We start from the raw sequence: 111,486 nt of genomic DNA, 5'->3' as shown, positions 1-111,486 counted from the left end.
GTCCGGCTTGCTGCGGCCCACGGTTTCGGCCGCGATGGTGCCCGAGGCGCCGGCGCGGTTCTCCACCACGATGGTGCGGCCCGTGGTGGCCGAGGCCTCGCGCGCCAGCATGCGCCCCAGCACGTCCAGCGGCCCGCCGGCCGCGGAACTGACGACCAGGGTGACGGTGTCCGACTGCTGGGCCGGTGCGGCCAGGGGCAACAGCAAGGCACAGGCGGCCAGGCTGCGAAAGAGGGGGGCGAATGTCATGTTTGTCTCCAGATGGATGTGGTTATTTATGGTTGTTGCAAGGACTCAGGCCAGTGCCAGGGGCAGAGGACTGGATTCGCTGTGGGCCATCAGTGTGTCCACCAGCTGGCACAACAGGCGGGTCTTCAAGTCGCGTGACGAGGGATCATCCCACAGGTTGTTCTGTTCCAGGGGGTCGGCCTGCAGGTCGTACAGCTCCCCCCATTCCGTCCCCTGATAGACGCTGATCCGGTGCGACCCGGTCAGCAGCGAGCGCAGCTTGCAGCGCTGGGGCATGTTGAAGAGCTGGCGCTGGTTTTCTTCTTCCACCAGCAAGGCCTGGCGCCATCGGGCCGGCTCGCGTCCCATCAACGGCAGCAGCGAACGGCCCTGGATGCCGTTGTAGGGCAGCAGGCCGGCGCGCTCCAGCACGGTGGGCGCGATGTCGATGGTCGAGCACAGGGCGCCGCTGCTCCCGCAGGCGGCCGGGGCGGCGGGGTCGAACCAGATGAACGGGGTGCGGATGATGCTTTGGTAGTGCACCGGGCCTTTGAGCAGCAGCTGGTGGTCGCCCATGAAATCGCCATGGTCGCTCATGAACATGACGATGGTGTTCTCGGCCAGTCCTGACTGCTGCAGATGGTCCAGCACGCGGCCGATCTCCGCATCGATGTGCGTGATGGAGCCGTAGTTCAGGGCGATGGCCTCGCGCGCCTCGCGTTCGCTGCAGGCGAACAGGGCAGGCGTGTGCTTGACGGCCTTGCCCTGGTCGCGCTGCTGGTGCAGCCACTGGATGTGCGGAGGCGGAGTGTGCGGGCCGGGCTGGAAGGAGGCCGGCAGCGTCACCTGTTCAGGGTCGTACATGTCCCAGTAGCGGCCGTGCGGCGTGAAGGGATGATGCGGATCGGGGAAGGAGCATTGGATGAAGAAGGGCTGCTGCGCCTGCGCATAATTGTCCAGCAAGGCGCGGGTGCGCGCGCCGATCCAGGCCGTGGTGCTGTATTCTTCGGGCACGCGCGTGCGCCAGGCCTGGCCGCAGCGGCTCAGTTCGAAGTCGGGGCTGGGCAGGGCCTGCTCGGGGCCGGACAGGGCGGCGATCTCGGGATGTTCGTTCTGGAGCCAGCGGCCGTAGTCGCCCCAGACCTGGTCGCCGTGGTCCACGGCCAGGTCCACATGCTCGAAGCCGTAGAAGGGCAGCGTCATGGCGTGGTCGGGCCGGTCGCGCCAGAGCGCGCCGCATTCCTGGTCGTAATCATTGGTGGCCGTCTGGCGACGGGCCTCGCCGCGCGTGGGAGGCGCATCGGGCCTCGGGTACAGCGCGGGATCGTCCGTGATGTTCTGCAGGTGCGCCTTGCCCACCAGCGCGGTGCGCCAGCCGGCCTGGCGCAGCACGTCCACGAAGGTGGTCGACTCCAGCGGCAGGGGCACGCCGTTGTGACGCGCGCCGTGCACGGAGGGCATGCGGCCGGTCATCAGCGAGGCGCGGTTGGGCATGCAGATGGGCGTGGCGACGTAGAAGCGCTCGGCGCGCCAGCCGCGGCTGGCCAGGGCATCCAGGCTGGGCGTGCGCACTTCGGGGTTGCCGTAGCAGCCCAGGTGGTCGGCGCGGTGCTGGTCGGTGATGAACAGGAGGAAATTGGGTGCAGCGGTGGACATGGCCTTCCTTTTTTTGCATGACAGGGTTTTTGTCCATTATGGAAGCCAGGGCCATAATGATAAATTGAATAATTGACAGCTATATATACAAATAATTCATGGGTGAGACATGGGTTGGAGCGATCGCATACGACTGAAGCACCTGCAGGTCCTGATTCGCTTGTGCGAGCTGAAAAGCATGAGCGACGTGGCCCGGCAGTCCAACATGACGCAGCCGGCCCTGTCCAAGTGGCTCAAGGAGCTGGAGGACAACGTGGGCATGCCGCTGTTCGAGCGCCATGCGCGCGGCATCGAGCCCTTGCCGCCGGCGCTGGAGCTGGCGCGCCAGGCGCAGGGCGTGCTCAGCCGCCTGGATCGCATGGGCGAGTCGCTGGATCAGTATCGTCAAGGCTTCCGGCAGCAGTTCGCGCTGGGGGTCTCGCCCATGGTGGCGGTGGTCTATCTGCCCGACCTGCTGCGCGACGTCTACCAGCGCCATCCGCACTGCCACGTCCGCATCCAGGAGGGCACGCTGGACATATTGGGCAAGAACCTGGAGCAGGGCGAACTGGACCTGGTCATCGGCCGCATCGACGAGACCGGCCGCAATCCGGACATGGCCTTCATGTCCCTGGGCATGGTGCCGCTGTGCGTGGCGGTGGGCCAGAGCCATCCGCTGGCCGGGCGCGCGGGCCTGGACTGGGAGGAGCTCCTGGACTACCCCTGGGTCTTGCCGCCCAAGAGCAGTCCGATGCGCCGGCGCTTCGAACTGGCGCTCGATGCACAGGGCCTGCAGCATCCGCACTGCGCCATCGAATCGTCCTACGCCCATACCAGCGCGCGGCTGGCAGTGGACAGCCCCTTTCTGGTGCCCATGGCGCGCAGCATAGCCCAGGTCTATCCTGACTTGCGCGTGCTGGCGCTGAACTGGAGCGACGCCAGCCTGCACGGCCAACTGGGCCTGTTATGGCGTCCGGAGGACACCGGCCAGCCCTTGCTGGAGGAAATCATAGGCTGGATGCGGAACCGTCACGCTTAAGCATCAAGTTTCGCGGCTTGGAATGTTGTTCCCTTGCGCGATCTCAAATACTGCGCATATGCTTTTGTAACCAGGTATGGCTGACGTGTTATTTTGTTTCGTCTGGGCGGATTATTTGTATGGGAACATTCCTGTCAGGTTGGAAGAATTTGCAAGCGATAAGCATCAGCTCCGTACGCGATACGCTGAGCGGAAAATACCATTCCCGTGATTTCATCCACGCCCGCATGGAGTACCTGCGCACCCGGGTCATGCTGGTGGGGCTGATCTTTGCCGTGCTCACCCCGCTCTGGACCATCATGGACTGGCTGGTGCTGCCCAGCTGGCCCGCCCATTTCCTGACCGCCCGGATCTTGAGCTTCGCAGGTCTGGCCGCCTGCGTGTGGCTGGCCCTGCGGGGACACCAGCGCATCCGTCTCATTTATGTGCTCAGCGGCCTGGTGTTCATCCTGCCGGCCTCTTTCTACGCCTACATGCTGCTGACCTCGGCCAGCGCCGGACGCTACGTGGTGCTGGGCTACGGGTTCATTCCCTTCCTGCTGGTGGCCACGCTCAGCATCTTTCCCTTCACCCTGCTGGAATCCGCGCTGGTGGGCAGCGCGCTGCTCGGCCTGCAGGTGCTGGCGTCCGTGCGTTCGGGCACCTGGATGACGGCGCAGGGCTTGCAGGACCTCTGGCTGCTGGCCGCCTTGCTGGTGGTGGCCCTGACCGCCAATTACTTTCACCTGGGCCTGCTGCTGCGGCTTTACCGGCAGGCCACCCACGACGCCCTGACGGGCCTGCTGAACCGGGGCGCGCTGAACCAGCAGCTCAAGCAGCGCGCCGATGCCGACAATCTGCATGTGCTGATGGTGGACCTGGATCACTTCAAGCAGATCAACGACACCCACGGCCATTCCGTGGGCGATGACGTGCTGATGCGCACCGCCGCCCTGCTCAAGACCCACCTGGGTCCGCAGGACCTGGCCGCCCGCTATGGCGGCGAGGAGTTCACGCTGATCCTGGCCGGCCGTACGGACGAGCAGGCGCTGGAAGTGGCCCGGCAATTGCTGCGCGAGGTGCAGGGGCAGGTCCTGTACAACCATGATCGCATGTCGTTTCGCGTCACCGCCAGCATGGGCCTGGCGGTCTGTCCGCCGGGCCTGGAAGTCGAGTCGGTCCTGCAGGTGGCGGACGAACGCCTGTACCTGGCCAAGCAGCGCGGCCGCAACCAGGTGGTGGCGGAAGACTGAGCGGCGCTTAACCGGCCTGGCCGGGCGCCGCCTGCAGCCAACGGGACGCCAGGGTATCGGCGGACCGGGCGCTGTCGGTCACGTGCAAGGGATAGCCCCAGACCTTCTGCGTCAGCGGCGCCATCGCCTCGAGGGCGGCGCGCTTGTCCGGATCGGCTTCGATCATGATGTGTCCGCGCACCAGCGCCTGCAGGCGCTCCTTGTGCTGCTTGATCCACAACACCAGCTGCTTGCGCAGAGCCTGGTCGGGGTCGGCGGACAATTCCGGGGCGTCGGGGCTTATTAATACGAAGGGGCGTTCCTGGTCCAGGGCCTGCTCGAATTGCGCCAGGAATGCGGCCGCATCGGGCGGCACGCCGGGTTCGTAGACAAGATCGACCAGGGGGAAGCGTTGCAGATCAATATACATGGGGCAGCCCGATACAGTAATGATAATAATTATCATTACTGTATCTAAAACTGCCTGGCTTGTCACTCAATAGCGCAGCGTCAGGGTGTCCACGGCGGCTTTTTCGACCGCCTGCCCGCCGACGGCGTCGGGCTTGCATCCGAAGCGGCTGAACAATTCAAGCTGGTCCGAGTGGTGCGGGTCCGCCTTGCCCTGGGGATCCACGAAGCCGCTCTGGCCGGGCGCGGCCACCGAGCACATGCGCACGCCTTGCGGGTCCAGCACGACCTGGAAGCTTTCGCTGCCGGTGTTCAGATAGGGCCAGACGCGGCGCTGGTGGGCCGGGTCGCCCCAGGGCACGCCGATGGCATTGCGGGCGGCGAACAGCATGGGCCCGGCCGGCGCGCGCCACTTGGCCGCCTGCGCTCCCTGTTCCCCCTGCAGGCTGCGCGCCGCCTGTTCCAGGGCATCCAGCACCCACTCCCGGGCGGGGCGGCCCTGCAGGAAGTCGATGGTCTGCGGCACGCCCGAGCGCGGTCCCTGGATGGCGTTCCAGATCAGCTTGGCGGCGGCTGCGGGCTGGGCGCTGCGTGGATCGTCCACGCCCGGATACAGGCCTTTCTCGTAGCTCGCATAGACGCTCTCAGGCAGCCGGCCCTTCAGGAACACCGGCACGGCGGCTTTCATCCAGGCCTGCATGACGGCCGGGGCGCTTCCACGGTAATGCCGTCCGTCCTCGTCCAGGTGCAGCTTGTAGTCCCAGCCGCGCAGCTGGGCTGCCGCTTCGCGCGCCAGGGCGCTGGCGCGCGGCAGGTCGGCGGCCTGCTGGATCAGCGGCGCGAAGTAGCGCGCGTTCAAGTCCGAGCGGGCGCCCAGCTGGTCCACCGCCCAGATTTCCTCGTCGCTCAGACGCTGCTTGGCCTGCAGCGGGGCCAGCAGCTCCTGCACGCGATCCACATAGGAAAAGTTGGAGCTGTCGGCCAGCAGGCCGGCAAAGGCCTTGTTGTTCCAGCTTGCCACATAGCCCTGTTCGGGATTCAGCACCTTGGGGTTGTGCTCGAAGGGCAGGAAGCCCTGCCATTCCATGCTGCCGTCGCCGACGGCCGGGAACTGCACCGGCTGGCCCGCCGGGCGCTGCGGCAGCCGGCCCAGCGCGGCGGCGCCGATGTTGCGCTCGGTGTCGGCATAGAACCAGGTGATGGAGGCGCTGACGCGGGCGGCCTGGGCCATGAATTCGTCCCAGTTGCGCGCCTTGGCCGCCTGCGCCCAGCCCAGCAGAGTCTCGATCTCGCGGCCTTCCCAACTGCGGCGATTGGCGTAGGCGGTGTTGTTCCTGGCGTCCCAGGTGCTGACGAAGCCCTGGACCGAGCGGTACACGTCCAGCAGCACGTCGTCCTGGCCGCGCACCTTGATGCGCACCTGCTTGTGCTCCATGGGGCGCCAGGCTCCCCGATACCAATAGCTGTGGGGATCGCCATCCTTCAGGCGCAATTGATAGACGTCGTTGGTGTCCAGGGAGCCCACGGTTGAGCCCCAGGCGATGCGCCCGTTGGTGCCGAAGAGGATGGCGGGCAGGGCCACGGCGGTACTGCCGGTCAGGTCGTAGCCTGCGCCGTGCAGGCCCACGCTGTAGGTGATGGAGGGGGCGTACCAGCCTTGCTGCGGGCCATTGTACAGCACGGCGTGGCCGTGCGTGGTCTTGGCCGGCCCCAGCACCCAGGCGTTGCTGGCGGTGGGCGTGCCGTTGGCTACGGCGGGCCCCAGGGCGACGGACTGGCGATGCAGATAGTCGCGCGCGGCCTGGGACGAGAGCGCCTGCAGGGCGGCAGGCATTTGCGCCTGCGCCTTGCTTGCGGACTGCTGCGGGATGATGGTCGGGGCGGTTGGATCGTTCAGCCAGCGCAGCTGCCGGTAAAGCTGTTCGCCGCGGACCGGCCCTTCGGCCGCGCGCAGCGTCTCCAGCAGGCTCAGATTGGCCATTTCCGCCGTTCCGGCGAAGAAGCGGTTCAGTATCAGGCCCACCCAGACCATGGCGATGTCCTCGGGCTGCCATTCCGAGGGCTCGAAACCGTTGGCGATGAACTCCCTGGGCATCAGCGTGGCGGCCTGCGCCTTCACGTCGCGCACGCGCTGGGTGAAGCCGGCGGCGTAACCTTCGAAGATGGCGCGGTCCTCGGCCGGCAGGGCGGCGAGCTGGCGGCGTATGGATTCGGGGTCGAAGCTGCCGTGGGTGACCTTGTCCAGTTCCAGGTAATCCGGCCCCAGCACTTCGGCCACCGTGCCCCAGCCGGAGCGTTTGGCGATCTCCATCTGGTACAGCCTGTCGGTGGCCACCGCGTAGCCATAACCGTAGAACAGCCCGTAGGTGTTCTGCGCATAGATGTGGGGCACGCCGAAACTGTCGCGCTTGATGGTCACGCTGCGTTCGGCGGGCGGGGTGGCGGCGCAGGCCGCCAGCAGCAGGCTGGCGCCCAGGACGCTCAAAGTCAGGCGGCGCGGGGAGCGGCGAGGGGAATCCATGTCTCTGTCTCCTTGAATGTGCTGCGCGCTGTGCCGCGGCACTGTCTCTTATGCCATGAATATACCGTCAATATTATTTATACATATATATATCCACGAGAATATTTATAGAGGATTTCCCGAATCGGGCTGCAGCAGGGAATGAAAATTGCTAGAGGCACACATGACCTCAGACATGGGAGTACGAACATGGAACGTATCATTGCAGCGGAATTCGATACTTTCGAGCAGGCCCAGAAGGCGTTCACGGCCCTGCAGGTGTACGGCCTGGCCATGCAGGACATGCAGATCTTCTACCTGAAGCCCGGCGGCCAGCATGGCCAATATCCCATAGGAGGAGACAGGGCGACGGACAAGGCCTCGCGCGGAGGCGGCCGGGGGGCATTGCTGGGCGTGGCGCTGGGCGTGATCTCGGGCGCCCTGGTGGGCTGGTGGCTGCTGAGCCTGACCCAGTGGCCGCCGCTGGTACTCATTGCTTTCATCGCCCTGGGGGCCTATGTGGGCGCCATCTCCGGCGGTATCACGCGGCTGGGCGGGCGCGGCCGCCGCCGCGATCCCTTGAACCGGGTCTCGGGCGTGATGCTGGCCGCCCGGCAGGGGCAGGCCGACGAGCGCGGCGTGGTGGAGGTGTTGCAGAGCAACGGGGGCTATGCCATCGAATGGGCCCAGGGCACCTGGGCCGACGGCCAGTGGAAGGACTTCAATCCCACCCGCACCCCCCATTTGTATGACCTGCCGGGCAAGGGCCAGCACATCCACGAAGTGCGCAGCGGCTGAATCCGGGATTCAGTCCAGGCGGGTCAGGGTCTCCATCCAGAACGAGCGGCGCAACGCCAGCGTGGAGACCAGGATGTGTTCGCGCAAGGTGTGGGCGCCGTCGCCGTCGGCCCCCAGGCCATCGAGCGTGGGCACGCCCAGCGCCGCGGTGAAGTTGGCGTCGCTGGCGCCCCCGGTCATGGGTGCCTCTTCCAGCGCAAGGCCCACTTGGCGGGCGAATTCCTGGCAGCGGGACAGCAGCCCGGCGGTGGCTTCGGTGCGGGACATCGCCGGCCGGTTCAGGGAAAAGGTCACCTCCAGCTTCACGTCCGGATTGACGGCGCGCAGGGCCTGGACCCGTTCGCGCAGCGCCTCGGCCGCCTGCGCATCCGGGACGCGGAAGTCCGCCCGTATGCTGCAATGCTCGGGCACGACGTTCGGGGTCGTGCCGCCCGAAATCGTCCCCACGCTGACCGTCACCCCGCGCTCATAGTCCGTCAGAGCCTGCAGCGCCAGAACCTGGTGGGCGACTTCCTCGATGGCATTGCGGCCTTTCTGGTGCTGGATGCCGGCGTGGGCCGGACGCCCGCGGGCGGCGAGCTGAATGAAGCCCGTGCCCTTGCGGGCGGTGACGCAGCGGCCTTCTTCGACGCGGGCGGGTTCGCAGACCAGCGCATAGCGCGAGCGGCGCGCAAACGCCTCGGTATGAGGGCGGGACAGATGGCTGCCGGTTTCTTCGTCGGGCAGCAGCACCATGTCCACGGGCAGACGGGTCTGCCCGGCGACCGCGCCCAGGGCGGACAGCGCCAGACATACGCCGGCCTTCATGTCGTAGATGCCGGGCCCGTAGAGCCGGTCGTGCTCGCGCCGCACGGGATTCTTCTCCAGCGTGCCCAGCGGGTGCACCGTGTCGTAGTGGCCCAGGACCAATATGCCTTCGCGCTCGTCGCCGTCGGAGCGGTTGTGTATATGCAGCAGGGGAGCGCCGGCATCGCCCATGTCCACGGCCTGCACGGCCAGGCCCAGCTCGCGGGCGTCCTGGCTGATCAAAGCGGCCATGGCCTGCAGCGCGGCCTGGTCGTGGGAAGGGGATTCCAGCCTCGTCCAGCGTTCTATCTGCTGCACGAGGGCGTCGGTGATGGTGTCGGTGGTCATGGCGTGGTGTCGAGTGGTCGGATATGGTGGCAGGCGGCCTGGTGGCCGGTGCCTATGGTTTGCAGGGCGGGCGCGGCCTGGCGGCAGATGTCCGTGGCCAGGGGGCAGCGCGGATGGAAGGTGCAGCCCGGCGGCGGCTTCAGGGGGGAGGGGATTTCGCCCTGGATGGGGGCGAACTCGCGCCGCCGGCGCTGCACGTCGGGCATCTCGGCCAGCAGGGCCTGGGTGTAGGGATGCGCGGCATGGCTGAAGATCTCGGCCGTGGGCGCCATCTCCACGATGCGGCCCAGGTACATGATGGCCACCCGGTCGGAGATGTGGCGCACCACGCCCAGGTCATGGCTGATGAACAGGTAGGTGAAGCCGTGGCGGCTGCGCAGGTCCATGAACAGGTTGATGACCTGCGCCTGGATGGATACGTCCAGGGCGGCCACGGGCTCGTCGCACACCAGGAAGTCGGGCTGCACCATCAGGGCGCGGGCGATGCCGATGCGCTGGCGCTGCCCGCCCGAGATCTGATGGGGCAGGCGGTCGCGGTATTCGGCGGCCAGGCCTACTTCGGCCAGGGCCTGGTCCACGCGCGCCGGTATGTCCTGACGGGGCGCCAGCTTGTGCACGTGCAGCGCCTCGCCCAGGATCTGGTGCAGTTTCTGTTTCGGGTTGAGCGAGGCCTGCGGATCCTGGAAGATCATCTGCACTCCCAGCGTGTAGTCCAGCCTGTCCTTGGGGCCCAGGCCGGCCACGTCGCGGCCTTTGTAAAGAACCTGTCCCGCCGAGGGCCGGATCAGGCCGGCCACCATGCGGCCCAGGGTGGACTTGCCGCAGCCCGATTCGCCCACCAGGCCGACCACCTCGCCGGCGGCGATGCTCAGGTCGACGGTGTTGACGGCATGGACCGTCGGCAGCTCGGGCGCCTGGCCGAGGGCCTTCATCAGTTTGTAGGCCAGGTCCGGCGAGCGGCTGAATTGTTTGCGCAGGCCGCGCAGTTCGATGACGGGCGTCGTGCTCATGATGCCTCGTTGATCAAGGGGTGGAAGCAGCGGTAGTCCTGCCGCCCGTGGCGGCGGATCTCGGGTGCGGACTGGCCGCAGCGCTCGCTGGCGCGGGGGCAGCGGGGGCGGAAAGTACAGCCCGCCTCCCGGCCGGTCAGGGTGGGGGCCATGCCGTCGATCTGCTGCAGGCGCTGTCCGGGAACGGTGGCTCCGGGCATGGAGTCCAGCAGGCCGCGCGTATAGGGATGGACCGGCCGGGCCAGCACCTCGGCGACCGGGCCGTGCTCGACGATGCGGCCGGCATACATCACGGCCACCTGGTCGGCCAGTTCGGCGATCACCCCCAGGTCGTGGGTGATCCAGATCATGGCCGTCTGGTGCTCGCGGCACAGGGTCTGCATCTGGTAGAGGATCTGGGCCTGGATGGTCACGTCCAGCGCGGTGGTCGGCTCGTCGGCAATGATCAGGTCGGGCTGGTTCAGCATGGCGATGGCGATGGCCACGCGCTGGCGCATGCCGCCGGAGAATTCGTGCGGATACTGGTCCAGGCGGCTTTCGGGCGCCGGGATGCCGACCTGGGCGAGCGCTTCCACGCAGCGCTGGCGGGCCTGGCGGCGCGGGGTGCGCGGATGATGGGTCAGGATGGCCTCCATCATCTGCTCGCCCACCTTCAGCACCGGGTTCAGCGTCATCAGCGGATCCTGGAAGATCATGGCGATGCGGTCGCCGCGCAGCGCGCGCATGCCTTCTTCGTCCAGGGCGCGCAGGTCGCGCCCCTGGAACAGGACGCGGCCGGCGATGACCTCGCCGGGCGGGTCGATCAGGCCCAGCAGGGAAAAGCCCGTCACGGACTTGCCCGAACCGGATTCGCCCACCAGGCCCAGGATTTCGCCGCGGCGCACGGTCAGCTCGACGCCGTCCACGGCCAGCCAGGCGCCGTCTTCGGTATGGAAGGCCGTTTGCAGGCCTTCGACATGGAGTAGGGGTGTGTCAGGAGTCATTTAGCGTCGCGGGTCCAGGCTCTCGCGCAGGCGATCGCCCACGATGTTGATGGACAGGATGAGCAGCAGCAGGGCCACGCCCGGGAAGATGCTGATCCAGTAGTCGCCCGAAAGCAGGTATTCGAAGCCGCTGGAGATCAGCAGGCCCAGGGAGGGTTCGGTCACGGGCACGCCCACGCCCAGGAAGGACAGCGTGGCCTCCAGCGTGATGGCCGTGGCGATCTGTATCGTGGCAAAGACCATGATGGGGCCCAGGCAGTTGGGCATCAGGTGGCGCAGCATGATGCGCCAGGCGGGAAAGCCCAGGTTCTGCGCCGCCTCGATGTATTCCTTGCGGCGCTCCTGCAGGGCGCGGCCGCGCATGATGCGGGCGTAGTGGGCCCATTGCACCACCACCAGGGCGATGATCACCTTGTCGATGCCCCGCCCCAGCATGGCCAGCAGCACCAGGGCCACCAGAATGGTCGGAAAGCCCAGGATGAAGTCCACGCAGCGCATGACCAGGGTGTCCACCCAGCCGCCGCGGAAGGCGGCCAGCAGGCCCAGCAGCGAGCCGATCAGCGTGGACAGGATCACGGCGCCCAGTCCGACCAGCAGGCTGATGCGCAGCCCGTAGAGGATGGCGCTGAGCATGTCGCGCCCTTGGGCGTCGGTGCCCAGCCAGTAGACCTGGCCGTCCATATTGGTCGAGCCCGGCGGCAGGCGGCCGTCCAGGATGTCCAGCGAGAGCAGGTCATAGGGATTCTGCGGGGCGAACAGCGGGGCGGCCAGCACGATGGCGATCAGGATGGCCAGGGTCCACAGGCAGCGGCGCGCGCTGGGACGGGCGTGCAGGCGCCGCAGGATGCGGCGGCGCTGGGGCGTCTGCTGCAGGGGGGCTACCCGGGCGGGCGGGGTCTGGATGTGATTGGGGGTTTTCATATCAGGCGCTGGGCTCCATCAGTTGGACGCGCGGGTCCAGCACGGCATACAGGATGTCCACGATCAGATTGATCAGCACGAACAGCAGCGTGACCAGCATCACATAGGCCACGATGACGGGGCGATCCAGCTGATAGACGCTGTCGATCAGCAGCTTGCCCATGCCGGGCCAGGAAAAGACGGTCTCGGTGATGGTCGAATAGGCGATCAGCGAGCCGAATTCCATGCCGATCACGGTGACCACCGGGATCAGGATGTTGCGCAGGATGTGGCGGCGCACGATGCGGCCCGGACGCAGGCCCTTGGCGCGCGCAAAGCGCACGTAGTCCTGGCTCTGGGCTTCCGATACGCCCGAGGCCGTCATGCGCAGGATCAGCGCGATATTGGCCACCGCCAGGTTCACGGCGGGCAGGGCCAGGTGGCGCCAGCCTTCGGCGCTGAACAGGCTGAAGGGCACGCCCAGCACGTCCACCGTGGGACCCCGGCCGGAGGCCGGCAGCCAGCCCAGCCACACGGCAAAGAGCAGGATGAACACCATGCCCTGCCAGAAGTTGGGCAGGGAAAAACCCAGCACGGAGCCGCCCATGATGCCCCGGCCCAGCCAGCGGTCGCGGTACAGGCCGGCGACCAGGCCCAGCGGGATGCCCAGCAGGCAGGTCAGGGCGATGGCCACGGTCACCAGCTCCAGCGTGGCCGGAAAGCGCTGCAGGATCAGCTCCACGGCGGACACCCCGTGCACGAAGGAGGTGCCCAGGTCGCCCTGCAGGGCCCGGGAGAGGAAATGGAAATACTGCTGCCACAGCGGCAGGTCCAGGCCGAGGCGGGCGATCAGCGCGTCGCGCTCGGCCTGTCCCACGTCAGGACTGACCAGCAATTCGATGGGGTCGCCCACCGCGTACACCGCGGCGAACACCACGACGGACACGGCCAGCAGCACCAGCACGCTTTGCAACAGGCGGCGGACAATGAAAATGGCCAATGCGTTACTCCTTACTCATCAGTCCCGCGAGGGCTTACCGGGCAGGGCGCGCGGCCGTGGCCATGGTGCGCTGGTCGGCGCGGCCTTCATACTGGATGTCGCCGCGGTAGGCCCATACGCCGCTCTCGAAGTGCAGCGGGATGCTGGGCATCTCGTCCAGGGCGATCTTGACGGCCTGCTGCAGCAGGGCGCTGCGCTTGTCGTCGTCCAGCGTGCGCACCGCCTCCAGGTAGACTTTGTCCAGCTCGGGATTGGAGTAGCGGCCGTAGTTGCTGCTGCCCACGCCCAGCTCGGGGTTGCGGGTGGTGATCCAGTACTGCAGGAAGTTGCTGGCCTCGCCCGTCTCCGAGCCCCAGCCGCCCAGGGACGCGCTCATCTCCAGCTTGGCGCGCTTGGGGAAATACACCGAGCGGGTCATGGTGTCGACCTGGGTCTTGATGCCCACGCGGCTCAGGTACTGGGCCACGGCCTGGGTCAGCTGGGCGTCGTTGATGTAGCGGTCGTTGGTGGCCGACAGCGTCAGCTCGAAGCCGTCCGGGTAGCCGGCCTCGGCCAGCAGCTCCTTGGCTTTCTTGGGGTTGTACTCCAGCGGGGGCGCGCCTTCGATGGAGCCGAACATGCCCGGCGGGATGAACTGGTTGGCCGGCTCGGCCACGCCGTCCATGATGCGCTCGACGATGGCCTTGCGGTCGATGGCCAGCGACATGGCCTGGCGCACCTTGGCGTTCTGCAGCGGATTGTCGCCCTTGGGGGACTTGACCAGCGGGCTTTGCTCGCGGCCGGCGTCCAGCTGGAAGAACATGACGCGCACGGAGGGCTTGACGGTGTAGGCGAAGCCGCTGTCCTTGATGCGCTTGAGATCGCGCGCGGCCGGGTTCTCGATCAGGTCGAAGTCGCCGGCCAGCAGGCCGGTCAGGCGCGGACCGGCGGCGGGCACGGCTGTCATGCGCACCTGCTCCCAGGCGGGCGCCTCGCCCCAGTACTGGGGATTGCGCTCCAGCACGATGCCCGAGCCCTTCACATAGGATTTGAGCAGGTAGGGGCCGGTTCCCACCACCAGGTCGCCTTTGTTGAAATCGGCGACGGTGGGCCAGGGGCTGGTGACGCCGCAGCCTTCCTTGGGCGCGTAGCGCAGCTGCTCGTGCTTGGCGATGCCGCTCCAGATCATGGGCGCGCGGGCCAGCTCGTTGGGCAGCACGGGATAGGGCGCGGCGGTCTTCAGGCGCACGGTGTGGGCGTCGGGCGTCTCGATGGCCACGATGCGGCGGGCCACATTGGTCAGGCCCCCGCCGATGGCGGTCTCGTTGTTCAGGATGCGGCAGAAGCTGAACACCACATCCTGGGCGGTGAAGGGTTCGCCATTGGAGAAGCGCGCGCGCTCGTCCAGCTTGAAGGTCCAGGTCGTGTCGTCCGTGGCTTCCCAGGACTTGGCCAGCGCGGGCGTGAGCTTCATGTCCGGGCTCATGGCCACCAGGGGCTGGAAGATGTGATAGATCAACGCCTCATTGGGCGTGGTCTGGTGGTAGTGCGGGTCCACGGCGGTGGGTTCGGAAGCCAGGCCGATCTTCAGGGTCTGGGCGGAAGCGGCGCCCGCGAACAGACAGGCCAGGCCGGCGGCCAGGGTGGTGAGCAATGGCTTTTTCATGGGCAGCGAGTCCCCTATGTAATAGGTGTTATCGAAAACGAGGGCTTATTCTAGGAGGCGTCATGTTTCTATACAATTAGAATATTTAGAGAATGATTTGCCTGAATTAGAAAGCTTTGTGCGGGAAAACCCTAGACTTCCCTAGGGAGCAGGCCCGGCGCGGAATCTGGTTTTTAGGGAGAATTGGCGTGCAAAGCCTGGCTTTTAAATACTTTTACGAAGTGGCCCAGACCGGCAGTCTGAGCGCGGCCTCCGAGTCCCTGCACGTGGCGATCTCGGCCATCAGCCGGCAGATCTCCACCCTGGAGCAGCGCCTGGGCACGCCGCTGTTCGAGCGCAGCGCGCGCGGCATGCGCCTGACCGAGGCCGGGCAGTTGCTGCTGCGCCATGTGCGCCGCTCCTTGCTGGAAACCGAAGCCGCCTTCGAGCAGATCGCCGCCTTGCGCGGCGCCGAGCGCAGCCCCATACGCATCGCTTGCACGCAGGGCCTGGCCAACGAGCTCGTGCCGGGCGCCATCGCCGCTTTCGGGCGCAAGCACCCTCGTTGCCGCTTCCGCATCTGGGTGGACAGCGCGCGCGGCGCCACCGAGCGCGTGGCGGCCGGCGAGGCCGACATGGCGGTCACGTTCAGCACCACGCCCGCCGACCACGTGCAGGTGCGCTATGCGCACAGCGCGGCCGCCCTGGCCGTCATGTCCCAGACTCATCCGCTGGCCGAGCGCCGACGCCTGTCGCTCAAGGATCTGGTTGACTATCCCCTGGCGCTGACCGACGAGAACACCTCCACCTATCGCCTGTTCCAGCTGGCGTCCAACATGGCGGGCCTGAACCTGCAGCCGCGGGTGTTCAGCAATTACGCCGAGGCCCTGCATGCCTATGTGCGCGACAGCCAGGCGGTGCTGTTCGCCAGCTATGTATCGATCTCCGAGCGCCTGCGGCCCAATCGCCTGGTGGCCATTCCGCTGCGCAATACGGAAATGCATGCGCGCACCATACAGGTTCAGGTGATGTCGGGGCGCATTTTGCCGGATATGATGGAGCAGTTTATTGAGTTCATGATTCGTCGCGTGCACGAAGTCAGCGAGGCGGCGCCACGGTAATAGTCTGGCTTATTAAGCGTAGGCGCTGAATATTTTTATTTGCTCCTCTTCGTCGGCCAAGGCCTTTTTCTGCTGGATCCGTTCTATGTTCCATGCAATTTCGACATTGTGCACGGCCTGGCATGTTTCAGGGTTGAAGTGTTCAAGGGTATATCCCTAGGCCATGGCCGATTTACTCGCAAAATCGCTATGTGTACACTTCAAATCACTAAAACAAGGCAGGTAGTCGAAACCTTTTTTCGCTTCACGAGCCCACGGAGAAGACAATGAAGAAGATGGTTGCAGGTGCACAACTGGCCGGCGTGCTGGTGTTCAACACCCTGGCCGGCGCCGCCGTCGCAGACGGCGTGATCAAGATCGGCGAACTCAACAGCTACAAGACGCAGCCCGCCTTCCTCGGGCCGTACAAGAACGGCATGGAACTGGCGGTCGAGCAGATCAACCAGGCCGGCGGCATCAACGGCAAGCAGCTGCAGCTGATCATCAAGGACGACAATTCCAACCCGGGCGACGCCGTGCGCGCGGCCGAAGAGCTGATCTCCCGCGACAAGGTGGACGTGCTGACCGGCACCTTCCTGTCCAACATCGGCCTGGCCATCACGGACTTTGCCAAGCACAAGAAAGTCTTCTTCCTGGCCAGCGAGCCGCTGACCGACAAGATCGTGTGGGCGGACGGCAACCGCTATACCTTCCGCCTGCGCAATTCCACCTATATGCAGGTGGCCATGCTGGTGCCCGAGGCCGTCAAGCTGAACAAGAAGCGCTGGGCCATCGTCTACCCCAACTACGAATACGGCCAGTCCGCCGTGGCCACTTTCAAGACGCTGATGAAGCAAGCCCAGCCGGACGTCGAGTTCGTGGCCGAGCAGGCCACGCCGCTGGGCAAGGTGGACGCCGGGGCGGTGGTGCAGGCGCTGTCCGAAGCCAAGCCCGATGCGATCTTCAACGTGCTGTTCGCCTCCGACCTGGCGCGCCTGGTGCGGGCCGGCAGCCAGCGCAACTTCTTCAACAAGGACATGCCCGTGGTCAGCATGCTGACCGGCGAACCCGAGTACCTGGATCCGCTGGGCGAAGAGACGCCCGAGGGCTGGATCGTGACCGGCTACCCCTGGTATGCCATCGATACGCCCGAGCACCAGAAGTTCCTGCAGGCCTATCAGGAAAAGTACAAGGACTATCCGCGCCTGGGTACCATCATCGGCTACAGCGCCATCCTGTCGCTGGCCGCCGGCATCGAGAAGGCCGGCTCCACGGACACGGAGGCCATGATCAAGGCCTTCCGCGGCCTGGAGCTGATGACGCCGTTCGGCCCCATCACCTACCGCACCCAGGACCAGCAATCGACGCAAGGCGCCTATGTGGGCGTGCTGGCCAAGAAGGACGGCAAGGGCATCATGACCAACATCCGCTACGCCGACGGCAAGGACGTGCAGCCCACGGATGAACAGGTGCGCCAATGGCGCCCCGAAGCCGCCAATCAATAATGCAAGGGGGCCTCTGAACCAGGCCCCGCGTCGCGCGCCTTTGCGGGTCCGGATGATCCGCGGCGTTGTGAATCCTCGCGATGCCAAAGGCTGTCGCGGCGGTTTGCGCCTTGCACCTCATTCCGAAGCGCAAGTGCCGCTTTCCGACCTGGTTCATAGGCTCCTGGCGGCTCAGGCTTTTCTGTAGACCGGCGCGCCGGGGGGTGCGCCACTTCTTCTCACGCGAGGCAATATGGCCTTATCGGCTCTGTGGGTGCAGTTCCTGAACGGACTGGCCGAGGCATCGTCATTGTTCCTGGTGGCGGCCGGCCTGTCCCTGATCTTCGGGGTGACGCGCATCGTCAATTTCGCGCATGGCTCCTTGTACATGCTGGGCATCTACATCGCCTACTCCGCCGTGCAGTTCCTGGGCGGATCGGCGCTGGGTTTCTGGGGCGGCCTGATCGCGGCGGCCCTGCTGGTGGGCGCGCTGGGCGCGCTGCTGGAGATCGTGCTGTTGCGGCGCATCTACAAGGCGCCCGAGCTGTTCCAGCTGCTGGCCACCTTTGCGCTGGTGCTGGTCATCAACGACGCCGCGCTGGCGATCTGGGGGCCGGAAGACCTGCTGGGCCCCCTGGCGCCCGGCCTGAACGGCTCGGTGTCCATCGCAGGACGCTTCTTTCCCGTATACGACCTGGCCCTGATCGTGATCGGGCCGGTGGTGCTGGGCTTGTTGTGGCTGCTGCTGACGCGCACCCGCTGGGGGGTGCTGGTGCGCGCCGCCACGCATGATCGCGAGATGCTGGGAGCGCTGGGCGTGAACCAGGCCTGGCTGTTCACCGGCGTGTTCGCGCTGGGCGCGTTTCTGGCGGGCCTGGGCGGGGCGGTGCAGCTGCCGCGCCAGCCGGCCAACCTGCTGCTGGACCTGAGCGTGATCGGCGACGCCTTCGTGATCGTGGTGGTCGGCGGCATGGGCTCGATTCCCGGCGCCTACGTGGCCGCGCTGATCGTGGCCGAGCTCAAGGCGCTGTGCATCGCCCTGGGCACCGTGACGCTGTTCGGCGTCGATTTCGCCTTCCCCAAGCTGACGCTGGTGGTGGAGTTCATCTTCATGGCCGTGGTGCTGGTGTTCCGGCCCTGGGGCCTGTTCGGGCGGCCCCAGGCGGTCAGCCGCAATTCCGCGCCCATCGAGGCTCCGCTGCGGCCCAGCGGCCTGGCGTTCCGGGTCCTGGTCGCGGCGGTGCTGGCCGTCATGGCCGCGCTGCCCATGCTGACGCAATGGTTCCCCTATGCGCCCGTGCTGGCCCTGGACATCCTGGTCGTGTCGCTGTTTGCCATCAGCCTGCATTTCATGATGGGGCCGGGCGGCATGAACTCCTTCGGCCACGCCGCCTATTTCGGCCTGGGCGCCTATGCGGCCGCCTTGCTGCTCAAGGCGGCCGCCCTGTCCATGGGCTGGTCCATCGCCCTGGCGCCTCTGGTGGCCGGCGTGGGCGCGCTGGTGTTCGGCTGGTTCTGCGTGCGCCTGTCGGGCGTCTACCTGGCCATGCTGACCCTGGCCTTCGCGCAGATCATCTGGTCCATCGTCTACCAGTGGGACAGCTTCACGGGCGGCTCCAACGGCGTGGTGGGCATCTGGCCTTCCGAATGGCTGTCGGGCGACCGCTACTATTACTTCGCCTTGGCGCTGGTGGCGCTGGCCGCGCTGTTTCTGCGCCGGGTGCTGTTCTCGCCCTTCGGCTACGCCATGCGCGCCAGCCGGGATTCGGCCTTGCGCGCCGAAGCCATCGGCATCCCCGTCAAGCGCGTGCAATGGCTGACCTTCATCCTGGCCGGCACTTTTGCGGGCCTGGCGGGCGCGCTGTTCGTCTTTTCCAAGGGCAGCGTCTCGCCCGAGGTCATTGCGGTGAACAAATCGGTGGACGGTCTGGTGATGGTGCTGCTGGGCGGCCTGCAGACCCTGGTCGGTCCGGTGGTGGGCGCGGTGGTGTTCACGCTGCTGCAGGATTTCTTCCTGGGCATCACCCAGTATTGGCGAGCCTTGTTCGGCGGAGTGATCCTGCTGCTGGTGCTGGCCTTCCCGCAAGGCATTGCCGGTTTCTTCAAGCAATTGGCGGACCGCCGCGCGCGGCCCGCCGCCCAGGAGGCGCAGCCATGAGCCTGTTGCAAGTACGTGATCTGAAAAAGGCCTTCGGCGGCAACGTGGCGGTGGACGGCATCCAGTTCGACCTGCATGCAGGCGAGTTCCTGGCGCTGATCGGGCCCAACGGGGCCGGCAAGACCACCACCTTCAATATGGTGGGCGGCCAGCTCGCGCCCACGGCCGGCTCGGTACGGCTGGAAGGCCAGGAACTGGTGGGTCTGGCGCCACGCCGCATCGCTGCGCTGGGCGTGGGGCGCACCTTCCAGATCGCCGCCACCTTCGCCTCCCTGACCGTGGTGGAGAATGTGCAGATGGCCTTGCTGGCGCACCAGAAGAAGGTGTTTTCCTTCTGGCGTCCGGCGGCCCGATTCCAGCGCGAGCGCGCGCTGGAGCTGCTGGCCCAGGTGGGCATGCAGGCCCAGGCCGACCGGCCCTGCAGCGAACTGGCCTACGGCGACGTCAAGCGGGTGGAGCTGGCCATTGCGCTGGCCAACGATCCGCGCCTGCTGCTGATGGACGAACCCACCGCCGGCATGGCTCCGCGCGAGCGCAACGAGCTGATGCGCCTGACCAAAAAGCTGGTGATCGAGCGCAATATGGGCGTGTTGTTCACCGAACACAGCATGGACGTGGTGTTCGAGCATTCCGACCGCATGATCGTGCTGGCGCGCGGCCGGCTGGTGGCCGAAGGCGATGCGGACCATATCCGCAACCATCCCAAGGTGCAGGAGGTCTACTTCGGCACCGGCAAGACCTTCGAGAAAAAGGAAACGGCATGAACACGAGCCAAAGCGCAAATCCCGCCTCGCTGCCGGCGCAGGCCGGCCGGAACGATGCGGCGCAGCCATTGCTGTCGGTCCAGGACCTCAATGCCTGGTACGGTGCGGCGCACATCCTGTTCGACCTGTCCCTGCAGGTGCGGCGCGGCGAGGTGGTCGCCCTCATGGGGCGCAACGGCGCCGGCAAGTCCACGACCCTCAAGTCCATCATGGGCCTGATGGCCCGCTGCACGGGCGACGTTCACTTCATGGGGCAGGCCATCCATGGACGCCAGCCCTTCGAGATCGCCAGGGCGGGGCTGGGCTTCGTGCCCGAAGACAGGCGGGTCTTCGCGGACCTGACCGTGACGGAGAATCTGGAAGTGGGGCGCCAGCCCGCGCGCCGCTGGCCCGACGGTTCGGCTGCGCCGCACTGGCGTCCCGAGCGCCTCTACGAACTGTTCCCCAACCTGGGACGCATGCAGGACAGGCCCGGCGGGCAGATGAGCGGGGGCGAGCAGCAGATGCTGACCGTGGCCCGCACCCTGATGGGCAATCCCTACCTGGTGTTGCTGGACGAGCCGTCCGAAGGCGTGGCGCCGGTGATCGTCGAACAGATGGCGCAGATGATCCTGGAGCTCAAGCAGCAGGGCGTCAGCATCCTGCTGTCCGAGCAGAACCTGCATTTCGCCGAACTGGTCTCGGACCGGGCCTATGTGCTGGAAAAGGGGCAGATAAGGTACAGTGGCGCCATGCAGGAACTGGCCGCCAATGATGAAATCCGGCGCACCTACCTGACCGTTTGATGCGGGCCGTCTCTTGACCGGCCTGCCTTGCCCCAGGAGAAACGCATGCAAGAGACGACCCCCAATCCCCAGGCCGTGATCGATTTCTGGGTCCAGGCCGGACCGCAGAGCTGGTTCCGGAAATCCGATCAGTTCGACCAGCAGTTCCGCGAGCGCTTCCTGGACTGGCGCGAACGCGCCGCCAGGGGCGAGTTCGACGATTGGGCCGCCAGCGCGTCGGGATCTTATGCCTTGCTGATCCTGCTGGACCAGTTTCCGCGCAACGCTTTTCGCAACACCCCGCGCATGTACGCCACGGACGCCAAGGCGCTGGACCTGGCCAAGGCCATGGTGGCCCAGGGGCTGGACAAGCAGATCCCCGTCGAGCGGCGCGTCTTCTGCTATCTGCCTTATTCACATTCGGAGAGCCTGGCCGACCAGCAGGAAGCCGTGCGCCTGAACCAGGAGATCGGCCGGCCCTGGCTGGACCATGCCGAGGAGCACCTGGACGTGGTCCAGCGTTTCGGCCGTTTTCCGCATCGCAACACCATCCTGGGCCGCCAGACCACGGAGCAGGAAATGCAGTTCCTGCAGACTGGGGGCTTTGCCGGCTGATCTCCTTTTCCGGGGTCCCTGCGTCAAAACGAAGTTCTTTTTTGGGAGAACCCAGATGGCGAGCAAGAACACGATATGCCTGTGGTACGACGGCGCCGCCCTGGAGGCCGCGACCTTCTACGCCCAGACCTTTCCGGACAGCTCGGTGGGAGCGGTGCACCGGGCGCCCGGCGACTACCCGGCCGGCAGGCAGGGCGATATCCTCACGGTGGAGTTCACCGTCATGGGCATTGCCTGCCTGGGCCTGAACGGCGGCCCGGCCTTCAAGCACAACGAGGCGTTTTCCTTCCAGGTATCGACCGAGGACCAGGCCGAGACCGACCGTCTGTGGAACGCCATCGTGGACAACGGCGGGCAGGAAAGCGCCTGCGGCTGGTGCAAGGATAAATGGGGCGTGTCATGGCAGATCACGCCGCGCATCCTGACCGAGGCCATCGCCGATCCGGATCCGGCAGCGGCCCGGCGCGCCTTCGAGGCCATGATGGACATGCGCAAGATCGATATTGCCGCCATCGAAGCAGCCCGGCGCGGCTGAGCCCGCGAATGCCGGCGTCTCCGCGGGGACGCCGGCATCCTGGCGGAAAGAACAGCCTGAACCGCCTCTGATCGAGCCGGCCAGGGCCGTCAGAGATGCCCTTTCTGTTCGCGTATCGCGGCGATCTTTTCCTTCAGGCCGCTCCAGGCCGGCTTGTCGGGCGCGAAGCGCGCCCGCATGTAGACCAGCAGCTCTTCCATCTGCTGGTCGTTCATGCTGTCCTTGAAGCCCGGCATGGATCCCAGCGAAGGCTGGGCGGGCCGCGTGATGCCGTGCATCAGCACCTGGATGGCGTTGTCGGGGTGGTCGCTGTGCAGATTGGTGTTCAGGGCGAGCGAAGGCCGCGCGCCGAACAGCACCGGGCCGCCGCGCGGATCGTGGCAGACGGCGCAGGCGCCGTTGAACAGCTTCTCGCCGGGCATCAGCATCACGGCCTGATTGGCGCGGCTGGCCTCTTCCAGGCGGGCGGCCTGGGCGGCATGCTCCCTTTCCTGCTGCGCGTCGACCGGATTCAGGCTGGCCAGATAGTGGGCCATGGCGCGCACGTCCGATTCGGGCAGTTGCGCCAGGCCGGCCACGACCGGGCCCATGGGTCCGGCGGCCACGCCGTGGCGCGGCGAATAGCCGGTGCGCAGGTATTGGAACAGTTCCTGTTCGGTCCATGGGATGGGAGACCGGGACAGGCCGTTCAGGGCGGGCGCTTCCCAGTTGTCGGCAAAGCCCCCCGCCAGGAAATTGGCCGCGCCGCCTTTCTCGGCGCCCAGAGCGTTGCGGGGCGTGTGACAGGCGGCGCAATGCCCGCTGCTGTTGACCAGGTAGGCGCCCCGGTTCCAAAGGGTGCTCTGGCTTTCGTCCGGCACATAGGCCTGCTTGTCGCGATGGAACAGCAGGTTCCAGCCGGCCACCAGCGGGCGCATGTTCATGGGGAAGGGCAGTTCGGTCTTCTTGTTCGGGGCGTGCACCGGTTCCTGCGTCATCAGATAGGCATAGAGGGACTGCAGGTCCTCGTCGCTGATCTTGGCAAACGCCGTGTAGGGAAAGGCGGGATACAGGTGGCGCCCGTCCTGGTGTATGCCTTCGCGCATGGCCCGCTCGAAGGCCTTGTAGCTCCAGGAGCCTATGCCTGTTTCCTTGTCCGGGGTGATGTTGGTGGTGTAGATGGTGCCGAATGGCGTCTCCAGGCCCAGGCCGCCGGCGTTGGGCTGGCCGCCTTCGGCGGTGTGGCAGACCATGCAGTCGCCGGCAATGGCGACCAGCCGGCCCCGCTCGATCGCCTGGTCGGAAAATATGGACGTGTCCACGTGCGCGACCGGAGCGATGGCGGGCCGCCAGGGCATGGCGCTGACCACCGCGCCGGCGGCCACGGCCAGCAGTCCGCTCAGCCATGGCTTGCGCCGCCGGGGCGCGCCCTGCGGGCCTTTGCAATCCAGGGCCAGGGCGTCCATGGCGAAGGGAGCGCTGTTCAGGCGCACGCCGGTGGCGTTGAATACGGCGTTGGCGATGGCGGCCGCGGCGGGCAGTTCCACCCCTTGGCTCCAGGCCATGGGCCGCTCCAGCGCCTGCTCGGGCTTGACCAGCTGCACGCTGGGCCGGGACGGCTCGGGCGCGCGCCGCCGCTCGCCGGTGTCCGTGCGGGCGGCGGGCGCCAGCAGTTGCTGGGCCCAGCGGCTCAGGCGGTCCGCCAGGGCGGGCGGCGCTTCGGCCTGCACGCCGGGCTCGGCCAGGGCGCTGCTGTCATGGCCTATGGTCAGCCTGTCGATGCTGAGCCGGCCGCTGTGGGTATCCACGCTCACGTCCACGGCCCAGGCCGACCATTGTTCGCGCGTCGTCTCGCCCGGCTGCCGTTCCACGACGTGGCTGTAGGCCAGGCCGCGGCCCTTGCGGATCACGCCGTCCTGTCGGGCCGGCGCGCGGGTCCAGTCGGACTGGCGGGCCACGCTTTCCAGCAGCTCCCGTCCCTGCCGGCTGGTGACGCGGTCCAGGCGCGCCTGCAGCGGATCCAGTCCGCGTTCGTGGCAATACTGGTCGAATTGCGATTCCTGGGCAAAGATGGTGGCGTGCGCCACGCTGTCCGGATCGCCGACGGCGGCTTGTCCGTCTTGCGCCGCCAGCGGTTGGGAAAAATAATCGCTGACGGCCTGGGGGCCGGCGGCGGGCAGCGAGTCCTGGCCGCACAGCACGGCGGCCAGCGACGGACGCGTGCTGTCCAGGGTGTTCAGGCGCCAGTGCGCGGCCTGCAGCTGTTCCGCCAGTTCCGCGTGGGGGCGCCCGTCGTCATGAACGGCCAGGCGTATGGCCGGCTCCACGCGGGCGGCGCGCACTTGCACCGCTTGCGCGCGGCCAAAGGCCATGACGGCCGCGTCCATGGCGCAGTCATAGGCCTCGGCCGCGTCATGGCCGGGATCGAGCACGATGACGCGTTCGGCCGGCAGGCCGCTCAGGGCTTGCAGCTCGGTCATCAAGGCGGCGGGGCGGCGGGTGCGGGCCCAGACGCGCAAGGTGTCGCCGTCGTGCCAGGCCACGGCCCAGGCTGGTTCCAGTCCAAGGTCGCTGCGCTGCCATTCATAGACTTGGGCCGGACCGTCCGCTTGGCCGGCGCCGGCATTCGCTTCCAGGCTTGGGCCGGCATGGCCGACGGGCGTGGCCCAGCGGGCGTCCAGCAGGGAGCAGGCCTGTTGCGCCTGTTCCTGCTGGACGGCCAGCACGCCGACGAAGTTGCCTTTGCGCACGCAGGCCACCACGCCGGGCACCTGCAGCGCGGCCTGCGCATCCAGCGTCTGCAGTTGCGCGCCTTGATAGGCGCCGTCCGCATAGTGCCAATAAGGAGGGCGCAGCACCACGCCGTGCAGACAGGGCGTGGAGGCGGGCAGGCCGGGCAGTTCCGGACGCGGTGCGGCTTGGGCGAGATGACTCATCGCATGGCCTTTGCCGCGCGCATGGCGGCCTGCATGATTTCCACGTGCGTGCCGCAGCGGCACAGGTTGTAGCGCAGCTCGTCGCGGATCTGTTCTTCGGTCGCCTGCGGATTGCGGTTCAGCAAGGCCTGTACGGTCATGATCATGCCATTGAGGCAATAGCCGCACTGGGCCGCCTGGCAGTCGATGAAGGCTTGCTGGACCGGATTGGGGCGGCCGTCCAGGGCCAGCCCTTCCAGCGTCGTGATCTGGCGGTGCTCCACGATGCTGACGGGCACGACGCAGGAGCGCGCCGCCACGCCGTCCACCAGCACCGTACAGGCGCCGCATTCGCCCAGGCCGCAGCCGAACTTGGGACCGTTCAGTTCCAGGTCGTTGCGCAGTACATAGAGCAGCGGGGTATCGGGTTCCACGTCAATGACGTGCGTCTGTTGATTGACCCGCAGCGAATGCGGGCGGGAGCGAGAGGCCATGGAAGCTTCACCTTTAATTCGTCGCTGGCGCCCGGGTTGCGTGAACCCTGGCCTGGAAACGGAGGTTCGGTTTTATTTGCAAGTTCAACTATAAGAGCTGGCCGGCCGCAGGGAAACGGCTTTGCGCCGGCGACAGCCCCCCGGCTGCCGGGTCCTGGCCATGCGCCGGATCCGAACCTGACGCAGCTCCTCCGTTGCATCGGAGTTGATACACTTAAATTAAGTGTATACACTTTAAATTATTGAGTAAATAGATCAGGTGCGACAATTTACCGCATTTGGCGATAGGCAGGCCGATAGACCCTTGAGTTCGCTGTATCTAGCAAAATTAATAGGGTTTACACTGATTATTGAGTGCTTGATTTTCTATTTATAGTGATGGTTGAAAATGGCGTGTTTGCCATGATTTCCATTTTTTATAGGGTGTGTACGCTGATGATCGGGGCTGTCGTGGAAGCGTGGGCGCGGATGGCGTCCGTTCATGCCGACCCCGTGCAGCGGCCGGCCATCGCCGGTCGTGCAGCGAACCAGGGAGAGTCCGATGTCCTATGACGCGCCGCGACGCCAGCAGCAAGAGCTTTTGCAGGCTGAAGGAACCTTGCTCATCCTTCGCGCGCCCGCGCGTCCGCCCCGCCCGTCGCCGGGCCAGCCCGGCGTGGTTTCCGACTATCTGCAGGCGCATGATGATGTGTTCGTCGCCGTTTCCGAGCAGGGCTGGGTGCGCGCCTTCAGCGGACATGTGGACCTGGGCACCGGCATCCAGACGGCCTTGAGCCAGATCGTGGCCGACGAGCTGGACGTGCCGATGGAGCGCGTGCAGATGGTGCTGGGCCATACGGACGCGGTTCCCAACCAGGGACCCACCATTGCCAGCGCCTCCATCCAGATCCACGCCGTGCCCTTGCGCAAGGCGGCGGCGCAGGCTCGCCGTCTGCTCGTGCAGGAGGCGGCCCGACAATGGGAGCTGGACGCCGCCGAGCTGCGCGTGCAGGGCGGCCTGATCACGGCGCCGGATGGCCGCAGCCTTTCCTATTGGGACGCGCTGCGGGGCCGCAAGCTGCATGCCCAGCTGGACAACGATACCGTCACCAAGCCGGTCGGCGAGCTGCGCATCGTCGGCACGCCCCAGCCCCGCGTGGACATTCCCGGCAAGGCGCTGGGGCAGTGGGTCTACGTGCACGACGTGCGCGTTCCGGGCATGTTGCACGGCCGCGTGGTGCGCCCGCCTTATGTGGGGCGGGACAGCGGCGACTTTGTCGGTTGCAGCCTGGAGTCCGTGGACGAGGAGTCCATTCGCCATATCGCGCCGGACTTGCGCGTTGTGGTGGAGGGCGATTTCATCGGCGTGGTCGCGCGCCGCGAAGAGCATGCCATGCGCGCCGCCAAGGAACTGAAGGTGCGCTGGAAGCCCATTCCCGCCCTGGCGGACATGAGCGATGTGGAACAGGCCATACGCCGCCAGCCCATGACCGAGCGTGTACTCTGCGACACGCGGGCGGACCATCCCGTCCTGCCGCCGGAGGGCAAGCGCTTGAAGCGCACCTATGTATGGCCTTATCAGCTGCACGCCTCCATAGGCCCGTCCTGCGCGGTGGCGCACTATCAGCCCGGCCATAGCCGGGTCTGGTCCGGCAGCCAGAATCCGCACATGCTGCGCGTGCACCTGAGCCAGTTGCTGGATGAGGACGAAGGCTGCATCGAGATCATTCGCCATGAGGCGGCGGGCTGCTACGGCCGCAATTGCGCCGATGATGTCTGCGCCGACGCCCTGCTCCTGTCTCGGGCGGTGGGCGCGCCGGTGCGCGTGCAGCTGAGCCGCGAGCAGGAGCATGGCTGGGAGCCCAAGGGCACGGCCCAGCTGATGGACGTGGAAGGCTCCATCGATACCGAGGGCCGACTGCGCCATTACGACTTCGCCACCCATTATCCGTCCAACGATGCGCCCAATCTGGCCCTGCTGCTGACGGGCCGGGAAAGCGCCGCGCCGCGCCAACTGGAGATGGGAGACCGCACGGCGGTGCCGCCTTACAGCTATCCCAGCATGCACGTGGTCTGCAACGACATGCCCGCCATCGTGCGCGCCTCCTGGCTGCGCGGGGTGTCGGCCATGCCCAATTCATTTGCGCACGATTGCTTCCTGGACGAGCTGGCCTTCGAGGCCAAGGCCGATCCGCTGGAGTATCGCCTGCGCTACCTGGACCGGGACCAGCGGGCGCGGGAGCTGCTGCAGGCCGTGGCGGATCACGGCCAGTGGCGGCCAGGCCGCACGGGTACGCGCGGCGTGCCGGATGAGCAGGGGTGGCTGCATGGCCGCGGCCTGTCCTATGCCCGCTACATTCATAGCAAGTTCCCCGGCTTCGGCGCCGCTTGGTCGGCATGGCTGGTGGATTTGAGCGTGCATGCGGACAGCGGCCTCATTCGCGTGGACCAGGTCTATGTCGGCCAGGATACCGGGCAGATGGTCAACCCGGCGGGGGTGCGCCATCAGATCCACGGCAATGTCATCCAGTCCCTGAGCCGTACTCTGTACGAACAGGTCTCTTTTGATGGCCGCGGCGTGGTCAGCGCCGAATGGGGGGCCTATCCCATCATCGGTTTTCCGCGCATCCCGCCCATCGAGGTCATCCTGATGGATCGGCAGTCAGAGGCGCCCATGGGCTCGGGGGAATCCGCCTCCGTGCCTTGCGCCTCCGCCATTGCCAATGCTCTTTTCGACGCCACCGGCCGGCGCTTCCGGCGGGTGCCTTTCACTCCGGACGTGGTCCGGGCCGCGCTGACCGCTGCGAACCAGGCAGCCACGGCGTGAGCGTGTTTCAACCCAAGGACAGTTTAATGAGTACATATCTTTATGGTGGCCATGTGCAGGCGAACGGCATACGCCAGCACTACCTGCGTTACGGCGGTTCGACCGGCGAGCGCGCCGGCCGCGATGCGGTCATCATCATCCCCGGCATCACCAGCCCGGCGGTCACCTGGGGTTTTGTCGGCGAGCAGTTCGGCCGGCATTTCGACACCTACGTGCTGGACGTGCGCGGCCGCGGCCTGAGTGAAGCCGCGGAAGGCATGGACTACAGCCTGGACGCCCAGGCGGCCGACGTCATTGAATTCGCCAAGGCCCTGGGCCTGAAGCGTTACGCCATCGTAGGCCACTCCATGGGCGGCCGTATCGGCGCCCGTGCCGCCCGCTCCCATCCTGAAGGCCTGACCCGCCTGGTCATGGTGGACCCGCCCGTGTCCGGTCCGGGACGCCGCGCCTATCCATCCAAGCTGCCCTGGTATGTGGATTCCATGGCCATGGCCCGCAAGGGCTGCACGGCCGAGGACATGCGCGCCTTCTGCCCGACCTGGACCGAGGAGCAGCTGCAGCTGCGCGCCCAGTGGCTGCACACCTGCCACGAGCCGGCCATCCTGGCCAGCTTCGAGGGCTTCCACACCGATGATGTGCACGCGGATTTCCCCCAGATCCAGGTGCCGGTGATGCTGATGGTGGCCGAACGCGGCGACGTGATCCGCGCCGAGGACATTGCGGAAATCCAGAGCCTGATCCCAGGCGTGACGGTAGCCCGCGTGGCCAATGCCGGCCACATGATCCCCTGGGACAACGAGGCGGGCTTCTACGCCGCCTTCGGCGATTTCCTGGGCGTGCGGATCGCCTGATCGAGATTTAAGAAACAGCCGTGCGCCGCACGGCCTGACGACGAGGAAAACTATGGCAGTCAGTGATTATCAACTTATCGAAGCCTGGCAGGAGGTGCTGCGCCTGTCCAAGCTGGAGCGCGGGCAGACGGTGACGCTGCTGACCAGCTCGAGCACGCACCCGCAGACGCTGCAGTGCGCCCAGATCGCGGCCCAGTCCATGGGCGCGGTGGTCAACCGGCTGGACCTGCTGCCGGTCAACGCCGACAAGGCGCTCAGCCGCGACTCGCTGGCCTACCTGGGCACCACGCCGCTGACCGGCAACGAGGCGGCCATTGCCGCGCTCAAGGCCAGCGACCTGGTGCTGGACCTGATGACGCTGCTGTTCTCGCCCGAGCAGATCGACATTCTGAAGTCGGGCACCAAGATCCTGCTGGCGGTCGAGCCGCCCGAGATCCTGGTGCGCACGGTGCCCACCGAAGCGGACCGGGCGCGGGTGACGGCGGCCGCGCAGCTGATCAAGGCGGCCAAGGAAATGAGCATCACCTCGCCGGCGGGCACGGACCTGCGCTGCGCGCTGGGCGAGTTCCCGGCGATTCGCGAGTACGGCTTCGTGGACGAGCCGGGTCGCTGGGACCACTGGCCCAGCGGCTTCGTGCTGACCTGGCCCAACGAGGGCGGCTCGAACGGCACGATCGTGATCGACAAGGGCGACATCCTGCTGCCGCAGAAGAAGTACTCGACCGAGCCGATCATCCTGACGGTGGAGAACGGCTACGCGACCCGGATCGAGGGCGGGGTGGAGGCCGAGCTGCTGGACGAGTACATGAAGTCCTTCAACGATCCGGAAGGCTACGCGATCTCGCACATCGGCTGGGGCTTGCAGCCGCGCTGCCACTGGTCCACGCTGGGGCTGTACTCGCGCGAGAACACGATCGGGATGGATGCGCGAGCCTTCGAGGGCAACTTCCTGTTCTCCCTGGGGCCGAACAACGAGGCCGGGGGCGCTCGCACCACGGCCTGCCACATTGATATTCCGCTGCGCCACTGCACGGTGAGCCTGGACGGGCGCGCCGTGGTGCGCGATGGCAAGGTACTGGACGGAGGCGTGGGTGAGTACGAATGAAGGGGCGGTGTACGCCCAGCAGGGTTTTGGGGCGCAGCTGGAGCCGCAGGCGCCGTACGGGCTGCTGATCATCGACCTGGTCAACGGCTTTGCGGATCCGGCGGTGTTCGGGGGCGGGAACATCCCGCAGGCGATCGAGAACACGCGGCATCTGCTGGCCACGGCGCGCGCGCAGGGCTGGCCGGTGGCGCACTCGCGCATCGTGTACGCGGACGACGGGGCGGATCACAACATCTTCAGCATCAAGGTGCCGGGGATGCTGGGGTTGCTGGAGAACGAGCCCAACAGCCAGATCGTGCCGGCGTTGACGCCGGCGCCGGGCGAGCTGGTGGTGCGCAAGAACGTGCCCTCGGCGTTCTTCGGCACCTCGCTGGCGGCGTGGCTGACCCAGCGCGGGGTCAAGACGCTGCTGGTGGCCGGGGCGGTGACCAGCGGCTGCGTGCGCGCCAGCGTGGTCGATGCGATGCAGCTGGGCTTTCGCCCGCTGGTGGTGTCGGACTGCGTGGGCGACCGGGCGCTGGGCCCGCACGAGGCGAACCTGTTCGACATGCGCCAGAAGTACGCGACGGTGGCCACGCGCCAGGAGGCGATGGCGCTGCTGGGCCTGTAAGGGCGGCGGCCGCGTGACGGTTTCGACGGCCTGCCGCTTGGGGGCGGGCCGTCGGACATGTACCCCCGGGGGCTGGACGGCTTCCGGGGGTTTTTTTTATCTGCCTGTTCCTTGAAATACCTGTTCCAGACTTTGGGCGTCGAGTAGGCAGCGATAGAAGGTGTCGTACCGGGTCATGGATGGGGTCCTGGAGGAGTGGAGTCCAGGAACCAGCATGACTGATTGCTTCCGTCAGAACAGCCGGTTGATCAAGTGTTTATCCAGCGTAGTATTGCGGCCGGCTCATACTGTCAACGGCAAGGGCTGTCGCGAACGAGGCTTTGCCGCTACCCTAGCGGCAGTGCCGGGCGCGGACCGGCGTGAACAGGGCCGGCGCGTCGAGGCGCGGGCAAGGAGCGGCAATGACAGGCGTTGAACGAGTTCAGGGGGTAACGGGGCTGGTGCTGGCGGCCGGGCTGGGCCGGCGGTTCGATCCGTCGGGACGTCAGCTCAAGCTGCTGGCGCCCATGGCGGACGGGGTGACGGTGCTGCGCAGGGTCTGCGAGACGGCGCTGGAGGTATTGGACGAGGTCGTGGTGGTCTGCGACGTACACGAGACCGAACTGCGCCAGGAGCTGGACGGGCTGGCGCTGCGCTTCGTGCGCGCCGAACAGGCTGCGCGCGGCATGGGAGTCACTGTGAAGGCGGGCGTGCAGGCCAGCTCGCCCGCCTGCGGGTGGCTGGTGCTGCTGGCCGACATGCCCTGGGTGCAGGCGCGGACCCTGGCGGCTCTGGCTGGCGCCTTGCGTCAGGGCGCCGGCCTGGTGCGGCCGACCGTGGACGGACAGCCCGGCAATCCGGTCGGGTTCGGGGTCGGGTGGCGCCGAGAATTGCTGGCGTTGCCCGATGCCGAGGGAGCTCGGGGCCTTTTGCAGGCGCACAGCCAGGACACGGCCTGGGTGGCCGTGACCGATGCGGGCGTGTTGCGGGATGTGGACGTGCCGGCCGACCTGGATCCGTCGCTGTCCTGACTGCTCAGGCGTGACCGCGCTGCTTGGCGATCTGCTGGCGCTCCAGGCGAGCAATGTAGTTCTGAATGGCGGTCTGGGTGGAGCCGGGCAGGTCGATGAAGGTGCAGCCCAGGCGCTGGATCTGCTTGCCGTTGGGAAGCTCCTGTTTTTCCGTGCGCGCGACCTCCAGGGCGACCAGGAAGGAGCCGGTATCCGGCAATTCCAGCAGGGATTGGGCGTAATGCGTACCGATCGGCTCGGGCATGTCCATGGATTCATCCACCAGGGACAGGCCGCCGCCGCTGATGTCGTGCAGGCGAAAGCTCTGGCTTTGATTGTTCAGTCGCAAGGTGACCATGGCCGGCTCGTTCAGCGGCACATTGACGCGGAAGTACTCGCGCCGCTGCAGGCGCCGTATGGATTCCGGGATGGGAATGGCCAGGGCGGGCTGGCCTTCGAAGGAGGTGCCTTCCGGAGTCGGGGCCTGGAAAGTGATCTTGACCTTGTCCACGGACGTCTCGAAGTTGACGTGTTCGGATTGCAGCAGACGGCGGGTCTGCTCTTGCTTGTTGGCCGTGTCGATGACGATGGTGTTGCTGTCCGGATCTATCTCCAGGATGGTCGTGACGATGCTGGTGTCTCCCTGGCCCGCTTCCATGTGCAGCAGCAAGCCGCTGCTCTCGATGGTCCGCAGGATGCGCAGGATCTCAAATCGGGACTGGACCTGGTAGGGATCGTCGTCGTGGGGATGGTGCGAGGAAGTCATTGCGCTGCGGACAAGAAAAGTCATCAGTGGTCGGGGACAGCCGCCAGATTAACATTCTTGCCCGCTTTAGGACATGTCTTAAAGAATTGATAAACAGCGAAAAATCAGTCTGATTCCGCTATTTGCAAGGCGCAGCGCGCCGCGGCCAGATCCCAGGCTGCGCAGCCTACCGACTTGAAGAAGAAGGGTTTGTCCCTGGGCGCCGGCGAGCGCAGCACCTGGTGGATGCCCTGGACCTGGTCCCAGTCCACCTGGGCCTGCAGCAGGTCGCCCGCTTCGTGGCGGGCGCCGTTAAGGTCATCGACGTACAGGCGGCTGGCATGCAGGGTATGCGGCTCGAACTCGGCCATATCGGCGCGGAACGCGCCCACTCCGATCAGCAGGCGTTCCAGCCGGGCTTCTTCGTGATAGACGGGCGTCAGGCTCCCGGTCAGGGCGATCACCACGTCCGCGTCGGCGGGCAGGTCCCTGGTCAGGCGGACCCGGCCGCCATGGCGCTCGCGCAGTCCGGCCACGGCCTGTTCCGCCCGGGGCGGATTGCGGCATGTCAGGGTGACGCGGGCGTTGGGATACAGCGTCAGGATGGCGTCGGCATGGCCCAGGGCCTGGCGGCCGCAGCCCAGGGTGGCCACGTGCGTCGGCCCTTGCGGCCAGAGCGCCTGTATGCCCAGCATGGATACGGCGGCGGTGCGTCGCACCGTGACGGTGGGGCCGTCCAGCAGCGCCAGCGTCTGACCGGTGCGCGCGTCGTAGACCGCGACCAGGGCCAGGATGGAGGGCAGGCCCAGGGCCGGATTGTCGGGCATGACGTTGGCGAGCTTGTGCACGCCCACATCGTGCGCCACGGCCGGCATGGAGAGCATCTGTCCGCCCTGCGGGTAGTTCAGCACCTGCCGCTCCGGAGCCAGGATCCTGCCGGCTGCATGTTCGGCCATCGCCTTGCCCAGGCAGGCGACCAGCTCGGGGTAGGGCAGGCAGCGGGCGGTGTCTTCCGCGGACAGGACTGAAGAAAGGGTCAGGTTCATTGCAGGTCTCCGTCAAGGTGGGCCGCCGGCGCGGCGGCGCCCGGGCGTCATGCCGACCAGTGTAGCCCAGCGCCTGCGCCGGGCAAGACCGGGCTCACCCGGATTCACCCTAGGTCTCTTCACCGGGCTTGACAGTTTTTCGCCCCAAGGGCGCGCCCGTCGCGGCATAATTGCGGTTCAAGCCTGCGCCTGTCCTGGCGGGCTGCTGTAATTGGGGAGAAAAGAAAAATGGGCTTGCTCAATTCCGTAGTGTCGGCCTTGTCGTCGGCGGACCCGCACTCCAAGGTGCAGGGAGAGCTGCTGCCGGCCTTGATCCAGGTGGTCAGCACCTATCCCGGCGGCCTGGCCGGTTTGATCGAGCGCTTTCGCGAAGGCGGTTTTGCCGACGTGGTGTCGTCCTGGCTGTCCCAAGGCGAGAACAAGGCCATCGGCGAGCAGGACCTGGCGAGCGTCATGGGCGCTCCCGCCATTGAAAAGCTGGTCAGCCTGTCGGGCCTGAACCAGCAGACCGTGCTGGAGAACCTCAAGGTCATGCTGCCGTCCCTGATCGACCAGGCCAGCCCGAACGGCCATTTCGATCCGTCTCACCTGACGGACGTCAACAGCCTGCTGGGCGGGCTGACGCAATTGTTCCGCAAGAGCTGATCTTTCACGTATCAAGAAAAAGGCGCCCCTCCAGACCGGAGGGGCGCCTTTTTGCTTCGGATCGCGCCAATCAGCCGCGCGAGGCCTCCAGGGCCTGTTCCAGATCGGCCAGGATGTCGTCGATGTGCTCGATGCCGATGGACAGGCGCACCATGTCTTCGCTGACGCCGGCCGCCGCCAGCTCTTCGCTGTTGAGCTGGCGGTGCGTGGTGCTGGCCGGATGGCAGGCCAGGGACTTGGCGTCGCCGATGTTGACCAGGCGCAGCACCAGCTTCAGGGCGTCGATGAAGCGCGTGCCGCCCTCGATGCCGCCCTTGATGCCGAAGGACAGGATGGATGCGGGCTTGCCGCCCAGGTAGCGCTGCGCCAGTTCGTGCTCGGGGTGGTCTTCCAGTCCGGCGTATTTCACCCAGGATACCTGCGGATGGGCCTTCAGATAGCGGGCCACCTTCAGGGCGTTCTCCGTGTGGCGCTCCATGCGCAGCGGCAGGGTCTCGATGCCTTGCAGGATCTGGAAGGCGCTCAAGGGGGACAGGGCGGCGCCGGTGTTGCGCAGCGGGGCCACGCGGCAGCGGCCGATGAAGGCGGCGGGACCGAAGGCTTCCGTGTAGACCACGCCGTGATAGGACGGGTCGGGCTGGTTCAGGATGGCGAAGCGCTCCTTGTGCTCGGCCCAGGGGAACTTGCCCGAATCGACCACGATGCCCGCGATGGTGGTGCCATGGCCGCCCATGTACTTGGTCAGGGCGTGCACCACGATGTCGGCGCCGTGCTCGAAGGGGCGGCACAGGGCGGGGGAGGCCACCGTGTTGTCCACGATCAGGGGCACGCCGTGACGGTGCGCGGCGTCGGCCAGGGCCTGCAAGTCCACGATGTTGCCGGCGGGGTTTCCAATCGTTTCACAGAATACGGCGCGCGTGCGCTCGTCGATCAGGGACTCGAGCGCGGCGATGTCGTCGTGCGGGGCGAACCTGACGGTGATGCCCTGGCGGGGAAAGGAATGAGCGAACAGATTGTAGGTGCCGCCGTACAGCTTACTGACGGAAACAATGTTGTCGCCAGCCTCGGCAATCGTTTGTATAGCATACGTGATGGCCGCCATGCCCGAGGCCACGGCCAGCGCGCCCACGCCGCCCTCCAGCGCGGCGACGCGCTCTTCCAGCACGGCGTTGGTGGGGTTCATGATGCGCGTGTAGATATTGCCCGGCACCTTCAGGTCGAACAGGTCAGCGCCATGCTGGGTGCTGTCGAAGGCGTAGGAGGTGGTCTGGTAGATCGGCACGGCCACGGCCTTGGTGGTCGGATCGGGCTGGTAGCCGGCATGAATGGCAAGAGTCTCTAATTTCATGATTCGTTATGGGCTTGATGATCAAGTGGCTGACTGTAATAGGCGAAGCATAACCCTTGTACGGCATGAAGTGGCTTTCAATTCGCAGACTTTTGCCCTATGTTCATATTTCTTGAGGTAATGATAAGCGTTTTTGTTATAGAGCCTTCCTTTTCAGCCTCCGCGCCGAATTTTCTTGGCTCCGGTACTTCGCGACGGCCCGACATGGGTTAGCATTTCGTATCCGGCTATATGGCTTATCGCGTCATGTCTCGAGGTACTAGAGGCTTAAATGAAAGTATGGTTTAAGCGGGGCTTGTTCAGCCTCGTCGTCTTGGCAATTGTCACGGTCGTGGGCGGGGCGATTTTCCTGCTGACATTCAATCCGAATTCGTACAAGCAGAAGCTGGCCGATGTGGTCCAGCAGAAGTACCAGCGTACGCTCAAGATCGACGGCGACATCGAGCTTTCCCTGTTCCCCCGCATCGGCCTGTCCGTGCAGGGGCTGTCTCTGTCCGACCGCAATTCCGACGATCCCTTCGCCTCGCTGGAGAGCGCCCGCTTCGCCGTCGCCCTCTGGCCTCTGATCAACAACCGCCTGGTGGTCGACCACGTCGCCGTGACCGGCTTCAAGGCCTGGATCGTGCGCGACGAGGAAGGGCATTTCAATTTCGACGATCTGCTGCAGGCCGCTCCGGCCGCCGCCGCCGCGCCGCAGGCCGCCCCGGCCGCGCTGGCCCTGCTGCCCGCCGCCCAGGCCGCCGAGCCAGCCGCCGCCGGACAGGACGCGTCCTCGCCCGTGCCCGAGCTGATCGCCAAGCGTTCGGGAAGCGACACGGATTTCCAGATCGATATCGCCGGCCTCAGCCTGAAGGGCGGCGAGATCCACTACTACAGCAAGCGCAGCAACGTCATCGGCCGGCTGGTGCAGCTGGAAGTCAACACCGGCCGGATGACTTTCGGCCAGCCTTTCGACGTGGCCCTGAAGGGACGCGTCTCGGGCGACTACCCGTCCGCCGACGGCATGCTGGAAGGCCAGGGCCAGTTCCGCATGGACCCGGCCGCCAAGTCGTATTCCGCCCAGAAGCTCAACCTGCTGTTCAACGGCGAACTGGACCAGATCAAGGCGCAGAGCCTGGCCCTCAAGGGCAATGTGGCCTATAACGCCTCGCAGCGCCAGTTCAACGCCACCAGCCTGGACGTCCAGCTGCAAGGCCAATGGCTGGGGCAATATCCCCTGAATGACCTGAGCGCTACGCTAGCCACGCCCAAGATGCAGATCGACAGCGCCGGCGACCTGGTCTCCTTCGAGAAGCTGGGTTTGCGCGTCAATGGCAAGAACGAGCAGCAGGCGCTGGAACTGGCTCTGGATGCGCCGCGCATCCAGGTCTCGCCCACCCAGGCCGAGGGTGATCCGATCGTGGCCACGATGAAGGTCAGCGGGCCGCGGGTTCTGGGCCTGGGCCTGACGCTCAAGGGAATCGCGGGGAACAGCGAGAAGCTGCTGTTCCAGGAGGCGCGTCTGGAAGGGGCCGTCAAGCAGGGCAATCGCGTGGCGCAGATCAAGGCGGTGTCGCCGGCGCAATGGCAGCCTGCGGGCCAATGGCTGCGCTTTCCCGCCATTGCGGCCAATCTGCGCGTCGAGGACGAGGCTGCGGCCGGCAGCCGTTTCGAAATTCCCCTGTCCGGCGATGCGGACCTGAACATGGGGCAGCGCAGCTACCAGGCGCAGTTGAGCAGCCAGACGGATCAGGCGCAAGGCACGCTGGACCTGAGCCTGCAGGGCCAGGACGAGGGCCGCCTGCTCAAGGCGGCGCTCAAGGCCGACAAACTGGACCTGGACGAATTGCGTTCCATCTTCTGGCTGGCTGCGCCCGGCCTGACTCAGGGCGTCGAGGCGCAGCCCGAGCCGGCCGCCAAGGCCCCGGCTGCCGAACAGGAAGAATCTCCCGAGCCCAAGCCGGCGCCTGCGCCGGCCGTGGAAGAGGCGCTGGTGGCCAACGCCGATCCGCTGGCATGGCTGAAAACCACCCGCCTGGACGTGAGCATGGAGGCCGCGCAGCTCAAGAGCCTGGGCCTGAAGCTGGAGCAGGTCAAGGGGCGGCTGCAGAACCAGGGCGAAAACCTGCAGCTCAAGCAACTGACGGGCAAAGGCTACGAGGGGCAGTTCCAGTTCCAGGGCAGCCTGGAGCCTGGCAAGCAGTTCGACCTGTCGCTGAAATTGCAGAAGATGCAGGTCGGGTCCTTGTTGCTGGACGCTTTTGGCGATGACCAGCTGTCGGGGCAGGGCGATGTGCAATTGAACCTGAAGGGCCAGGGCGCGACGGTGGCGGCCCGGCTGGCCTCGCTGGAAGGCGGCCTGCAGTTCGACCTGCAGGACGGCGGCTGGCGCGGCGTGGACCTGGACCAGAGCGTGCGCGACATCAACGAAGCCGTGCGCAATGCATTCAGCGGCCAGATTCCCCTGCTGCGCCCCGAGTCGGACCCGCAGCGCCGCACGGTATTCAGCCGTCTGCAGAGCTCGCTGGACATCAAGCAGGGCCAGGGCGTCTTTCGCAGCCTGAAGGCGTCCACCCCATTGCTGACGCTGTCCATGGGCAAGCCGGCGGGGCTGGACATGGTCAACCAGCAGGCGGACGTGCTGCTGCAGGCGCGCTTGAACGCACGCCTGGATCCGCAGGAGCGCAAATCCTTGCAGGATCTGCGCAATGTGGCCATCCCCTTGCGCGTATCCGGTCCCTGGCAGGCGCTGTCTTATCAAGTGCAATGGAAGGAAATCGCCAGCCCTTCCATCAAGAAGGCCTTGCAGGACGGATTGCTCGATCTGCTCAGCCAGCAGGAGGCGCCGGCCGAGGAGTCCGCGCAGGACGCGCCGGAGCCGCAGGCCGTGCAGACTTTGGGCGACGCCTTGAAAGGACTGATGCGGCCATGACTTCCTGTACGAGCGCGGAGCGCCGGACCGAATCCGGAGCGCTCTTTCATCCCTTGAAAGGCGGCCCCGGCCTGGCAAACGGCAAGGCGGCGGCTTGCCACGACCTGTGGGTCCTGGGCGACGCCTCGGGCCGCGTCCTGTCCGCGGACGAACTGCCCCGCCTGGCGGACCTGGAGATCGACCTGCGCTTTGGCGACCTGGTGCTGCGTGCGCCCGGCATGATGCGCCTGGACATTGCCGTGGACGTCATCGAGGACGACGAGGACCTCTGCGCCCTGTGGCAGGAGGAGGGCCGCAGCGTGCGGCTGGTGGATGAAGGGGAACTGGCGGCGGCCTGGTTCAGCCGCTGGCTGGGTCAGCCCCTGCGCCTGCTCAAGCGGCTGCCCGCCTGATCAGCGCTTCAGGGCTGCTGCTTGGACTGGAGCTGCTTGAAGCGGGCCATCAGGGTGGCCTGGTCTTCCTGATGCTGCGGATGGACCTCGATGCATTCCACCGGACAGACCACCACGCACTGGGGCTCGTCGAAGTGGCCCACGCATTCCGTGCACAGGTTGGGGTTGATCTCGTAGATCTCTTTGCCCATGTAGATGGCCATGTTCGGGCACTGCGGCTCGCAGACGTCGCAGTTGATGCATTCTTCGGTGATGTGCAGCGCCATGGCGTGATGTCCTGATTGCTTCCGTCTCCCCGGCGGTGCGGCCCGAGGATGACTATCGATTCACCCTACAGTGTAGTACGGACTGCTCCGCGGGGCGAGATCAGCGCGCCGAGCCCGATTGCTGCAGCAGCTGCTCGCGCCGCTCCTTGGCCTTGCTGTGCAGCCAGCGCTCCACCGAAGGGAACACGAACTTGCCCACGTCGCCGCCCAGCACGGCGATCTCGCGCACAATGGTGCCCGAGATGAACTGGTACTGGTCCGAAGGAGTCATGAACATGGTCTCCACTTCGGGCAGCAGGTGGCGGTTCATGCCGGCCATCTGGAATTCGTACTCGAAATCGGACACGGCGCGCAGGCCGCGCACGATCACGCGCGCGTTCTGCTCGCGCACGAAGTCCTTGAGCAGGCCCGAGAAGCTCTTCACTTCCACGTTGGGGTAGTGGCTGAGCACTTCCGAGGCGATCTCGACACGTTCTTCCACGGTGAAGAAAGGGCGCTTGTTCTGGCTGGAAGCCACTCCGACCACCACGTGGTCGAAAAGATTGGCGGCTCGTCTCACCAGGTCCTCATGGCCGCGCGTCAGGGGGTCGAAGGTTCCGGGATAAACAGCAGTAATCATGGTGCGTCCGCGTGATGGGTTCAGGTTGGCGGGTTGGAGTCCTGCGGACGCGTCGCTTGCGCCCCGGGAGGTTCGGCATTATTGACTGTTTTCTGCGTCGCAGCAAATCGAAACAGATGATAATGCACCTGTCCCGCCTTCTCCTGGCGTAGTATCTCGTATTGCTCCGGGGCCTGTACAGGGCTTTCCGATTCGACGTAGACCAGCGCCTCGGGCGCCAGCACATTGGGCAGCAGCGGCCATATCCTGTCCAGCCAGTCGCGGGCGAAGGGCGGATCCAGGAAGACCAGGTCGTAACGCATCTGGCTGCGTTCCAGGATATGCAGCGCATCGCCCGAATGGACGCGTACGTGCTCGGCGCGCAGCTTGGCGCGCAGGGCGCGCAGGTTCTCCACGGCCGGGCCGTGGCGCTCCACCATCTGCACGAAAGCCACGCCGCGCGAGGCGGCCTCGAAACCCAGCGCGCCGCTGCCGGCGAACAGGTCCAGCACGTTCTTGTCGGCGAATTCGCCGCCCCAGAAGTGGCGCAGCCAGTTGAACAGGGTCTCGCGGACGCGGTCGGGGGTGGGGCGCAGGCCGGGCGCATCGATCACGGGAATCGGCGTGCGGCGGTAATCACCGCCTACAATACGGACAGCGTGTTTTCTCATCAGCGCTTTGATCGGATAATGATGTGAAGGACGCCGGCCTTGCGGCCGGATTTCTTCGCCACGATGCAGGGGCACCTGCGCGCCGCATCGATACTGCCTTTGCGCAAGCCTCGTCGTGAACGGCGAAGCTTGCGCAAAGGCGCGTGGTCATTCAACAGAATCTTCTAGTGTAAAACGTATGTTCAGTTTTTTTAAAAGAAAGAAGGTAACGCCGGCTCCGGAAGCGCCTCGCACAGAGCCGACCGAACCGCTTTCTCCCCAGGATCCCGAGTCCGGCGCGGCGCTGCCGCCCGCGGCCCCCGCCCAGGCTCCGGAGCGCGGCGAGCCGGTGGCGCGGGAGCCGTCCGCTCCCTCTGCGCCAGCTGCTGAACCGGCGCCGCCGCCCGTTGCGGATGTGTTCCAGCCGCCTGTGCAGGAAGCGGCCTCCGCCTTCGAACATCCCGCGGAGCCCGCAAGCGCTCCAGCGCCCGCTCCCGAGCCCGCCTCCGTCATGGAGCCCGAGCCGGCGCCCAAGCCCGAACGGGAACCGGTTCCGCAGCCTGAGCCCCAGCCGGTTCCGGTCGCCGAAGCCGCTTCGGCCAAGTCCTCCTGGCTCTCGCGCCTGAAGCAGGGGCTGTCGCGGACCGGCCAGAGCATAGGCGGGCTGTTCGTGGGCGCCAAGGTGGACGAAAACCTTTTCGAGGAGCTCGAAGAGGCGCTGCTGCTGGCCGACGCCGGCGTGGACGCCACGGACAAGCTGCTGACGGCCCTGCGCGCGCGCATCCGCAAGGAGAAGATCACCGACGCCGCCCAGGTCAAGCAGGCGCTTTGCGATATCCTCGCCGATCACCTCAAGCCGCTGGAAAAGGCTTTTCCGTTGCAGGCGGCGCAGCCGCTGGTGGTCATGATCGCCGGTGTGAACGGCGCGGGCAAGACCACCTCCATCGGCAAGCTGGCCCACACTTTCCAGGCGCAGGGCGCCAAGGTATTGCTGGCCGCCGGCGATACGTTCCGGGCTGCGGCGCGTGAGCAGCTCATCGAATGGGGTTCGCGCAACAATGTCAGCGTCATCGCCCAGGACGGCGGCGACCCGGCCGCCGTGGCCTTCGACGCCGTGCACGCGGGCAAGGCCCGCGGCATGGGCGTGGTCATGGTGGACACGGCCGGCCGGCTGCCCACCCAGTTGCACCTGATGGAAGAACTCAAGAAGATCAAGCGCGTCATCGGCAAGGCTGACGGCCAGGCGCCGCACGAAGTCCTGCTGGTGGTGGACGGCAATACCGGCCAGAACGCCATCTCGCAGATCCGCGCCTTCGATGCGGCGCTGGGCCTGACGGGGCTGGTGGTCACCAAGCTGGACGGCACGGCCAAGGGCGGGACGCTGGCGGCCGTGGCGGCCGGCGCGCAGGGCGTGCGCCCCATCCCGGTCTACTGGATCGGGGTGGGCGAGGGCATGCAGGACTTGCAGCCCTTCGTGGCGCGCGAATTCGCCGCCGCCGTCATCGGCCTGAACTGATCGGGCCTGCGCCCGTCAGGGCGCCGGGCCTGGAACTGAAAACTCCGGCTCTGCGCCGGCGTTTTTCCATTGGCTAGTGCCGCGCCAGCCAGGGTTGCGGGCGATGCTGGCCCAGGGCGTTCAGGGCGCGCTGCGCCTGGGCGGCGCGCGTCTCGCGGGCCTGGGTGAGCCAGCGGCGGGCGAACTGCGCCTGCTCGGGCGAGACCGCGTGGCGGGCATACCAGTGCAGCGCCACGTCCACATCCGTCACCGCGCCGATCAGCGCCTGGCATTCGCGCAACACCTTGTGCAGGCCTTCGTCGTCGGCGCCCTGCAGGAATTCCAGGCAATAGCGCAGGCTCTTGATGCGATTGCGCAGGCGGTGCTGCTTTTCCTGGCTCAGCTGGGCGAAGCGCTGGCTGCGCAGCTGGATGTTGTTGAACCAGCGGGTGATCCGGGCCTCGATCAGATGGTCGGGGTCCTGCACGCCGTGAAGGTCCAGCGCCGGGCCGCAGACCAGGCTTTGCAGATTGCTCAGCAGCAGCGACTGGAATTCGACTGCGGCGGCCAGCTCGACCGGGTCGTGCTCCACGTGCGCCGGCTCGAGCTGGGGCGCGGGGCCCGGCATGCCGGCCTGCAGCAGCAGGGGCGTGATCTCCAACTGCACCAGATCCTGGTCGCGGGCCTTGCCGAACAGGCCGAAATAATGCGCCAGGCGGGTGTTGGCATAGCCTTCGCTGGCATTGAGCCAGGGGTTGAACAGTTTGCGGCAGGAGCGCAGGCGGCGCAGGCCCACGCGCATCATGGCCAGGTAGTCGGCCTGCAGGGGCGCCGCCGGCCGTATGCCATCCACCCCCGCCAGCAGGGCGGCGTTGCGTATGACCTGCTCCAGGCTCATGGAGGCGCTGCGGCGATAGAACTGCTCCAGATCGCGGGTGTCCACGAAATGGGGCTTGGGCAGCTGGTAGGCCTTGCGCGTCAGGGCGGCGGCCACCTGTTCGGGTTGCAGCGTGTCGGTCAGGGTGCGCGCCAGCCGGCGATCGGCCAGGCTGGCCAGGGCGTCGCCGCGCTCGGACTTGCTGCGCAGCTCCAGTATCAGGTTGTGCTTGTACAGCCAGCGCTGCCCTATTTCGAACATGGCCGCGCTGTCGCCGCGGATCAGCTCGACTTCCAGCTCGTTCACCGGCAGGCGCAGGCCCTGCGACTCGATGTGACCCACGTCATAGGCCAGCTCCAGTTCGGAGCCCGCATGCTGGAGCACGGCCAGCCCGCGCAGGATCTCGGTCTGGTAGCGCGCCTGTATGCGGCCGGCGTAGGGCAGCAGGGCGGCCTCGGCGGCGGTTCCCCGGTACAGTTCCAGGTCCAGCTCGGGGCCGGGGCGCGGATGGTTGATCTCGATGCGCGACAGCGTGTCGGGCCCGGGCAGCTTGACGGTCTGCATCCATTGCCCGCCTTCCTTGCGCAGGCGCAGCGCCACGTCGGTACGCGCCAGTTCGCGCTCGGGCGTGTCGAAATAAATGGCGTTCAGGGTGATGCTGCCGGTGCGCACGGCCTCAAAAGCGGTCAGCAGACCGGGGCGGGCGCTCTCGGGTACAAAAAATTTCAGTTCTTGTTCTAGCACAGCTCGGCACTCAAAGAATGACCCGGCCGGGCACTGGCAGTGCGGTGGCCGGCGCCCATGGGGGCGCTAAAGGGTCATTCTGCATCCAAACCCGCAAAACTTGAAGCCGCAATCAAGAATGAGGCGGCTCATTGTAGCGGCCGCCCCTCGAATCAGGGTTTGTCCCCGCTTGCCGCGCCCCTCCAGCCCAACTGGCGGGAGATAGTGGCCGCGCACTGGCGCAGTTGCGCCAGGATGGGACTGTCCAGTCCGGCGTCGAACAAGGTGCTGGGCCCCAGGCTGGTCAGGGCCAGCACGATCTGGCCGGAATGGTCGAATACGGGTACGGACAGGGCGTCTATGCCCGGCAGCGGATTGCCCAGCGCCTGGGCCGCCCCTTGGCGGCGTATGCGCTCCAGCAGTTCGGCCAGGGCCGAAGGCGAGGGACGCAGCGGGCTGATGCTGGTCACCACGGCGCTGTCGCCAGCCTCGCGCTCGATGTAGTGGCGCGCCACTTCCGCCGGCAGCCAGGCGGCAAAGACATGTCCGGTGGCCGTGTGCAGCATGGACATCACCGTGCCGCAGCGCATGTTCACGTGCACCGGGTAGCTGGCTTCGCTGATATGCACCATGGTGGGCCCGTGCGAACCGAGCACCGCCAGCCCCAGCGTGTGGCCGATGCGCGGCGCCAGCGCCTGCACCAGCGGCAGGGCGATCTTGACCGGGTTCTGGCTCTGCAGGCTGACCAGGCCCATCTGCAGGGCGAAGGGGCCCAGCTCGTACAGGCCCGTCACCGGATCCTGCTGCACCAGCCCTACATTGGTGAAACTGACCAGGTAGGGGTGGGCCTTGGCCGAGCTCATGCCCGCCTGGGCGGCCAGGTCGCGCAGCATCATGGGCTGGCCGCAGTCCACCAGCGCCTTGAGCAGCCCGAAGCCGGTCTCGATGGATTGGATGCGGCGGCGTTTTTCTTCCAGGGCAGGTTCGGTCATGGGCAATGTACGGCGGATCGGAACAGGTTCTCAGTGTACAGGCATAGTGCCTGCCCGCTGTCGCGCGGGTGTCGTAAAATGGCGGTAATTATTATCTGTCTGAGCAGAGAGCACGATGAATCAAGAATTTCAGCCCGAAGCCGTCCAGACCGGCGCCAGCTCGATCTCGCCCGTCCTGGAGATCGTCGAGGAACTGCGCGCCGGCCGCATGGTCATCCTGGTCGACGAAGAGGACCGCGAGAACGAAGGCGACCTGGTGATGGCCGCCGAGTTCGTCAATGCCGAGGCCATCAACTTCATGGTCACGCACGGCCGCGGGCTGGTCTGCCTGACCCTGACCGAGGAGCGCTGCCGCCAGCTGGACCTGCCGCTGATGGCCACGCGCAACGGCACGCGCTTCGGCACCAACTTCACCGTGTCCATCGAAGCGGCCGAAGGCGTGGAAACGGGCATCTCCGCCGCCGACCGCGCCCGCACCGTGCAGGCCGCCGTGGCGCGCGACGCGCGTCCCGCGGACCTGGTGCAGCCCGGCCACATCTTCCCGCTCAAGGCGGCCAAGGGCGGCGTGCTGGTGCGCGCCGGCCACACCGAGGCGGGCTGCGACCTGACCGCCATGGCCGGCCTGACCCCGGCCGCCGTCATCTGCGAGATCCTCAACCCGGACGGCACCATGGCGCGCCTGCCGGACCTGCTCACCTTCGCCGCGCAGCACGGCATCAAGATCGGCACCATCGCCGACCTGATCCAGTACCGCAGCGAGCACGAATCCATGATCGAGCACCTGCACAAGCGGCCGGTCAAGACCGCCTATGGCGAATTCGACTGCCACGCCTACCGGGACCTGTCCTCGGGCGGCCTGCACCTGGCCCTGGTGCACGGGAACATCACTCCGGACGTGGAAACGCTGGTGCGCGTGCACGAGCCCACCACGGTGCTGGACGTGCTGATCCAGGACGACGTGGGCCATAGCTGGACGCTGCCCAAGGCCCTGCGCACCGTCGCGGCCTCCGATTCCGGCGTGGTGCTGTTGATGAACTGCCAGAGCTCCGAGGAACAGTCATTCGAACAGGTCCAGGCCTGGGGCACGGAAAGCCCCGCCGAGGCGCCGCGCGGCCGCCCCAGCCGCTACGACCTGCGCACCTATGGCATAGGCGCGCAGATTTTGCGCGACCTCAATGTCGGCAAGGCCCGTTTGCTGTCGCGACCACGTAAAATGCCAAGCATGACCGGGTTCGCACTGACCATCACGGGTTACCATAGCGAACCCGATTCTCAATCCTAAGCGGAGCTTCCGACATGAATCCTTACATCGTCACCCCGGACCTGAATGGGGAAGGACTGCACATCGGCATCGTGCGCGCGCGTTTCAACGAGTCCATCGGTCTGACCGAACTGGAAGCCTGCCTGCAGGAACTTGAAGCCCTGGGCGTGGACGAGCGCGATGTGACCGTATTGTCCGTACCCGGAGCGCTGGAGCTGGGCATCACCCTGGCGCAGATGGCCGAGACCGGCGAGTTCGACGCCCTGATCGCCCTGGGCGCGGTCATCCGCGGAGAAACCTATCACTTTGAAGTGGTCAGCAACGAAAGCGCGGCCGCCATCACCCGCGTCTCGCTGGCGACCGGCATCCCGGTGGCCAACGGCGTGCTCACCACCAACACCGACGAAGAAGCCCAGGTCCGCGCTGCTGAAAAGGGCCGCGATTGCGCCCGCACGGCCGTGGAGCTGGGCAACCTCATCGCCGTGCTAGAGCCCGAGCTCGATGACGACGACGAGGACGAAGACTACGAGGACGAAGATCTTGACGACGACAAATAAAGTCCCGGCCGGCAAGGCCAATGGACGATCCGCGCGACGCCGTTCGCGTGAATTCGCCCTGCAGGGCGTCTACTCCTGGCTGCTGCGCGGGGCGGACGGCCTGCAGGAAGCGGTATCCATCGACGCCCATATCCGCGGCGACGAGGAATTCGGCGAGGCCGACGCCGCCTGGTTCAAGACGCTGCTGTTCGGCGTGATGCGCGAAGCGCCCACGCTGCGCGAGCGTTTCCTGCCCTATGTGGATCGCCCGCTGGAAGAGCTCTCGCCCATCGAGCACGGCATCTTGCTGATCGGCAGCTACGAACTCATCCATCACGTGGAAGTGCCGTACCGGGTGGCCATCAACGAAGCCGTGGAGCTGGCCAAGTCCTTCGGCGGCACCGACGGCTTCAAGTTCGTCAACGGCGTGCTGGACAAGCTGGCCGCCGACGTGCGCGCTCCCGAAGTGGCCAAGCAGGCCCGCCGCTGACGGCTGGGCGAGACGTGCTGAACGAGTTCGCTCTCATCAAGCATTATTTCAATCGTCCCGCTCCCGAAGGCTATCTGGGGGTGGGGGACGATTGCGCCCTGTTCGCTCCCACGCCGGGCTGGCAGCTGGCCAGCAGCGTGGACCTGCTGATCGAGGGGCAGCACTTCTTTCCCGACGTGTCCCCCTTCCTGCTGGGGCACAAGTCCCTGGCGGTGAACCTGTCCGACCTGGGCGCCATGGGCGCGCGGCCGCGCGCCTGCCTGCTGGCCCTGTCCCTGCCCAGCGTGCAGCCTGACTGGCTGGAAGCTTTTTCGCGGGGCATTTTCCAGTTGGCGGAGCAGGCGCAGTGTCCGCTCATCGGCGGCGACACCACGCGCAGCCCGCAAGGCGTGGTCATCAGCATCACGGTGCTGGGCGAAGTGCGGCCGGGCCAGGCCTTGCTGCGCAGCGCCGCCCGGCCGGGCGACGACATCTGGCTGACCGGCACGCTGGGCGCCGCCGATATCGCCTTGCGCCTGCTGCAGGGCCGCCTGCCCGCCGATCCCGATCGCCTGGCGCAATGCCGGCCCGCGCTGGAACAGCCCTGGCCGCCGTATCGCCTGGGTCATGCCTTGTGCGGCCTGGCGCATGCCGCCATCGATGTCTCGGACGGCCTGGTGCAGGATCTGGGGCACATCGCCTCGGCCAGCCGCTGCGCCGCCGTCCTGGAATGGGACGCCTTGCCCCTGGATCCCGGCCTGGACGGCCTGCCCCTGGCGCTGCGCCGGGAAGCGGCCCTGGTCGGCGGAGACGTGTTCCAGCTTTGTTTCACTTCGCCTGCCGAGCGGCGGGACGAGATCATGGCCCTGGCTCGGCGCGAGGGCGTGTCCGTGAACCGCATCGGCAGCATGCAGGCCGGCCATGGCGTGCACCTGCGCGACGCGCAGGGCCTGCGCCCGGCGCCCGCCCAGGGCGGTTTCGACCATTTCGGCGCCTGACATCATGGCCACTTTTCCCGATCCTTCCCTCAACCCCATCCGCCGGCCCAGCCTGGATTGGGTGTTCAAGAAGCCTTGGCGCATCCTGGCCTTCGGCTTCGGCACGGGCGTGCTGCGTCCCGGCCCCGGCACCTGGGGCGCGGTGCTGGCCTGGGTGCTGTGGGTGCTGGGGCTGCATGCCCTGACCGACGTCCAGATGGCCGTTTTCCTGCCCCTGGCTTTTCTGGTGGGCTGCTGGGCCTGCCACCGCACCGGCTATGACCTGGGCGTCTCCGATCACAGCGGCATGAACTGGGACGAAATAGTCGCGTTCTGGCTGGTGCTCTGGCTGCTGCCCCAGACCTGGCTGGCGCAGACGGCGGCATTCGCCTTGTTCCGTTTTTTTGATATTCTCAAGCCTCCACCTGTGCGCTACTTTGACCAGCGCTGGCACAATGGTTTCGGCGTCATGTGGGACGACATCCTGGCGGCAGCCTACACGCTGCTGTTCATGGCCATCCTGGTGCGTTTCGGAGTGCTTGCATGAATGACCTTACCCCTGTATCTCAAGCCCTGTCCCTGGGGCGCGCCCTGAAGGACAGGGGCTGGATGGTGGCCTGCGCCGAATCCTGCACCGGCGGCCTGCTGGCCGGCGCCCTGACCGACGAGCCAGGCTCCAGCGCCTGGTTCGAGCGCGGCTATGTCACCTACAGCAACCTGGCCAAGGTGGAGGAGCTGGGCGTCAACGTGGACACCTTGGAGCGTTTCGGCGCCGTCAGCGAGGAAACCGCCATGGAGATGGCCGCCGGCGTGCTGGAAGCCGCCACTCGCGTGGAGCTTGCCATCTCCACCACCGGCATCGCGGGGCCGGACGGCGCCACGGCCGGCAAGCCCGTCGGCCTGGTCTGCTTCGGCTTTGCACAGCGCACGGGCGACGGCATCGTCACCCGCGCCGCCACGCGCATCTTCAATGGCGATCGCGGCCAGATCCGCGACCAGGCGGTCGAGTTCGCCCTGACCACGGCCCTGGCCATCCTGAACCCGGCCTGAGGCCTTGCCCGCGGCATGACCTAAAAAAACCGGGCCTGGGCCCGGTCTTTCAGCGCCGCTGCATGGACAGCCGCCTTTGCAGCGGCTGTTGCAGCCGCTGTCATTCGCGCGCGTCGTTGATGGCGTTGCGTGTGGCGATCGCGGCGGCCTGCGCGGCGTCGCGCCAGTTGTCGTCGCGGCCGGCGTACAGGATGGCGCGCGAGGAATTGATCATCATGCCCGCTCCCCGGGAGTCCGCGCCCGCGGCCACGGTCGCCACGATATCGCCGCCTTGCGCGCCGATGCCCGGGATCAGCAGCGGCATGTCGCCCACGCGTTCGCGCACCTTGCGGATTTCCTCGGGGAAGGTGGCGCCCACCACCAGGGCGCACTGGCCGTTCTGGTTCCATTTGTCGGCCACCAGGCCGGCCACATGCAGGTACAGAGGCGTGCCGTCGGCCAGTTCCATGAACTGCAGGTCGGAGCCGCCCGGATTGGAAGTGCGGCACAGCACGATCACGCCTTTGTCCTGGTATTCCAGATAAGGCTCGACTGAATCGAAGCCCATGTAGGGATTGACGGTGACGGCATCGGCCCGGTAGCGCTCGAAGGCTTCGCGCGCGTACTGCTCCGCCGTGGAGCCGATGTCGCCCCGCTTGGCGTCCAGCACGATGGGCAGGTTGGGGTAGGTCCGGCGCACGTAGTCGCACAGGTTCTGGAGCTGGTCTTCGGCGGCCTGGGCGGCGAAGTAGGCGATCTGGGGCTTGATGCCGCAGGCGTAATCGGCCGTGGCGTCGACGATGGCCTTGCAGAATTCGAAGATGGCGTCCGGCTTGCCGGCCAGTTCGCGCGGCATGCGACGCGGGTCGGGATCCAGGCCGACCATCAGCAGGGAATGATTGTCGCTCCAGGCGCGGTTCAGTTTTTCTACGAATGTCATGGGGGTCAGGAAGATAAACGGCTGTACAGGAAGGTGAGCCAGACGGCGCCGGCGAATATCAGGGCCAGCAGCACGGCGGCGCTGCCCAGATCCTTGGCCCGGCCGATCAGGGGATGGCGCTCCAGCGTGACGGCATCGGCCACGGCTTCCAGCGCGGAGTTGATCAGCTCCAGGATCAGGACGAAGACCACCGTCGCCAGCAGGGCGGCGATCTCCAGCGGGCTGCGGCCCAGCCAGAAGGCTACGGGCGTCAACGCCACGGCCAGCAGCAGTTCCTGGCGGAAGGCGGCTTCGTGGCGCACGGCGGCCGCAAGGCCTTGCAAGGAGTAGCGCAGGGCGCCGGTCAGGCGGCCCAGGCCGCCTTTGCTTTTGAACGGGGAGTCCGACATGGAGAAAGAGCCAAGTTGGGAGACTGCCGTGATTATAGGCGTTTCGCCAGGGCAAAAAAAACCGGATGGAAAATTCCATCCGGTTTCATGACGTGCTGCGTGGCGGCTGGGGCGGGAGTGATCAATTCCCGCCGCGGCCGGGGCGTCGGCAGGGGCTTAGAAGCCGCCCATGCCACCCATGCCGCCCATGCCGCCCATGTCGGGCATGGCAGGAGCTGGCTTGTCTTCCACGATTTCGGTCACGGCCACTTCGGTCGTCAGCAGCAGGCTGGCGATGGAGGCGGCGTTCTGCAGGGCAGTGCGGGTCACCTTGGTGGGATCCAGGACGCCTTGCTCGACCAGGTCGCCGTACTCGCCGGTGGCGGCGTTGTAGCCGAACGTGCCGGAGCCGTTGGCCACTTCGTTCACGACCACGCTGGCTTCTTCGCCGGCGTTGGTGACGATGGTGCGCAGAGGAGCCTCGATGGCGCGCAGGACCAGCTTGATGCCGGCGTCCTGGTCGGTGTTGTCGCCCTTCAGGGCGGCAACAGCGGTGCGGGCGCGGATCAGGGCCACGCCGCCGCCGGGAACGATGCCTTCTTCAACGGCAGCGCGGGTGGCGTGCAGGGCGTCTTCGACGCGGGCCTTCTTTTCCTTCATTTCGACTTCGGTGGCAGCGCCCACGCGGATCACGGCAACACCGCCGGCCAGCTTGGCCACGCGCTCTTGCAGTTTTTCGCGGTCGTAGTCGGACGTGGACTCTTCGATCTGCACGCGGATCTGCTTGACGCGGGCTTCGATGCTGGCGCCGTCGCCTGCGCCGTCGATGATCGTGGTGTTTTCCTTGGCCACTTCAATGCGCTTGGCCTGGCCCAGGTCGTCCAGAGTGGCCTTTTCCAGGGACATGCCGGTCTCTTCGGAGATCACGGTGCCGCCGGTCAGGATGGCGATGTCTTCCAGCATGGCCTTGCGGCGGTCGCCGAAGCCAGGGGCCTTGACGGCGGTGGTCTTCAGGATGCCGCGGATGTTGTTCACGACCAGGGTGGCCAGGGCTTCGCCTTCCACGTCTTCAGCCACGATCAGCAGGGGGCGGCTGGTCTTGGCAACTTGCTCCAGCACGGGCAGCAGGTCGCGGATGTTGGAGATCTTCTTGTCGAAGATCAGGACGAACGGATCGTCCAGCACGGCCACTTGCTTGTCGGGGTTGTTGATGAAGTAGGGCGACAGGTAGCCGCGGTCGAACTGCATGCCTTCGACCACGTCCAGTTCGTTTTCCAAAGACTTGCCGTCTTCAACGGTGATGACGCCTTCCTTGCCCACTTTGTCCATGGCGTTGGCGATGATTTCACCGATGGAGTGATCGCTGTTGGCGGAGATGGAGCCGACCTGGGCGATTTCCTTGCTGGTGGTGCAAGGACGGGACAGCTTGCGCAGTTCGTCCACGGCCACGACCACGGCCTTGTCGATGCCGCGCTTCAGGTCCATGGGGTTGATGCCGGCGGCCACGAACTTCAGGCCTTCCTCGACGATGGCCTGGGCCAGCACGGTGGCGGTGGTGGTGCCGTCGCCGGCGTTGTCGGAGGTCTTGGAGGCGACTTCCTTGACGAGCTGGGCGCCGATGTTCTCAAACTTGTCTTTCAGTTCGATTTCCTTGGCCACGGACACGCCGTCCTTGGTCACGGTGGGGGCGCCGAAGGAGCGGTCCAGCACCACGTTGCGGCCTTTGGGGCCCATGGTGGTCTTGACGGCGTTAGCCAGGATGTTGACGCCGCGAACGATGCGGGTGCGTGCGTCGTCGCCGAAGTAAACTTGTTTAGCGGTCATGGTTTGAATCCTATTGAATGTTCGTGGGCGATACTTATTCGATCACGGCGAAGATTTCTTCTTCGCGGATCACCAGCAGTTCCTGGCCGTCGATCTTCACGGCTTGGCCGGAGTACTTGCCGAACAGAACTTTGTCGCCAACTTTCAGGTCCAGGGGCAGAACCTTGCCGTCCTCGGACTTCTTGCCGGGGCCGACGGCCAGGATTTCGCCTTGATCGGGTTTTTCGGTAGCGCTTTCAGGGATAACGATGCCGGAAGCGGTGGTGCGCTCGTTGTCCAGACGCTTGACGATCACGCGATCGTTCAAAGGACGCAGTGCCATGGAGAAACTCCTGTTAAAAATGACAGTTAGTTGTATCAGTCCAAGTGGGGGCGACGCGTTAGCACTCAACCCCTTCGAGTGCTAATTATAGGGATGACTTCTGTAATTTCAAGAGCAGGGGAAGGTGCCTGTTACATTTTAGTCCAGCCCGCGCCGAATCTGGGCTGCGCTTGCTGACGAGCGCCAGTGAGTTTTGGACTTTCATCACTGGGTTTTGAACTCTGAAGGGAGCGTACATTCAGTGCTGGTGCGAGCTCAGAGCCCAGCATAAGGTTGAGGCGGGCTTGGAAAATGCGGATTCTGCCGGTTTTTTTGTTCAGATGGGGCTGCTCGGATACAGGATGCCTTGCTGGCCGCTTTCGGCCAGAGGCAGCCCTTCAGTCCATTACATTTTTGCCAAAGTCCTGGCATGCATCTTGGCCCGTTCTTCCTTGCGCTCGCTGTAGCGGTCAACCAGATACGGAGCGATGTCGCGGGTCAGTAGTGTGAACTTCATCAGCTCTTCCATCACATCCACCACGCGGTCGTAGAAGGAGGACAGCTTCATGCGTCCGTCTTCCTCAAACTCTTGGTAAGCCTTAGCAACCGAGCTTTGATTGGGGATGGTAAGCAGGCGCATCCAGCGCCCCAGAATGCGCAGCTGGTTCACTGCATTGAAGGATTGTGAGCCTCCGCTGACCTGCATGACTGCCAGCGTCTTGCCCTGTGTAGGACGTACAGCCCCCTCGGACAGAGGTATCCAGTCAATCTGGGCCTTCATGATGCCGGTCATGGCCCCATGGCGTTCTGGCGACGTCCAGACCATGCCTTCACACCATCGCACTAATTCGCGCAACTCTTTCACCTTGGGGTGGTCGCTTGGCACTGTATCTGGCTGAGGCAAGCCTTTGGGATCATAGATGCGGACTTCAGCCCCCATGCCTTCCAGCAGCCTGGAAGCCTCTTGGGTCAGCAACTTGCTGTATGAGCGTTCACGCAGTGAGCCATACAGCATCAGGATGCGAGGTGCATGGCTGGAGGTAAGAGGAGCTTTCAGGGCCTGCTGAGTCGGAACGTGAAAGCTGGCTGGGTCGAGCTTGGAGGAAATGGATTCGGGATGCATCAGGATTCTTTATGTTGTGCTGCCGGCAATGAGCATTCATACCAGTGCTTGGTTTTGTTGACGACGGCGACCACGGCCAGCATGACGGGCACTTCAATCAGCACTCCGACGACGGTTGCCAGCGCTGCGCCGGAGTTCAGGCCAAACAGGCTGATGGCGGTTGCTACGGCCAGCTCGAAGAAGTTGCTGGCCCCAATCAGGGCAGAAGGCCCGGCAACGCAATGGGCCACGCCCAGCTTCTTGTTCAGCCAGTAGGCCAGCCCTGAATTGAGGACCACCTGAAGAAGGATGGGTACAGCCAATAAAGCAATCACCAAGGGCTGCTCCAGAATGGACTGGCCTTGGAAGGCAAACAGCAACACCAGTGTGACGAGCAGTGCCAGTATGGAAACAGGCCCCATGGAGGCTGTGATTCGATTGAACGTGTCCTCGCCTTTGCGCATCAGATACTTGCGCAGCATCTGGGCAATAGCCACTGGCACCAAGATATAAAGCACCACCGAAGTCAGCAACGTGTCCCATGGGACGGTGATGGAGGAAATACCCAGCAGCAAGGCTACGATGGGGGCAAAGGCCGCCAGCATGATGGCGTCATTCAAGGCTACTTGAGACAACGTGAAATACGGGTCGCCCTTGCAAAGCTGGCTCCAGACAAACACCATGGCCGTGCAAGGCGCAGCCGCCAGCAGAATCAGACCAGCCACATAGCTGTCCACCTGTCCGGGGTCGAGCCACTGCGCAAAGGCATGACGTAAAAACAGCCAAGCCAGCAACGCCATCGAAAACGGTTTGATAGCCCAGTTGATGAGCAAGGTCACTCCAATGCCTCGGGCGTGAGACTTGACCTGCGCTAAGGCAGAGAAGTCGATCTTGACCAGCATTGGAATGATCATCACCCAGATGAGCACGCCCACTGGAAGATTCACCTTTGCCATTTCCATAGAGGCCACGGCATGGGTCAATCCTGGCAACGCATACCCCAAGGCAATTCCTGCGCAGATGCACAGCAGCACCCAGAGTGTGAGATAACGCTCGAACAAGCCCATCACAGGTTTTGAAGCGGCAGCGATTTGCATCTTAGGATTCCCCGATGCGCTGCACCAGCGTCTGCAAGGTCTTGTTGTCCAGTTCGGCAAACGGCAGTTGCACCAGTTGCAGCATCCGGTAGGCGATAGCTTGACGCGTCAGCTCAAAGTGCTGGGACTGTTCCTGCTCGGGCGCTGCTGATGGGTCGGAGTAGCTCCAATGGACGCGCACGGGTGCGCCAGGCCACATGGGGCATGGTTGGGCCGCTGCACTGTCGCAAACGGTGATGACCACGCGCATTGCGGGGGCACCAGCCTCGGCAAACAAGTCCATGTTCTTGCTGGAGAGGCTGGAAGTGTCCACTCCGGCTGCTTTGAGCGCCGCAAGGGCTTGTGGGTGGACGCGGCCACTGGGGGCAGCTCCTGCGCTGAAGGCTTTGGCATCAATGCCCTGCTTCTTAGCCCAATGATTGAACATGGCTTCTGCAAGAACGCTACGGGCAGAGTTATGGGTGCAAAGCACCAGAACGTTGGCGGTCATGGTTAGCAGCCTTTGTGGCCCGTAGGGCAGCGGGTTGCTTCGCTTAGCTCACAGCCAGCACCTGCACAGCAGTTCTCAGTCAGGTAACCAAGGACACCATTCATTTGACCAAAGTCGGCGCGGTAGATGAGGTTGCGGCTTATGCGTTCCTGTGTCACCAAGCCGGCATTCACCAGCTCTTTGAGGTGAAAAGACAGCGCGGTGGACCCCACCTCCAATTGTTCGGCCAGCACAGAAGGCGTCAGACCTTCGGCCCCTGCAACAACCAGAGCACGAAAGACACGCAGCCGAACCTGATGAGCCAGCGCTGCCAGTGATTTGATGATTTGATCTTCATTCATAATTCAATTATAGATGAATTATTGAATGAATGCAGTTCGAAGGACTGGCTTGGGTCGGAAGCAGTTGCCCAGACTCGGAGTTTTCCGATGCTCACCATATAGAATGGTTCAGAAAGCTCAAAACTAAACGGCGGAAAGTATGGAGTGCGAAGCCCAAAGCTGGAGGCACATGGGAGAATCATGATCGACATTCACCTCAGGAATGGCTCGCACCTGAGGGACTCGACAGGTTGTCCCAAAGGCAATCCGAAGAACCCAATGAGTCTGGAGGAAATCGATCAGAAGTTCATTAAGTGCGTCAGACACACGCAGGATACGAACCTGAATGGAAACGCCGATGCACTTCTTTCCTTGCTGCATGGATTCCCTTCCGGCAGAGGCACCGTAAGCGACCTCATGTCGTTGCTCTAATGTTTGAGCCACAGCGGACCTAGATAATTCGAGGAGTCATTTCATGTCAGATGCTGGCTATAAAGTAGGTGAAACCACGTCGCAACTCGTTACGTTCGACGTTGATTCAGTGCGACGGTTTGCGACCCTCGCCGGAGATCACAATCCCTTGCATCACGACGACGCGTTTGCCAAATCAACCAGATTCGGCGGGATCATCGTCAGCGGCACGCATTATTCGGCGTTGATGATGGGCATGGTGGCAACTTTCTTGACAGAGCGCGGGGCGGGTCTTGGTCTGGAGTTCGAGTTTCAGTTTCGAAAAGCGGTCCTGGCAGGGCAGACTGTACGCATGGAATGGCGCATAGTCTCGGTCGAACCGAATCCAAAGCTCAAAGGCGACGTCATCGGCCTTGAAGGTTCATTGCTTGATGAGCATGGCGAGGTGTACGTTCTGGCTCGTTCGAAGAGCCTCAGCATACCGAATGATCTGCTTTGAACTCGGGCATTCTTATCTTTCAGTGGCATGTGGACCAGCAGCCAGGCGGAGCGTTAGCCACGGTTTTGCCCCTGGGCTGATCCTGCCTTGGCTTGAACTGCTCACGAGCAAAATGGCGGCAGCAGATGGGCATTAAGTTTATTGGAGTTGTGCCGTATACCCCAGTTAAGATCGTAGCCGTGCAGTTCGTGCAATGCCGCTTGGAGGAGTGCAGAATGCCTGAATTTCCAACGAAAGTTCTTGTCACCCATAAGCCCCCCCGACAACTGACGGGCTTTGTCGTCGTCCCCCTATTGACCCTTGCACCAAGCTTCTATACCGGACAGGCCGCCTTTGCCGGGGACTGTACCGGAAGCCCCATATCCGTTTGTTCCGGCGCCGCTTCTGGCGCCGACGTTCCCCAGGCCATCGATATGGCCAGCCCAATCTCTGTTACCACGCAGCCTGGATTCGGCTTGTCGGTAAATGTCGTAGAAAATGGTATCGACCTCAGGGGCGAGGGGGGAGTGTCGTTCGTCGATGACAACCAATCGAACATCAGCACGGCCGGCATGTTCGGCCTCTATGTCCGCAATGACACCAGCGGCGATCTCAATATCACTTCGACCGGCTCCATCACTGGAGAGAGCCTGATGGGCGAAGGCATCAGAGGCGACAACTATGGCGCAAACATGCTGATCACCGCCAATGACACTCAGGGGGAGGGCAATGGCATTGGCGCCAATGGATACGGCAGCGGTTCGGTTCGTGTCGTCTCGACCGGGACGGCCACGGGCCTTAACAACGCGGGCATCTACGCCAATTTGATCTCTGGCTCCGACCTGACGATCGAAGCGAACAACACGCAAGGCCGTGTCCATGGCATCGTCGCCATGACAGGGGCTGGCGCGTTGACCGTGACCTCAACGGGTCTGGCAACGGCCACCAATGGAGACGGCATTACGCTTTACAGCCAGGCGGGGGATATAACGCTCACCGCGGCGGACACCAATGGCGGCGACGGTAACGGTATTTACGTGCACAATGTGGGCACTGGCGCTGTCCGTATCTCTTCCATCGGGACGGCGACGGGGTCCAGGTCAGGGATCTGGGTTGCCAGCTCTGGCGCGGGTGACGCCTCGATCACTGCCAAGAACACGGATGGCGGCCTCTATGGAATCTTCTTCCGCGGCACTGACGCGGGCAATGTCAGCATCAACAGCACTGCCAGCTCGAGAGGCGCAGCCATGGACGGCATCTACGCCGAGACCGGCGGCCTGGGTTCGGCGCTGAACATCACTGTCAATGACGCCCAGGGCGGGCGCAACGGGGTGCATGCCGTAAACGGCTCAGGCACGGGGCCGGCCGGGAATACGACCGCCATCAAGGTGCTGGGTCACGTAGCCGGCGGTTCCGGCGCTGCGATCGCGACGAAGTCGAGCTCGGGAGATTTGAGCATCGTCGACCTGAGCCCGAATGCCACCACCGAGTCGGCCTCCGGAATCGCGATTTCCAACAATGGAGGCGACAGTCATGTCATCGTCCGTGAGGGCGCCGTCGTCAACGGCGCCATCGAGCTTGGAGCGGGCAGCGATACTGTGGACCTGCTTGCCGGTTTCTCCGGAATTACGGTGCTGGACGGCGGCGGTGGCGGTGTCGATACGCTCAATGTGTCGAATGCCGTCGGCGCGACCCGTGCCGGCAGCGACATTCGTAACTGGAGCGTCTTCAATCTCGGCAATAGTGATTTGACCTTGACGGACACCGGCCTGACGGTCGGGGCGTCCAGCGATGTGACGACCGGCGTGTTTCTGCGCAATGGCTCGACGCTCGCCCTTCAGCAGAATGGCTTCGTGCTGAACGGCAATCTGTCCTTGGACGCAGGCACGGCCATGCTCGCATCGACCCTTGGCGTTGGCGCCACGACGATCAGCGGTACCGTCACCAACGCGGGGACGATCACGCTGGGGAGCGGCGAGGCAGGCAGCGTCTTGACCATCGACGGCAACTATGTAGGCAAGGACGGCGTCATCGCCCTCAATACCGTCCTCGGCAACGATGCGTCGGTCACCGACAAGGTCGCCGTCAAAGGCGACACGGCCGGAGCCTCGGTGTTGAAGGTCAGCAATGCGGGCGGCGCGGGGGCAGCGACTACCGAAGGGATCGTACTCGTCTCCGTGGACGGTGCTTCGAACGGGGCCTTCTCCCTGTCCGGTGACTACCAATTCAATGGTAAACCGGCGGTCGTGGCGGGGGCCTATGCCTATCAGCTCCATAAGGGGAACGCTTCCGGCACTGAGACCAACAATTGGTATCTGCGCTCCGAGTTGACCGACGGCTCTGCAACCGCTCCGGACACTACGCCCGCTCCGAAACCGCTCTATCAGCCCGGCGTCTCTGCATATGAGGCCTATCCCCAGGCGCTGCTTACGCTGAACGGCGTGTCGACGCTGCAACAGCGAGTCGGCAATCGCTACTGGTCCGGCGCTGGCGGTGGGCAAGGTTCCGATGGAAGTGCACGCGCAGACGCGTCGCAGAAAGGCGGCTCCTATACCGACGGCACCGGCGCGTGGGGACGCGTGGAAGGCGGGAATCACCGCGTCGAACCGGGCACCTCGACCAGCGGTACCGATTTCACGCAGAATCGCACGAAGATGCAGGCGGGCTGGGACGCCTTGTTGTCCAGGCGCGAGACCGGTGCCCTGGTGGGCGGCGGGTACCTGCAGTACGTGCATGGCAATACGGTGACCCGCTCCGTCCATGGCGATGGCGACATCGCCACCGACGGCTATGGCCTGGGCGGCACCGTGACGTGGTATGGCAATGAGGGTCACTACGTCGATGGCCAGGCGCAGGTAATGTGGTTCACCTCGGATTTGAATTCACGTGCAGCGGGTCGCAGTCTCGTCAAGGGCAACGACGGCACCGGTTACACCTTGTCGGTCGAGAGCGGAAAACGCATTGCGCTTAGCCCTGAATGGTCGCTCACTCCGCAGGCGCAATTGGTCTATTCGGGCGTCCACTTCGATCGCTTTGATGATGCGTTCGGCGCGACGGTGCGCGCAAGCCGGGGGGCCAGCCTCCAGAGCCGACTGGGCGTTACGCTGGACCGCGAGACACGGGGCGGCGAGAACGGGATGAACCGCTCGCATGTCTACGGCATCGCCAACCTGTATTACGAGTTCCTCGACGGCAGCCAGGTGAACGTTGCGGGGACGACATTCAATTCGCGGCCCGATCGCCTGTGGGCAGGCGTCGGCGCGGGCGTGTCCTACAACTGGGGCAAGGACAAGTATTCGCTCTATGCCGAAGGAATGGTAAATACGAGCCTGGCCCAGGTAGGCAGCAACCGCTCGCTGTCGGGAAATATCGGTTTTCGGATGCGCTGGTGACGCGTTCCAGGAGCGGCCGGTACACGCCGGCCTCCAGCCCGCGGTTCGGCCGTAGACCGCTAACGGCCGCCCGCTTTAGGCCAGGAGCGGTCGCCCAGACCCGGAATTTTCCGATGCTCACCAGATAGAGTGGTTCATAAAGTTCAAAGCTGAACGGCGGAAAGTACGGAAAGTTCGAAACTGAGTGATCGGGACGTTCAAGACTTAAAGGTGAATTTTCCGTGAGGGGTTGATTTTCAAAGGGTGGCAGTTCAAGGCTCAGTGATGATCGACATCATTGTGTTTCGAACTTTTGTCACTCAGCTTTGGGCAGCGAATCCAAGGGGCTTGTTACTGCACCGCCGCCTACCTGAAGCACATGGGTGTAGATCTTGATGGTCGCCACGTCTGCGAGCCTCGCAATTCCTGCATGGCTCGGATGCCCTCGGGATTGAACGCATGTTTTATGTTGGCTGCATGGGGGGCAACGTGAGCTCTCTCGGCAAAAAGACAGTTCAGAAGCAGGGACGTTCTGATTGAACAGGCGCTGCCAATGTTCGCGCGAACGTAGATGGCTTTGTTCACGGTACTCTCCCTGGCAGACATTAGGCACATGCTCACCTGCACAGACCGAATACATATTGATACACAATCATACAGAACCTATACTATTGCCAAAGTATTCCCTTTCCGAGTCCCGGGCAAAAAGGCCAGTTTGATTAGCGGCGTGCCCCATCTTTAAAGGCGCAGGTGCGGGCCCGTTGGCGGTATCTGCTACATCCATACTGCCGTAGCCCGTTCGTTTGAGATGACGGATAGTTCGTGGCGAACTCGGTTACAGCTCCTGGTACGACGGCACTATGTGCCCACGACATTCCGCGCAATCGCCACCTGCCTTGCTATGAAACTCACAAAACTGTGCGCCGCGCTGGCGCTTGTCATCGCTCCGCTGTCTACTTACGCCCTGGAAGACAGATTTGTCGAAAATGCGTCGGGGCGCAGCGTTTTTGTTGCGCGGTTTTTCGAGGTCGGCGACGGCTCGTTCGACGGTGATAAAACGTCATTCTGGAGCTGGCAGGGTAATCAGGCTTACAAAGACCAGGTTGTTGATGGCCTGCGCTATTGGGCGGAGATTTTGCAGCCCCAGGGCAACAATCCCGCGACCATCGTGAATATTGGCACGGTAAATATGCCGGGCAATGCCTACGGGGGCTCGCCCGAAGCAAACGGCGGCCAAAGCGCATTAACGCAAATGCAGCAAAACATTTTCGGCCTCTCGCCTTCCACAGGGACGCTGCCCTTGGGCGGACATGGCTTTTTTGGCCTGGGCCAAGACGACTACGCGCTGAACCCCGCCTTAACGCAAACACCCCTTAGCGGTAAAGACAGCGTGCTCCTGACAACCATCCACGAAATTGCTCATGGACTGGGCATTTCAAGCAGCGTGGAAGACAGGGGCGGCTTAAATGATACACAGCCGTACTTCGAAAGCCAACTGAACAGCTGGACGCAGCTGCTCAGGGACGACAACGGCAACCCGGCACGCGCAGGCCAGAAAATTCTATGCAATGGCTGCGCCACCTCCTACGAGCCTGATGCCTTCGACTTGCGCCAGGATGAGGGTTTTCTAGTCGGTGCAAATATCGAGCAAGTCCTGGCCGGTGGTCTGCGTGGTGTGCCCGTAAAGATACTGGGTGAAGAAGGCGACATAGACGACAACTTCATGAGCCATATCGAACTTCGAAACAGCGTCATGAGTCACCAGAGCTACCGTAACTATTCAGGCTTCATGGAAGCTGAACTGGCTGTGCTGCAAGATATGGGCTACACCATTGACCGGGCAAACTTCTTCGGGCGCTCGATCTACGGCGGTGGCCTTGAGCTGGTAAATACACAAGGCTTTTTTGGGCGCAATGCCGCGGGTACACAGTATCTTCCAGGCCAGTACAACCAGTCCACGCTAGGTTTGGGCCTGCATATCTACGGCAGCAACAACCAGATCCGGCAAGCCGCTGACCTGCTGGCAGCGGGGTCAGGCGGTGCGGGTATACGGGTCGATGGCGAGAACAACACCCTTGTCATCGATCCAGGCGTAAAAATCTACGCGGATGGTTTGAACGGACAAGGCATTCAATTTGCCTACGGCCGTGGACACAAGCTGGTTCATCGCGGTGACATCCAGGCTACCGGCCCTCAAGGTGTAGGCCTGCGTTTTGATTTTGGCACCAATTCCCTGGGCAACCATACCGAGCGTCGTGGCTCCTATATACGCAGCATCGATGGCGTCAATCAAACCCTGCTCCCGGAACTGAACGGCCCAATAGTCCAACAAGCCGACATTAGCGGGCGGGTTGCGGGCCGAGAGGCGGCCATCCTGATTTCTGACAATGCCTATGTCGGGCGCATCAACCTGATGCAAGGCGCTCAGATAGAAGGCGATATTATTTCGCATTATGCGCAACGCGACGGCAATAACCAGCTGCGTCTGACCACTCTGTCGTTTGGCCAGGCTGCCGACAATATGGGCCGCAGCGTCGATCAGCCTGATGAAGCATTCCACCTGAGCTACGCCGGCAACATCACAGGCAAAGACAACCTGGCCCTGTCATTTGACGGCGGCACAACGCAGCTGAGCGGTACCTTGCAGGTCCACAGCGCCACCATCCACGAAGCCGCGACATTGGGCGGCAATGCCAGCTTCGATCTGGCCAGCGGTACGGCCTTGATTAACGCTGGCACCTTGGCGCCCGGCAACTCAATCGGGCGCATCAGCGTGAATGGCGACTTTCAACAAACAGCAACGGGCCGCCTGGCAGCCGAATTTGACGGCACAGGCGGGCACGATGTGCTTGCCGTCAGTGGTACTGCCGACCTGGCCGGCACGCTGAAACTGACGCCTTTGGCCGACTGGTATCAAAACTCTTGGTCGGTAGACACAGGCTCGGTTGTTGAAGCAGCCAGCTACAGCGGCAGCTTCGACGCCCCTCAGATCACCTCCGTATCGCCCACCTTGCAGTTTGACGCTGCCCCCTTGGGCAATGAACGCTACCGCCTGGCTGCCAGCCGAGCCGACAATGCCTACAGCCAGTATGGTCGCAACGCCAACCAGCGCGAGGCCGGGCGCGCCTTGTTCAACCTGGCATCCGTCGGGCCTGCACAAGCGCAGGCGCTGTTCCGGGGGCTTGATTTCTCGGCCGGCGACGGTTCACAGATACCTGACGCCCTGACCCAGGTTTCACCGGCCAACTACAGTGCAGCGATGGCCGCTTCCCTGATGCGCGAGCGCACGGTCATGCAAACGGCCCGTCAGGGCCTGGGCGGGAGCACGCAGCAGCCCGGCACCGACTGGCAGGGCTATGCCCTGGCGTTCGGCTCAGGCGCCGATCAGGACGCTGGTGGATCCATGGTTGGCTACGACGCCAATACCTATGGCCTGGTCATTGGAACCGGCCGCAGGCTGGCGTCGGCACCCGACTTTGCGGTTGGCGCCCACCTTGATATTTCAGACCAGTCGGTCAGGATGGATGCCCCTTACCCGGGCAAGAGCAAAGCCACCGCGTTCGGTATTGGTGCCCATCTTCAGTACCGTCCGGGCGCGAGGCACGGCTTTTTTGCTTCCAGCGGCCTGCGCCTGGGCCTTGAGCAGGCCGATATGCGCCGGCAGATTGCCATCGGTAATTACCAGGCGACGCACTCGTTTGACTGGACGGGTCACAGTGTGTCGATTGATGCGGGCACAGGCTACCTTTGGCGATTGAACTCGTCGTTTTCAGCGGGGCCATTTGCCAGCATGAACTATGCCTTGGTGTCACGGCCCTCGATCGACGAGTCGGGCAATGCGGCAACACGCCTTCACCTGGACAGCAAGCGCCTAGATGCTTTGCGGTCCAGCCTGGGCCTGGCGGCGTCATGGAATCGTTCACTGGGCGATGGCAGCACCTTGGCCATGCATTCCAACATCAGCTGGAATCACGAATGGCTGGATCGCGACCTGACCCAGGCGGCGCGTTTCGCGATTGCTCCCACGGATACGGCGTTTGATACCCGCAATAGAGTGTTGCCCCGCGACACGATGGGCCTGGGGGCGGGTCTTACATGGCATCGCAGCGAGCACCTGTCTATCGGTGCCGACCTAAGTTCACAGCTGGGGAGCGGGTACTCGTCGCTGCAGGGGCAGGTGAATCTGCGCTGGATGTTTTAAGGGGCAATGCTTGAGGTGATGCCAAAGGCCAGCTCGTGCATGACCGCCTTGGCGGGCAGCACGGCGCCGGCCGCGCGCAGCCGGTTCACGACCTCGGCGTCGCAGGGCGGCATTTTGTTCCGCAGCGCGCCGGTGCCGGATGTGGTGGGCCTGTCGCAGGTATTGATATTGTCCTTGAGCGCCAGCGGTATGCCGTCCAGCGGCAGCGCCCGGCCGAGCGAGCGGCGCCGGTCCGATTCGGTCGCCTGGCGGCGGAAGAGATCCGCGTCCAGATGGGACAGGCCGCCCAGCAATTTCATTTTTTGGATTGGGCCAGCAGCGCATCGGCCAGTTCCAGGGTGCTGAACCGGCCTTGCTCCAGGCCGGCCAGCAGTTCGGTAGCGGTCATCTGCGTCAATGTCATAAAGTCTCCTGTTGGCTGCATACGCAGCCTCATGTTGTTTCGTGGCCGGCTGATGCGCCCGCCTGCGAACCTGACGATAAAGGAAAAACGTCCTGGCGGGCATCCACGGAGATGGGGACGACGGACTCAGGCCCGGGGCCAGGCAACCTGATTGCGGCCGGCGTGCTTGGCCTGATAGAGCAGGGTGTCGGCCTGCTGGATGGCAGCGTCCAGGTCGCCGTCCGCCGTCAGCAGAGTCAGGCCGAAACTGGCGGTCAGGGCGTCGGGCAGGCCGGCGATGCGCAGGTCCATCAGGCAGGTGCGCAGCCGTTCGGCGGCCTGGCGCGCCGTCGGCAGGTCGGGGCAGCGCATCAGCAGCACGAACTCTTCCCCGCCGAAGCGGGCGACCAGGTCTTCCTGCCGGGCCTGGCGCGCCAGCAGGGCGCTGACTTCCTGCAGCGCCTGATCGCCGGCGGCGTGGCCCAAGGTGTCGTTGATGGTCTTGAAATGATCGATGTCGCAGATCAGCACGGCCCAGTCTTGTGCGCCTTCTTCTTGCATCCGCTTGCGAGCCTGCTCGAAAAAAGCGCGGCGGTTGAGCAGGCGGGTCAGCGGATCGCGGCTGCGTTCCTGGTCCAGGACCTGCACGATGGACAGGGCGGTGCTCGCCAGGATCACCAGGGCCAGCCAGATGCTGATGATCATGTTCGCGGCAAGCACCAGCAGCCAGAAGCCCGAACGGGTCAGCTCGACCTGCGGATCCTGGGGCATGAGGGCGGCCAGCACGAATATGCGGATCACGGCGTAGGCCAGCACGATCACGTAGGACACACGCAGCATCCTGGCCAGGGGTATGCGCGGACGGTGCCCGAACAGCACGGCGCGGGCCGGCAGGGCGACCAGCAGGGCGAGCCCGACGTTCAGGCAGTCCATGCGCATCCAGAGCTGGTCGTCGATATGCGAGAAATAGAACAGCAGCCCCAGCGTCGCTGCGATGACCAGGGCCGCGGCCCATGCGTTCATTCGGCCTCCGAAGCGCAGCGCCACGCCATGCGCCATGCTCCAGACCCCGCCCATGTACAGCGCCGACATCAATACGGACCAGCTCGCCAATTGCTGGTTGTTCATCAGGCTGTGCACGCTCAAGGGGACGGTCATGATCAGGTAGCCGGCGGCGATCCAGAGCAGGTAGCGGTGTTCGCGCAGGAGGTTCCAGCAGTAGATCATGGCCATGCCCAGCAGCGCCGAGCAGGCGGGGACGATCAAGACGAAGTACTGATCGGCGGTTGGATTCACTGTTTGGCCAAGGGCCGGAGAGCCGGCCGCTGTCGTTGGGGTGAACCAATTGTAACAAGAGTGTCTGGCGCAGCCGATGAATCAGGGCCAATTTTTTGGCGGGCGGCGTTCAGGGGCGCGTCTGGTGGCCTTGCAGAAAGGCGTTTACGGCGTCCTCGATGAAGCGGTTCAGCTCGCTGGGGCCGTAGCCCATGCCCAGCATGGCCAGGTGGACCGGGTTGAAGGTGATCATGTCATGGAAGAACAATGCGGCGCGCAAGGGATCGGTGGGTCGTATCCGGCCTTGCGTCTGCTGGCTTTGCAGGTAGCGGGCGATGATGCGGCGGGACTGCTGCGGGCCGCTTTCCAGCCACGTTCGCCCCATTTCGGGGAAACGCGCCGCCTCGGCGACGATCAGGCGCTGGAAAGCCAGGTGCTGTTCCTGCAGCAGAATGCTGAGCAGGGCGTGAGCCAGGATCTTCAGGCCCTGTTCGGGCGGCTGGTCGCGCAGATCGATCTGGTCCAGGTCGCGCAGGAATTGCGCGGACAGGGTCTGCACCACGGCCAGGAACAGCCCCTGCTTGCCGCCGAACTGCCGGTAGACATTGGTCTTGGAGCCGCCGACCTGCTTGACGATTTCGTCCACGCTCACGCCTGCATAGCCATCCTGCAGAAAGCGCACGCAGGCTTCGTCCAGGATCTGCTGCCGGCGGGCTGCGCCGCGATGGGTCAGGCGGCCCTTGCCGGGCGCGGGAGCGTTGCTGGAGGACGTGGCTGTGTCGGGCATGAGGGACGCGTGGGAGCAGTAAGAGGCCATTTCTGTCTGGGCGGTGGCCCTGAACCATATTATTTTTCATATGATACGGTGTCGTATTGAAAAATGAAGCCGTCGCGGATCTTTCCCCCGGGACGCTGTAGCGCAGCGTCCACAGGCGTGGACCCGAAACTAGGCCGTAGGTCGGGCGCGGGGGACAATGCTGGCTTGATTCTCTTCAACTGATGCTGGACAGGTATCCGAACAATGCAGTGGCTCGTCAATGTGATCGAACAGCATGGCTTGGGGCTGGTGTTTCTCAATGTGCTGATCGAACAGCTGGGGGCGCCCATCCCCGCTTACCCGACCCTGGTCGTGACCAGTGCGCTGGCCCAGGGCGGGCGGTTTTCCCTGCCCGGCCTGCTGGCCCTGGCCGTGCTGGGCGCCCTGATCGCCGACATCCTCTGGTTCTATGCGGGGCGCCGCTATGGGCGGCGCGTCATGGCGACCATGTGCCGTATTTCCTTGTCTCCGGATTCCTGCGTGCGCCAGACCGAAGCCGTTTACCTGCGCTGGGGCGCGCGCTCCCTGCTGGTCGCCAAGTTCATCCCGGGTTTCGCCTCGGTCGCCAGCGCCATGGCGGGCGCCCTGGGCACCAGCATGCGCCGCTTCGTGTGGTTCGACATGCTGGGCGCGGCCATCTGGGCGGGGTCGGCCTTGCTGCTGGGCAGCCTGTTCAGCTCGGCCGTCGGCGAGCTGCTGGAGACCTTGGAGGCCCTGGGCCGCTGGGGCTTGTTGATCCTGGGCGTGGCCTTGGCCCTGTTCGTGGCGCGCAAGGCCTGGCAGCGCCATGTGTTCCTGAAGACCCTGAAACTGGCGCGCATCAGCGTGGATGAACTGTATGAGCTGATCCAGGCCGGCGCCCAGCCGCTGATTCTGGACGTGCGCAACGAGTTCTATCGTGCCGAGGGGCGCATTCCCGGCGCGGTCGCACTGGATGAAAAGGACCTGCAGGGTCCGGGATGCGTGGCGGCCGAACACGGTCACGAAGTCGTGGTCTACTGTTCCTGTCCCAACGACGCGTCGGCGGCGCGCGTGGCCCAACGCCTCAAATCCCTGGGCTACACCCGCGTGCGCCCGCTGTCCGGCGGCATAGACGCCTGGGTCCAGGCCGGGCATCCTCTGGAGGGGGCTGATGACTGAATGAGCTCCTGTGCAGTCCTGGCAGCCCAGAGGGATGGCAGGCGATCATGTCCAGCCAGCCACGAGCGCAGAGCCGGGTCAAGCCAATCGATGAGCTTTATCCCGATGGCATGTTGCTTGATCAACTCTGGCTGCATCCATAGTAAAGGTTCATGATGGAATACGCGATTCCGCAGCAGGCGCACCTGCCCCAAAGCATTGGAAATAGTGCGGCGTTGACGCAAAGGTTTGGGGCAGTGTGGGAATACCAGACGTAGATCCTTCCAGAGATGATGCTGATGCCGAGCATTGAAAAGAGAACACCAGAATCCCAGGTGCAGTTCTGCAAGAATTTTGTCAGGAGTTGGCGTCTCCTGCCGGTGGATGACTTTGGCGCGCGCCTTTCTGATTTCGGATAGTTGCCAGATGTATCCCCCATCATCGGCCCAGTGTCCCCACCAGTCTGCTCGACCATGGCTGTTTGCCAATTGGGCGTGCACGCCGTTTCGTAGTGCGATTTCAAGCGTGTTGAGCATGGGCAGCAAGGATTCGGCCAGCAATATGTTTTGAAGATAGTCGAAAGCGGCCAATTGAACATTGCCTTTGCGGGCAGCCTTGTAGCGGCTTAGCCTTGGGACTGAGAAGTGTCGTTCCAGCAGTGTCCATTCCATGTCTACGGCTTTCAAAAAAAGTCTGTCGTCGCTATACTGCTTCTGCTGCCCTAGATTGATTCCTCTCCCGGACATTGTGCCGGTGACGATGCTAGGTACGATATGGCCCTGACTTGTCAGGGCCATTTTTCTTTTCATTCTAGATAAAGCCTGCCCGTGTCAGTGGATAACTGAGAACAATCTGTCCAGCTTCAAAGAGTGTTTGATGTTTGACGACAAAAAAACGGCAGAGCATCACGCTCTGCCGTTTTCTTTTCCAGCTTGCCGGTCTTTAACGCGCCGTCTGCACCAGCACCAGTTCGGCTTCGTCCAGCGCGGTGATGGTCAGCTTGCGCTCGTCGCGGATGGCGGCGCCGTCGCGGGCCTCCAGCTCCACGCCGTTGACGCTGACCCGGCCTTTGGCGGGCACCAGATAAGCCAGGTGGCCTTCGGGCAGTTCCAGTTCGGCGCTCTGGCCCTGCTTCAGGGTTGCGCCCAGCACGCGGGCCTGGGTGCGGATGGGCAGGGCGTCGCCGTCCTGCTCGAAGCCGCTGGCCAGGGTGACGAACTGGCCGGCGCGGTCGCCTTTGGGGAAGGGCTTGGAGCCCCAGGAAGGCGATTCGCCGCGGCGGTCGGGCTGGATCCAGATCTGGAAGATGCGCGTGGTGACGGGCTCCAGGTTGTATTCGGCATGGCGGATGCCGGTGCCGGCGCTCATGACCTGCACATCGCCCGCCTCGGTGCGGCCCTTGTTGCCCAGGCTGTCCTGGTGGGTGATGGCGCCTTCGCGCACGTAGGTGATGATCTCCATGTCGGCGTGGCCATGGGGCGGAAAGCCCGTGCCGGCCGCGATGGTGTCGTCATTCCAGACGCGCAGCGCGCCCCATTCCATGCGTTGGGGGTCGTAGTAGTTGGCGAAGGAAAAGTGGTGCTTGGCGTCCAGCCAACCATGGTTGGCACCGCCCAGCTCGGCAAAAGGTCTGCGTTCGATCATGGTGATGTCCTTTGAAATTCACACGATGGGACCATCTTATGCCGCTCGCCTTATGAATGAAATAGAATGAATGGAATGTTATTTATTCCATATTTTTCATGAGCAATCTTCCTGATCTGGAAGCCTGGGCCATCTTCGCCACCGTGGCCGAAACGGGCTCCTTCGCCCAGGCGGCCCAGGCGCTGGGCCTGTCCCAGCCCACCGTGTCCAAGGCCATCGCCCGGCTGGAGAAGCAGCTGCAGGTGTCGCTGTTCCATCGCACCTCGCGGCGCCTGTCCCTGACGGCCACCGGCCAGGCCAGCCTGGAGCGCGCCCAGGACATCCTGGCGGCAGGACAGGCCGTGGAGGCTCTGGCCCGCGAACAAGTGGCGCAGCTGCAGGGGCGCATCAAGGTGGCCGCGCCCATGTCCTTCGGCATTTCTCATCTGGCTCCGGTGTTGCCGGTCTTCATGCAGGCGCACCCGGGCGTATTGCCGGACCTGCATTTCAACGATGCCCAGGTGGACATCGTCGAGCAGGGCTTCGACCTGGCCCTGCGCATTTCTTCGCTGGCCGATTCCAGCTTGCTGGCCCGCAGCCTGTGCGGCGTGCGGCTGCTGCTGGTGGCTTCCCCCGCTTACCTTGACCGGCAGGGCAGGCCGTCCCACCCGAGCGAGCTGGCCGGCCATCACAGCTTGCGCTATGCCTACGAGCGCCGCGGCAGTGTCTGGCATTTTCAGCGCGATGCGCAACGTTTTGCCCAGGATGTGCCCTGCGTGCTGCAGGTGAACAATGCCGAAGCCCTGATGCCGCCGCTGCTGGCCGGGCTGGGCCTGGCGGTGCAGCCCGAATTCCTGGTCTGGGAGCCATTGCGGCAAGGCCGGCTGGAGCAGGTCCTGCCGGACTGGCAGGTGCCGCCCATCGCGCTGCATATTGTCACGCCTCCGGGCCGCGCCCGCCCGGCCCGGGTGCAGGCCTTCATCGAGTTCCTGGTCAAGCAGTTCGAACGGGCGCCCTGGGCCAGCGCCGTGCCCGGGGAGGCAGTTTAACGGCTTGATACGCAAGTCACGCAATGTGCGTTTACCGCTAGCCCCGGATTGGATAGATTCTGCCCGGAAGGCAGGCGCAGCCTGCCCGCCAAACGGAGAAGCAAGATGGAATCCATCGGAGCGCAGTTGTGGGGCACGCTGGTGTCCGAGTTCGGCGACATTCCCAATGCGGGTGAAGTGTTGCGCATCATCCTGCGGCTCAGCCTGGCCATGCTGCTGGGCGCGCTGCTGGGGTGGGAGCGCGAACGCAGCGGCAAGGATGCAGGCCTGCGCACGCATATGCTGGTGGCGCTGGGCGCGGCCCTGTTCGTCCTGGTGCCCGCCCAGGGCGGCATGGAAATCCAGGATATGAGCCGCGTGCTTCAGGGCGTGATCCAGGGCATCGGCTTTCTGTGCGCCGGGGCGATCCTGAAATCCAGCGACGAGCAGCAGGTGCGCGGCCTGACGACGGCGGCGGGCATCTGGCTGACCGCCGCCATCGGCGTGGCCGCCGGCATGGGCCGCGAAGCGACCGCCGTGCTCAGCGCCGTGTTCGCCTGGCTCGTGCTGGCGGGCCTGGGGCGCTGGGAGCGCAAGCGGGAGCAAGCCAAAGGGTGAAGGTCGGCTGAAGAGCGGTTTCCACGTAGACTGACTTGTCCTTCACCTATTTTCAAGGAGATCGTCATGGAAAGCCGTCCCCCATTGCCGCCTTTCAGCCTGGAGACTGCAAAGCAGAAGGTGCGCGCCGCGGAAGACGCGTGGAACACCCGGGATCCGGTCCGGGTGGCGCAGGCCTACACACTGGACACGCGCTGGCGCAATCGCAGCGAATTTCCATGTGGACGCGAGCAGGTGCAGGCTTTCCTGGAGCGCAAATGGCAGAAGGAACTGGACTACCGCCTGATCAAGGAAATCTGGGCCTGGCACGGCAATCGCATCGCCGTGCGTTTCGCCTACGAATGGCACGATGCGCAAGGCCAATGGTGGCGCAGCTACGGCAACGAGAACTGGGAATTCGACGAACAGGGCTACATGGCGGTGCGCCATGCCAGCATCAACGACCTGGCCATCACCGAATCCGAGCGTAAATTCCACTGGCCGCTGGGACGCCGCCCGGACGACCATCCCGGCCTGACGGACCTGGGGCTGTAGACGCGGCCTGTCTGCGCGGCTCCGGCGCAAGGGCGCGCGCTGGTTTTCCTCGCTTCTGCGGTCCTCGCATGAGCCACATTCCCGCCACGCAGGTCGAGCGCCTGCTGCGGATGCGCTGATGGGACTGGCCCCTGGAGTGCCTTGAGCAAAACATGCCGGCCTTGTGCGGCGCCGATGTGGACGGACTGCGGGCGCTCTGGCGCCGATGGCGCGCTGAGGCGGGCGAAGGGGCGTAATATCGCAGCAGCCGCGCCGCCCCGGCTGGAAAGCCGGGACGGCCCCTTCGACAATGCAGGAGACGCATGGACAACTCGCCCCCCAAGAAAGAACGTTTCAAAGGTTTCAAGCCCGGCTCGCTGATGGCTTTGCGCTATTTCGAGCAGGCCGCCCAGCTGGAGAGCTTCAGCCTGGCCGCCAACCGCTTCAACCTGACCCACGGCGCCGTCAGCCGGGCCATACGCGGCCTGGAAGAGGAGCTGGGCCTGAGCCTGTTCGAGCGGCGCAACCGCCGCGTGTTCCTGACCCAGGCGGGGCGACGCCTGCAAAAAGCGGTGCAGCAGGGACTGGGCCTGATCGATCAGGCCGGCCGCGACATCATCCGCGACGAACAGGCGCTGCCCCTGGTGCTGTCTTGCGAGCCCACCTTGCTGATGCGCTGGCTGCTGCCGCGCTGGCCCGATTTCCAGCGCCGCTACCCCGGCGACCAGGTCCTGCTGGTGGCGGGCGGCGGCGCCTTCAGTTTCGCCAGCGGGATAGACCTGGCCTTGCGGCGCCAGGACTTCGAATGCCCGGACCACGCGCACATGAGCGATCTGTTCGCCGAGGAGATCGGCCTGGTCTGCAGTCCGGAGAAAGTGGACGTATATTTCGAGCGTCACGGCGGGCAGTTGCGCCTGCGCCCGGACGCGCCGCGCCTGGCCACCCAGAGCCGGCCGCACGCCTGGGACGACTGGTTCACCCTGACCGGACAGAAGGCCGGACCCGGCCCGCAGCAGGTCTTCGAGCATTTCTACTTCAGCCTGCAGGCGGCGGCGGCCGGGCACGGCGTGGCCATCGGCGCCCGCCACCTGGTCAACGACGATCTGCGCAATGGCCTGCTGGTGGCGCCGGCGGGCTTCATCGAGGACGGCTCGCGCTACAGCCTGCTGACGTCCCAGGAATTCCTGCCCGACAGTCGCGAGGCCCGGCTGCTGGACTGGCTGCGTGAACAGTTGCTGGAGCATCGGGACCGGTAGGCAAGCTTTCCTGCGCCTGATCAAGGACAGGCTGTCATGAAACTGGTGTAGTGTAGGGTTGTGTCCAGACCATCCTACCGGAGACCATCATCATGACTCGCCATGCTGGCCTCGCTCCCAAGTCCCCGGCCGCCGACGGCGGCCAGACGTCCAGCCATTACTCCCGCCTGATCCAGAAGGCCCGCAAGGAACCCAGCCGCACCTGCGTCGTGGCCCACCCCTGCGACGACGTGTCGCTGGGCGCCGCCCTGCAGGCCCGCGACCAGGGCCTGTTCGACATCGTGCTGGTGGGGCCGCAGGCGCGCCTGCATGCGGTGGCGGCCGAGCACGGCTTCAGCCTGGACGGCGTCACCCTGATCGACACGCCGCACAGCCATGCCTCGGCCGAGACCGCCGTGAGCGAAGTCCTGGCCGGTCGCGCCCAGCTGCTGATGAAAGGCAGCCTGCACACCGACGAGCTCATCCACGCCGTGCTGTGCACCCAGGGCAAGGGCCTGCGCACCGGGCGCCGGCTCAGCCATGTCTTCATCATGGACGTGCCGCGCTATCCGCACCCGCTTTTCGTGACCGATGCGGCCATCAACATCTTTCCCGACCTGGCGACCAAGGCCGATATCGTGCAGAACGCCATCGACCTGCATCGCGGCCTGGGCCTGGGCGAGCCGCGCGTGGCCTTGCTGTCCGCCGTCGAGCAGGTCACCGCGAAGATTCCCACCACCCTGGAGGCGGCCGCCTTGTGCAAGATGGCCGATCGCGGCCAGATCACCGGCGGCGTGCTGGACGGACCGCTGGCGCTGGACAATGCCATCAGTCCCGAGGCGGCCCGCATCAAAGGCATACGCTCGCCGGTGGCCGGGCAGGCGCAGATCGTGGTGGCTCCCGACCTGGAAGCCGGCAACATGCTGGCCAAGAACCTGACCTTCCTGTCGGGGGCGCTGGCCGCCGGCATCGTCATGGGCGCGCGCGTGCCCATCATCCTGACCAGCCGCGCCGACAGCGCGGAGACCCGCCTGGCCTCCTGCGCCGTGGCCAGCATCTACGCCGGGCATCTGGAGCGCAGCGCCGCCGTCAAGGAGATCACGCCATGAGCGAGCTGATCCTGGTGGTCAATGCCGGCAGTTCCAGCCTCAAGTTCCACATGTACGCCGTAGTGGAAGACGACCGGCTGGCATTCCAGTACGGCGGCCAGGTGTCGGGCATAGGCGGCGCCATGCCGGCCTTCAAGGTGGACGACGAGCACGGCCGCCCCATGGAGCGCCAGTCCCTGGAGGCCGGCCAGGCGCGGGACCTGCATTCGGCCCAGGCCATGGTGGCCGACTGGCTGCTGGCCCGCCTGGACCGTGAGCCCATCGCCGTGGGGCACCGCATCGTGCACGGCGGGCCGCGCTACGACCGCAGCGTGGCCCTGACGCCCGAGGTGCTGGACTATCTGGACAGCCTCTCGCCGCTGGCGCCGCTGCACCAGCAGAACAATCTTGCTCCGGTGCGCGTCATCTTCGAGCGCTGGCCGGAAATCTTCCAGGTGGCCTGCCTGGATACCGCCTTCCACCAGGGGCAGGCCCCGCAGGTGCGGCATTTCGCGCTGCCGGAGCGCTTCTACCGGCAGGGCGTGCGCCGCTACGGCTTTCATGGGCTTTCCTATCACTATATTTCCGAGCACCTGCGATCCCATTGGCCGGAGCTGGCCCGGGGCCGCGTGCTGGTGGCCCACCTGGGCTCGGGCGCCTCGGCCTGCGCCCTGAAGGAGGGGCGCAGCGTGGAGACCACCATGGGCTTCACGGCGCTGGATGGCCTGCCCATGGGCACGCGTCCCGGCCGCCTGGATGCGGGAGTGGTGCTGTGGATGATGGAACAGGGCATGGACCACGATGCCATACAGTCGCTGCTCTACACCGAATCGGGCCTGAAGGGCCTGTCGGGCATCAGCGCCGACATGCGCGTGCTGCAGGATTCCGACGATCCGCGCGCGCGCTTGGCGGTGGAGTACTTCTGCTACCGCGCCGCCGAAAGCCTGGCGGGGTTGTGCGTGTCCTTGCAGGGCCTGGACACCCTGGTGTTCACGGCGGGCATCGGCGAGCACAGCGCACCGGTACGCGCGCGGATCGCGCAGCATCTGGCCTGGCTGGGGGTGGAGGTGGACGAAGCGCGCAACCAGGCGGGCGAAGCCGTGATCTCCACGGACGCCAGTCCGGTGCGGGTGATGGTCATTCCAACCAACGAAGAGCGCATCATTGCCGAGCAGTCGCTGGCCCTGGTGCGCTCCGCGCCGGTTCAGTAGGCGGCGTTGTGCACCAGCCCGGCGGCGACCGTCTGGTTGGTGCCGGCGTCGATCAGGATGAAGGCGCCGGTGCCGGCGTGCTCCTGGTAGTCGTCCAGCACCAGGGGATCGCGGCTGGCGATGCTGACGCGGCCTATGTCGTTCAGCGCCAGCGTGCCGCTGGCTTCCTGCTCCTGCAGGCTGCGCACGTCGCGCACGGCATGCACGGCGCGCACCTTGGCCTGCGTCAGGCGGGTGCCTTGCTTGAGCCAATACGAGCGCGACGTGCTCAGCGGCTGTTCGTCCAGCCAGCATAGTTCGGCTTCGAAGCTCTTGCGCGGCGTGACGGGCTCGTCGGCCAGCGTGAGCAGGTCGCCGCGCGAAATGTCCAGTTCGCGGTCCAGCACGATCGTCACCGCATCGCCGTCCTCGACCTGGGTCTGCTCCTGGCCGGCGCGATACAGTCCGGTGACCACGGCCGTCCGGGCCGAGGGCCAGACCTGGATGGTGTCGCCCACACGGATCCGGCCGCCGTCCAGTTGGCCCGCATAGCCGCGGAAGCCGTCCACGCGGCTGCCGCCATGGCGGATCACCCATTGCACGAACAGGCGGGCGGGCTTCTGGCGTTCGTCATCCAGGCTCAGCGACTCCAGCAGCGGCAGCAGCGGCAGGCCCGTATGCCAGGGCGCATGGCTGGAAGGCCGGGTGATGTTTTCGCCCTTCAGGGCGGACAGCGGGATGATGTGGAAGTGTTCGATGCCCAGGTGGTCCGCCAGTTCCCGGTAGGCGGCGTGGATGCGGTCGAACACGGCCTGGTCCCAATCCACCAGGTCCATCTTGTTGACGGCCACCACGATGTGGCGCAGGCCCAGCAGGCGGGCCACGGTGCTGTGGCGCTTGGTCTGGGTCAGCAGCTGGCCGTCGCGGGCGCGGCTGGCGTCGATCAGGATGATGGCGGCCTGCGCCGTGGAGGCGCCCGTGATCATATTGCGCGTGTACTGTTCATGGCCGGGCGTGTCGGCCACGATGAACTTGCGCTTGGGCGTGGCGAAGTAGCGGTAGGCCACGTCGATGGTGATGCCTTGCTCGCGCTCGGCTTCCAGGCCGTCGGTCAGCAGGGCCAGGTCGGGTTCCGCGTCCTCGCCGCGCTTGTACTTGGAGCGCTGGATGGCGGCGATCTGGTCGGCGAACACGCCCTGGCTGTCCACCAGCAGGCGACCGATCAGGGTGGACTTGCCGTCGTCCACCGAGCCGGCGGTGATCAGGCGCAGCACGCCCTGGTCGGCGGCCTGGATCCAAGATTCATTGACTGCGTTCATCAGAAGTATCCTTGTTTCTTGCGGTGTTCCATGGACGCTTCCGAGGTCTGGTCGTCCATGCGTGTGGCGCCGCGCTCGGTGATGGTGGCGAGCGCCGTCTCGGCGATGATGTCTTCGGCCGTGGCTGCCGTGGACAGCACCGGGCAGGTGCAGGAGATGTCGCCCACGGTGCGAAAGCGCACGTTGCGCCAGGCCGAGGTCTCCCCTTCCTGCAGCGGCGTGAGGGGCGTGACGGGCACGATCAGGCCGTTGCGCTCCACGACCTCGCGCGAGTGCGAGTAATAGATGGAGGGCAGTTCTATGCCTTCGCGCTGGATGTATTGCCACACGTCCAGCTCGGTCCAGTTCGAAATAGGAAAGACGCGCAGGTTCTCGCCTTTGTGGATGCGGGTGTTGAACAGGCGCCAGAGCTCGGGGCGCTGGGCCTTGGGGTCCCATTGGCCGAATTCATCGCGAAAGGACACGATGCGCTCCTTGGCGCGCGCTTTTTCCTCGTCGCGGCGCGCGCCGCCGAAGCAGGCGTCGAAGCCGAATTCCTCGATGGCTTCCAGCAGCGTCACGGCTTGCGCGCCGTTGCGGCTGGCGTTCTCGTGACGCAGCACCACGGTGCCGCGGGCGATGGAGTCCTCGACGCTGCGCACGATCAGTTGCGCGTCCAGCTCGGCGGCGCGGCGATCGCGGAACTCGATCACTTCCGGGTAGTTGTGGCCGGTGTCCACGTGCATCAGGGGAAAGGGCAGGGGGCCGGGCGCGAAGGCCTTTTCGGCCAGGCGCAGCAGCACGGCGGAGTCCTTGCCGCCCGAGAAGAGCAGCACGGGCTTTTCCGCTTCCGCGGCGATCTCGCGCAGGATGAAGATGGCTTCGGCCTCGAGCCAGTCGAGGTGAGTACGGGTGGCAAGTGGTTCGCCCATGGTGTTCCTTTAGGTATTGACGCTGCTGTGCAGATTGCCGGCGTGCAGGCCGCATTCGAGGCTGTCGCGCTGCTCCCACCACCAGCGGCCGGCGCGCACGTCTTCGCCGGGGCGGATGGCGCGGGTGCAGGGTTCGCAGCCTATGGAGGGATAGCCCTGGTCGTGCAGGGGGTTGTAGGGAATGCCCAGCCCGCGGATCACTGCCCAGACGTCCTCGTGCGTCCATTCGGTCAGGGGGTTGAATTTCTGCAACCCGAACACGGCGTCGTATTCCTGGCGGGCCAGTTCGCTGCGGCTGGCCGATTGCTCGCGGCGCTGGCCGGTGATCCAGGCCGAACGTCCGGCCAGGGCGCGGCGCAGCGGCTCCACCTTGCGTATCTGGCAGCATTGCTTGCGCAGTTCCACGCTTTCATAGAAGGCATGGGCGCCGTGCTGTTGCACGTGGGCCTGTACGCGTTCGGGTTCGGGGCGGAAGAACAGGATCTCGCGTTGGTAGTGCTGGCGGATGGCGGCTGCCATCTGCACGGTTTCGGCGTGCAGCCGTCCGGTATCCAGCGTCAGGGTCTGGAGCTCGGGCGCGTAGATGGACATGGCGTGAAAGACGACCATGTCCTCTGCGGCCAGCGAGGAGGCCAGGACGGCGTCGGGATGTTCGCGGGCGATCCAGACGAGATCGTCGCGCAGTTGCTTCCAGAGCGCCAGCGGACGGGCGGTCAGGGCGGTGATGGCGGGGGCGTAGGAGGGCACGATCGGAATTCCCGGCAGGCTGTGGCGGTGCCGGCCGAAAGAGGAATTCCTGGTAAGGCGGAGCCTGGCCGACACGTCACATCGTTCATAAACTTATGAGCAAGTTTGCTTGCGCCGGCCGGGCAGGGGAACGAACTATTCGTAAGGTGGTTATGCCCCAGGCCTATTTAGCCGCCTTTTATCGCCGGGCCGCCCCAAGATAAAAAGTGCCCCCTCGGGGGGCAGCAAGCCGAAGGCGCAGCGTGGGGGTACTTTTTTATCGCCGGGCCGTCCCAAGATAAAAAGCGCCCCCTCGGGGGATGAGCCCGGACACCAGACAGTCCCTGCGGACTGTCTGGTGCCTGGCGAATCCGAGCGGCATACAGGCCGCGAGGTGGACAGCAAGCCGAAGGCGCGGCGTGGGGCAGTCCTCAGGCACGCCGGCTGGCGGCGATGATGACGATGATGATGACGCAGCTCAGCCAGGTCAGCAGGTCAACTTGCTCGCCCAGCCATAGGGCGGAGATCAGGATGGTCAGGAAGGGCTGGGCCAACTGGACCTGGCCGATGCGCGCCACCCCGCCCATGGCCATGGCCTTGTACCAGGGGAAAAAGCCCAGCAGCGACGAACACAGCGCCAGGTACAGCAGTGCCATCGTGGCTTGCGCGGAGGGCGCCTGCTCCATGGGCAGGGCCAGCCACAGGGACGCGGGCACGGTCAAAGGCAGGCTGGCCGTCAGGCACCAGCAGATGGTGCGCCAGCCTCCCAGCGTGCGCGCCACGCGGCCGCCTTCGGCGTAGCCCACCCCGGACATGAAGACCGCCAGCGCCAGCCAGAGGTCGCCCGTCTGCAGCGCACCTTCGCCGATGTAGAAGGCGTAGGCCAGCACCAGCATGGCGCCCAGCAGGCTGAGCAGCCAGAAGCGTCGGCTCAGGGATTCGCCGCTGCGCCCGGCGCTGATGATGGCCGTGGCCAGCGGGATCAGCCCGCTGAGTACGGCGCCGTGCGAGGACGGCACGGTTTGCATGGCGATGGACGAGAACACCGGCCAGCCCACGATCACGCCCGTGCAGGACAGGGCGATGCCGCGCCATTCAGCGGCTGTCGGGCGGCGGCTGCGGGTGGCCAGCAGGATCAGCGCCGCGCACAGGCCGCCGATGCCGGCGCGCGCCATCCCGATCAGCCAGGGGTCGAAGTTGTGGACCGCCACCCGCGTCATGGGCAGGGTGAAGGCGAAGACCAGCACGCCCACGAAGGCGTAGGCATAGGGAAGCAGGGCGGGGGCGGACGGTTGGAAAGTCGTGCTGCGGCTCATGGATGTCACCACGGATGAAGGTCATGTGTTCATTGGAGCATCAAGCGTAAAATAAATAGGCAATACAGTAGCAGTACAGTTGGGCGATCAGGCGGTTCAGCCGTATTGGTCGAACCACCACTACAGTTCAGCGTCGCGGCGATGGAGACAGCATAATGGAATGGACGAACTGGGAGCCGGTCCGGGGCTCGGATGTCACGCTCAGCGAACAATTGGTGGCGTGGGTGCAGCAGGAGCTGCACCTGCGCTACCGCGGCGGCAGCCGCCTGCCCTCGGTGCGCAGGATGGCGCAGTCGGCCGGCGTGAGCACGCATACCGTGGTGGCGGCCTACGACAGGCTCATGGCCCTGGGGCTGGTGGAATCCCGGCCGGGCTCGGGGTTCTTCGTGCGCGTGCGCCAGCCCCGGCGTCTGCGCACCGAGTCGCTGCGGGCGGACAGGAACGAACCGCGCAAGATAGACGTTAACTGGATGCTGAACAGCTTCATGGGGCACAGCGACAGCGCCGGCATTCCCACCCAGTGGCTGGACAATGACATGGTGCTGGCGGCCGTGAGGCAGGTCAGCCGCAGCGCGGATTCGGGCCTGCTGGGCTATGGCCATTCGCACGGCTACCGCCCCCTGCGCCAGCACATCGCCGGGCAGCTGGAGGACAGCGGCATACAGGCCGACCCGGACACCCAGATCCTGCTGTGCAGCGGGGCCACGCATGCGCTGGACCTGCTGTTGCGGCACTGGCTGCGTCCGGGCGACACGGTGGTGGTGGAGGATCCCGCCTGGTATCTGCTGTTCGCCCGCCTGGCGGTGGTGGATGTGCGGGTGCTCAGCGTGCCGCGGCGCGCCGACGGGCCGGACGTGGCCGTGCTGGAGCAACTGGCCCGAGAGCACCGGCCGCGCCTGGTCATCCTGAATACCGTGGTGCACAATCCCACGGGCTTCAGCCTGAGTCCCTCGGTCGCCCACGCCATCCTGACGCTGGCCCAGACCTGGGGTTTCCACATCATCGAGGACGACACCTACAGCGAACTGCATTCGCATCCGCCCTGCAGGCTGGCGCAACTGGATCAGCTGCACCGGGTCACCCTGGTGGGCGGGTATTCCAAGGTACTGGCGGCGGGCTTGCGCCTGGCCTACATGGCGGCATCCCCTGCCTTGCTGCAATCGCTGGTCAACCTGAAGATGCTGGCGGGGCTGACCACCCCCGAACTGAGCGAACGGGTCACCCACAGGCTGCTGGTGGACGGGCCCTACCGCAAGCACCTGGACCGCTTGCGGCGCCATGCGGACGGCGGCCGGCAGCAGACATTGGAGCGCCTGACACGTCTGGGCCTGGCGCCTGATGCGCCGCCGCAGGCGGGCATGTTCGTCTGGACGGATACCGGCGTGGAGACCGAAAGCCTGGTGCGGGCCCTGGGCAGGCCGGGGCACCTGCTGGTGCCAGGCGCCCTGTTCTCGCCGGAGCAGCAGCCCTCGACCTACGTGCGCATCAACGTGTCGGTGGCCGGCGACGATGCATTCTGGGGCGACCTCGAACGGTGTCTGGATGCCGCCCGGCAGAGGACGGACAGCGTACCTTCCTGACAATGCGCCTGCGCACCGGCCCCAGGGCCGGACGCTCCCATGGCCTTATGCCGAACTGTATCTGTAGTTGCACTGTAATCCAGCTCTGTTAGCATAGAGACGTGTTGCGCACAGAAAGAAAATTCTGCGCTCAATGCGATAGGTATTTGCAATTAGTGCAATTGTATTAATCAATTTCACTAATCGAACGCAGCTTCCTATAATGGCTTTACTGTCAATTGTTAACCGCTAACTGGAGCTAACATGTCTTTGATCAACACCGTCATCAAACCATTCAAGGCAACCGCTTACCACAACGGCAAGTTCGTTGAAGTCAGCAACGAAACCGTCGCCGGCAAATGGTCTGTGTTCGTTTTCTACCCAGCCGACTTCACCTTCGTGTGCCCAACCGAGCTGGAAGACCTGGCCGACCATTACGCAGAGTTCCAGAAGCTGGGCGTGGAAGTCTACTCCGTGTCCACCGACACCCACTTCGCTCACAAGGCATGGCACGACACGTCCGACGCCATCAGCAAAGTGAACTACCCCATGATCGGTGACCCGACTCACCAACTGTCCCGCAACTTCGACGTGCTGATCGAAGAAGAAGGCATCGCTCTGCGCGGCACCTTCGTGGTCAACCCAGCCGGCGAGATCAAAGTCCTGGAAATCCACGACAACGGCATCGGCCGCGACGCTTCCGAACTGCTGCGCAAGGTCAAGGCTGCCCAGTACATCGCCGCTCACCCCGGTGAAGTGTGCCCAGCCAAGTGGGAAGAAGGCGCCAAGACGCTGACTCCTTCCCTGGACCTGGTCGGCAAGATCTAAGACCTCTATGGTCGCAGGCGGGCGGCGCCAGCCGCCGCCCGCCAGGCGCCTGGCCGGTCCAGGCGCCCCATGTGTTTCGTTCAGTACAGGATAAAAAAGGCGTTTCTCATGTTAGATGCAAACATCAAAACTCAATTGAAGGCTTATCTCGAGAAGATCACCCAACCGATCGAGATCGTTGCGTCGCTGGATGTGGGCGCCAAGTCCGTGGAGCTGCGCGAACTGCTGCAGGAAATCGATAGCCTCTCCGACAAGATCAGCTATCGCGAAGACGCGGGCTCGCAAGAGCGCAAGCCTTCCTTCAAGATCAACCGTCCCGGAACCGACGTGAGCGTCAGCTTCGCCGGCATCCCCATGGGGCACGAATTCACCTCCTTGATCCTGGCCCTGCTGCAAGTCGGCGGCCACGCGATCAAGCTGGACGAGGCCGTCATCGAACAGATCCGCAATCTGTCGGGCGACTTCGCCTTTGAAACCTATTTCTCGCTGTCGTGCCAGAACTGTCCCGACGTGGTGCAGGCCCTGAACGCGATGTCCGTCATCAATCCGCGCATCAAGCACGTGGCCATCGACGGCGCGCTGTTCCAGAAGGAAGTGGAAGAGCGCAACATCCTGTCCGTGCCGGCCGTGTACCTGAACGGCGAGCTGTTCCACCAGGGACGCGCCAGTGCCGAGGAACTGCTGGCCAAGCTGGACGCCGGCGACAACGAAGCCCGCGCCCAGGCCCTGGACGCCAAGGACGAATACGACGTGCTGGTCGTGGGCGGCGGTCCCGCCGGCGCGGCTGCAGCCATATATGCGGCCCGCAAGGGCATCCGCACCGGCGTGCTGGCCGAGCGTTTCGGCGGCCAGGTGCTGGACACCATGGCCATCGAGAACTACATTTCCGTGGTCGAGACCGAAGGTCCGAAGTTCGCCGCGGCGCTGGAGCAGCACGTCAAGGCCTATGACGTGGACATCATGAATCTGCATCGCGCCGCGAACATCCGCCGCGAAGGCAAGCAGATCCTGGTGGACGTGGCCGGCGGCGGCCAGCTGAAGGCCAAGTCCGTCATCCTGGCCACCGGCGCGCGCTGGCGCGAACTGAACGTGCCCGGCGAACAGGAATACCGCAACCGCGGCGTGGCCTACTGCCCGCACTGCGACGGCCCCCTGTTCAAGGGCAAGGACGTGGCGGTGGTCGGCGGAGGCAACTCCGGCGTGGAAGCGGCCATCGACCTGGCCGGCCTGGTGCGCCACGTCACGCTGATCGAGTTCGGCGCGACCCTGCGCGCTGACGAGGTGCTGCAACGCAAGCTGCGCAGCCTGCCCAACGTCAAGATCGTCACCCAGGCCCAGACCACGGAAGTGCTGGGCGACGGCAAGAAGGTGGTGGGCCTGAACTACCTGGATCGCGAGACCCAGCAGTCCCGGCATCTGGATCTGGACGGCGTGTTCGTGCAGATCGGCCTGGTGCCCAACACCGAATGGCTGAAGGGCAGCGATGTCGCGCTGTCGCGGCACGGCGAAATCGAAGTGGACGTGCGCGGCGCGACCTCCCTGGCCGGCGTGTTTGCCGCGGGCGACGTCACCACCGTGCCGTACAAGCAGATCATCATCGCCGCCGGCGAAGGCGCCAAGGCTTCGCTCAGCGCCTTTGACTACCTGATCCGTAGCTCGGCCGAAGTGGAACAGCCCGTCGCCGAAAGCGTCACGGCCTGATCGTCAAGGACGGCGTGATCAGCCGCCACCCCTGCGGGGGTGGCTTTTTTTGGTTCTTCGAAGAATTCGGGGAACTGAATGGCCAGATCGATGCCGAACCGGTTTTTTGAAGACGCCATTCAAGGCGCAGGAAGAGCGGACGGTGCTGACGGCTTGCCGGCGCGCCGCGCCGGTGCCCTGGTCGAGGCGCCTGGCCGGGCGCGTCGTTAACTCCGGCGGGTTGCTCGCCCCCCGGGCGAGCAACAAGCGCCGCCGTCGAACAGAACGACGCTTAGCTCCCGTCCCCGCACCCCGCCTGCGGCAAGCCATCCGACCCGCCCCGTCCGATCTTCCCGCGCCTTGAACGGCTCAAAATGCTGATGGCATCGCCCCGGCTCTGAACATCCATACCAAGCAGAAAATTCAGCGGATGGCTGATGCGTTGTACGACGTGTGCGGACGTCCCGCCGTTTGGGCCAAAAAGACGGCGCTGTTCTCGTGAGGCGGGCCGGGGCGGCCCGGCGGGCGAGTCAGGGCCTTCGCCGCAGGCGGGATGCGGGGGCGGGAGGCAAGGGGCGTGCTGCTCGAGCAGGGCGCTTGTGATTCGTCCAGTGGACGAATCACCCTGGGAGTTCACGCCCCGCCCGCCCCCGTATCCTGACCAGGGAACCCGCGCACAGCGCGGGCGAAGGACCCAGCCAAGCCGGCCCGCCCCGGCCTGCCTCGCGAGAACCCGAGCTTCTTTCCGCTTGGCCCAAACGGCTCGTCAAACACGGAGGAGTCCCCGGAATTCCTCGAAGAACCTTTTTTTGGGGTCGGCGGCAGGGTGTATGGATCGCGGGCCCAGGCGCTTCTTGTCAGGCTTCGCCGTCCAGCCCAGGCCAACTGCCGCCCAGCACGTCCGCGCACACCTGCAGCCAGGCCTTGGCCGCCTGCGACAGGTAGCGGCCGTTCCACAGCAGGGCCACTTCCCAGTTCAGGGCGGGCTCCACGATCTCGGCCGCGACCCAGTCCCCGGACTCCAGGCGCGACAGAAAGGGTTGAGGCAGCAGGGCGATGCCCATGCCGGCCTGCGCCATGGAGGCCACCCAGTCCCATTGCCCGCTCTGGGCCGCGATGTGGGGCTGCAGGCCGGCATGCGCGAAGGCGCGGCGCAGCATGCGGGTCAGGGCGAAGTCGTCGCTCAGGAATATCAGCGGGTGGCGCTCCAGTTCTTCGAGCTTGACCTTGCCTTGCGCGCTGCGAAAGCTGTTCTTGCGGCCTATGGCCCAGACGCCGTGGCGCGCCACCGGGGCGGCGGACAAGTTCAGCTCCGGGCCCAGCGGCAGGATGCTCAAGCCCATCTCCACCGCGCCGGCGGCCACCATGCGTTCGATCCCCATGCCGGTCTCTTCGTGCAGGACGAGTTCGATCCTCGGGTGGCGGGCCTTGAAGGCCTTGAGCACTTCGGTGAACAGCACATTGATCATGGGCGGCATGCCCAGCTCCAGCCTGCCGCGCTGCAGGGCCTGCACTTCATGCACCTCGCGCAGCAGCCGCTGCACGCTTTGCAGGACCTCCTGGCCGCGCTCCAGCACCACCTTGCCGCAATCGGTCAGCTGGAGCTGGCGATGGTCGCGGATCAGCAGCGGCTCGCCCACCTCGTCTTCCAGTTGCCTGACCATCTTGCTGACCGTGGACTGGGTCACGCTCAGGCTTTGGGCCGCTTGCGTAAAGCTTTGATGTTTAACGGTTTCGATGAAGTACCGCAGCGATCGGACATCCATGGCCAGCTTCCTTTTCAGTCATGAATTTTATGACTTATCAGTAGTAATTTTATTCATTATGGCGATGCTATGCTGACGCCGTTCAAAAACATAAACGCCAGTTGCCAGGGCGTGGAGACCTCGCCCGGCGCTTTCGGACCCAGGCTCCCCCGACCGCAACAGCTGGCAGATCATGATACCGAGACAGGAGCATACGATGTTCAAGGATCGCATCCGTTTCCCAGGGTTGGAAGACAAGGTCATGACGGCGCAGGAGGCGGCGGCCTTCTTCCGGGACGGCATGAATGTGGGCATGAGCGGCTTTACGCGCGCTGGCGACTGCAAGGCCATGCCGCGCGCCCTGGCGCAGCGCGCCCAGGGCGAGCCGCTGCGCCTGAATGTGATCACCGGGGCCTCGCTGGGCAACGACAGCGATGGATTGATGGCCGAGGCGGGCGTGCTGGCCAAGCGCATGCCCTTCCAGGTGGACGCCGTGCTGCGCCGCCACATCAACCAGGGCAAGGTTCTGTTCGCCGACCAGCACCTGTCCCAGACCGTGGAGCAGCTGCGCTGCGGCAACCTGCCCGCCATCGACATCGCCGTGATCGAAGCCGTGGCCATCACCGAGACCGGCGCCATCGTGCCCACCACCTCCGTGGGCAATTCGGCCAGCTTCGCCCAGCAGGCGCGGCAGATCATCGTGGAGCTGAACCTGGGCATGCCCCTGGAGCTGGAAGGCCTGCATGACATCTATGTGCCCGATATGCGTCCGCATCGCGAGCCCATCGCCCTGATCTCGGTCGAGCAGCGCATCGGCGCCGCCGCCATCCAGGTGGATCCCGCCCGCATCGTGGGCATCGTCGTGACCGACGCTCTGGACAGTCCCTCCAGCGCCTTGCCGCCGGATGCCGAAACCCAGGCCATCGCCGGCCACATCATCGAGTTCCTGAAGGGCGAAGTGGCGGCCGGCAGGCTGAGCAATTCGCTGCTGCCCTTGCAGGTGGGCATAGGCACCATCGCCAATGCCGTCACCCATGGCCTGGTGGATTCGCCCTTCCAGGACCTGACCATGTATTCGGAAGTACTGCAGGACAGCGCCATCGCCTTGCTGGATTCGGGCCAGCTGCGCTTTGCCTCGGCCTCCTCGGTCACGCTGTCCGCAGCCAAGACGGCGCAGTTCCTGGACGGCCTGGAGCGCTACCGCGACAAGGTGGTGCTGCGTCCGCAGGAAATCAGCAATCATCCCGAGCTGGTGCGCCGCCTGGGCATCATCGCCATCAATACCGCCCTGGAATTCGATATCTACGGCAACGTGAATTCCACGCATGTCTGCGGCACGCACATGATGAACGGCATCGGCGGTTCCGGCGATTTCGCCCGCAATGCCCACCTGTCCATCTTCGTGAGCAAATCCGTGGCTAAGGACGGCGACATCTCCAGCGTCGTGCCCATGGTCTCGCATGTGGATCACACCGAACACGACGTGGCCGTGCTGGTCTCCGAATGGGGGCTGGCCGACCTGCGCGGCCTGGCGCCGCGCGAGCGCGCCCGCGTCATCATCCAGAACTGTGCGCATCCCGACTACCGCGCGGCCCTGCTCGACTATGTCCGGCGCGCCGAACAGCGCGGCGGACATACCCCGCACATTCTGGAAGAAGCCTTGTCCTGGCATGCCCGCTACCAGCAACACGGCACCATGCGCCAGGAGCAGTTCCATGCCCAGGAGGCCGCGACTGCGTAGTGATCAGGTCCGAATCGTGCGACGCCGAGTCAGTCCGCCGCCGCATGAGTATCTGGCTGACCTGATCGCCCCTGGCATGCCACCCGTGCCAGGGGCATTTTTTTATTGCTGGGCAGCCGGGCCGCCCGAGGCAAAGGGCGCCCCCCTTGGGGGATGAGCCCGGACACAGGACAGTCCCTGCGGACTGTCCTGCGCCTGGCGAATCCGAGCGGCCTGCCCGCCGCGAGGTGGACAGCAAGCAGGCGACAGCCTGCGCAGCGTGGGGGCCCCTTTTATCGCCGGGCCGCCGGAACGCCGGACCGCCCAAGATAAAAGGCGCCCCCCTTGGGGGATGAGCCCGGACACAGGACAGTCCCTGCGGACTGTTCTGCGCCTGGCGAATCCGAGCGGCCTGCCTGCCGCGAGGTGGACAGCAAGCAGGCAATAGCCTGCGCAGCGTGGGGGCCCCTTTTAGCGCTAAAATCATGGATTGTTGCGCGCAAAGCGAGGCCGGGGTGCTGGAACAGATCGGGATCATCAATTTCTGGGCGTTTGTGGTGGGGACGGTGTTCATCGTGCTCCTGCCGGGCCCCAACTCGCTCTACGTACTGGCCAGCAGCGCGGGCCATGGCGTGCGGGAGGGCTACAAGGCTGCGCTGGGCGTAGTCGTGGGCGACGGCATCCTCATGACCCTGACCGCCCTGGGCGCGGCCTCCCTGCTCAAGACCCTGCCCATGCTCTACATGGGCATACGCTGGCTGGGCGCGGCCTATTTGCTGTATCTGGGCGTGCGCCTGCTGCAGTCGGCCTTCCAGAAGGGCGGGGCGATGCGCGCCATCGATACCCGCGTGCGCCACCAAGGGCGGTTCCGCAAGGCTGTGTTCCTGAGCTTGCTCAATCCCAAGGCCATCCTGTTCTTCCTGTCTTTCTTCGTCCAGTTCGTCAATCCCGCCGCCGGCCATGCCGGCCTGGCCTTTCTGGTGCTGGGCCTGGTGGTGGAAGTCATCAGCTTCTGCTATCTGTCCTTGCTGATCGTGGGGGGCGACCGGCTGGCGGGGATCTTCCGGCGGCACCAGCGCCTGTCCCGCCTGGGCAACGGCTCGGTGGGATTGCTGTTCATGGGCTTTGCAGCCCGCATGATCAGCGACTGAAGCAGATAGCCCGCATCGCCGCAACGCACCATCTCTTCATCAGTCAAAGGAAATCATCACTTATGAGCAGCAAAATCCGTGTGGGCATCGCAGGTTATGGCAATCTGGGGCGAGGCGTCGAACTGGCCATCGCCCAGAATCCGGACATGGAGCTGGTCGGCGTCTTCACCCGCCGCGATCCCGCTTCCGTGAAACTGCAGAATGCGTCCGTGCCCGTGCATGCGCTGGACGGCATCGAGCAGCACCGTGACGCCATCGACGTGCTGATCCTCTGCGGCGGCTCCAAGAACGACCTGCCCGAGCAGGGCCCCGCGCTGGCCCGCTGGTTCAACACGGTGGACAGCTTCGACACCCATGCCCGCATTCCGGAATACCACGCCGCCGTGGACGCCGCCGCCCAGGGCGCCGGGACCACGGCCCTGATCGCCGTGGGCTGGGATCCGGGCCTGTTCTCCATCAATCGCCTGTATGGCGAGTGCGTGCTGCCGGTGGGCGAAACCTACACTTTCTGGGGCAAGGGCCTGAGCCAGGGCCACTCGGACGCCATCCGCCGGGTGCCCGGCGTGGCCGGCGGCGTGCAATACACCCTGCCCATCGAGGCCGCCGTGCAGCGCGTGCGCAATGGCGAGCAGCCCGTGCTCGGCACGCGTGAGAAACACAAGCGCCAGTGCTTCGTGGTGCTGGCCGAAGGCGCCGATGCCGACGCCGTGCGCCAGGCCATCGTCACCATGCCCGACTATTTCGCCGACTACGACACCGAAGTCAATTTCATCGATGCGGACACGCTGGCGCGCGAGCATTCGGCCATGCCGCACGGCGGTTTCGTGATCCGCAGCGGCCAGTCCGGCGCCGGCACCCAGCAGGTGGTGGAGTATTCCCTGAACCTGGGCAGCAATCCGGAATTCACCTCCAGCGTGCTGGTCGCGTATGCGCGCGCCGCCTACCGCATGAACCAGCAGGGCCAGATCGGCGCCAAGACGGTGTTCGACGTGGCTCCCGGCCTGCTCTCGCCCAAGTCGCCCGCCGAGCTGCGCAAAGAGCTGCTGTAAAACGGCGATTCCACCCATCGGCGCGCGCCATGCGCGGCGCTGATGGGCGGAATCAGTATTCGCGGCAGTCCTGCGCCTGCAAGTAGGGGGCAATAAAGAGTAAAATATCGCTCCTCTTCTACTTTTTCAGAGTGTTGGCATGCGTTTGCTGATAGCCCTGCTGCTGCCCTGGCTGGCGTTCTTCACCATCGGCCGCCCGTTTGCCGGGATCATCTGCCTGATCCTGCAGATCACCCTGATCGGCTGGGTTCCCGCCGCCATCTGGGCCGTGTATTCATTGAGTCAATACAAGACCGACAAGAAAATCGAACAGGCCCTGGGCAAGCGCTGACCCTCCCTAGGGTAAATCCTTTCCGTATTGCGCGTCTGAGCCGGTAGAATCTGCCGGCACAGACGTTTTTTATCTTTTTTTGCCGATGCAGCCATGACCATACCGCCCAGCATGGGTCATTCTCCTGACCCCGGCGAGGAAACCATGCCCGCAATGGGCGTTGCGCATCGCCTCGAGCTGAACGACATCACCAAGGAATACCCGGCCGTCGTCGCCAATGACAGCGTGTCCCTGTCCATCAGGCCGGGCGAGATCCATGCCGTGCTGGGCGAGAACGGCGCCGGTAAATCCACGCTGATGAAAATCATCTACGGCGTGGTCAAGCCTGATCGCGGGCAGATACTCTGGGACGGCCGGCCGGTGCAGATCAGCAGTCCCGCCGCGGCACGCCAGCTGGGCATAGGCATGGTGTTCCAGCATTTCTCCCTCTTCGATACGCTGACGGTCACGGAAAACATCGCCCTGGGCCTGCCTGCCTCGACCAATATGCAGGAACTGGAGGGGCGCATCCGTGAAACCGCCCGCCAGTACGGGCTGGACCTGGATCCGCGCCGGCACATTCATACCCTGTCGGTGGGCGAATGCCAGCGCGTGGAGATCGTGCGCGCGCTGCTGGGCAAACCCAAGCTGCTGATCCTGGACGAACCCACCTCCGTCCTGACGCCCCAGGCGGTGCGCCGCCTGTTCGGCACCTTGCGCCAGCTGGCGGCCGAAGGCTGCAGTATCGTCTACATCAGCCACAAGCTCGACGAGATCCGCGAACTGTGCCATGCCTGCACCGTGATGCGGGCCGGCAAGGTCACCGGCTATTGCGATCCGCGCCAGGAGACCACCGCCAGCCTTTCGCGCCTGATGATAGGCGCCGAGCCGGCTTCGCTGGGGGCTCGCGCCCGGCAGGAGGGGGCCACGCTGCTGCAGGTGCGCTCGCTGCGCCTGCCCAAGTCGCACCCCTTTGCCTGCGAGCTGGAAGACATCAATTTCGAACTGCGCCAGGGCGAGATCCTGGGCGTGGCCGGCATTTCGGGCAATGGCCAGCAGGAGCTGCTGGCGGCCTTGTCGGGCGAGGACACCCGTGCCGACCCGCAATCCATCCTCCTGGACGGCCAGCCCGTGGGTCAGCGCGATGCGGCCTGGCGGCGCGACCACGGCATGGGCTTCGTGCCGGAAGAGCGCCTGGGGCGCGGCGCCGTGCCGGAGCTGTCGCTGGCGCAGAACCTGCTGCTGTCGCACCAGGGCGAAGACACCGTGCGGCGCGGATTCCTGCGCTTTGCCTCCATACGGCGCCTGGCCGGGGGCATCATCCGCCGCTTCAGCGTCAAGGCTGCGGGCGACCAGGCCCCGGCCAACAGCCTGTCCGGCGGCAATCTGCAGAAGTACATCATCGGCCGCGAAGTCACGCGCCAGCCGCGCGTGCTGGTCATCGCCCAGCCGACCTGGGGCGTGGACGTGGGCGCGGCCGCCCAGATCCATACCGAGCTGCTGGCCCTGCGCGACGCCGGTTGCGCGCTGCTGGTCATTTCCGAAGAGCTGGATGAATTGTTTGCGATCGCCGATCGCCTGATTGTGATTTCCAAGGGTCGTATGTCTCCTTCCATTCCCGTGGCGCAAGCCAGTGTCGATCAGATCGGGCAGTGGATGAGCGGTTTGTGGACGGAGGCCGGGCATGCTCAGGCTTGAGAACCGCGCCGCTCCATCCACGCTGATGGCCTGGTGTTCGCCCTTGCTGGCCGTGTTGCTGACCATGGTCGTGGCCGGCGCCTTGTTCTGGGCGCTGGGCAAGAACCCGCTGGCGGGCTTGAATGTCTTTTTCCTGGAGCCCCTGCGCGACATGAACGGCTGGGCGGAGGTGGGCGTCAAGCTGATTCCGCTGCTGCTCATTTCCGTCGGCCTGGCGATCTGCTTTCGCGCCAATGTCTTCAACATCGGCGCCGAGGGGCAGCTGGTGGTGGGCGCACTGGCGGCCGGGGCCTTCGTGCTGCAGGTCGACACCGGCGAGAACGGCGGTTTCTGGCTGATCTCGGCCGCCTTGCTGTGCGGCATGCTGGGCGGCATGTTCTGGGCCGCCATCGTGGCCTTCCTGAAGGACCGTTTCAACGCCAATGAGATCCTCGTCTCCTTGATGCTGGTCTATGTGGCCCAGCATCTGCTCAGCTACCTGGTGCACGGCGCCTTGCGCGACCCGGACGGCTTCGGCTTTCCGCAGTCCAGCCTGTTCTCGGACGGCTTCCTGCTGCCCGCGGTGCTGCCGGGCACGCGCCTGCATGTGGGCATCGTGCTGGCCCTGGCGGCCGCCGTGCTGGGCTGGCTGTTCTTGACGCGCAGCATGTCCGGATTCCGGCTGCGCGTGGGCGGCATGGCGCCGCTGGCGGCTCGCTATGCCGGCTTTTCCTCGCGCAAGGCCTTGTGGACGTCCCTGCTGCTGTCGGGCGCGCTGGCCGGCCTGGCCGGAGCGGCCGAAGTCATGGGGCCGGTCGGGCAGCTGACGCCCTCCATCTCCCCCGGCTACGGCTTTGCCGCCATCATCGTAGCCTTCGTGGGCCGCCTGCACCCGCTGGGCGTGATTTTTTCCTCTTTCGTGATGTCCCTGATCTACATCGGCGGCGAACTGGCGCAGAGCCGCCTGGGCCTGCCCAACGCCATCACCGGCATTTTCCAGGGCATCTTGCTGTTTTCCCTGCTGGCCTGTGACGTGTTCATCACCAAGCGTCTGGTCTGGAGAAAGTAATGGACGCCATCGCACCTCTGCTCGCCGCGACCATCAATGCGGGCACGCCCTTGATGCTGGCCGCGCTGGGCCTGCTCATCAACGAGAAATCCGGCGTGATCAACCTGGGTTCCGAAGGCATGATGCTGATGGCCGCCATCGTGGGCTTCGCCGCCGCCGTGCAGACCGGCAACCCCGCGCTGGGTTTTCTGCTGGGCGCATTGACCGGCATGGCCATGGCGGCGTTCTTCGCCTGGCTGACGGTCTGGCTGGGCGCCAACCAGGTGGCCTGCGGCCTGGCGCTGTCCTTGTTCGGGGTAGGCGCCTCGGCCTACATCGGCATCCCGTTCTCGGGCAGCTCGCTGGTCGTGACCAAGGCGGGCATTCCTTTCCTGAAGGACATTCCCTTCATCGGGCCCGCCCTGTTCGAGCAGCACTACATGGTCTATGTATCCTGGGTCCTGTGCGGCCTGGTGACCTGGTTCCTGGCCCGCACCCGCGCCGGCCTGGTGCTGCGGGCGGTGGGCGAATCGCCTTCCTCGGCGCATTCGCTGGGCTATGACGTGCGCCTGATCCGCCTGGGCGCGCTGGTGTTCGGCGGCGCTTGCTGCGGGCTGGCCGGCGCCTTCATCTGTCTGGTGTACACGCCCATGTGGGTGGAGAACATCGTGGCCGGACGCGGCTGGATCGCACTGGCGCTCACCACCTTCGCCACCTGGCGGCCCCTGCGCGTGATGCTGGGCGCCTACCTGTTCGGCGGCGTCACCATCCTGACCTATCACGCCCAGGCGCTGGGCGTGCCGGTGGCCTCCCAACTGCTGGCCATGATGCCGTATCTGGCCACCATCATCGTGCTGGTTCTGATCTCTCGCAATGCCAACTGGATCAGGCTGAACATGCCTGCCTCGCTTGGCAAAAACTTCAATCCCAACAGTTAGAGGACTGACATGTCTGGAAACTTTCTGCGCAAGGCGCTTCTGGCCGCTGCGGTGGCCTCCCCTCTGGCGTCCGTGCCCGCCCAGGCGGCCGACCAGGAACCCCTGAAAATTGGTTTTGTCTACGTCAGCCCCATCGGCGAAGCCGGCTGGACGTGGCAGCAGGACATCGGCCGCCGTGAAATGGAAGAGGCCCTGAAAGGTCGGGTGGTGACTCAGTATGTGGAAAACGTGCCCGAAGGCGCGGACGCCGAGCGCGTCATCCGCGATCTGGCCCAGCAAGGCAACAAGCTGATCTTCACCACGTCCTTCGGCTACATGAACCAGACGCAGAAGGTCGCCAAGCAGTTTCCCGACGTGAAGTTCGTCCACTCCACGGGCTACAAGACGGCGCCCAACGTGGCCACCACCAATGCCCGCTTCTACGAGTCCCGCTACCTGGCCGGCGTGCTGGCCGGCAAGATGACCAAGTCCAACGTGGTCGGCTATGTGGGCGCGCACCCCATCCCCGAAGTGCTGCAAGGCATCAATGCCTTCGCCATCGGTCTGCGCAGCGTCAATCCTGAAGCCCAGGTGCGCGTGGTCTGGGCCAACAGCTGGTACGATCCGGGCAAGGAACGCGACGCGGCCGTGACGCTGCTGAGCCAGGGCGCCGACGTGGTGACCCACCATACCGATTCGACGGCCACCGTGCAGGCCGCCGAAGAGGCCGGCAAATACGCCATCGCCTACCACTCCGACATGCACAAGTTCGGTCCCAAGGCTCAACTGGCCGCCGTCACCCACCACTGGGGCGACTACTTCACCAGCAAGGCCAAGGAAGTGCTGGACGGCAACTGGAAGAACGACAGCACCTGGGGCGGCCTGAAGTCCGGCATGGCCGCGCTGGAGGGCTTCGGGCCTGAAGTGCCCGCCGACGTGAAGGAACTGGTCCTGGCCAAGCAGGCCGAGATCATCGCCGGCACGCTGCAGCCTTTCGCCGCTCCCATCAAGGACAATGACGGCAAAGTTCGCCTGGAGTCCGGCTACCTGGACGACGACGCCCTGAACCGCATGGACTACTACGTGGAAGGCGTGGCCAGCAAGCTGCCCAAGCAGTAAGCCCGCAAGGCCAAAAGAAAGAAGCCGGACTGCGTGCCCGGCTCTTTTGCTTCCTGAATCCCCGCCCGGCTTTGGCTGCGCGGGGATTTTTTCATTGTCATGCCGTCCGCATGGCCTCCACGGCCGGGTAGAAGTCGGTGTTTTCCTGGCGCATGCGCGCGTGCAGGCGGCGCAGCACCGTGTTGGCGTCGCTGCGGAACAGCTCGGGCTGCCGGGCCACGGCCTGCGCCGTGTTCCAGCGGCGCGAGAAGCCCAGGTAGGAGGCCGCCAGGGCCTGCATGTCGTCCTGGTAGGCCTGGCCCAGGCGGGCCAGTTCCGCGTTGCCGCTGCGTTGCAGGCTGGGGTAAAGTACCTTGTCCTCCACGGCCAGATGCATCTTGATGATGGAGCTGAGCTCCACCACCTGGCGAGCGATGCGTTCCGCGTTTTCGGCTATGCCGGCGTGGGCGAACCTGCGCAGGGCGGCGATGCCGGCCAGGATCTGGACATGCTGGTGCTTGAAGGAGGAGAGGTCCATGAGCTGTCCTTTTCGAATAGTGCGGTCTGAGAATCGGTTTTAAGATGGATATTAAATATATCTTTGGGGGCGCACAAGTTTGCCGCGAGGCGGCATGCGGTCAGGAACGTGCGGGGCGCTTGCGAGCCAGCCGGCGCGAAGCCCGGACCCAGCGCAGGGTCAGCAGGACGGCCACGATGGACAAGCCGGTCACCAGCCCTATCCAGATGCCCACGCCGCCCATGCCCGCCTGGAAGGCCAGCAGGGCGCCGGTAGGCACGCCCAGCACCCAGTAGCCTACCAGGGCCAGCAGCATGGGCGTGCGAGTGTCGTGCAGGCCGCGCAGCATGCCCGCCGCCACGGCCTGGGCGCCATCACTCAGCTGGAACAGGGCGGCCAGAGCCAGGAAGCTGATGGCCAGCGGGATCACGGCCTGGTTTTCCGGCAGGTCCAGGTCCAGGAACAGGCTGATCAGGCTGAGAGGCGCGATCCAGAAGACCAGGGCGGCCAGTCCCATGAAACCCACTCCCAGGAAGTAGGCGATCCAGCCGGCGCGGCGAGCGCCCAGCGGATCCACTCGTCCGGCGGCCAGGCCTACGCGTATGGTCGCCACCTGGCTGAAGCCCAGCGGAACCATGTACGACACCGAGCTGATCTGCATGGCAATGGCGTGCGCCGCCAGTTCGGACTTGCCGATCACGCCCATCATCATGATGGCGGCATAGAACACCAGTGTTTCCAGGGTGAAGGTGATGGCGATGGGAATTCCCAGTTTCCACATCTGCCAGAGCCGCTTCAGGTCCCAGTGCCAGACGCGGTCGAACAGGTAGTAGCGCCGGAAGCGCGGGTCGCGCAGCACCACCATGCACAGTCCGGCGAACATGAACAGGCTGGACAGGGTGGTGGCCAGACCGGCGCCCCGCAGGCCCATGGCCGGCAGCCCCAGCTTGCCGAACACCAGCACCCAGCCAAGCAGGGCATTGACGCCGATGGCCAGCACGGCGATCAGGAGCGTCCAGCCGGGCTTTTCCATTGCCGCCAGGAAGGAGCGCAGCACGATGTAGCCCAGATAGGGCAGCAGCGCCCACTGCAGGGCATGCATATAGGTGACCGATCGCGCCGCCACCGCCGGGTCCTGCTTCATCAGCACCAGGATTTCCTGCGCATGCCAGAGCAGCACCCAGGCGGGCAGGGTGATCAGCAGGGCCGTCAGCAAGCCGTGGCGGATGATCTGCTGCACCTCGCGCACGTCGCGCAGCCGGCGGCCCAGCGTGGTGGCCAGCATGGGGATCACGGCCGAGACCAGGCCCATGCTGAAGATCATGAAGGCTTGGTAAAGGCTGGCGGAAAGGGAGCCGGCCGCCAGTTCGTCCTTGCCCAGGCGCCCCATATAGATCAGGTTGGTGGTCAGCAGCGCGATCTGGGCCAGGTTGGTCAGGATCAGCGGGCCGCCCAGGCGCAGGGAGGATTGCAGTTCAGCCAGCCAGGCGGGGCCCTGTCCGGCAAGATGGCGAGGAGCGTTCATGGATCAGTTCTGGCGGGGCAGCGACCAGGTGCTGATGACCTGGGCGACCGGCGCGCCTCCCTGGGCCGGTTCGAGCATCACTTCTCCGGCGCACAGGCGGCCGGTCTTGTGGATGCGGGCGTGGGCCAGGATGTCGCCGGGCGGCGCCTTGCGCAGGAAATTGATGGTCAGGCTGGAAGTGACGGCATCGGGATTGCCCGTGGCGCCTACCACGGCGGCGTACAAGGCCAGGTCGGCCAGGCCCATGAGCATGGGTCCGGCCACCATGCCGCCCATGCGCTGGTGGGCGCTGCGTTGCGGCAGGCGCAGGCAGGCGGTGCCGTGCCCGATGTCCACGACGTCGATGTCCAGGACGGCGGCAAAGGGATGCAGGCGCTCGAGCAAGTCGCGAAATTGCGCGATGTCGATCCGGGGCTCGGAAGAAGAGGGAGCTGTGGGCATGATGTCGCTGGAAGGGATAACGACGTTGTAAATGAAATGCACTGGCTGGTACTGTATCAGATAGCTCCGCATGCCGGGGCGGGCGGGGTGGAGCCTGAACAAGCGCCGCCCTTTTTCGGAACATTGTTGGCGGAGGCGGACACTATGAAACGGATATCGATTGCCCTGGCGGCGGGACTGAGTCTGGCGGCGGGCGCGACCTGGGCGCACGGCCATGAGCATGGCCACGGGCATGCAACCCAGGTCCGGGCGCTCAGCACGCAGGTGCAGGCGCGGCACTGCTGGGTACGCCTCATGCCGGGTCGCGCGCCGGCGGCTGCCTACCTGGAGCTGGAGAACCAGGGTGAACAAACCGTGCAGTTGACCGGGGCAAGTTCTCCTTCCTATGGCCGCGCCATGGTGCACCAGTCCAGCGACAAGGACGGCATGAGCCACATGAGCCATGCCGATGCGGTCGCCATACCCGCAGGAGGCCGCCTGACGCTGCAGCCCGGCGGGTATCACGTCATGTTGGAGAAGCCGGCTGCCAAGCTGGCGAAAGGGGAAAGCATAACCCTGAGCCTGCACCTGTCCGATGACACGCAGGTCCAGACCCAATGCGAACTGCGTCCTCCCAAGACCCAGTCATACTGAGCGGGGATTCAGTTCCGGCTCGATTTTCGGGGCCTGGATGCGGAAGGCTGGAAGACCTCGTCCAAGGTGTTGGCGTCCAGCAGCTGCAGGCTCCACGCCGTCAATTGGCGTGAATTCGCCGTGGACAATTGTTGCCTGCGCGCATTGGGCAGCTTGCCGAACTTGTGCCGTATCAAGCGGGCCAAGGTGTCCTGTTGGGCTTGCAAGCCCTTTTGTAGACCTTTTTGCAAACCTTTTTGAATGCCCTGGGCTTCCCATTGGTGCAGCCAGGAATCGGAGTTGTCTTCAAGCATGGCGCGTATGTCCTTCAAGTGCAGGTGTTGAGGAAGGTCCAGATTGGGCGGGCAGCGCGGCAGGATGGCCTGGTTGACCCAGGCGGCCAGATCACGCAGCAGAGTCATGTCCGAGCAGGTGTCCAGGACAGTCTGCATCAGCTCGTTCAGGTGCGCCAGCCCTTGGTTGTGCTGGATCCGGCAGATCAGCATAAACAGGTTGGCGGGCTGCAAGGAATGGTTAAGAGTCTGTTTTTTTAGGTCAATCAGTAGGTAGGTTTGCTTCGGAATGTGGTCTGCAGGCCACGGCGGGCCAAGCTTGGGAAAAAGATCCTGGCTGCGGGTGGGGGCGTTCCAGGTCTGCTTGCCGCTGTACAGCACCAGCATCATGGGCAGGGGCAGCGGGCTCCCGGATTCATGACCTTGAATGAATGACTCCAGCTGCAGGTGCCTGTAAGTGCCGATGCGCAGCGCCATATGACGATCGGCTTGGGACTGGTGTTCGATGCCGAGCAACAGTCCCGCGTGGAAGTACGGGGGACGCGCTTGCGTATGATGATCCGGAAGCACGTCCAGGGCCTCAGCCTTGGATGATCTCCAGGACAGCCTGGTTGAAGGCCTTGGGATTGGCCAGGTTCATGCCGTGCGCGGCATCGGCGATGGTGAACAGGCGATCTTCGCGCCGATGGGCCCGTATCAGGTCCATGCAATGACGGTAGCGGGGCGGGCTGTTCTGGCCCGTCAGCAGGGCCAGCGGCGCATCCAGGTCCTTGAGCCATTCCAGCGCCGGGCTGCCGCCCGGCTCGCTTTGCTGTTCGAGCAGAGTGTGAGCGTTGTCCCGGACCATCTCGCGGAACCAGCGCGTCATCTGCTTCCAGGTCCCGGAACCGTTGACCGTGTCCACGAACAGGGCCATGGCGCCGTCGATATCTTCTTGCCGCAGGCGCTGGGCGACCTGCTCGAACAAGGGTGCGGAGGAGTAGGCGCCGGGGGTTGGGAAACCCGGATCGGCCAGCGTCAGGCTGGCTACCCTTGCGGGAGCTCGCTGGGCCAGCAGCAAGGCCACGTGGCCGCCGCGCGAATGGCCCAGCACATGCACTTTCTGCTGAGGGAATTGTCGGGCCAGCAAGGCATCCAGGTCCTGGGCGTGTTGTTCTGGGCTGAAGCGCATGGGGTCGGCTACGCCCGGCCAGTAGGAGCGCAGGCTGGGCGCCAGCACGCGGTGGCCGGTCGCCAGGAACGGGATTTGCCAGCGCCAGTAGCGCCAGTCGCACAGGGAACCGTGGATGAGCAGCACGGGCTCGCCCTGGCCCTGGTCCACCAGCGTGTGGTGATAATCCAGGACATCCAGTTCAACGGTGGGGTAATCGGGAAAGTTCATGTCGGGCAAGAGGCGCTGGACGGTCGTTCGTCCGCCAGGCCATGAAAAAGACTTCCGTGCTGGGCGGTTCATCGCCTGCTTGCTGCCTGCCTTGGGGCCGTCGCCGCTCGGATTCGCCCGGCACAAGACAATCCGCAGCGACTGTCCTGTGCCGGGCAAATCCCTCTACGCGGGGGCTTTGCCTTGGGCGGGTGGGCTCCCCGGCGGTAGAAGAACAGGGTGCACCCGGTTCGGAGGAGGGTGGGTCCGGGGGCTGGCGGAGCTTATTCGAGCAGCTTCAGGCGGCTGCGGGCGGTTTCCGCGGCGTCGGATTGGGGGTAGTCCTTGACGATGCGCTGCAGGCTGGTCTTGGCGCCGGCCAGATCATTCAATTCGATCTGGCTGGAGGCGATCACCATCAGCGCGTCGGCGGCGCGTGGGCTTTGAGGCGAGGCTTTCACGAATGCCTGGAGCTTCTGGACGGAGGTCTTGAAGCTCTTGATGGCGTACAGGCTGCTGCCTTCGTAGAAACGTACCTCGTCGGCCAGCACGCTGGAGGGATAAGCGGCCAGGAAAGCGGCGAAGCCTTCGGCAGCCTGCTTGTATTGGCCGGCGCGGTAGGCATCCATGGCGCTGTCGTACACGGCCTGCTCTTGCGGGTCGGCGGCCTGGGGCGCATTGTTTTGCGCGGCGGAGTTGTCCTGGCGCAGGTTGCTGGCCTCCCAGCTCAGTTTTTCGACCTGGCCGCGCAGCGTGACCACCTCGGAGCGCAGGGATTCGATCTGGTCCGCCAGATGCAGCCGCGCCTGCGCATTCTGTTCGTTCATCTGCCGGATTTGCTGACGCAGCTCCAGAATGGCGCGCCTGGCTTCATCATCGGCAAAGGCCTGGGCCGGCAGGCAGGCGAACAGGGCAGTCGCGGCCAGCAGGGACGCGGTCGCGAGACGAAAAGGCTTTTTATAGGCGTTCATAGTGGTTTCCGTAAAAAAATGCTCCCACGCTGCGCAGGCCGATAGCCTGCCTGCTGTCCGCCTCGCAGCTGGTATGCCGTGCGGATTCGTCAGGCCCAGAATAGTCCCTATGGACAATTCCACGTTTGACGACCCCCCAAAAGACGCATTTTACCTTGGGACGGTCCGGCGTTCCGGTGGTCCGGCACTCCGGCGGTCCGGCGTTCCGGTGGTCCGGCACTCCGGCGGTCCGGCATTCCGGGGTCCGGCACTTCAGCGATCCGGCGGCCTGGCGATAAAAAACGCCGCGGCGTAGAACAACCGCCACGGCGTTGGAACAACTGGGTCTACGCAGGAATCAGCGTTGGTAAACGATGTCTGCGCGACGGTTTTCAGCGTAATCGGCTTCGGTGTTACCCAAGGCCTTTGGACGCTCTTTACCAAAGCTCACGGCTTCGACCTGGTTGGCGTTGACGCCCAGCAGACCGAGCATGCGGGCCACGGCGTCGGAGCGACGCTGACCCAGGGCCAGGTTGTACTCGGCGCCGCCGCGCTCGTCGGTGTTGCCCTCGATGCGCACGGTTTGCTGAGGATGGCTGCTCAGGTACGACGCATGCATCTCTACGAGGCTGCGGTACTGGTCGGCGACCACGTAGCTGTCGTAGTCAAAGTACACCGAACGCTGCTGCGCCAGTGGGCTTTGAGGATTGAATGGGTCCATGATTTGGCCTGCGCTGGCAGAGTCGGAGCCAGTGCCAGTAGAGCCGGAACCGGATTGATCCAGGGGTACCGAGCTGCAAGCAGCAAGGGCGGCGGCCATAGCGGCAATGGTAAGACTTTTGAGAATGCGCGAGCTCATTTGAATTCCTTTTGAAAAAAGAGTCACACAGGATGTCAGTTGGTAAATGGTCCCCAGGTGGGTTCGCGTACTTTGCCATTCAGAGAGGAGAGGGTCTGACGAACGCGACCGTCCACAGATGTGACAGCTAGGACACTACGGCCCCCCTGAACAGAACTATATAAGATCTGCATCCCATTAGGGGCAAAACTCGGAGACTGATCGTCGGGACCTGCCGTCAGCAGCTGCTCTGACCCGGTTGCCATGTCTTGGGTGGCAATTCGGAAAGCGCCGTTTCTACGTGTGACGTATACAAGGCTAGTACCGTCCGCAGAGACCTCCGGTGAAATATTGTAACTCCCGTTGAAGGTTATGCGTTGAGCGTCGCCCCCGCCCAGACCGACTTTGTAAATGTTGGGCGCGCCGCCACGGTCGCTGACGAACACAAGGGAGTTGCCATCCGGCGTAAAACTCGGTTCAGTGTCGATCAGCGGCGAGCGCATCACGCGACGCAGTCCGGAGCCGTCCGCATTTAGCGTGTAGATCTGCGAAATTCCGTCCCTGGAGAGCACAACTGCAAGCTGATTGCCGCTTGGAGCCCAGGCTGGGCTGCTGTTGTTGCCCTTGAAATTGGCCAGCGGTTCGCGATGTCCGGTGGCCAAAGTTTGCACATAAACCACAGGTTTCTCGTTCTCGAAGCTCACGTAGGCCAGTTTTTTGCCGTCAGGCGACCAGGCCGGCGAGATGATTGAGTGTCGGGAACGCAACATTACCTGCGGATTTTGGCCATCGGCGTCTGCAATTTGTAACTCATAGCTGTTGCCGGTTTGCAACACGTAGGCCAATCGCGTGGAGAAAACCCCGCGTATGCCCGTAATTTTTTCATAAATGCGGTCGGCGATCTGATGCGAAATCCGCCGCAGCTCCTTTTCGCTGCCGGCAAATGCCACGCCGTCGAGCTGGGTCTGGCGTACCGAATCCACCAGGCGGTAGCTGACGGAATACTGGCCGCCGGTCTGGGCGACCGAGCCGTAGGCCAGGTAGTCGGCGCCGCGGTTGCGCCATTCGTCGTAGGCGATGGTGCTTTCGGCGTTCAGGTTGGCGCCGGCGGCGTTGATCAGCTGGAACTGGCCCGAGCGGGTCAGGTCGGCGCGGATGACTTCGGCCAGCGACTGGGTGGCCGGGTTATCGGCGAAATCGGCGATCGCGATCGGGTACTGGGTAGCACCCACACCGGACATGTCGACCCGCAGTTGGGCCTGGGCCGGCTGGCTGGCGAACAGTCCGGCGGCCATGGCGAACAGTCCGGTGGCCATGGCTCGCCAATGACGGCGTACTGTCGCTATGGCTGGGGTAGCGGCGGTCATTATGCAATCTCCTGATTAATCGAACATGCGGTACTCACCATCAATATACGATGGATACTTCCCGCTGGGCGGTTTGGGGAAAGGACTGCATCGGGCAAGTCCCTTGGATACGGCATCATCGAATTGGGCGATACCGGAGGAGCGTTTGATCTGCACCCGGCCCGGCGTGCCGTCCGGATTGAGATCGACGCGGTATTGGAGCGTGGGGTTGCCGCGCACTTCCGAGCGGGCCGGCGTGTTGTAGATGACGCCGGGCTGCACGCAGGCGCGCACCTTGGCCGCATAGCCGCCATCGCCTCCGCCGCCGCCCGCCTGGTTGCGGTCGGCCGTGCCGCCGGGGCGGCCTGGAGCGCCTTCGCGCATGGCGCGCCGGAAGGCCTCTTCCTTGGCCTTGCGTTCGGCCTCGGCCTTGGCTTTGGCGGCAGCCGCCGCCTTGGCCTTGGCCTCGGCTTCCGCCTTGGCTTTGGCTTCGGCCGCTGCCTTGGCCTTGGCTTCCGCCTTGGCTTTCGCTTCGGCCGCTGCCTTGGCCTTGGCTTCGGCTTCCGCCTTGGCTTTCGCTTCGGCCTCTGCCTTGGCCTTGGCCTCGGCTTCCGCCTTGGCCTTGCGTTCCTGTTCCTGCTTGTCCTTCAGTTCGCGTTCGCGCCGCTCGGCCGCCAGTTTCTCCTGGCGCAGCTTTTCCTGGCGCTCCTGCTCCAGCCGTTCTTCGCGGTCTTTTTTCTCACGTTCCTTGCGTGCCTGCTCCAGGGCGATCTCGGGGTCGACCTCGGGTTCGGCCGGGGGCGTAGCCTTGGGAGGCTCGGGCGGCGGAGGAGGGGGCGGCTCGGGCTGGGGCTCCGGTTTCGCGGGTTGGGGCTGAGGTTCGGGTTCGGCCGCCGGTTCCGGTTCGGGCTGCGGCTCGGGTTCGGCTTCAGGCGCTTCAGGATCCGCGTTCACGGCGGCGTCCGGCGCCACGCCGTCCATCCACAGTTCGACCTGCACCGCGTTGGGCGTCTTGGGCGCGGAAAAAAGTAGGCCCGCCAGCATGGCGAGCAGCAACAGCCCGTGCAGACCCAGGGCGATCAGCAGGCCGCGCCGGTCTTCCCTCTGTTCGGGAGTGAGCTGGGCCGGATTGCGGGTATTGCGAGTTCTCTGCTTCATTCAGTTCAGGTCTTCGCGCCGGATGCGCCTGCGGGCGCGTCCGGCCTGGTGTTATTTGCGATCATTGGCGTCGCTGTTCTGGTCCACGAGCAGGCCCAGGCGGGTGATGCCGTTGGAGCGCAATTCGTCCATCAGTCCCATGACGGTCTCGTAGGGGACCTTGCCGTCGGCCGCGATCACGACCGGGCTGTCGGGCTGGATGCGCGAGCGCACTTCGGCAAGCAGGGTGGACTTCTCGATGGTCATGAACTCGGAACCAGGCTCGCGCAGGCGTATGGCCAGCTTGCCGTCCTTGTCCACCTGGAGTTCCACCGGCTTGGCCGGCACGTCGGAGGCCTGGCCCACCGAAGGCAGCTCGATCAGGCCGGGAGTGATCATGGGCGCAGTGACCATGAAGATCACCAGCAGCACCAGCATGACGTCGATATAGGGAACGACGTTGATTTCGTTTTTCATGCGCCGGCCGGAGCGGCCGGTGCTTCCACGCATCGATGGCATCAGTGCACCTGTCGCTGCAAGATGTTCAGGAATTCGTCGATGAAGCTGTCGAAGCGTATCGAGATGCGATCCAGCTCGTTGGTGAAGCGGTTGTAGGCCACCACCGCCGGAATGGCGGCGAACAGGCCGATGGCCGTGGCGATCAGGGCTTCGGCGATGCCCGGCGCCACCGAGGCCAGGGTGGCCTGCTGCATGCCCGACAAGCCGATGAAGGCGTGCATGATGCCCCAGACCGTGCCAAGCAGGCCGATATACGGGCTGACCGATCCAGCCGAGGCCAGGAAGTTCAGATGCGTCTCCAGCGTGTCCATTTCACGCTGGTAGCTGGCGCGCATGGCGCGGCGCGGGCCGTCCAGCAGGGCGATGCCGTTGGGCTGGGTACGGCGGGCCTTGATGAATTCGGTCATGCCGGCCTCGAAGATGCGGGCCAGGGCGCCGTGTTCGGCGCGGCGCGAGGCGATGGACTGCTGCAGCACGGCCAGGTCGCCGCCTGCCCAGAAGTCGTCCTCGAAGCGGCGGGTCTGGTCAAGCGTGCGTTTCAGGGCGGCGCGCTTGCTGAAGATGTAGGCCCACGAAAGAATGGAGATGCCCAGCAGGATCAGCATCACGAGCTGAACGGGAATGCTGGCATCGATGAGTAGCGAAAGCAGCGACAGGTCGCTAGAAGCTTGCATGGTCAGTCCTGAACCTTTTCCAAGAGTGTACGTAAGTCAGAGTCCAGCTTGCTTGGACGAAGCGTTTTAGCGTCAACGCAAACAATTTGGATGGTGCTGTGGCATAACAGTTCCCCGTCCAGCAGAGCGCGCTGCTCGAAATTGATCGTGGCCGCCCCGATATGGGTGATGCGGCTGCGCACCGAGACCAGATCGTCCAGCCGGGCAGGTTTGCAGTATTGTATTTCAACCTTCTTGACTACGAACAGGCGTTGAATCTGCTCGGCCACGTCGGATTGATGCACGCCCAGGGACCGCAGCCACTCCGTGCGCGCACGCTCGAAGAACTTCAGGTAGTTGGCGTAGTACACGATGCCGCCGGCATCCGTGTCCTCGTAATATACGCGAATATCGAGGCGGGCCTCGGAGCCCCAGTTGTCAATAAGCATGTCGTTGGTAAGAGAGTTTGAGCTTCGCCGGCGCACGCGAACGTCCGCCGGCGAGGATGGGCTTAGAGCGTGGCCAGGCGCTCGAGCGCCACGCGGGCGATGTCGGCCACGGGCACCTGGGTGCTGGCCTCGTCGCGGCGGGCCTGCAGTTCCACCATGCCTTCCTTCAGGCCGCGGTCGCCGATGGTCACGCGCAGCGGCACGCCGATTAGCTCCCAGTCGGCGAACATGATGCCGGGACGCGCGTCGCGGTCGTCCAGGATGACGTCCACGCCCTGATCCTTCAGGCTGGCGTAGAGCGCTTCGGCGGCCTGGCGCACGGCTTCGCTCTTGGTGAATCCGATCGGGCAGATGACCACTTCGAACGGAGCCAGAGCGCGCGGCCAGATGATGCCGCGCTCGTCGTGGTTCTGTTCGATGGCCGCCGCGGCGATGCGGCTCACGCCGATGCCATAGCAGCCCATTTGCATCAATGCGGGTTTACCATCGGTTTCCAAAAAGGTGGCCTGCAGCTTGCGCGAATACGTGTCGCCCAGGAAGAAGACGTGGCCCACTTCGATGCCGCGCTGGATGGCCAGCTTGCCGCCTTCGGGCGCCGGGTCGCCGGCCACCACGTTGCGCAGGTCCGCCTTGACGGGCTCGGGCAGGTCGCGGCCCCAGTTCACGCCCGTGTAGTGGAAGCCTTCCTCGTTGGCGCCGCAGATGAAGTCGCTCATGTTGGCCACGGTCAGGTCGGCGATGACCTGGACGGGCTGGCGGGTGCCGATGGGGCCCAGGTAGCCGGGCTTGCAGCCGAAGGCGGCCACGATTTCCTCTTCGGTGGCCAGACGGTGCCCCTGCTCGAAGCCGGGCAGCTTGGAGACCTTGATTTCGTTGACTTCGTGGTCGCCGCGCACCAGCAGCAGGTAAATGGTGGTCCGGGTCTGCTCGTCTTCCTGCACGTCGGTGGCCAGGACCACGGACTTCACGGTGGCGGACAGCTCGCGTCCCAGCTGCTCGGCGACCAGTTCGCACTTGGGCGCCTCGGGCGTGGCGGTCTTGACCAGAGCCTCGGCGGGCGCGGCGCGCTCGGCCAGCAGGCAGGGCGCATCGGCCAGCTCGATGTTGGCGGCGTAGTCGGAGTCGGGGTTGTAGACCAGCAAGTCCTCGCCCGTGTCGGCGATGACCTGGAACTCATGGCTGCGCGAGCCGCCGATGGAGCCGGTGTCGGCCGCCACGGCGCGGAAGGTCAGGCCCAGGCGCTGGAAGATGCGCATGTAGGCATCGAACATGATGTCGTAGCTGGCCTGCGCGGCCTCGGCGCTGCGGTCGAAGGAGTAGGCGTCCTTCATGATGAACTCGCGCCCGCGCATCAGGCCGAAGCGCGGACGGCGCTCGTCGCGGAACTTGGTCTGGATGTGATAGAAGTTCACGGGCAATTGGCGCCAGCTGTGGATCTCGTTGCGGGCGATGTCGGTGATCACTTCCTCGGAGGTGGGTTGCAGCACGAAATCGCGTTGGTGGCGGTCCTTGATGCGCAGCAGTTCGTCGCCATATTTTTCCCAACGACCCGACTCCACCCAGAGTTCGGCGGGCTGGACCACGGGCATCAGCAGTTCGATGGCGCCCGAGCGGTCCATTTCCTCGCGGATGATGTTTTCGATCTTGCGCAGTACGCGCAGGCCCATGGGCATATAGGTATAGATGCCGCCGGCGGCCTTGCGGATCATGCCGGCCCGCGTCATGAGCTGGTGGCTGGCGACCTCGGCTTCGGTGGGTGCTTCTTTCAGGGTATTGATGTGATACTGGCTAGCATGCATGGTAGGGAGCTCATCAGGTACGTATAATCAGACGTAATTGTATTGAATTCGTATAGAGGTGGCCTATGTTAGATCGTGAAGGCTACCGTCCTAATGTCGGAATTATCCTCGTTAATCGCAAGAATGAGGTTTTTTGGGGCAAGCGTATCCGGGAACATGCCTGGCAGTTCCCGCAAGGCGGTATCAAATACGGTGAAACACCCGTTCAGGCGATGTACCGCGAATTGCACGAAGAGGTCGGCTTGCTGCCTGAACACATCCGCATATTAGGCCGGACGCGAGATTGGCTTCGCTATAACGTACCCAGTAATTATGTGCGCAGGGATGCGCGTGGCCATTACAAAGGCCAGAAACAGATCTGGTTCCTGCTCCGGCTGGTGGGGCGCGACAGCGATGTCTGCCTGCGCACTTCCGACTCCCCGGAATTCGACGCCTGGCGCTGGAGCCAGTATTGGGTTCCGCTCGATTCCGTCATCGAGTTCAAGCGGGAAGTCTACAAGCAGGCCCTGAACGAGCTGTCGGACATTCTTTTCCGGCGCCGCCAGGAAAACCGGTATCTGCGCCAGCGCCTGCAGAATGCGGCAGGCTCCGAGAAACTCGACAGCAGGGATCATGCGCATACTATTGGTTGAAGACGAACGGGAGATGGCCGCATGGCTGGAACGCGCCCTGGCGCAAAGCGGCTTTCTTCCGGACCCCGCGCATGATGCCCGGACGGCGGAAACCCTGCTGGCCGCCCATGAATACGACGCCGTCGTCATGGACCTGCGCCTGCCCGACAAGCACGGGCTGGTGTTGCTGCGCGAGATGCGCGAACGCGGCGACCAGACCCCGGTGCTCATCCTGACGGCCCAGGGCGCCTTGCAGGATCGGGTGCGCGGACTGAACCTGGGGGCGGACGATTTCCTGACCAAGCCCTTCGCGCTGGAAGAGCTGGAAGCCCGGCTGACGGCGCTGGTGCGGCGCAGCCGCGGGCGGGTGGCCCCGGCCGTGGCCTGCGGCTCGCTGGAGTACAAGCCCGAAAGCCGCGCCTTTTCCCTGGACAACGTCATTTTGCACCTGACCCCGCGCGAACATGCCGCGCTGCTGGCGCTGATCAGCCGTTCAGGGATGCCGGTGGAGAAAACCCAGCTCTTTGCCCGGGTGTTCGAGCATGACAGCGACGCCAGCCCCGACGCCATCGAGGTGGTGCTGCATCGCCTGCGCAAGAAGCTCGCCAATAGCGATGTCCACATCGTGACGGTGCGCGGCCTTGGCTACATGCTGGAAGTGGTCGAGACGGAATCCGACCTTCCATGACGGCGCCGTCTTCCCCTCCTGGCTTCTGGCAGGGCGGCCTGCGGTTCTGGCTGCTCGTCCTCTTGATACCGGGCGTGGTCGCCCTCTTGCTGTACGACAGCTGGGAAGACTACCTGGCCATGAACGATGTCACGGAAAACGTGTATGACAGCGCCTTGCTGGAACCGGCCAAGGTGCTGGAGACCAGCGTGGAGTTCAATGCGGACGGCAGCCTGCGCATCGATCCCCCTTTCTATGCCCAGGTGATGCTGGAATCCCGGCCGGGCAATCGCAAGTACTTCCGGGTGGAGGAGGTCACTCCGCTGGTGCGCAATCTGGGCGGGGCCGACGCGCTGCAATTGAAGGGACGCACGCTGCTGGGCATGGAGGGCCTGCCGCGCCCGGAGCGCCTGGCGGACCACGAGGGCGTGCCCGTCTTCTATGACGCTTTCTTTCGCAACGATACCGTGCGCATGGTGGCCCTGTGGCGCGACCTGCACTACAAAGGCATGCATCGCCAGGTCCTGGTGATCGTCGGCGAGAGCATGGATCTGCGCCTGCGCACCCAGCAGGAAGCCTGGCGCGAAGGCCTTTTCCGCAATCTGCGCATGCTGGTGCTGGCTGTGCTGCTGGTGTGGTTCGCGGTGGCCTGGGCCTTGAGACCCTTGCAGGTGCTGCGCCAGGAAGTGCGCAGCCGCAGCGTGGATGATCTGCAGCCGCTGGACGTGCGCGATGTGCCGCGCGAAGTCGTGCCGCTGGTGCGTTCCATCAATCATCACATCGAACTGTACCGGGAGGTGCTGGACAGGCAGGCGCAGTTCCTGGCCGACGCCTCCCATCAGTTGCGCACGCCCCTGGCCATCATCCACACCCAGGCGCAGTATGCGCGCCGCGAGCCGGACATCGAGCGGGTGCGCGAGTCCCTGGGGGCCATCATCAAGCAGTTGGGGCAGGCGACGCGCCTGACCGAGCAGTTGCTGGCGCTGGCGCATGCCAGCCACAACACGTCCATGGTGCAGGGCCAGGTGGACCTGGCCGGCCTTGGGCGCGAGGTGGTCCTGCAGTATCTGCCGCTGGCGCGCGAGCGGCGCCAGGATCTGGGCTGGATCGCGCCTCGCGAAGACGGCGAACAGGCGCCGGTCTGGGTCTACGCCAGCGATGCGGAAATCCACGAATCGGTGGCCAACCTGGTCCACAATGCCATCAATCACGCCGGCAGCGGCAGCGCCATCACGGTGTCGGCCGGCCATGACGAACACCAGGCCTGGATCAGCGTGAGCGACAACGGCATGGGTCTGGCGGCCAGCCTGCGCGAAAGCGTGTTCGTGCGCTTTGACCGCGGCGGCCCGTCCCGCAAGGGCGGGCGGGGATCGGGTTCCGGCTTGGGCCTGGCCATCGCGCTGGCCTATGCCGAGCGCAACGGCGGCACCATCGTGCTGACGGATGGCGAGCCCAACGACATGGGCGGCTACGGCCTGAAAGCAACCTTGCGCCTGCCGCGTTACGTTCCCCCGGCGCCGCCGGAGGCGCTGCACTGATCCGCCGCTAGCGGGCCAGCGGGGAGAACAGGCTGGAGATATCCAGGTCCAGCCCGCCCTGGCGGGCGATCTCTTCGAACTGCTGCTGAACCAGGGTGGTGCCGGGAAGGCGGGCGCCATTGCGCTGGGCCTCCTGCTGCACCAGGCCCAGATCCTTGAGCATCCAGTTCACGGTAAAGCCGGGCTTGAAGTCCCGCGCCAGCATGGTGGGGCCCTTGGTCTCCATCTGCCAGCTGCGCGCCGCGCCCTTGGTCAGCACGGCCAGCACCTGCTCCATGTCCAGCCCGGCGCGCTCGCCGAAGGCCATGGCTTCGGCCAGGCCCTGCAGCAAGCCCACCACGGCGATCTGGTTCACCATCTTGCACAATTGTCCCGAACCCAGCGGACCCATGTAGGCGCTGGCCTGGGCATAGGCCTGCATGAGAGGGCGCGCCCGCTCCACATCTTCGGGGCGTCCGCCGCACATGATGCTCAACATGCCTTTCTGGGCGCCCGCCTGGCCGCCCGAAATGGGCGCGTCCACGAAGGCGACCCCGGCTTTCTCGGCCTGTTCACCCAGCTCCCGGGCTACCTGGGCCGACGCCGTGGTGTGATCGATGAACAGGGCGCCAGGACGCAGGCCCGCCAGCGCGCCGTCCGGCCCCAGGAAGATCGCGCGCAGATCATCGTCATTGCCGACGCAAGCCATCACCACGTCTGCCTGCGCGGCCGCCAGGGCGGGGGTGGCCGCCAGCGCTCCCTTGAATTGCGCGCACCATTGCTGCGCCTTGGCCGGGTTGCGGTTGTATACGGTGACGTGATGCCCGGCCTGGGCCAGATGCCCGGTCATGGGGTAGCCCATCACGCCCAGTCCGATGAAGGCCACGCGTTGCGGGGCGGTGGAGTCATAGGTCTTGGGCTGGATGGAAGCGGTCATGGCGGTGTTCCTTGTCTGCGGTTTAAGATTCAAGCGCAAAGCTTAGCGCAGGAGCCGCGCACTGGCAGCCCCTGAACGGAAAAGCGGAGTATGCGTTTGGCTGATCTGGCGGACGGGACCCGGACAAGTGCTCTGCAAACGCCGAGGGTTTGGGCATAATGAGGCCTGCTGAACTTGATTATTACTTGTTTTATATATTTACCACCTAACTGAATAAATGGAGCACGACTGCCATGACTACGTTTGATCGCCGCCGTTTCTTGAAGTTGGCGGGTGCCGCCGGCGTCACGGGTTTGACCAGCGGCTTGCCGCTCGCGGCCTGGGCCGCCGACAGCGCCTTGCTGGAAAAGGCCAAGGCCCAGGGCCAGGCCGTGTTCTACGCCAACATCACGGCGGTCGAGCCCATCATGAAAGCCCTGCAGCAGTCCCAGGGCATCGAAGGCAAGTACACCCGCATCTCCAGTTCGAAGTTCATTCCCACCATCCTGACCGAATTCAACGCCGGCAAGCTGATGGCCGACGTGATCCAGGCCCCGCTGCCCATGCTGCAGTTGCTCAAGGAGCAGGGCGTGCTGGCTCCCTACCGGTCGGACGCTTTGCAAGGCTACCCCGAGTGGGCGACGGCCGATGACTCCATCATTCAGTTCGGCATCGAGTACGTGTCCTATATCTACAATACGGACCACGTCAAACCCGAAGATGCGCCGGCGCGCTACGAAGACCTGGCCGATCCCAAGTGGAAGGACAAGATCGTCATGGCCAACCCGTCCAACCACCCCTCCACCATTGGCTGGCTGATCGGTCTGAAGGAAAAGGTCTTCAAGAGCGAAGACGAATGGATGCAGTTCGTCAAAGGCCTGGCCGCCAACAAGCCCATGTTCGTGGCATCCTTCGGCCCCACCCCCGCGCCCATCGAAAGCGGCGAGAAGCTGATCGCCATTTCCATGCCCAAATACATCGTCACCAAGGCCCCGGCGCCGTTGGCCTGGGGGCCGATGTCGGGCCAGCCGCTGCTGGGTTCGCCGCGCGCCATCGCCTTGACCAAGAATTCGCCGCACCCCGAGGCCGCGCGCGTGTTCATGGATTACTGGCTTGGCGCCGAAGCCATGGGCATCATGGCCAACAAGGTTGGCGAATACGTGCTGGCGCCGGGCGTGCATCCACCGGTTCCGGGCATGGACAAAGCCGAGGTCCTGCCCATCCGCGACTTGAGCGATGAAGAGCTCACACGCTGGGGGCGCGAGTTCAGTCGCATCTTCGCAGTACGCTGATACTGCGCACCATCGGTTCATTACCTGCGAGCGAGGCGCCTACGCGCCTCGCCGCGTTTCTACGGAATTACTCACTTCACCATGCAAATTGAAATCACGGGCCTGTGCAAGAACTATGTCTCTGAAGGAAAAAGTTTCAGGGCCTTGGACAACATCAATCTGACCATTCCCGCCAACGAGTTCTTCACCCTGCTGGGCCCCAGCGGCTGCGGCAAGACCACCTTGCTGCGCTGCATTGTCGGCCTGGAAACGCCTGACGAAGGCGAAATCCGCATCGGCGGCGAAGTCGTCTGGTCCAAGGAAAAGAACATCGCCGTTCCTCCGGAAAAGCGCGGCCTGGGCATGGTGTTTCAGACTTATGCCATCTGGCCCCACATGTCGGTGTTCGACAACATCGCCTACCCCTTGCAGGTTCGCGGCGAGCGCAAGGATGTCATCCGCGACAAGGTGATGCGCATCCTCAAGTTCGTCCAGCTCGAAGGCGTGGAGCAGCGCTCGGCCACGCGCCTGTCCGGCGGCCAGCAGCAACGGGTCGCCCTGGCGCGCGCGCTGGTGGCCGAACCCAAGGTCATCCTGTTCGACGAGCCGCTCAGCAACCTG

104 protein-coding genes (2 of these 104 running past the window's edge) are annotated in these 111,486 nt (G+C 64.9%); 52 read left to right on the top strand and 52 right to left on the bottom strand.

From position 1 onward, the window contains the following. On the bottom strand, positions 1-249 hold the 5' end (the start) of the coding sequence (locus ACF3ND_RS14390; protein ID WP_394061588.1) for a Bug family tripartite tricarboxylate transporter substrate binding protein. The gene continues 723 nt to the left of window position 1, outside the view; only the first 249 of its 972 coding nucleotides appear in the window; the start codon lies at positions 247-249; the stop codon falls past the left edge of the window. Positions 250-294: 45 nt separating this feature from the next. Beyond that, entirely contained in the window at positions 295-1,884 is a 1,590-nt protein-coding gene (locus ACF3ND_RS14385; RefSeq protein ID WP_394061586.1) for a sulfatase, read from the bottom strand. 109 nt (positions 1,885-1,993) lie between these two features. Between ACF3ND_RS14385 and ACF3ND_RS14380 the strand changes: the two genes are divergently transcribed. After that, the gene (locus tag ACF3ND_RS14380; RefSeq protein WP_394061584.1) at positions 1,994-2,902 is read left to right on the top strand and encodes a LysR family transcriptional regulator; all 909 of its coding nucleotides are present in this window, start codon (positions 1,994-1,996) and stop codon (positions 2,900-2,902) included. A 149-nt stretch (positions 2,903-3,051) separates the two neighbouring features. Then, positions 3,052-4,134 carry a diguanylate cyclase gene (locus ACF3ND_RS14375; RefSeq protein ID WP_394061582.1) on the top strand — a complete coding sequence of 361 codons (1,083 nt, stop codon included), beginning with the start codon at positions 3,052-3,054 and terminating at the stop codon, positions 4,132-4,134. Positions 4,135-4,141: 7 nt separating this feature from the next. Here the strand turns inward: ACF3ND_RS14375 and ACF3ND_RS14370 are convergent, their stop codons facing one another. Together ACF3ND_RS14370 and ACF3ND_RS14365 are read right to left on the bottom strand one after the other, a co-directional pair. Further along, positions 4,142-4,543 carry a hypothetical protein gene (locus ACF3ND_RS14370; protein WP_394061580.1) on the bottom strand — a complete coding sequence of 134 codons (402 nt, stop codon included), beginning with the start codon at positions 4,541-4,543 and terminating at the stop codon, positions 4,142-4,144. A 66-nt stretch (positions 4,544-4,609) separates the two neighbouring features. After that, positions 4,610-7,042 carry a penicillin acylase family protein gene (locus tag ACF3ND_RS14365; RefSeq protein ID WP_394061578.1) on the bottom strand — a complete coding sequence of 811 codons (2,433 nt, stop codon included), beginning with the start codon at positions 7,040-7,042 and terminating at the stop codon, positions 4,610-4,612. 189 nt (positions 7,043-7,231) lie between these two features. Here ACF3ND_RS14365 and ACF3ND_RS14360 point away from each other — a divergent pair, with 189 nt between their 5' ends. Continuing rightward, on the top strand, positions 7,232-7,819 hold the full coding sequence (locus ACF3ND_RS14360; RefSeq protein WP_394061576.1) for a hypothetical protein: 588 nt from the start codon (positions 7,232-7,234) through the stop codon (positions 7,817-7,819). 9 nt (positions 7,820-7,828) lie between these two features. Here the strand turns inward: ACF3ND_RS14360 and ACF3ND_RS14355 are convergent, their stop codons facing one another. Genes ACF3ND_RS14355 through ACF3ND_RS14330 form a run of 6 tightly spaced genes read right to left on the bottom strand, consistent with a single transcriptional unit; the run spans position 7,829 to position 14,491 of the window. Next, positions 7,829-8,953 (bottom strand): M20 family metallopeptidase, encoded by a 1,125-nt coding sequence (locus ACF3ND_RS14355; RefSeq protein WP_394061574.1) that lies wholly within the window; start codon positions 8,951-8,953, stop codon positions 7,829-7,831. Next, on the bottom strand, positions 8,950-9,963 hold the full coding sequence (locus tag ACF3ND_RS14350; protein ID WP_394061572.1) for an ABC transporter ATP-binding protein: 1,014 nt from the start codon (positions 9,961-9,963) through the stop codon (positions 8,950-8,952). The genes ACF3ND_RS14355 and ACF3ND_RS14350 overlap by 4 nt, the downstream gene beginning before the upstream one ends. Further along, on the bottom strand, positions 9,960-10,946 hold the full coding sequence (locus ACF3ND_RS14345; protein ID WP_394061570.1) for an ABC transporter ATP-binding protein: 987 nt from the start codon (positions 10,944-10,946) through the stop codon (positions 9,960-9,962). The genes ACF3ND_RS14350 and ACF3ND_RS14345 overlap by 4 nt, the downstream gene beginning before the upstream one ends. Beyond that, entirely contained in the window at positions 10,947-11,867 is a 921-nt protein-coding gene (locus tag ACF3ND_RS14340) for an ABC transporter permease (RefSeq protein WP_394061568.1), read from the bottom strand. Between the two features lies 1 nt (position 11,868). Beyond that, entirely contained in the window at positions 11,869-12,846 is a 978-nt protein-coding gene (locus ACF3ND_RS14335) for an ABC transporter permease (RefSeq protein WP_394061566.1), read from the bottom strand. A 34-nt stretch (positions 12,847-12,880) separates the two neighbouring features. Then, positions 12,881-14,491 (bottom strand): ABC transporter substrate-binding protein, encoded by a 1,611-nt coding sequence (locus tag ACF3ND_RS14330; protein WP_394061564.1) that lies wholly within the window; start codon positions 14,489-14,491, stop codon positions 12,881-12,883. A gap of 188 nt (positions 14,492-14,679) precedes the next feature. Between ACF3ND_RS14330 and ACF3ND_RS14325 the strand changes: the two genes are divergently transcribed. The 7 genes from ACF3ND_RS14325 (at position 14,680) to ACF3ND_RS14295 (ending at position 21,890) form a co-directional block, all read left to right on the top strand. Continuing rightward, positions 14,680-15,591, top strand: coding sequence for a LysR family transcriptional regulator (locus tag ACF3ND_RS14325; RefSeq protein WP_394061563.1), 912 nt, complete (start codon positions 14,680-14,682; stop codon positions 15,589-15,591). A gap of 266 nt (positions 15,592-15,857) precedes the next feature. Then, positions 15,858-17,075, top strand: coding sequence for an ABC transporter substrate-binding protein (locus ACF3ND_RS14320; RefSeq protein ID WP_394061561.1), 1,218 nt, complete (start codon positions 15,858-15,860; stop codon positions 17,073-17,075). A 232-nt stretch (positions 17,076-17,307) separates the two neighbouring features. Beyond that, positions 17,308-19,212 (top strand): ABC transporter permease, encoded by a 1,905-nt coding sequence (locus ACF3ND_RS14315; protein WP_394061559.1) that lies wholly within the window; start codon positions 17,308-17,310, stop codon positions 19,210-19,212. Continuing rightward, positions 19,209-19,976 (top strand): ABC transporter ATP-binding protein, encoded by a 768-nt coding sequence (locus tag ACF3ND_RS14310; RefSeq protein WP_394061557.1) that lies wholly within the window; start codon positions 19,209-19,211, stop codon positions 19,974-19,976. The genes ACF3ND_RS14315 and ACF3ND_RS14310 overlap by 4 nt, the downstream gene beginning before the upstream one ends. Continuing rightward, positions 19,973-20,761 (top strand): ABC transporter ATP-binding protein, encoded by a 789-nt coding sequence (locus ACF3ND_RS14305; RefSeq protein ID WP_394061555.1) that lies wholly within the window; start codon positions 19,973-19,975, stop codon positions 20,759-20,761. Before ACF3ND_RS14310 ends, ACF3ND_RS14305 begins: the two co-directional genes overlap by 4 nt. A gap of 45 nt (positions 20,762-20,806) precedes the next feature. Then, on the top strand, positions 20,807-21,355 hold the full coding sequence (locus tag ACF3ND_RS14300; protein WP_394061553.1) for a DUF924 family protein: 549 nt from the start codon (positions 20,807-20,809) through the stop codon (positions 21,353-21,355). A 55-nt stretch (positions 21,356-21,410) separates the two neighbouring features. Further along, positions 21,411-21,890, top strand: a complete 480-nt coding sequence (locus ACF3ND_RS14295) for a VOC family protein (RefSeq protein WP_394061551.1) — start codon at positions 21,411-21,413, stop codon at positions 21,888-21,890. An 89-nt stretch (positions 21,891-21,979) separates the two neighbouring features. Here the strand turns inward: ACF3ND_RS14295 and ACF3ND_RS14290 are convergent, their stop codons facing one another. Beyond that, positions 21,980-24,805 carry a c-type cytochrome gene (locus ACF3ND_RS14290; protein WP_394061549.1) on the bottom strand — a complete coding sequence of 942 codons (2,826 nt, stop codon included), beginning with the start codon at positions 24,803-24,805 and terminating at the stop codon, positions 21,980-21,982. Further along, positions 24,802-25,278, bottom strand: a complete 477-nt coding sequence (locus ACF3ND_RS14285; protein ID WP_394061547.1) for a (2Fe-2S)-binding protein — start codon at positions 25,276-25,278, stop codon at positions 24,802-24,804. The genes ACF3ND_RS14290 and ACF3ND_RS14285 overlap by 4 nt, the downstream gene beginning before the upstream one ends. A gap of 541 nt (positions 25,279-25,819) precedes the next feature. On the opposite strand from ACF3ND_RS14285, the gene ACF3ND_RS14280 reads away from it, so the two are divergent. The 5 genes from ACF3ND_RS14280 (at position 25,820) to ACF3ND_RS14260 (ending at position 31,660) form a co-directional block, all read left to right on the top strand. Continuing rightward, the gene (locus tag ACF3ND_RS14280; RefSeq protein ID WP_394061545.1) at positions 25,820-28,084 is read left to right on the top strand and encodes a molybdopterin cofactor-binding domain-containing protein; all 2,265 of its coding nucleotides are present in this window, start codon (positions 25,820-25,822) and stop codon (positions 28,082-28,084) included. Positions 28,085-28,110: 26 nt separating this feature from the next. Further along, the gene (locus ACF3ND_RS14275) at positions 28,111-28,935 is read left to right on the top strand and encodes an alpha/beta fold hydrolase (protein WP_394061543.1); all 825 of its coding nucleotides are present in this window, start codon (positions 28,111-28,113) and stop codon (positions 28,933-28,935) included. Positions 28,936-28,987: 52 nt separating this feature from the next. Beyond that, positions 28,988-30,040, top strand: a complete 1,053-nt coding sequence (locus ACF3ND_RS14270; RefSeq protein WP_394061541.1) for a 2,5-dihydroxypyridine 5,6-dioxygenase — start codon at positions 28,988-28,990, stop codon at positions 30,038-30,040. Next, positions 30,027-30,650 carry an N-carbamoylsarcosine amidohydrolase gene (locus ACF3ND_RS14265; RefSeq protein WP_394061539.1) on the top strand — a complete coding sequence of 208 codons (624 nt, stop codon included), beginning with the start codon at positions 30,027-30,029 and terminating at the stop codon, positions 30,648-30,650. The genes ACF3ND_RS14270 and ACF3ND_RS14265 overlap by 14 nt, the downstream gene beginning before the upstream one ends. A 401-nt stretch (positions 30,651-31,051) precedes the next feature. After that, positions 31,052-31,660 (top strand): NTP transferase domain-containing protein, encoded by a 609-nt coding sequence (locus ACF3ND_RS14260; RefSeq protein ID WP_394061537.1) that lies wholly within the window; start codon positions 31,052-31,054, stop codon positions 31,658-31,660. Positions 31,661-31,664: 4 nt separating this feature from the next. Here the strand turns inward: ACF3ND_RS14260 and ACF3ND_RS14255 are convergent, their stop codons facing one another. Next, the gene (locus ACF3ND_RS14255; protein ID WP_394061535.1) at positions 31,665-32,405 is read right to left on the bottom strand and encodes a flagellar brake protein; all 741 of its coding nucleotides are present in this window, start codon (positions 32,403-32,405) and stop codon (positions 31,665-31,667) included. A 104-nt stretch (positions 32,406-32,509) separates the two neighbouring features. Continuing rightward, positions 32,510-33,430 (bottom strand): delta(1)-pyrroline-2-carboxylate reductase family protein, encoded by a 921-nt coding sequence (locus ACF3ND_RS14250; RefSeq protein WP_394061533.1) that lies wholly within the window; start codon positions 33,428-33,430, stop codon positions 32,510-32,512. 228 nt (positions 33,431-33,658) lie between these two features. Here ACF3ND_RS14250 and ACF3ND_RS14245 point away from each other — a divergent pair, with 228 nt between their 5' ends. Beyond that, positions 33,659-34,075, top strand: coding sequence for a YidB family protein (locus ACF3ND_RS14245; RefSeq protein WP_394061531.1), 417 nt, complete (start codon positions 33,659-33,661; stop codon positions 34,073-34,075). Between the two features lie 70 nt (positions 34,076-34,145). Here ACF3ND_RS14245 and ACF3ND_RS14240 read toward each other — a convergent pair whose 3' ends face one another. After that, entirely contained in the window at positions 34,146-35,423 is a 1,278-nt protein-coding gene (locus tag ACF3ND_RS14240; protein WP_394061529.1) for a bifunctional O-acetylhomoserine aminocarboxypropyltransferase/cysteine synthase, read from the bottom strand. A gap of 271 nt (positions 35,424-35,694) precedes the next feature. On the opposite strand from ACF3ND_RS14240, the gene ACF3ND_RS14235 reads away from it, so the two are divergent. Beyond that, positions 35,695-38,334 carry an AsmA family protein gene (locus tag ACF3ND_RS14235; RefSeq protein ID WP_394061527.1) on the top strand — a complete coding sequence of 880 codons (2,640 nt, stop codon included), beginning with the start codon at positions 35,695-35,697 and terminating at the stop codon, positions 38,332-38,334. Further along, complete coding sequence (locus tag ACF3ND_RS14230) at positions 38,331-38,726, top strand: MOSC N-terminal beta barrel domain-containing protein (protein WP_394061525.1); 396 nt, start codon at positions 38,331-38,333, stop codon at positions 38,724-38,726. The genes ACF3ND_RS14235 and ACF3ND_RS14230 overlap by 4 nt, the downstream gene beginning before the upstream one ends. A gap of 8 nt (positions 38,727-38,734) precedes the next feature. Here ACF3ND_RS14230 and ACF3ND_RS14225 read toward each other — a convergent pair whose 3' ends face one another. The 3 genes from ACF3ND_RS14225 to rsmD all read right to left on the bottom strand — a co-directional run bounded on the left by ACF3ND_RS14225 (position 38,735) and on the right by rsmD (position 40,261). Continuing rightward, on the bottom strand, positions 38,735-38,992 hold the full coding sequence (locus tag ACF3ND_RS14225) for a YfhL family 4Fe-4S dicluster ferredoxin (protein WP_394061523.1): 258 nt from the start codon (positions 38,990-38,992) through the stop codon (positions 38,735-38,737). A gap of 100 nt (positions 38,993-39,092) precedes the next feature. Next, a complete protein-coding gene (coaD, locus tag ACF3ND_RS14220) occupies positions 39,093-39,611 on the bottom strand; it encodes a pantetheine-phosphate adenylyltransferase (protein ID WP_394061521.1) in 519 nt (172 codons plus the stop codon). Positions 39,612-39,631: 20 nt separating this feature from the next. Continuing rightward, positions 39,632-40,261, bottom strand: a complete 630-nt coding sequence (rsmD, locus tag ACF3ND_RS14215) for a 16S rRNA (guanine(966)-N(2))-methyltransferase RsmD (protein WP_394061519.1) — start codon at positions 40,259-40,261, stop codon at positions 39,632-39,634. A 178-nt stretch (positions 40,262-40,439) separates the two neighbouring features. On the opposite strand from rsmD, the gene ftsY reads away from it, so the two are divergent. Then, positions 40,440-41,756, top strand: coding sequence for a signal recognition particle-docking protein FtsY (ftsY, locus tag ACF3ND_RS14210; protein ID WP_394061517.1), 1,317 nt, complete (start codon positions 40,440-40,442; stop codon positions 41,754-41,756). Between the two features lie 73 nt (positions 41,757-41,829). Here the strand turns inward: ftsY and ACF3ND_RS14205 are convergent, their stop codons facing one another. Further along, a complete protein-coding gene (locus tag ACF3ND_RS14205; RefSeq protein WP_394061515.1) occupies positions 41,830-43,356 on the bottom strand; it encodes a CHAD domain-containing protein in 1,527 nt (508 codons plus the stop codon). A 152-nt stretch (positions 43,357-43,508) separates the two neighbouring features. Continuing rightward, a complete protein-coding gene (locus ACF3ND_RS14200; protein ID WP_394061513.1) occupies positions 43,509-44,327 on the bottom strand; it encodes an IclR family transcriptional regulator in 819 nt (272 codons plus the stop codon). 115 nt (positions 44,328-44,442) lie between these two features. Between ACF3ND_RS14200 and ribBA the strand changes: the two genes are divergently transcribed. Genes ribBA through ACF3ND_RS14170 form a run of 6 tightly spaced genes read left to right on the top strand, consistent with a single transcriptional unit; the run spans position 44,443 to position 48,620 of the window. Then, positions 44,443-45,609: a bifunctional 3,4-dihydroxy-2-butanone-4-phosphate synthase/GTP cyclohydrolase II gene (gene ribBA / locus ACF3ND_RS14195; RefSeq protein WP_394061511.1), complete on the top strand. Its 1,167-nt coding sequence runs from the start codon at positions 44,443-44,445 to the stop codon at positions 45,607-45,609. A 14-nt stretch (positions 45,610-45,623) separates the two neighbouring features. Next, entirely contained in the window at positions 45,624-46,145 is a 522-nt protein-coding gene (ribH, locus tag ACF3ND_RS14190) for a 6,7-dimethyl-8-ribityllumazine synthase (RefSeq protein ID WP_394061509.1), read from the top strand. Then, the gene (nusB, locus tag ACF3ND_RS14185) at positions 46,129-46,614 is read left to right on the top strand and encodes a transcription antitermination factor NusB (RefSeq protein WP_394061507.1); all 486 of its coding nucleotides are present in this window, start codon (positions 46,129-46,131) and stop codon (positions 46,612-46,614) included. The genes ribH and nusB overlap by 17 nt, the downstream gene beginning before the upstream one ends. 14 nt (positions 46,615-46,628) lie before the next feature. Beyond that, positions 46,629-47,591: a thiamine-phosphate kinase gene (thiL, locus tag ACF3ND_RS14180; protein WP_394061505.1), complete on the top strand. Its 963-nt coding sequence runs from the start codon at positions 46,629-46,631 to the stop codon at positions 47,589-47,591. Positions 47,592-47,595: 4 nt separating this feature from the next. Continuing rightward, positions 47,596-48,117 (top strand): phosphatidylglycerophosphatase A, encoded by a 522-nt coding sequence (locus ACF3ND_RS14175; protein WP_394061503.1) that lies wholly within the window; start codon positions 47,596-47,598, stop codon positions 48,115-48,117. Continuing rightward, positions 48,114-48,620 carry a CinA family protein gene (locus ACF3ND_RS14170; RefSeq protein ID WP_394061501.1) on the top strand — a complete coding sequence of 169 codons (507 nt, stop codon included), beginning with the start codon at positions 48,114-48,116 and terminating at the stop codon, positions 48,618-48,620. The genes ACF3ND_RS14175 and ACF3ND_RS14170 overlap by 4 nt, the downstream gene beginning before the upstream one ends. Positions 48,621-48,720: 100 nt before the next feature. Here the strand turns inward: ACF3ND_RS14170 and pyrF are convergent, their stop codons facing one another. The 8 genes from pyrF to ACF3ND_RS14130 all read right to left on the bottom strand — a co-directional run bounded on the left by pyrF (position 48,721) and on the right by ACF3ND_RS14130 (position 55,062). Further along, positions 48,721-49,539: an orotidine-5'-phosphate decarboxylase gene (pyrF, locus tag ACF3ND_RS14165; RefSeq protein WP_394061499.1), complete on the bottom strand. Its 819-nt coding sequence runs from the start codon at positions 49,537-49,539 to the stop codon at positions 48,721-48,723. Between the two features lie 5 nt (positions 49,540-49,544). After that, positions 49,545-49,928: a diacylglycerol kinase gene (locus ACF3ND_RS14160; protein ID WP_394061497.1), complete on the bottom strand. Its 384-nt coding sequence runs from the start codon at positions 49,926-49,928 to the stop codon at positions 49,545-49,547. Positions 49,929-50,084: 156 nt separating this feature from the next. Continuing rightward, positions 50,085-51,731 carry a chaperonin GroEL gene (groL, locus tag ACF3ND_RS14155; RefSeq protein ID WP_394061495.1) on the bottom strand — a complete coding sequence of 549 codons (1,647 nt, stop codon included), beginning with the start codon at positions 51,729-51,731 and terminating at the stop codon, positions 50,085-50,087. Positions 51,732-51,765: 34 nt separating this feature from the next. Then, entirely contained in the window at positions 51,766-52,053 is a 288-nt protein-coding gene (locus ACF3ND_RS14150) for a co-chaperone GroES (protein WP_394061493.1), read from the bottom strand. Positions 52,054-52,438: 385 nt separating this feature from the next. Next, entirely contained in the window at positions 52,439-53,155 is a 717-nt protein-coding gene (arsH, locus tag ACF3ND_RS14145) for an arsenical resistance protein ArsH (RefSeq protein ID WP_394061491.1), read from the bottom strand. Beyond that, entirely contained in the window at positions 53,155-54,231 is a 1,077-nt protein-coding gene (arsB, locus tag ACF3ND_RS14140; RefSeq protein ID WP_394061489.1) for an ACR3 family arsenite efflux transporter, read from the bottom strand. Before arsB ends, arsH begins: the two co-directional genes overlap by 1 nt. A gap of 1 nt (position 54,232) precedes the next feature. Next, on the bottom strand, positions 54,233-54,721 hold the full coding sequence (locus tag ACF3ND_RS14135) for an arsenate reductase ArsC (RefSeq protein ID WP_394061487.1): 489 nt from the start codon (positions 54,719-54,721) through the stop codon (positions 54,233-54,235). A 2-nt stretch (positions 54,722-54,723) separates the two neighbouring features. Further along, entirely contained in the window at positions 54,724-55,062 is a 339-nt protein-coding gene (locus ACF3ND_RS14130; RefSeq protein WP_394061485.1) for an ArsR/SmtB family transcription factor, read from the bottom strand. 454 nt (positions 55,063-55,516) lie between these two features. Here ACF3ND_RS14130 and ACF3ND_RS14125 point away from each other — a divergent pair, with 454 nt between their 5' ends. The 3 genes from ACF3ND_RS14125 (at position 55,517) to ACF3ND_RS14115 (ending at position 63,502) form a co-directional block, all read left to right on the top strand. After that, positions 55,517-55,951, top strand: a complete 435-nt coding sequence (locus ACF3ND_RS14125) for a MaoC family dehydratase (protein ID WP_394061483.1) — start codon at positions 55,517-55,519, stop codon at positions 55,949-55,951. A 215-nt stretch (positions 55,952-56,166) separates the two neighbouring features. Beyond that, complete coding sequence (locus tag ACF3ND_RS14120) at positions 56,167-59,322, top strand: autotransporter outer membrane beta-barrel domain-containing protein (protein ID WP_394061481.1); 3,156 nt, start codon at positions 56,167-56,169, stop codon at positions 59,320-59,322. Between the two features lie 841 nt (positions 59,323-60,163). Further along, positions 60,164-63,502 (top strand): autotransporter domain-containing protein, encoded by a 3,339-nt coding sequence (locus tag ACF3ND_RS14115; protein ID WP_394061479.1) that lies wholly within the window; start codon positions 60,164-60,166, stop codon positions 63,500-63,502. Here ACF3ND_RS14115 and ACF3ND_RS14110 read toward each other — a convergent pair. The 3 genes from ACF3ND_RS14110 to ACF3ND_RS14100 all read right to left on the bottom strand — a co-directional run bounded on the left by ACF3ND_RS14110 (position 63,499) and on the right by ACF3ND_RS14100 (position 65,946). Next, entirely contained in the window at positions 63,499-63,801 is a 303-nt protein-coding gene (locus ACF3ND_RS14110; RefSeq protein WP_394061477.1) for an amidase family protein, read from the bottom strand. The two genes, ACF3ND_RS14115 and ACF3ND_RS14110, sit on opposite strands and share 4 nt — an antisense overlap. A gap of 230 nt (positions 63,802-64,031) precedes the next feature. Further along, positions 64,032-65,180 carry a diguanylate cyclase domain-containing protein gene (locus ACF3ND_RS14105; RefSeq protein ID WP_394061475.1) on the bottom strand — a complete coding sequence of 383 codons (1,149 nt, stop codon included), beginning with the start codon at positions 65,178-65,180 and terminating at the stop codon, positions 64,032-64,034. A gap of 109 nt (positions 65,181-65,289) precedes the next feature. Continuing rightward, a complete protein-coding gene (locus tag ACF3ND_RS14100; protein WP_394061473.1) occupies positions 65,290-65,946 on the bottom strand; it encodes a TetR/AcrR family transcriptional regulator in 657 nt (218 codons plus the stop codon). Positions 65,947-66,180: 234 nt separating this feature from the next. Between ACF3ND_RS14100 and ACF3ND_RS14095 the strand changes: the two genes are divergently transcribed. Then, complete coding sequence (locus tag ACF3ND_RS14095) at positions 66,181-67,116, top strand: rhodanese-like domain-containing protein (protein ID WP_394061471.1); 936 nt, start codon at positions 66,181-66,183, stop codon at positions 67,114-67,116. Here ACF3ND_RS14095 and ACF3ND_RS14090 read toward each other — a convergent pair. Beyond that, positions 67,035-67,892 carry a hypothetical protein gene (locus ACF3ND_RS14090; protein ID WP_394061469.1) on the bottom strand — a complete coding sequence of 286 codons (858 nt, stop codon included), beginning with the start codon at positions 67,890-67,892 and terminating at the stop codon, positions 67,035-67,037. The genes ACF3ND_RS14095 and ACF3ND_RS14090 overlap by 82 nt on opposite strands. A gap of 145 nt (positions 67,893-68,037) precedes the next feature. Beyond that, entirely contained in the window at positions 68,038-68,739 is a 702-nt protein-coding gene (locus ACF3ND_RS14085) for a pirin family protein (RefSeq protein ID WP_394061467.1), read from the bottom strand. Positions 68,740-68,837: 98 nt separating this feature from the next. Between ACF3ND_RS14085 and ACF3ND_RS14080 the strand changes: the two genes are divergently transcribed. From ACF3ND_RS14080 to ACF3ND_RS14055, 6 genes are all read left to right on the top strand, one after another. Next, positions 68,838-69,767, top strand: a complete 930-nt coding sequence (locus ACF3ND_RS14080) for a LysR family transcriptional regulator (protein WP_394061465.1) — start codon at positions 68,838-68,840, stop codon at positions 69,765-69,767. A 105-nt stretch (positions 69,768-69,872) separates the two neighbouring features. Next, complete coding sequence (locus ACF3ND_RS14075) at positions 69,873-70,364, top strand: MgtC/SapB family protein (RefSeq protein WP_394061463.1); 492 nt, start codon at positions 69,873-69,875, stop codon at positions 70,362-70,364. Positions 70,365-70,430: 66 nt separating this feature from the next. Beyond that, the gene (locus ACF3ND_RS14070; RefSeq protein WP_394061461.1) at positions 70,431-70,898 is read left to right on the top strand and encodes a DUF1348 family protein; all 468 of its coding nucleotides are present in this window, start codon (positions 70,431-70,433) and stop codon (positions 70,896-70,898) included. A 302-nt stretch (positions 70,899-71,200) separates the two neighbouring features. Beyond that, positions 71,201-72,133 carry a LysR family transcriptional regulator gene (locus tag ACF3ND_RS14065; protein ID WP_394061459.1) on the top strand — a complete coding sequence of 311 codons (933 nt, stop codon included), beginning with the start codon at positions 71,201-71,203 and terminating at the stop codon, positions 72,131-72,133. Between the two features lie 92 nt (positions 72,134-72,225). After that, a complete protein-coding gene (locus tag ACF3ND_RS14060) occupies positions 72,226-73,221 on the top strand; it encodes a phosphate acetyltransferase (protein WP_394061457.1) in 996 nt (331 codons plus the stop codon). Then, a complete protein-coding gene (locus ACF3ND_RS14055) occupies positions 73,218-74,411 on the top strand; it encodes an acetate/propionate family kinase (protein ID WP_394061455.1) in 1,194 nt (397 codons plus the stop codon). The genes ACF3ND_RS14060 and ACF3ND_RS14055 overlap by 4 nt, the downstream gene beginning before the upstream one ends. On the opposite strand, the gene ACF3ND_RS14050 is transcribed toward ACF3ND_RS14055, so the two are convergent. The 4 genes from ACF3ND_RS14050 to ACF3ND_RS14035 all read right to left on the bottom strand — a co-directional run bounded on the left by ACF3ND_RS14050 (position 74,405) and on the right by ACF3ND_RS14035 (position 78,662). Further along, positions 74,405-75,709 (bottom strand): sulfate adenylyltransferase subunit 1, encoded by a 1,305-nt coding sequence (locus ACF3ND_RS14050; RefSeq protein WP_394061453.1) that lies wholly within the window; start codon positions 75,707-75,709, stop codon positions 74,405-74,407. The two genes, ACF3ND_RS14055 and ACF3ND_RS14050, sit on opposite strands and share 7 nt — an antisense overlap. Next, on the bottom strand, positions 75,709-76,620 hold the full coding sequence (cysD, locus tag ACF3ND_RS14045) for a sulfate adenylyltransferase subunit CysD (RefSeq protein WP_394061451.1): 912 nt from the start codon (positions 76,618-76,620) through the stop codon (positions 75,709-75,711). Before cysD ends, ACF3ND_RS14050 begins: the two co-directional genes overlap by 1 nt. A 9-nt stretch (positions 76,621-76,629) precedes the next feature. Next, on the bottom strand, positions 76,630-77,367 hold the full coding sequence (locus tag ACF3ND_RS14040) for a phosphoadenylyl-sulfate reductase (protein ID WP_394061449.1): 738 nt from the start codon (positions 77,365-77,367) through the stop codon (positions 76,630-76,632). Positions 77,368-77,777: 410 nt separating this feature from the next. Continuing rightward, positions 77,778-78,662, bottom strand: coding sequence for a DMT family transporter (locus tag ACF3ND_RS14035; RefSeq protein WP_394061447.1), 885 nt, complete (start codon positions 78,660-78,662; stop codon positions 77,778-77,780). 155 nt (positions 78,663-78,817) lie between these two features. Between ACF3ND_RS14035 and ACF3ND_RS14030 the strand changes: the two genes are divergently transcribed. From ACF3ND_RS14030 to ahpF, 3 genes are all read left to right on the top strand, one after another. Then, entirely contained in the window at positions 78,818-80,242 is a 1,425-nt protein-coding gene (locus tag ACF3ND_RS14030; RefSeq protein ID WP_394061445.1) for a PLP-dependent aminotransferase family protein, read from the top strand. A gap of 243 nt (positions 80,243-80,485) precedes the next feature. Further along, positions 80,486-81,049, top strand: coding sequence for an alkyl hydroperoxide reductase subunit C (gene ahpC / locus ACF3ND_RS14025; protein ID WP_394061443.1), 564 nt, complete (start codon positions 80,486-80,488; stop codon positions 81,047-81,049). Between the two features lie 108 nt (positions 81,050-81,157). Beyond that, a complete protein-coding gene (ahpF, locus tag ACF3ND_RS14020; protein ID WP_394061441.1) occupies positions 81,158-82,750 on the top strand; it encodes an alkyl hydroperoxide reductase subunit F in 1,593 nt (530 codons plus the stop codon). Positions 82,751-83,586: 836 nt separating this feature from the next. Here ahpF and ACF3ND_RS14015 read toward each other — a convergent pair. Then, entirely contained in the window at positions 83,587-84,495 is a 909-nt protein-coding gene (locus tag ACF3ND_RS14015; RefSeq protein ID WP_394061439.1) for a LysR family transcriptional regulator, read from the bottom strand. A gap of 196 nt (positions 84,496-84,691) precedes the next feature. Here ACF3ND_RS14015 and ACF3ND_RS14010 point away from each other — a divergent pair, with 196 nt between their 5' ends. The 8 genes from ACF3ND_RS14010 to ACF3ND_RS13975 all read left to right on the top strand — a co-directional run bounded on the left by ACF3ND_RS14010 (position 84,692) and on the right by ACF3ND_RS13975 (position 93,465). Beyond that, positions 84,692-86,215 carry an acetyl-CoA hydrolase/transferase family protein gene (locus ACF3ND_RS14010; RefSeq protein WP_394061437.1) on the top strand — a complete coding sequence of 508 codons (1,524 nt, stop codon included), beginning with the start codon at positions 84,692-84,694 and terminating at the stop codon, positions 86,213-86,215. 464 nt (positions 86,216-86,679) lie between these two features. Beyond that, positions 86,680-87,345, top strand: coding sequence for a leucine efflux protein LeuE (gene leuE, locus ACF3ND_RS14005; RefSeq protein WP_394061435.1), 666 nt, complete (start codon positions 86,680-86,682; stop codon positions 87,343-87,345). 62 nt (positions 87,346-87,407) lie between these two features. Beyond that, complete coding sequence (locus tag ACF3ND_RS14000; protein ID WP_394061433.1) at positions 87,408-88,394, top strand: diaminopimelate dehydrogenase; 987 nt, start codon at positions 87,408-87,410, stop codon at positions 88,392-88,394. 139 nt (positions 88,395-88,533) lie between these two features. Then, positions 88,534-88,725, top strand: a complete 192-nt coding sequence (locus tag ACF3ND_RS13995; RefSeq protein ID WP_394061431.1) for a YqaE/Pmp3 family membrane protein — start codon at positions 88,534-88,536, stop codon at positions 88,723-88,725. A gap of 153 nt (positions 88,726-88,878) precedes the next feature. After that, positions 88,879-90,402, top strand: a complete 1,524-nt coding sequence (locus ACF3ND_RS13990; protein WP_394065846.1) for an ABC transporter ATP-binding protein — start codon at positions 88,879-88,881, stop codon at positions 90,400-90,402. Continuing rightward, the gene (locus ACF3ND_RS13985) at positions 90,389-91,450 is read left to right on the top strand and encodes an ABC transporter permease (RefSeq protein ID WP_394061429.1); all 1,062 of its coding nucleotides are present in this window, start codon (positions 90,389-90,391) and stop codon (positions 91,448-91,450) included. Before ACF3ND_RS13990 ends, ACF3ND_RS13985 begins: the two co-directional genes overlap by 14 nt. Next, positions 91,450-92,367 (top strand): ABC transporter permease, encoded by a 918-nt coding sequence (locus tag ACF3ND_RS13980; protein WP_394061427.1) that lies wholly within the window; start codon positions 91,450-91,452, stop codon positions 92,365-92,367. The genes ACF3ND_RS13985 and ACF3ND_RS13980 overlap by 1 nt, the downstream gene beginning before the upstream one ends. 9 nt (positions 92,368-92,376) lie before the next feature. Beyond that, positions 92,377-93,465 carry a BMP family ABC transporter substrate-binding protein gene (locus ACF3ND_RS13975; protein WP_394061425.1) on the top strand — a complete coding sequence of 363 codons (1,089 nt, stop codon included), beginning with the start codon at positions 92,377-92,379 and terminating at the stop codon, positions 93,463-93,465. Positions 93,466-93,562: 97 nt separating this feature from the next. Here ACF3ND_RS13975 and ACF3ND_RS13970 read toward each other — a convergent pair whose 3' ends face one another. From ACF3ND_RS13970 to ACF3ND_RS13960, 3 genes are all read right to left on the bottom strand, one after another. After that, positions 93,563-93,982, bottom strand: a complete 420-nt coding sequence (locus ACF3ND_RS13970) for a hemerythrin domain-containing protein (RefSeq protein WP_394061423.1) — start codon at positions 93,980-93,982, stop codon at positions 93,563-93,565. A gap of 100 nt (positions 93,983-94,082) precedes the next feature. Further along, positions 94,083-95,486 carry an MATE family efflux transporter gene (locus ACF3ND_RS13965; RefSeq protein ID WP_394061421.1) on the bottom strand — a complete coding sequence of 468 codons (1,404 nt, stop codon included), beginning with the start codon at positions 95,484-95,486 and terminating at the stop codon, positions 94,083-94,085. Between the two features lie 3 nt (positions 95,487-95,489). Beyond that, on the bottom strand, positions 95,490-95,927 hold the full coding sequence (locus ACF3ND_RS13960; RefSeq protein WP_394061419.1) for a PaaI family thioesterase: 438 nt from the start codon (positions 95,925-95,927) through the stop codon (positions 95,490-95,492). A 144-nt stretch (positions 95,928-96,071) separates the two neighbouring features. Here ACF3ND_RS13960 and ACF3ND_RS13955 point away from each other — a divergent pair, with 144 nt between their 5' ends. Further along, complete coding sequence (locus ACF3ND_RS13955; RefSeq protein ID WP_394061417.1) at positions 96,072-96,560, top strand: copper chaperone PCu(A)C; 489 nt, start codon at positions 96,072-96,074, stop codon at positions 96,558-96,560. Between the two features lie 8 nt (positions 96,561-96,568). Here ACF3ND_RS13955 and ACF3ND_RS13950 read toward each other — a convergent pair whose 3' ends face one another. The 10 genes from ACF3ND_RS13950 to ACF3ND_RS13905 form a co-directional block, all read right to left on the bottom strand. Further along, a complete protein-coding gene (locus ACF3ND_RS13950; protein ID WP_394061415.1) occupies positions 96,569-97,402 on the bottom strand; it encodes an Rpn family recombination-promoting nuclease/putative transposase in 834 nt (277 codons plus the stop codon). Positions 97,403-97,412: 10 nt separating this feature from the next. Further along, complete coding sequence (locus tag ACF3ND_RS13945) at positions 97,413-98,213, bottom strand: alpha/beta fold hydrolase (RefSeq protein ID WP_394061413.1); 801 nt, start codon at positions 98,211-98,213, stop codon at positions 97,413-97,415. Positions 98,214-98,476: 263 nt separating this feature from the next. Beyond that, positions 98,477-99,163 carry a tol-pal system protein YbgF gene (gene ybgF / locus ACF3ND_RS13940; protein WP_394061411.1) on the bottom strand — a complete coding sequence of 229 codons (687 nt, stop codon included), beginning with the start codon at positions 99,161-99,163 and terminating at the stop codon, positions 98,477-98,479. Positions 99,164-99,500: 337 nt separating this feature from the next. Next, positions 99,501-100,001, bottom strand: coding sequence for a peptidoglycan-associated lipoprotein Pal (gene pal, locus ACF3ND_RS13935; protein ID WP_394061409.1), 501 nt, complete (start codon positions 99,999-100,001; stop codon positions 99,501-99,503). 35 nt (positions 100,002-100,036) lie between these two features. Continuing rightward, positions 100,037-101,347 (bottom strand): Tol-Pal system beta propeller repeat protein TolB, encoded by a 1,311-nt coding sequence (tolB, locus tag ACF3ND_RS13930; RefSeq protein ID WP_394061407.1) that lies wholly within the window; start codon positions 101,345-101,347, stop codon positions 100,037-100,039. A gap of 15 nt (positions 101,348-101,362) precedes the next feature. Then, positions 101,363-102,484: a cell envelope integrity protein TolA gene (gene tolA / locus ACF3ND_RS13925; protein ID WP_394061405.1), complete on the bottom strand. Its 1,122-nt coding sequence runs from the start codon at positions 102,482-102,484 to the stop codon at positions 101,363-101,365. 51 nt (positions 102,485-102,535) lie between these two features. Next, the gene (tolR, locus tag ACF3ND_RS13920; RefSeq protein ID WP_394061403.1) at positions 102,536-102,982 is read right to left on the bottom strand and encodes a protein TolR; all 447 of its coding nucleotides are present in this window, start codon (positions 102,980-102,982) and stop codon (positions 102,536-102,538) included. After that, a complete protein-coding gene (gene tolQ, locus ACF3ND_RS13915; RefSeq protein ID WP_394061401.1) occupies positions 102,982-103,656 on the bottom strand; it encodes a protein TolQ in 675 nt (224 codons plus the stop codon). Before tolQ ends, tolR begins: the two co-directional genes overlap by 1 nt. 2 nt (positions 103,657-103,658) lie before the next feature. Then, positions 103,659-104,084 carry a tol-pal system-associated acyl-CoA thioesterase gene (gene ybgC, locus ACF3ND_RS13910; protein ID WP_394061399.1) on the bottom strand — a complete coding sequence of 142 codons (426 nt, stop codon included), beginning with the start codon at positions 104,082-104,084 and terminating at the stop codon, positions 103,659-103,661. 62 nt (positions 104,085-104,146) lie between these two features. Next, positions 104,147-105,883, bottom strand: a complete 1,737-nt coding sequence (locus ACF3ND_RS13905) for a proline--tRNA ligase (protein ID WP_394061397.1) — start codon at positions 105,881-105,883, stop codon at positions 104,147-104,149. 65 nt (positions 105,884-105,948) lie between these two features. On the opposite strand from ACF3ND_RS13905, the gene ACF3ND_RS13900 reads away from it, so the two are divergent. From ACF3ND_RS13900 to ACF3ND_RS13890, 3 genes are read left to right on the top strand one after another with little or no spacing between them, the layout of a single operon-like run. Then, positions 105,949-106,515: an RNA pyrophosphohydrolase gene (locus ACF3ND_RS13900; protein WP_394061395.1), complete on the top strand. Its 567-nt coding sequence runs from the start codon at positions 105,949-105,951 to the stop codon at positions 106,513-106,515. Further along, positions 106,496-107,182: a response regulator gene (locus ACF3ND_RS13895; RefSeq protein ID WP_394061393.1), complete on the top strand. Its 687-nt coding sequence runs from the start codon at positions 106,496-106,498 to the stop codon at positions 107,180-107,182. Before ACF3ND_RS13900 ends, ACF3ND_RS13895 begins: the two co-directional genes overlap by 20 nt. Beyond that, positions 107,179-108,699 carry a sensor histidine kinase gene (locus ACF3ND_RS13890; protein ID WP_394061391.1) on the top strand — a complete coding sequence of 507 codons (1,521 nt, stop codon included), beginning with the start codon at positions 107,179-107,181 and terminating at the stop codon, positions 108,697-108,699. Before ACF3ND_RS13895 ends, ACF3ND_RS13890 begins: the two co-directional genes overlap by 4 nt. A 7-nt stretch (positions 108,700-108,706) precedes the next feature. Here the strand turns inward: ACF3ND_RS13890 and ACF3ND_RS13885 are convergent, their stop codons facing one another. Next, positions 108,707-109,615, bottom strand: a complete 909-nt coding sequence (locus tag ACF3ND_RS13885) for an NAD(P)-dependent oxidoreductase (RefSeq protein WP_394061389.1) — start codon at positions 109,613-109,615, stop codon at positions 108,707-108,709. Between the two features lie 233 nt (positions 109,616-109,848). On the opposite strand from ACF3ND_RS13885, the gene ACF3ND_RS13880 reads away from it, so the two are divergent. Then, a complete protein-coding gene (locus ACF3ND_RS13880) occupies positions 109,849-110,886 on the top strand; it encodes an ABC transporter substrate-binding protein (RefSeq protein ID WP_394061387.1) in 1,038 nt (345 codons plus the stop codon). A 144-nt stretch (positions 110,887-111,030) separates the two neighbouring features. Further along, positions 111,031-111,486 carry the beginning of an ABC transporter ATP-binding protein gene (locus ACF3ND_RS13875; protein ID WP_394061385.1) on the top strand. 567 nt of this gene lie beyond the right edge of the window, so the window shows 456 of its 1,023 coding nt (coding positions 1-456); it begins with the start codon at positions 111,031-111,033; the stop codon falls past the right edge of the window.

Source organism: Alcaligenes sp. WGS1538, assembly GCF_043187505.1.
Taxonomy (GTDB): Bacteria; Pseudomonadota; Gammaproteobacteria; order Burkholderiales; family Burkholderiaceae_B; genus Alcaligenes.
Note: the sequence above shows the minus strand (reverse complement) of the source record. Positions and strands in the feature narration are given on the sequence as shown.

Excerpts from the sequence above, each read along its gene's own strand:
- ACF3ND_RS14385 (WP_394061586.1), bottom strand. The coding sequence starts at position 1,884 with ATGTCCACCGCTGCACCCAATTTCCTCCTGTTCATCACCGACCAGCAC.
- ACF3ND_RS14380 (WP_394061584.1), top strand. The coding sequence starts at position 1,994 with ATGGGTTGGAGCGATCGCATACGACTGAAGCACCTGCAGGTCCTGATT.
- ACF3ND_RS14370 (WP_394061580.1), bottom strand. The coding sequence starts at position 4,543 with ATGTATATTGATCTGCAACGCTTCCCCCTGGTCGATCTTGTCTACGAA.
- ACF3ND_RS14365 (WP_394061578.1), bottom strand. The coding sequence starts at position 7,042 with ATGGATTCCCCTCGCCGCTCCCCGCGCCGCCTGACTTTGAGCGTCCTG.
- ACF3ND_RS14360 (WP_394061576.1), top strand. The coding sequence starts at position 7,232 with ATGGAACGTATCATTGCAGCGGAATTCGATACTTTCGAGCAGGCCCAG.
- ACF3ND_RS14355 (WP_394061574.1), bottom strand. The coding sequence starts at position 8,953 with ATGACCACCGACACCATCACCGACGCCCTCGTGCAGCAGATAGAACGC.
- ACF3ND_RS14350 (WP_394061572.1), bottom strand. The coding sequence starts at position 9,963 with ATGAGCACGACGCCCGTCATCGAACTGCGCGGCCTGCGCAAACAATTC.
- ACF3ND_RS14345 (WP_394061570.1), bottom strand. The coding sequence starts at position 10,946 with ATGACTCCTGACACACCCCTACTCCATGTCGAAGGCCTGCAAACGGCC.
- ACF3ND_RS14340 (WP_394061568.1), bottom strand. The coding sequence starts at position 11,867 with ATGAAAACCCCCAATCACATCCAGACCCCGCCCGCCCGGGTAGCCCCC.
- ACF3ND_RS14330 (WP_394061564.1), bottom strand. The coding sequence starts at position 14,491 with ATGAAAAAGCCATTGCTCACCACCCTGGCCGCCGGCCTGGCCTGTCTG.
- ACF3ND_RS14320 (WP_394061561.1), top strand. The coding sequence starts at position 15,858 with ATGAAGAAGATGGTTGCAGGTGCACAACTGGCCGGCGTGCTGGTGTTC.
- ACF3ND_RS14315 (WP_394061559.1), top strand. The coding sequence starts at position 17,308 with ATGGCCTTATCGGCTCTGTGGGTGCAGTTCCTGAACGGACTGGCCGAG.
- ACF3ND_RS14310 (WP_394061557.1), top strand. The coding sequence starts at position 19,209 with ATGAGCCTGTTGCAAGTACGTGATCTGAAAAAGGCCTTCGGCGGCAAC.
- ACF3ND_RS14305 (WP_394061555.1), top strand. The coding sequence starts at position 19,973 with ATGAACACGAGCCAAAGCGCAAATCCCGCCTCGCTGCCGGCGCAGGCC.
- ACF3ND_RS14300 (WP_394061553.1), top strand. The coding sequence starts at position 20,807 with ATGCAAGAGACGACCCCCAATCCCCAGGCCGTGATCGATTTCTGGGTC.
- ACF3ND_RS14295 (WP_394061551.1), top strand. The coding sequence starts at position 21,411 with ATGGCGAGCAAGAACACGATATGCCTGTGGTACGACGGCGCCGCCCTG.
- ACF3ND_RS14290 (WP_394061549.1), bottom strand. The coding sequence starts at position 24,805 with ATGAGTCATCTCGCCCAAGCCGCACCGCGTCCGGAACTGCCCGGCCTG.
- ACF3ND_RS14285 (WP_394061547.1), bottom strand. The coding sequence starts at position 25,278 with ATGGCCTCTCGCTCCCGCCCGCATTCGCTGCGGGTCAATCAACAGACG.
- ACF3ND_RS14280 (WP_394061545.1), top strand. The coding sequence starts at position 25,820 with ATGTCCTATGACGCGCCGCGACGCCAGCAGCAAGAGCTTTTGCAGGCT.
- ACF3ND_RS14275 (WP_394061543.1), top strand. The coding sequence starts at position 28,111 with ATGAGTACATATCTTTATGGTGGCCATGTGCAGGCGAACGGCATACGC.
- ACF3ND_RS14270 (WP_394061541.1), top strand. The coding sequence starts at position 28,988 with ATGGCAGTCAGTGATTATCAACTTATCGAAGCCTGGCAGGAGGTGCTG.
- ACF3ND_RS14260 (WP_394061537.1), top strand. The coding sequence starts at position 31,052 with ATGACAGGCGTTGAACGAGTTCAGGGGGTAACGGGGCTGGTGCTGGCG.
- ACF3ND_RS14255 (WP_394061535.1), bottom strand. The coding sequence starts at position 32,405 with ATGACTTCCTCGCACCATCCCCACGACGACGATCCCTACCAGGTCCAG.
- ACF3ND_RS14250 (WP_394061533.1), bottom strand. The coding sequence starts at position 33,430 with ATGAACCTGACCCTTTCTTCAGTCCTGTCCGCGGAAGACACCGCCCGC.
- ACF3ND_RS14245 (WP_394061531.1), top strand. The coding sequence starts at position 33,659 with ATGGGCTTGCTCAATTCCGTAGTGTCGGCCTTGTCGTCGGCGGACCCG.
- ACF3ND_RS14240 (WP_394061529.1), bottom strand. The coding sequence starts at position 35,423 with ATGAAATTAGAGACTCTTGCCATTCATGCCGGCTACCAGCCCGATCCG.
- ACF3ND_RS14235 (WP_394061527.1), top strand. The coding sequence starts at position 35,695 with ATGAAAGTATGGTTTAAGCGGGGCTTGTTCAGCCTCGTCGTCTTGGCA.
- ACF3ND_RS14230 (WP_394061525.1), top strand. The coding sequence starts at position 38,331 with ATGACTTCCTGTACGAGCGCGGAGCGCCGGACCGAATCCGGAGCGCTC.
- ACF3ND_RS14225 (WP_394061523.1), bottom strand. The coding sequence starts at position 38,992 with ATGGCGCTGCACATCACCGAAGAATGCATCAACTGCGACGTCTGCGAG.
- coaD (WP_394061521.1), bottom strand. The coding sequence starts at position 39,611 with ATGATTACTGCTGTTTATCCCGGAACCTTCGACCCCCTGACGCGCGGC.
- rsmD (WP_394061519.1), bottom strand. The coding sequence starts at position 40,261 with ATGAGAAAACACGCTGTCCGTATTGTAGGCGGTGATTACCGCCGCACG.
- ftsY (WP_394061517.1), top strand. The coding sequence starts at position 40,440 with ATGTTCAGTTTTTTTAAAAGAAAGAAGGTAACGCCGGCTCCGGAAGCG.
- ACF3ND_RS14200 (WP_394061513.1), bottom strand. The coding sequence starts at position 44,327 with ATGACCGAACCTGCCCTGGAAGAAAAACGCCGCCGCATCCAATCCATC.
- ribBA (WP_394061511.1), top strand. The coding sequence starts at position 44,443 with ATGAATCAAGAATTTCAGCCCGAAGCCGTCCAGACCGGCGCCAGCTCG.
- ribH (WP_394061509.1), top strand. The coding sequence starts at position 45,624 with ATGAATCCTTACATCGTCACCCCGGACCTGAATGGGGAAGGACTGCAC.
- ACF3ND_RS14175 (WP_394061503.1), top strand. The coding sequence starts at position 47,596 with ATGGCCACTTTTCCCGATCCTTCCCTCAACCCCATCCGCCGGCCCAGC.
- ACF3ND_RS14170 (WP_394061501.1), top strand. The coding sequence starts at position 48,114 with ATGAATGACCTTACCCCTGTATCTCAAGCCCTGTCCCTGGGGCGCGCC.
- pyrF (WP_394061499.1), bottom strand. The coding sequence starts at position 49,539 with ATGACATTCGTAGAAAAACTGAACCGCGCCTGGAGCGACAATCATTCC.
- ACF3ND_RS14160 (WP_394061497.1), bottom strand. The coding sequence starts at position 49,928 with ATGTCGGACTCCCCGTTCAAAAGCAAAGGCGGCCTGGGCCGCCTGACC.
- groL (WP_394061495.1), bottom strand. The coding sequence starts at position 51,731 with ATGACCGCTAAACAAGTTTACTTCGGCGACGACGCACGCACCCGCATC.
- ACF3ND_RS14150 (WP_394061493.1), bottom strand. The coding sequence starts at position 52,053 with ATGGCACTGCGTCCTTTGAACGATCGCGTGATCGTCAAGCGTCTGGAC.
- arsH (WP_394061491.1), bottom strand. The coding sequence starts at position 53,155 with ATGCATCCCGAATCCATTTCCTCCAAGCTCGACCCAGCCAGCTTTCAC.
- arsB (WP_394061489.1), bottom strand. The coding sequence starts at position 54,231 with ATGCAAATCGCTGCCGCTTCAAAACCTGTGATGGGCTTGTTCGAGCGT.
- ACF3ND_RS14135 (WP_394061487.1), bottom strand. The coding sequence starts at position 54,721 with ATGACCGCCAACGTTCTGGTGCTTTGCACCCATAACTCTGCCCGTAGC.
- ACF3ND_RS14130 (WP_394061485.1), bottom strand. The coding sequence starts at position 55,062 with ATGAATGAAGATCAAATCATCAAATCACTGGCAGCGCTGGCTCATCAG.
- ACF3ND_RS14125 (WP_394061483.1), top strand. The coding sequence starts at position 55,517 with ATGTCAGATGCTGGCTATAAAGTAGGTGAAACCACGTCGCAACTCGTT.
- ACF3ND_RS14120 (WP_394061481.1), top strand. The coding sequence starts at position 56,167 with ATGCCTGAATTTCCAACGAAAGTTCTTGTCACCCATAAGCCCCCCCGA.
- ACF3ND_RS14110 (WP_394061477.1), bottom strand. The coding sequence starts at position 63,801 with ATGAAATTGCTGGGCGGCCTGTCCCATCTGGACGCGGATCTCTTCCGC.
- ACF3ND_RS14100 (WP_394061473.1), bottom strand. The coding sequence starts at position 65,946 with ATGCCCGACACAGCCACGTCCTCCAGCAACGCTCCCGCGCCCGGCAAG.
- ACF3ND_RS14095 (WP_394061471.1), top strand. The coding sequence starts at position 66,181 with ATGCAGTGGCTCGTCAATGTGATCGAACAGCATGGCTTGGGGCTGGTG.
- ACF3ND_RS14090 (WP_394061469.1), bottom strand. The coding sequence starts at position 67,892 with ATGGCCCTGACAAGTCAGGGCCATATCGTACCTAGCATCGTCACCGGC.
- ACF3ND_RS14085 (WP_394061467.1), bottom strand. The coding sequence starts at position 68,739 with ATGATCGAACGCAGACCTTTTGCCGAGCTGGGCGGTGCCAACCATGGT.
- ACF3ND_RS14080 (WP_394061465.1), top strand. The coding sequence starts at position 68,838 with ATGAGCAATCTTCCTGATCTGGAAGCCTGGGCCATCTTCGCCACCGTG.
- ACF3ND_RS14075 (WP_394061463.1), top strand. The coding sequence starts at position 69,873 with ATGGAATCCATCGGAGCGCAGTTGTGGGGCACGCTGGTGTCCGAGTTC.
- ACF3ND_RS14070 (WP_394061461.1), top strand. The coding sequence starts at position 70,431 with ATGGAAAGCCGTCCCCCATTGCCGCCTTTCAGCCTGGAGACTGCAAAG.
- ACF3ND_RS14065 (WP_394061459.1), top strand. The coding sequence starts at position 71,201 with ATGGACAACTCGCCCCCCAAGAAAGAACGTTTCAAAGGTTTCAAGCCC.
- ACF3ND_RS14060 (WP_394061457.1), top strand. The coding sequence starts at position 72,226 with ATGACTCGCCATGCTGGCCTCGCTCCCAAGTCCCCGGCCGCCGACGGC.
- ACF3ND_RS14055 (WP_394061455.1), top strand. The coding sequence starts at position 73,218 with ATGAGCGAGCTGATCCTGGTGGTCAATGCCGGCAGTTCCAGCCTCAAG.
- ACF3ND_RS14050 (WP_394061453.1), bottom strand. The coding sequence starts at position 75,709 with ATGAACGCAGTCAATGAATCTTGGATCCAGGCCGCCGACCAGGGCGTG.
- cysD (WP_394061451.1), bottom strand. The coding sequence starts at position 76,620 with ATGGGCGAACCACTTGCCACCCGTACTCACCTCGACTGGCTCGAGGCC.
- ACF3ND_RS14035 (WP_394061447.1), bottom strand. The coding sequence starts at position 78,662 with ATGAGCCGCAGCACGACTTTCCAACCGTCCGCCCCCGCCCTGCTTCCC.
- ACF3ND_RS14030 (WP_394061445.1), top strand. The coding sequence starts at position 78,818 with ATGGAATGGACGAACTGGGAGCCGGTCCGGGGCTCGGATGTCACGCTC.
- ahpC (WP_394061443.1), top strand. The coding sequence starts at position 80,486 with ATGTCTTTGATCAACACCGTCATCAAACCATTCAAGGCAACCGCTTAC.
- ahpF (WP_394061441.1), top strand. The coding sequence starts at position 81,158 with ATGTTAGATGCAAACATCAAAACTCAATTGAAGGCTTATCTCGAGAAG.
- ACF3ND_RS14015 (WP_394061439.1), bottom strand. The coding sequence starts at position 84,495 with ATGGATGTCCGATCGCTGCGGTACTTCATCGAAACCGTTAAACATCAA.
- ACF3ND_RS14010 (WP_394061437.1), top strand. The coding sequence starts at position 84,692 with ATGTTCAAGGATCGCATCCGTTTCCCAGGGTTGGAAGACAAGGTCATG.
- leuE (WP_394061435.1), top strand. The coding sequence starts at position 86,680 with ATGGATTGTTGCGCGCAAAGCGAGGCCGGGGTGCTGGAACAGATCGGG.
- ACF3ND_RS14000 (WP_394061433.1), top strand. The coding sequence starts at position 87,408 with ATGAGCAGCAAAATCCGTGTGGGCATCGCAGGTTATGGCAATCTGGGG.
- ACF3ND_RS13995 (WP_394061431.1), top strand. The coding sequence starts at position 88,534 with ATGCGTTTGCTGATAGCCCTGCTGCTGCCCTGGCTGGCGTTCTTCACC.
- ACF3ND_RS13990 (WP_394065846.1), top strand. The coding sequence starts at position 88,879 with ATGGGCGTTGCGCATCGCCTCGAGCTGAACGACATCACCAAGGAATAC.
- ACF3ND_RS13985 (WP_394061429.1), top strand. The coding sequence starts at position 90,389 with ATGCTCAGGCTTGAGAACCGCGCCGCTCCATCCACGCTGATGGCCTGG.
- ACF3ND_RS13980 (WP_394061427.1), top strand. The coding sequence starts at position 91,450 with ATGGACGCCATCGCACCTCTGCTCGCCGCGACCATCAATGCGGGCACG.
- ACF3ND_RS13975 (WP_394061425.1), top strand. The coding sequence starts at position 92,377 with ATGTCTGGAAACTTTCTGCGCAAGGCGCTTCTGGCCGCTGCGGTGGCC.
- ACF3ND_RS13970 (WP_394061423.1), bottom strand. The coding sequence starts at position 93,982 with ATGGACCTCTCCTCCTTCAAGCACCAGCATGTCCAGATCCTGGCCGGC.
- ACF3ND_RS13965 (WP_394061421.1), bottom strand. The coding sequence starts at position 95,486 with ATGAACGCTCCTCGCCATCTTGCCGGACAGGGCCCCGCCTGGCTGGCT.
- ACF3ND_RS13960 (WP_394061419.1), bottom strand. The coding sequence starts at position 95,927 with ATGCCCACAGCTCCCTCTTCTTCCGAGCCCCGGATCGACATCGCGCAA.
- ACF3ND_RS13955 (WP_394061417.1), top strand. The coding sequence starts at position 96,072 with ATGAAACGGATATCGATTGCCCTGGCGGCGGGACTGAGTCTGGCGGCG.
- ACF3ND_RS13945 (WP_394061413.1), bottom strand. The coding sequence starts at position 98,213 with ATGAACTTTCCCGATTACCCCACCGTTGAACTGGATGTCCTGGATTAT.
- ybgF (WP_394061411.1), bottom strand. The coding sequence starts at position 99,163 with ATGAACGCCTATAAAAAGCCTTTTCGTCTCGCGACCGCGTCCCTGCTG.
- pal (WP_394061409.1), bottom strand. The coding sequence starts at position 100,001 with ATGAGCTCGCGCATTCTCAAAAGTCTTACCATTGCCGCTATGGCCGCC.
- tolB (WP_394061407.1), bottom strand. The coding sequence starts at position 101,347 with ATGACCGCCGCTACCCCAGCCATAGCGACAGTACGCCGTCATTGGCGA.
- tolA (WP_394061405.1), bottom strand. The coding sequence starts at position 102,484 with ATGAAGCAGAGAACTCGCAATACCCGCAATCCGGCCCAGCTCACTCCC.
- tolR (WP_394061403.1), bottom strand. The coding sequence starts at position 102,982 with ATGCCATCGATGCGTGGAAGCACCGGCCGCTCCGGCCGGCGCATGAAA.
- tolQ (WP_394061401.1), bottom strand. The coding sequence starts at position 103,656 with ATGCAAGCTTCTAGCGACCTGTCGCTGCTTTCGCTACTCATCGATGCC.
- ybgC (WP_394061399.1), bottom strand. The coding sequence starts at position 104,084 with ATGCTTATTGACAACTGGGGCTCCGAGGCCCGCCTCGATATTCGCGTA.
- ACF3ND_RS13905 (WP_394061397.1), bottom strand. The coding sequence starts at position 105,883 with ATGCATGCTAGCCAGTATCACATCAATACCCTGAAAGAAGCACCCACC.
- ACF3ND_RS13900 (WP_394061395.1), top strand. The coding sequence starts at position 105,949 with ATGTTAGATCGTGAAGGCTACCGTCCTAATGTCGGAATTATCCTCGTT.
- ACF3ND_RS13895 (WP_394061393.1), top strand. The coding sequence starts at position 106,496 with ATGCGCATACTATTGGTTGAAGACGAACGGGAGATGGCCGCATGGCTG.
- ACF3ND_RS13890 (WP_394061391.1), top strand. The coding sequence starts at position 107,179 with ATGACGGCGCCGTCTTCCCCTCCTGGCTTCTGGCAGGGCGGCCTGCGG.
- ACF3ND_RS13885 (WP_394061389.1), bottom strand. The coding sequence starts at position 109,615 with ATGACCGCTTCCATCCAGCCCAAGACCTATGACTCCACCGCCCCGCAA.
- ACF3ND_RS13880 (WP_394061387.1), top strand. The coding sequence starts at position 109,849 with ATGACTACGTTTGATCGCCGCCGTTTCTTGAAGTTGGCGGGTGCCGCC.